Origin of the sequence: Pedobacter anseongensis (assembly GCF_037482965.1) — a bacterium.
Taxonomy (GTDB): Bacteria; Bacteroidota; Bacteroidia; order Sphingobacteriales; family Sphingobacteriaceae; genus Pedobacter; species Pedobacter anseongensis.
In genome coordinates, this window is sequence record NZ_JBBHKB010000001.1 from 1 (window position 1) to 115,343 (window position 115,343).

Here is a 115,343-nt window from a genome sequence, read left to right on the forward strand (position 1 = left end):
AATGACTTGCGGCTTTTTTATTGCATAATAAAATCACATTCAACAGTTGGGTAAAACCATGCAGATTAAAGCCCCACTAATACAGCGGTTATTAATTACTGGGAGTTTCTATAGTTAAAAAATATTTACCAGTAAATTAATTATTCACCTATCAATATTCTGAAAAATTAGTAGCTAAGCCTTTAATGATCGTCAATTCAACGCTTATTTAACAAATATTTAACATTAAATATCAAAAAATGCAAAACAATTATTCTAATTTTGCGTTATACATCTTAGTTATCGATACTGAAAAAGCAGTTTTGTCATAGAAATAACATGAAATATAAATAAATTAAAAAATACTTAGTGTAAATTATACACCATTAAAAATTATTTCTATATTTGTATCATCATTAGTTGCTAAAGGATTTTAACAGCTACAAAAAAAGAAATTACATTCCATAACAGGAATAAAAAAATAACCCGTTCATACAGGTTTATATTTGGTTAGAAAAAGAGATAAGTCTGGATGGATTATCTCTTTTCTTGTTTTAGGGTTGTTTTATGCGCTTTAATTACCAACCAAGGCAGGTTATAGTTTAAGTCGTTTATTAATATGTTAGTAATTTCTTTTCAAATCTAAGGGTTTGGATTATCATTTGCTATGTTCTCGTCCCTATTTATTTACTTCTCGTCCCCGTACTAGCAAAAAATTATATCTCTCGTCTCCGTAATTTTACATCATTCCATCATCAGCATAGCTATAAAACCATCTTTCGTGATAATCATGTGATCACATACTTTTATATCTAGTAATTCTCCTGCCTGTCTAAGCTTCTTAGTTATGTGTGTCTACCAAACTTGAATTGATATTTCCGCTTGGGTGGTTATGCGCTAGGATAATCGAACTAGCTTCTTTCTCCGCTTAAGCCACCATTTGGAGAGAGGAATGGATTTAGGATGTTGCCATAACTTGATATTTTTATAAATCTTTATGGCTAGTTAAGGTAGTTAAGCTTGAAATAAATTTAGGTTAAGCAGTTTGGTCAGTTGAAAAACCAAATCTTATATATTGCACGTTATGAGTTCCACCAATTTGTCCAGAAACCATTATTCTACCTAAATCATTAGCTTTAAATTCTAAAAAACCATCGGAATCTGTATCTCTAATTGTAGCAGTTCCGTCCAATAAATCATACATTCTTGATAGCTGGTCAACAAATGTTAATATATCTATACGATTAAAACAAAAGTTTGAAGCTCCTGAAAACCCATTTGAAATAACTGAGACTTTAATAGTGAAGTAATCTTCAACTAAATAATCAACATTAAAGAATAGACTTTCTGAAACACTATTAGTTTCCAATGTTATTACTTCTCCGATTTGCGTCATTACTATTTAAATTTAAAGTCATCAACTGCGACAATTACGCCATTCTCGAATTTTTCTACATCGTGTATTTCCACGCCATGTGCATTTGTATTTGTCATCTTCCTCCAACCAAACCATCTTGAGTCAGCAAGGGGCGGAAGACTGACCATAGTTCCAACATGAGGATTTGACATAATTTCTTTCATGGCAAGCTGTTCAATTAGGTTATTTGCAACGGTTCTACCAGTTGAACCTAAGCCTAAGGGAGCAAGGCTAGGACTAAATGGTTTCGCTAATTCGGTACTAACTTTAGTAGGCGAAATTTAAGCTTCATTCAAAAACCGTTACCAACGCTAGCGTGGTAGCGATAATCAACAAAAGACTAAGCGACCAAAATAAATAACCGTTTATCTTAAATTTCGCTTTAACCCATCTAATGGAAGTTAGCACCAGCATAAAAAGCAAGAGCACCAGCGCAGGAATAGTTAATAGCTGTCGAAAAACACCTATTAACACAAATGTTAAATGCAGAACAAAGGTATCTAGAAGCAAAAAGCCAAAAAAAGCCGTCAATAAACAACTTCCATAAAGCAGATTCTTATTACTAATTTCTCGCAGCATGATATTAAGATTAGCGTATCACAAGATAACTATTTTTTTTCACAAACCTTTTTCCATCAGCCTTGTTATTCCTTTCGAACTAAAAAGCTACAGCAATGGATATCAACGAAAATATCGCAGGATTAGGCAAAAATCATGATCAAGAAGCGCATGAAAACGATATTGCCAAAAAACAAAGTGAGGCAAAGCCCGCAGCAGAAAATCTAGATATGATGCCCAATAGCGTTAATGCAAAGGGGCAAAAAGAATTTCTTCCACCCTTACACGAAGAAGCGAATGATTATGCCATAGAAGAGCATAAGAAAGCCGAAGAATGGGAACATCGTAGTGACCAAAAAACCAACACCCCATAAACTAAATAACCATTTTAAACGTAAAGCAAGTAAATTCATCTGTAGAGTGTACTTCGAGCTTACCTTTATGGGCTTTTGCAATTTCTGCAGCAATATACAAGCCCAATCCTAAACCACGCTGAGTAGGTTCGATATCGCCTTTATAAAAGGGTTGAAATAATCGCTCCATCACACGCTCATCAATTCTATTTCCTTCGTTAGTTACACTTAATAAAAATTCATCGCCAATGGCAGAAACCACCACCTGTACGGGAGCACCACTTTTGCCATGCGTTAAAGCATTGCCAAGCAAATTAGATAAAAGTTGTGCCATGCGTTTTCCATCGCAATTAAAATTTTGTTCTAAAGTAAATTTTGTTTCAATAATATAATCTGGTGAAACCAGTCGAAGTTCTTCCACAATGTGTAAAAGTGTGGCTTCTAATTGTTCATCATTACTTAAATTTAGTTTTATGCCCTCACCTAAATGGCCTCTAGCAAAATCGAGGATATTTTCTATTAAACTCCTCATTCGCTGTGTAGAGGTTTGCACAATCGTAGCCATCCGTTTTACCCGATCTTCTACCGGCATGCGTAATAAAAGTTCTGATACATTTAAAATAGCACCAACCGGATTACGCAAATCGTGACCCAAAATGGCAATAAATTTATCTCTTAATTCTGCCGTTTTTTTAGCTTCAACCAATTGCGCTTCTTTTAACTCCAATTCATTAATGGCATGCAAATGAAAAGCAATTAAATCGGCAAAAAGCACAAACATGTTTATAATTTCGGCCTTGTTAATATCGGCAGGATTGGGGTCTATTGCACAAAGTGTACCAAAAAACACGCCACTTTTGGTAGTAATGGGTATAGAAATATAGCTCTGCAATCCGTATAGTTTTGGGGTATGGTGATTGGCGTAAACCTCATCCTTTGCCACATTATTAATAACAATAGGCATTTTATGCTGACGGATTTCGTGACAAAGGGTAGTTTCGACTTTTAATTCACCCCCAGGCAATAGACCAAATTGTATTTCGTCTCTAACCGCACAGGCCACCCATCGCTCTTCTGTTACCCGTGCAATTGCGGCGAAACCCATCCCCGTGGTACGACAAACCACCTCTAAGAGTGCGCTTACCACATCTATGCTACCAATAGCAGCAACGTCTGCTTCAATGTTCAAGTTAGTATTCAAATCTGTGCAATTTATCTATAAACGGTAATAAATAATCGTAAAGATTAGAGCGCTGAGTTGTTTGGCCAACAGGCTAGCTCTTAAAATAAATCTTAAAAGTAGTCCCTTTGTTAACTTGACTTTCTACTTCAATCTTACCACCCATAGCTTCGATCTGGTTTTTAGTGATGAATAATCCATAGCCCCTAGCATCGGCATTACCATTAAAGGTTTGATACATCCCAAACATTTTCTCGCCATATTTTTTTAGATCGATACCAATTCCATTGTCAGATACCCTAAGCACTTGTTGACCATTCTCTTCAAAACAGGTTAAAGAAATCACTGGATCGCGATCGGCATGACTATACCGAATAGCGTTCGAAATTAAATTCAATAAAATGCTTTCTAAGTAAGCCCGGTTATAATTGATCAAGACGTTTTCGTTTACTTTATTGATAATAGCTACTTTTCGATTTAAAATTTGAGCGTTAAGTGTAGATAATGTTCGTTGTATGTAATCGTTCAGATTCAAAGGTTCTAACACAATATCGATGCTGCTTTGAATATTCACCACATTATTAAGGTTAAGCAGGGTTTCGTTCAGGTTTTCGGCCACCGTTTTTAATAGTTGAATCATCTCTTTACGCTCTTTCGCTGATGCCGCGTTCTCAATGAGCTCGGTAATACCTTGAATATTACTAGCATGCGATCGTAAATTATGAGAAACGATATACGAAAAGTTCAATAATCGCTTGTTTTGCTCGGTTACCAAGTTAAACGAATGATTTAATGCCACTTCAGCCTGCTTTTGCGTGGTAATATCGATCATAATACCCCTTAGCTTTACGGGCTGCCCATGCTCTTCAATTACCGAAACAATATCGCGAATCCATACAATTGAGCCGTCCTTTGCAAAAATTCTATACTCTGCATCCAATTGTTTTTTCTTGATGATATTGTTGTTCAGGTACTCAACCATCATATCTCTATCTTCTGGATACAAGTGGTCTATCCAAAAAGTCGGACTGCTTTTCCATTGTTTTACGGAATACCCTAAAATATCTTCTACCTTTTTACTGATAAAGATTGATTCGTATGGTTCAATGTAACTTTCCCATACAATACCATCAATCGTGTTAATTAGCGATTGAATTCGATGTTGCGACTCAACTAAAACTTGTGCAGCAGCCTTTCGCGCACTTGAATCTTCCAAAATAATAATATGATTGGTAGGTTCTTCACCAGTTTTCCAAAGCGGTGTAATGATAACACTGCCCCATTTTACGTCACCCGTTTTACTTACGTAACGTTTTTCATCGTTAATCTGTCGTATTTCACCATTGATAAACAGTTTAAAAAGCCTCGATTCTTCTTCCACATCATCGGGATGTATTAACGTTTTTATCTTTTTATTAATCAACTCCTCGGCCGTGAAGCCCAAAAATTCGCACAAATATTTATTTACCTCTAATAATTCCCCTGTTTTCGAATTAACTCTTGCAATACCAATTGCTGCGTTATCGAAAATACCCTTAAACTTGCTCTCTGTATTGATTAAAAGCTTGCCCTGCTGCTTAAACATTTGCTGCAAGTCGGCCTGTTTAATGATTAAACGAGTTAACAAATAACTCGAAAGTATAGCTAAGCTCAATCCAAAAACGACAGTCGAAATAAGCTGAAACCAAACATCGAAACGATTTACATAGATAACATACAGTTTCCAATCGCCATCGGGAAAAACTATAGATTTCGATTGTTGGAATTTACTTGGATCCTCAAAATCAAGGAAAAATTCTTCCTTCTTAGTGGTCGAATTCTGTTTAGAAAATCGGAACTGATAATCTTTATATTTCGTATTATCAATTCCGGCAGATTTAAAAAAAGTATCTAGTTTGATTACTATTGCAGAAAAGCCCCAAAATTTATTATTAATGAAAACAGGCAATCTACCTACTAGTCCGGTTCCGCCCTGATTAAGCACTACCGGCCCTTGGTAATACATTTTTTTGCTCTTAATGGCTTTAGTTACCTCAGAAACTGTTTCCGGAACACTTTTAAAAAGGTCTAGATTTAATGCTTTTTCGTTCCCTTTTAAAGGATAAATATACTTTATAACCCCATCGGGAACCAACTGTACTGCTTGTAATTGAGGATTAGAACGAATTAACTTTTCGGCTACCGAGTTAAAATTTCTCGGCTCGCCCTTTTCGCCAATGGTTAGCGCAAGGGTAAGTGATACGGTATAATTATTTTTTAGTGATTGCTCTATATTTTCTTCAACTTGATTTAATATTGACGAAATCTCACGATTTTTGTTCTCCTTAAACAACTCATACCGCTGCATAACAAACAATATAATGAAGAGAAGTAAAAAGAAAAAAAACAAGAACCCAGTCATCTTTGGCTTTGTTAAAAACCAATTTGCGGTTCTGTTTATTCTTTTTACTATCTCTGAGCGCGTCAACAAAATATTGCTTGGTGAAAGTTAACTTTTAAATAATTTTGAATCATAAATATAGTAAAATTGATTAAACAAAAATAAGCTTAACATAAATCATCTTACACCAATCGCTCGGTGGGCCGACCTTCGAATGACGGTAGGGCATACTCATTAACAAATCCTCAAATTAGCTAATTAATACCCTTTTTAAAAATCGTAACCCCCAAAGGTGGCACATTAATTAAGATAGATTGTTTCTGCCCATTATATTCAACTGTTTCGGCAACTAAAACCTCTTCATTTCGTTTTCCACTCCCAAAAAACTCAGCTGCATCGGTATTAAAAACCTCTTTCCACTTGCCTTTGCTTGGCACCCCAATTCGGTAGTTTTCGCGATAAACAGGGGTAACATTAATTATCACCAATAAAGTATCCTTTGCCTTATCCGATTTACGCGCATAGCTATATACTGAATTTTCAACATCATCGGCATTTATCCAATCGAAACCATCGTAAGAAAAGTTATAATGGTACAATGCTGGTTCACTTTTATACAGTTGATTTAGTGCCTTTACCATTTGTTGCATGCCTGAATGAGGCGGATATTGCAATAAATCCCAATTTAATGATTCAGTAAAATTCCATTCTGTAGTTTGCGCAAATTCATTGCCCATAAATAAGAGTTTTGTACCCGGATGGGTAAACATATAGGCATACAGCGTTCTTAAATTCGCAAACTTCTGCCATTCATCGCCTGGCATTTTATAAATCATTGACGATTTACCGTGCACCACTTCATCATGCGAAAAAGGAAGCATAAAATTTTCGGTAAAGGCATAAGTTATGCTAAAAGTTAATTGATGGTGATTAAATTTCCGTCCAATCGGATCCGTTTTGAAATACTTCAACGTATCGTTCATCCACCCCATCATCCATTTCATGCCAAAACCTAGTCCGCCCGCATATACCGGACGAGTTACCCCATCAAAGGTGCTACTTTCTTCTGCAATGGTATGTACGCCTTTATAATTGCCATATATGGCTTCATTTAAATCTTTAAGAAAAGTAATTGCCCCTAAGTTTTCGCTTCCCCCAAACTCATTCGTACCTGCTTCTTCTGGCGTACGCGAAAAATCGAAATAAAGCATAGAAGCTACGGCGTCCACTCTTAATCCATCCGCATGAAACTGATCGATCCAAAACAAGGCATTACTGATTAGGAAAGAACGCACTTCATTTCGATCATAGTTAAATATGTACGATTTCCAATCGGGATGAAAACCCTTGCGCATATCGGCATGCTCATATAAATGTGTCCCATCGAACTGGAACAATCCATTGGCATCACCTGGAAAATGAGAAGGTACCCAGTCTAAGATTACCGCAATGTTGTTTTTGTGCAATTCCTCAATCAAAAACATTAAATCTTGTGGATGGCCATGTCGAGAACTTGCCGCAAAATAGCCCGTAATCTGATATCCCCAGGATGGGTAATAGGGATATTCCATGATGGGCATAAACTCTACATGGGTAAAGCCCATTTCTAAAACGTAGGGCACCAATGTGTTTGCAATTTCTCCATAGCTTAATACCCGCTCTGGATTAGCCGGATCGCGTTGCCAAGAGCCTAAATGAATTTCGTAGACCGAAATGGGTTTGTTTAAGGCGTTTAATTTTGGGCGTTTAGTAAGCCACGATTTATCTTTCCACGTGTAATTCGTATCCCAAACTATAGATGCCTTTTGAGGCGGATGCTCCCAACGCAATGCATAGGGATCTCCTTTTTCGATGTCGCTGCCCTCAAAACCTTTGATGTAGTATTTATAAACCTCTCCTTTACTTATATTAGGGATAAAACCTTCCCAAATACCCGAGTGGTCTTGCCTTTTATTGAGGTAATGGGTGTTTCGGCTCCAATTGTTAAAATTACCAATTACCGTAACTGCTTGAGCATTGGGCGCCCAAACGGCAAAATAAGTGCCGTTAACTTTATGAAGCTGACATAAATGGGCACCCATTTTTTCGTATAAACGAAAATGTTTTCCTAAGAGGAATAAGTCGATGTCGAATGTGGTAAATAAACTATGCTCCCAAACCGGTTGGGTTAAGCGAGTGGCAACTGGCGTTTGGGGTTTTGCTTTCATAGTTTTTTAACAAAAATATATCGGTTTTCCTATTTTAGGGTCCGTTTTCTCGAATTATAGTACTCGTTGGTAAAACTACACCCCAATAATCTTAATCTGAACAAAATTCTTGTTCGACTTAAATTTCAGTCGCTTGCGTTCATCAATTGTAAAATCGCTCACTTCTTTATCATCAACAAAGATCTTACTCACTGCAAAAGGCAAACCAATTACATTGTAATCGTACAACTCGTAATTTGGGGTATATAAACCTTCAGTTCTTTGCTCGATAAACAGATTTTTGCCATCTCCTTTCACACTGAATTTTTTTTCCAGGTAAATGTCTTGTTCATAGGCAAATGTATCGCCATGATCTTCGAACAAGAACGAATTTACCTCATACCCTGCATAATAAATATTTAACCAAACCTCATCAATTGGTTTTTCACCAACATATTGCATGATTGGATATTCAGGGATAACCGAACCAGCACGTACAAATAATGGCATATCTTCGAGCGGAGCCGATACAGTATATTCGTTCTCTCCGTTCAACAATTCGTGCGTCCAGAAATTATACCATTGTCCACGAGGCAAATACACCAACCTAGAAATAGCGCCTTGTTCTAAAACCGGGCAAACCAAAATTTTATCGCCAAAGGTAAATTCATCTTGACGGAAATGGTTGCTAATATGTTCTTGTTCAAGCATCGCCAAGGGTCTTAAAATTGGAAAACCATAGCGATGATGCTCCCAAAATACAGAATAAATATAAGGCATTAATTGATACCTTAATTCTATAAACTTTCGATTAATGCTTGTAAAAGGCTCACCAAAGCTCCACGGCTCTCTTTCAGAAGTATCTCCGGCAGAATGTGCACGCATAAATGGCGAGAATGTGCCTAATTGTATCCATCTCGTAAATAATTCGCCATCTGGTTCTCCACTAAAGCCTCCTATATCGGTACCTACAAAAGGCACACCCGAAACCGACATACGTTGACATTGGATATTCCCTAATTTTAAATGTTCCCAAGTGGCAACATTATCACCCGTCCACACACACGCATAGCGTTGTACGCCCGAATAGCCAGCTCTTGTAATGGTAAAAGGACGCTTATTCCGCATTAATTTTTTTAACCCATCGTAAGTAGAACGCACCATCTGCATACCATAAATATTATGTGCTTTCCGATGAGAGCCGCGATAACCATCGTAATTATGGCGTACATCGTTAGGAAAAGTACCAGCACCAAAAACGGCAGGCTCATTCATATCGTTCCAAAATCCAGCAACGCCAATATCGATTAATTCCTTATACAAGCCACCCCACCACTCTCTTACTTTTGGGTTGGTAAAATCTGGAAACTGGCAACGGCCCGGCCAAACATGACCTTCCATAAAGTAATCGTCGCTTCGGCGACAGAAATAATTATTTTCTTTCCCTTCTTTAAATACCCAATAATTATCGTCTACCTTAATTCCAGGGTCGATCATCACTACGGTTTTCATCCCCATATTGGCCAAATCTTTGATCATGCCTTTAGGATCCGGGAAGTATTTTTTATTCCAGGTAAAACAGCGGTAGCCATCCATATAATCGATATCGAGATAAATGGCATCGCATGGGATTTTGTAATCTCTAAACCCTTGAGCAATTTCCCTCACCTTTGTTTCTGGATAATAACTCCATCGGCATTGATGAAAACCCAAAGCCCATTTTGGCGGCAATTGATGCGTTCCAGTTAAAGTCTGATACCGCTTAACCACATCCATCATGTGTGGCCCATGGATATAATAATATTGAAGCTCTCCTCCATCGGCCCAAAAGCTGGTTTTTACATTATTTTCTTTTCCAAAATCGAAATACGAGCGGAAGGTATTATCGAAGAAAATTCCATATGCAGCAGCTTCGTGAATTCCAATATAGAATGGGATGGTACGGTATAAGGGGTCTTGATCCCAGCCAAAAGAATAGGCATCCGTATTCCAATTCTGGAATTTACGTCCTCGCAAGTTCATATTGCCCGACTTATCGCCGAGGCCAAAGAAATTCTCTTCAGACAAACATTCCTTTGTAGCGTAAACATAGTAGCCTCCAAATTCTACATTCTCTTCCCAATGCATGGCCGATGCGTCTTTGCTCATTACTTTTCCGGTTAAATTATCAGAAAAAGAAATGAAAAAATCGGCTTTATTAATTTTACAGGTTATGGTATTGGTAGAAATGGCGTAAAAATCGTCGCTTTCCTTAAAACTAAAAGTAGTTACTTTTTGATCTACCTGCTGAACAGCATAAGAAAAATCGTCTAGAAAAACACCATGTGGAGCCAATCGAACTCTAATAATTTCGTCGCTAACCACCCTAACTTCTACTTTGGCATTGCCATCCGAAAAATAAAATCTGTTATTTTCTTTCTTTACCTTTTTAACTTCTGTTAAATATTCTTTAACTATGGGTTTGAGGTTAGCTACCGGATTATTTAAATGCTGAATAATATCTTCTTCAATAGGATCTATTTTTGCTATTTCGATGTTTTCGTTATTGATTTCGTCTTCCATAAAATAAACATATTAAAAAATCTATATAAAAAGAGGTTTTTTTTGATTTTTAACACAGCGCGCACAGAGTGATTTTCACAGAAAACACCGAGGGTTTGTTTTTTACCATATAAGAAACGGAATACGATATATGTTGGACGCCAGACCTTATGCGCTCCTTATACCGTTTATTGATCAGAATGTATTTTTAACATGGCCTCATAAACTATGCGCACTACGTGTTATTTGCGGTTAAAAAATAAAACTCCTCTTTCTGTGTTAAAAAAATCATCTGTGGATAAAACCTTAAAACTCAAATATTCCAGCCCCGCTAGCTGGCATGTTAATGTTTAACCCTTCGTTAATATCTTTAGCTACAAGAACTGTTTCTGTTAAAAGATCGGTAAACGAAATTGTGTTTTTGTTAATATTAAGTTTAATTAATATCGGAGTCGGAAATTTAAGGGTTAATGAAATAGCAGATCGGTTAAAATTACTTATAATTAATACACGTTTTTCTGAAGTATACCGCACAAAAGCATATACATTCTGTCCTGCTAAAATCTCATGAAAATCTCCATGCGAAATCGCTTCATTTGTTTTAGCTATATTGAGCAGTTTTGCATAAAAAGCTCGAAGATTTTTATCTTCTTCGCTTAACTGGCCGCCATCAAAAGCACCGTTATTCATCCATTTCTGATGTTGCGGCATTCCCCAGTAGTCGAAAATAGTTGTACGACCATCATCTCCACTAAACCCTTCGCTACCTAAAGCAGGTTCTCCAACTTCTTGTCCATTAAAAATCATTACAGGCCCACCTGCTAACGTTGCAGTAATCACCATTCCAGGCACAGCATACCATGGATTACCGGCAAAATCTTTCGAAGCGATACGGGTTTCATCATGGTTTTCTAGAAAGCGAAGCATGTGATCAGAAAAGCCATTGCTTTCGTGCTTCCAAACGTAAGTAATTTCGTTAACATCTGCATGTTGATCTGCTCGAATTAACCGCTTTAAGCTATCGTATAAGCCTACTTTATCGTATAAATAACTGAATTTTCCGTTGAAAATAAAATTTCTGTACCCCTTTCTTTCATAGGCCTCACCAATAAAAATTAAATGAGGATATTTCTTTTTAAGATCGGTGATTACCCAGTTCCAAAATTCGACAGGAACAAATTCGGCCATGTCGCATCGAAAACCATTTACACCCTTGGCTGCCCAAAAAGCTAATATATCTCGCATTTTTTTCCATACGGGCGGTTGTGGGAAAAAATTTTTCGTCTTATTCTGCATATCTACACCATAATTTAACTTAATGGTTTCGAACCAATCGTTTATACTTGGTGTGGCACTAAATACATTATTACCTGTCGCTTTAGCAGGGAATTCATCAAAATCCCCTATTGGTGCAATAAACTTTTCATTTGGGATATAATAAAAATCATTTTTTGGATCAAAACGGCAATTTACATCATCATTTTCACCAAAATTTTTAATAGTAGGGGATTTAACATCAGAATAATATGACCTTGCCACATGATTAGGTACAAAATCCATCAAAACCTTCATGCCTAATGCGTGTGTTCGTTTAATTAAAGCTTCATATTCGGCCATTCGCTTGTTTACATCCATCGCAAGATCAGGAGCAACATCGTAATAATCTTTTATCGCAAAAGGAGAGCCTGCCCTGCCCTTTATAATGCCCGGGTTATCATTCTTTATGCCGAAAGCGGTATAATCGGTTGTGGTTGCATGTTCAATTACGCCCGTATACCATATGTAATCTATCCCCAATTCTTTTAGTGCAGTTAACGCCCTTTCGTTTATATCATTAAATTTTCCACTTCCATTTTCTTCAATCGAACCATTATAGGTATTCGTGGTATTTCTATTTCCAAAATAACGCACAAACATTTGATAGATGATGATTTTATGGTTTTTATTTAACATCTTATACCCTTCCATTCTTCATTTTGTTCGGACATTAAGCTGAACCTAGCGAATTGACTAATCTGCCATGCTTTTAGAACTGCCATAGTTTAGCTTTTTAAATTATCATCAAAACCATTGCCAAGATTGAATGCAAGATGCAAAACAGAGCTAATATTAAGATAATGAGGCTACAGGTTATGAGCTAAATTTTTGTATGCGTTTGGGTAAAAATGCAGTTAAAAAATAAAGAGCTCCCCGATTATTTCGGAGAACTCTTTATGCGCCCAAGACTTAGGACTTCAGGCTCAAGACTAATTAAGGATTATACGTTAGCCCTACATAATAAATTGCACCAACCATCGGATTTCCGAATGAGGTTGCGTAGTATTTATTTAAGATATTAGAACCACCCAATTTAATCATCGATTTAACAGCTGGCACTCTTAAGTTAACCTGCGCGTCGAATGTTGAATAAGAAGGCACAATTCCTCTTGCAAAGGTAGAGTTCCATAAGAACTTATCTTGCCAGCGGTACTGGATGTTAAAGCCAACGTTTTTAGCGATTTCTTTATTACCAACCCCTGCATTAAATCTCCACTCTGGGGTATTAAAGTTATTGTCGAAACTAGTTGGTGTATCACCAATTTTATTGTACGAAGCATTTGCATTGTAAGTCCATTTTCCAGATAGGTAATCTAATCCGAATGCACCACCATACGATTTCACATTTCCGGCAAGGTTAACTGGAACGCTAAATTTAACCGCAGTAGTTGTTGGATTTTGGTATAAATCGACCCCACCAATAAAGTCCTTATAGATATTATAGTAAGCATAGGCATCAATCAATAATCTTGATGTTGCCAAGCCCTTGTACCCAAACTCAAAAGACTGAACACTTTCTGGACGAAGGCCCCCTGCATCAAAGGTATAAGGTGTTAATAACGCAGGATTTGGAGTACCTGCAGCAACAGACGCTAGAAAGGCTTTATAGCTAGAGGCTAATACCCCCTTATTGCTATTCAAACCATACTTGTTAATCGATTCTGGTAAACCGCCAATTAAACGAGTTGAACCTCCACCTACGGCTAAATCGATATATTGATCTTGTGTAGTTGGGTTACGATATCCCGTTTGATACGACATCCTCAAGTTATTATTAGGAGCAATCGTGTACACACCTGTAATACGAGGGGTTAAACGGCCTTCGAAATTTTGGCTTTTATCGTAGCGACCAGCAACTGTCATTTTAAATTTGTCGGTTAACTTTTTACCAACTTGAACAAATGCTCCATACTCACCAATGGTGATGTCGCGTGTAGCATCGTCGAAAATAGTACCATCAGAATGTAAGAAATAATCGCGATAAGACGCACCTACTTGTAAATCTACCACATTATTTAAAGCGTTTGAGAAGTTATACATCCCCTCGTAATGGAATAGGTTTGTTTTATCGTTAAACTTAGCGCCATTTGCTGGGCCTATAGTTTTTGATGCAATTGCGCTCTTGGCCGTTTCGAAACCAGCAGAGCCTGGAACTAAGCGCCCAATATCTGCTTGCGAACGCGCAAAAGATTGTGCAGCAGCATCTGCTTGTCCACTTGCTCTTGCACCTACATAATTTGCAATGTATTGAGGGAACCAAGTTGTGCTTGCTTTCCAAGCTTCATTAATGAATGTTCCTAATATAGTAGCATTATATGCTTCTCCAGAACGCTCTTGAGTAGTGTATCCCCTTAAGAAAAAATCCTTTCCTTTTAATTCCAGTTTATACTGACCAATGCTGAAATTTCTTAACGAATAGCGATCTGTTCCAGTGTAAACCGAAGTACCTGTTCCCCAATTTGCTTGTGCAATCGCTTCAACTGCATTGCTAAATTTATAGTGCAATGAAGTTGATGTTTTTAATGATTTTGTATCATAATCAACTAAATCAGTTTCTGCATAACCCGTTCTAGATACAAATTGATTAGGAATTAAACCTGCCTTTAAACCTACATAAAAAGGAAAATAATTCCCAACAGCTGGTCTTAATGCAGCTGGTAAACCAGCTAAAAATGCAGATTGTTGTGCTGCATTTGGGATAACGGAGCCAAAAGTAGCATCAATCATCGATTTAATGTTTGGAATTGCACCTCCTGTAGCAGCAGCTATACCTAAAATCGTTTGATTTTGCACACTCTGTGCTACGTTGATCATATTCTGGCTAATTTCATCGCCATACACGTTAATCCCATCGTAATTGGGGTCAGAATTACGATCTCCACCTTTTAGCTCACGAATGGTTCTATCGAAATTTCTAGTATCGGTGGCTGCCCAATCTTTAGCTTGTAAGAATGAAAATGACGTTTTGAATCCCCATTTATCATTCCAAGATTTAGCCAAACGAATGTCGAATTGTTTGTATTCTTGTATGCCATCTGTATTGGTTTTATCGCCAGCGTGATTAATACCGCCTTTATATTGCATACTTACCCCTTGATATTGGAATGGGTTTTTAGAAGTCATCAATAACGTACCATTAATTCCACCTGCTCCATATAATGCTGAGGCAGCGCCTGGAAGTAGCTCCACATTATCCACATCAAGATCAGAAATACCCACAATATTACCTACCGAGAAATTTAAACCTGGTGCTTGATTATCCATTCCATCAATATATTGATTAAAACGAGTATTGCCATTTGCATTAAAACCACGTGTATTTACCGATTTAAACGTTAAACTTTGCGTGCTCATCTCTACCCCCTTTAAATTGTTTAAGGCATCGTAGAACGAAGGTGCAGGAAGCTCTTTTAATGCAGCATTACTAATGCGCTCAATACTTACTGGCGATTCTAAAATACGCTCAGGTGTTCTTGAGGCAGAGATTACTACCTCTTGACCCAAAATAGCGCCTATTTCGAGTTCAATAGCCAAATTATTAGTATTACCTGAAATTGATCTCTCTACCGGAACATAGCCCAAATAAGAAACAACAATGGTAAAAGGTGCCTTCTCTGTGGTGCTAAAAGTAAATTGGCCTCGGTCGTTTGTAGCCGTTCCAATTGTTTTCCCTTTTATGGTTACACTTACTCCCGAAATGGCCTCTTTAGTTAATTTGTCGGTTATGGTACCGCTAACTACAATACTTTGTGCATAAGCAGCGATCCCAGTCGCGGAGAGCACAAAAAGCATAAAAATGATTTTTGTAAAGATTTTGTTCATACGTTAGTCGTTTATATTTGTTTATTTGAATATAAACTTAAATACAAATTTCGATACTAACAAATTCTATTCTGTTTAAAAATTAATTTACAAAATCTTATTTCATCTGTATATCTTTATTTTTTTAATAGGCATATGGAACTTTAAATGATAAATAATTATTTTATCATTAGCGGTTCATTACATTAAAAATTAATTTTATAGTAAATTGCAGAAATAAACCAAATTAACACTTCAACCTGATGAATAGAGTTAAAGCCCTTTTATGCATACTTATACCTATTTTATTAGCTTATGCACTCAACACTAAATTTGGCAGTACCCCCCCTATCCTAAGATTTTTAAATCCATTTACGGGTTTTTGGCAAAATGCAGAGAGCAATAAGCTTAAGGCCAATGGCAAGATCGCGCTAAAAGGAGCCAAAGCAGAAATCGATATTATTTTCGACGACCGTATGATTCCCCATGTTTTTGCTAAAAACGATTACGATGTATATTATGCACAGGGTTATGTAACCGCCATGCACCGCTTGTGGCAAATGGATTTTCAAACGCGTTTTGCGGCCGGAAGGATTTCTGAAGTTGTAGGTGAAAAAGCCATCGAAGTAGATCGGTACCAACGTAGAATGGGAATGGTTTATGGTGCTGAAAATTCTTTACGAGGGATGATGGAAGACCCAAAAGCTAGAGAAATGATTTTAGCCTATACCGAGGGCATCAATGATTATATCCATTCGTTATCGAGAGCAAATTACCCAATTGAATATAAAATTCTCGACTTTAAGCCAGAAGATTGGACTCCAATTAAATGTGCATTACTGTTAAAACAAATGTCGGCCGTACTCGCCATGGGGTCTGATGAATTTTATATGACTAATATCTTGAAAAAATTTGGGCCAGAAATTACGAAAAATTTATTTCCTGATTATCCGTTTAAAGAAGACCCTATTATTCCCGTAGGCACCAAATGGGATTTTAAACCACTTCCAATTCCAGAAGCGCCAAAAGCCTTTACCGAAATGATGAGTACTACCATCGAAACAAAACAGAAGGTTGAAGGAATTGGAAGCAACAATTGGGCGGTTTCTGGAGCAAAAACAGCGTCGGGATTTCCAATATTAGCGAACGACCCACATTTGGATTTAACATTACCTTCTATATGGTATCAAATCCAACTTCATGCGCCTGGAATGAATGCTTACGGTGTATCTCTTCCTGGTGCACCCGGAATAATTATTGGCTATAATAAAGATATTGCCTGGGGAGTAACTAATGTAGCTGCCGATGTGCTCGATTTTTATCAAATTAAATTTAAGGATAATTCGCATCAACAATATTGGTACAATAACACTTGGGAAAATACCACCAAAAGAATAGAGCAAATTAAAATACTTGGTGGAAAAACCGAAATCGATACCGTTTACTATACACATCAAGGCCCAGTTGTTTATCTTGAAAAAGCCAACTATAGTAGAGCAAATAACGTCCCTATTGGTAATGCATTAAGGTGGATTGCCCACGATAAATCGAACGAGTTGATGACATTCTATTACTTAAATAGAGGAAAAAATTATGATGATTATCGAAAAGCTTTAACTTTTTATACTGCTCCAGCGCAAAATTTTGTTTTTGCAAGTAATCAAAACGACATTGCGATTACCCCAAATGGTAAGTTTCCCTTAAAATGGAAAGACCAAGGCAAGTTTATTTTGGATGGTTCAGACCCAAAGAACGATTGGCAAGGCTGGATTCCTGCAGCACAAAACCCTACGGTAAAAAATCCGCCACTTAACTTTGTAAGCTCAGCCAATCAATCTTCAACAGATCCAAACTACCCTTATTACATCAATTGGGAGTTTTCTCCTTACGAAAGAGGAAAACGAATTAACGACCGATTAATGGTAATGAAGGGAGCCAATGTAGATAGCATGCGAAATTTACAAATGGACACGTACAGCATTGCCGCACAAAATCTACTCCCTTATATCTTGCCTTCAATTAATCAATCAAAGCTAAACGCAACTCAAAAAGAAGCCTTTAACGCTATTGCAAAGTGGAATAAATTTTTCGAAGCAAAAGAAATTGGAGCGAGCATCTTTGACCTGTGGACCAAACGATTATTCTACAACATCTGGAATGATGAATTTACAATTAAAGACATCCCCATGCGTTACCCAAATCGTGATCGAACTATAGAACTTATTCAAAAAGAACCCAATTCGGTATGGTTCGATAACATCAATACCAAAAACAAAGAAACGTTGAACGATTTAGTAAACGAATCGTTTAAGTATACCTGTGATAGTTTAGAAAAAAAATACGGATCCATAGGCAAAAACTGGCACTGGGGGAATGTTAAAGGAAGCAATGTTCCGCATTTAGCAAAAATTCCGGGCTTCGGTTCAAAAAAACTCGATATTGGTGGAGGTAAAAGTACAGTTAATGCCCTGAGCGAAACCAATGGTCCATCATGGCGCATGGTTATCGAGCTTGGCAAAATGCCAAAGGGTCATGGCGTTTATCCTGGTGGACAATCAGGAAATCCGGGAAGTCCATATTACGATAACATGGTGGATACCTGGGCGCAAGGAAAATTGTACGATTTATTTTTTATGCAATCGCAAGACGATAAATCAGGTAAAGTTATTTCACGTTTAAAAATCTCAAAAAAATAGGCTATGGTTTTTTTAGTTATCTTAATTGCTTCTTTTTTCCTCCAAATGGTGCTGCCTTGGTGGATAGTTATCGTTCTTTCTTTTGCCACTTGCGGGCTGATTGGAAAAACGGCTAAAATTGCTTTTTGGCATCCATTTTTCGCTATTTTAGTACTATGGTTAGGTGTGGCATTGTTTAAAAGCTTGCCAAATAGTAATGTGTTGGCCACTCGGGTAGCCGAAATGCTTGGTGTTAAATTATGGTACTTGGTATTAATCATTACCGGTGGTTTGGGAGCTGTAACCGCGGGGCTCAGCGGCATTTGTGGATATCATTTCAGGAAAGCGGTAATTTTGAAGAAAAGCAATGGATAAAAATAACTAACCAAAGTTTTATACGCTAGTTATGTGTATATGTACCTATGGTAAAAAACGCTTTAGTGAAACAGAAAATTGCCGTACTTTTGCACTGTGAGTATTAAAACCGAGCATTTTTTCAACCTAAAAGATGATGCTGCCTTCGAGAAAGCAGCTTTAGCAACATTTTATCATCAAGCAAAAAATTGTAAGGTTTATAACCAATTTATTCATCACCTGGGTGTTAACCCTAATGAGATCACTTCTTATCGAAAAATTCCGTTCTTACCGATCAATTTTTTTAAAAGCCATGAAGTAGTGAGCAATACTGCCCCGCCCGAAATTATCTTTAGCAGTTCGGGTACTGGTGGACAAATACAAAGCAAACATTTAGTTACAGATATTCACCTCTATGAACGAAGTTTTAATCAGGCTTTCGAACAGTTTTATGGCTCGATTAAAGATACCTGTTTGCTAGCCTTATTACCCTCCTATTTAGAACGCAATGGTTCTTCATTAATTTATATGGTCGATTCGCTGCTAAAACAAAGCGAGCATCCAAAGAGTGGCTATTTTTTACATGATTTGGCAAAGCTTTATCAAACACTTAAAACATTGCAGAAAACCAGACAAAAGACCATTCTAATTGGAGTAACCTATGCATTATTAGATTTTGTAGAGCAATTTCAACTCCACTTTCCAGAATTGATGGTGATGGAAACCGGAGGCATGAAAGGTAAACGAAAAGAGCTGGTTAGAGAAGAATTACATCAACTTTTGTGTAAAGGCTTTGGGGTAGCTAAAATCCATAGCGAATATGGGATGACTGAATTGCTTTCGCAAGCTTATTCTTATGGGGATGGCATCTTTAATTGCCCCCCTTGGATGAGAATTTTACTAAGAGATACCTACGACCCGCTTACATTAGTAGGCAACAAGCAAACGGGTGGCATAAACGTAATTGATTTAGCAAATGTTAATTCTTGCGCATTTATCGCAACACAAGATCTAGGTAAACTTTACAAAGATGGAAGTTTTGAGGTACTCGGTAGGTTTGATAATGCCGATATTAGAGGGTGTAATTTGTTAGTTCAGTAGTTTATTTCCCCCTAGTGAATTATTCTGCAATGATTAAAAAATAATTTTTCTTTCCTTTTTGCACAATAATGAATTGGTCATTAATTAAATCAGCATCAGAAAAGGTAGCCATCATCTCGGCTACTTTGGTCTTATTGATGCTTAATCCTCCACCTTGTATAGTCTTCTTCACCTCTCCTTTTGAGGGGAATACCGAAGTTTTTTCTGCTAAGAGCGTGGCGATATCAATACCAATAGCTAACTCCGACTTAGCGATGGTAAACTGTGGAACACCTTCAAAAATCTCGAATACACTTTTCGCATCTAAGGTTTGCAAAAATTCTAAGGCTCCATTCCCAAACAAAAACTCAGACGTTTTAATTGCAGTATCTAGGGCTTCTTGAGAATGTGTTCTAATGGTGATATCTTCAGCTAACGCCTTTTGTAAAATGCGTAGATGAGGTGCCGTATCGTGTTCCCTTTCTAGATTTTCGATCTCGTCTTGCGTTTTCAACGTGAAAATTCGAATCCACTTCTTCACATCATCATCTGATGCGTTTAACCAAAATTGATAATATTTATAGGGTGAGGTCTTATCGGCGTTAAGCCAAACTGCACCACTTTCGGTCTTACCAAACTTCGTACCATCAGCTTTTTTGATCAGCTGGGTAGTGATAGCATAGGCCGTACCTGCATCTTTCCTTCTAATTAATTCGGTACCGGTTACAATATTTCCCCATTGATCGGAACCGCCCATTTGCACCATGCAATTATAATGTTTCCACAAATAGTAGAAATCATACCCTTGAACCAATTGATAACTAAATTCTGTAAATGACATTCCCGTATCGCCATCTAAACGCTTCTTCACACTATCCTTAGCCATCATATAGTTTACCGTAATGTGTTTTCCTACATCACGAATAAAATCTAGAAAATTCATGTTTTTAAACCAATCGGCATTGTTAACCATTACCGCACCATTACCAGCATCATCAAAAGTTAAAAATTTTGCCAATTGAGTTTTCATTCCTGCTAAATTATGCGCCACCATATCTTCTGTTTGAAGATTTCGCTCGTCGGACTTACCAGAAGGATCGCCCACCATACCTGTAGCTCCTCCCACCAATGCAAAAGGTTTATGCCCTGCATTTTGGAAGTGAATCAAGGTCATAATTTGAGTGAGGTGACCAATATGTAAAGAATCGGCAGTTGGGTCGAAGCCAATATATCCTGATGTCATGCCCTCTTTTAACTTCTCTTCCGTATTGGGCATAATATCGTGCAACATCCCTCTCCAACGTAATTCTTCTACAAAGTTCTTCATAAGTTCTTAATTTAGGTTGGCAAAGATAATAGTTTAGTCTGAAAGTTTTTAAACCGGAAGTCTGTGAATTATCTAGCCAATTTATCCTCCGACTTTCGGACTTCCCGACTTTTCGGACTATATTTACAAACATGAACTTCCTTTCCCACTATTATTTTGAGCGCAAAAACCAAGACCACAATCGAATTATTGGGACGGTATTACCCGATTTGGTTAAAAATGCGCATAAGGACTGGAACTTCCATCCTCAAAAAAATGAAGAATTTTTCTTAACCGATAAGAAACTAATTTCTTTCTTGATAGGCTGGAAAAGGCATTTGGAAGTAGATATGTTGTTTCATTCGTCTGATTTCTTTAATAGACATACCGCACAACTTAAACACGTTATTGTGCCTATTTTAGAAGATAGTCCAGTACGTCCCTCCTTTTTAGCACATATTGGGGTCGAATTACTTTTGGATCATCTATTGGTGATAAATGAAAAAATAGATATCAACTCCTTTTATCATCATTTAAACAGGGTTGATGATGATAAATTGAGTTCATTTTTAAAAAAATGTGGAGCAACAGATACCGATCATTTTTTTAAATTCTTTAATGGCTTTAAATCGAGCAGGTACTTATTAAGTTATCAGAAAATTGAGAACATTAGCTACGCTTTACAGCGAATTTGCATGCGAATATGGGCCCATCCTTTTGATGAGAAAACGGTTTTACTTTTAACTGAAAAGCTTGCGTTTTATAAGGAGGAATTAGAGCTAGATTACATGGAGATTTTTGAGAAGATTGAGCATCAATTTGTAAAGTGAACACGATGTCCAATTTAGTTTGCACGAATCAATTTAACAATTTAACAATTTAGCAGTTTAACATTTCAACAAACAATTATCTTTGTTTCATGTCCATTTTTACCGTAAAAGACCAGATTGATGCATTGGTTAACGAATTAAACCAGCATACGTATAATTATTACGTGCTAGCGATGCCTACCATTGCTGATTACGAATTTGACCAAAAACTAGAAAAGCTTGCTCAACTCGAAAAAGAATATCCTGAGTTTGCAGACCCCAACTCTCCTACTCAAAAAGTTGGTGGCGATATTACCAAAAATTTTACCACGGTAAAGCATAAATGGCCTATGCTTTCTTTAGGAAATACCTATAATGAGCAAGATTTAAGAGATTTCGATGAACGTGTTAAAAAAGCAATTGGAGAAGATTTCGAATACGTTTGCGAGCTTAAATTCGATGGCTTATCAATCAGCTTAACCTATGAAAACGGCAAATTAATAAGAGCGGTTACCCGTGGTGATGGTACACAAGGTGATGAGGTAACCAACAATATTAAAACGATACACACCATTCCTCATCAGGTTAAAGGCGAAGGCATCCCTCAGCTTTTTGAAATCAGAGGAGAGGTTTTTATGCACAGGGCAGCTTTCGAGCGACTAAATAGAGAACGTGAAGAATTAGGAGAAGTACCGTATGCTAACCCACGAAACTTTGCATCGGGTACGGTAAAAATGCAAGACTCAAAAGAGGTTGCTAAGCGCCCACTAGATTGTTTTTTATATGGTTTATATAGCGAGAAGCAATTATTTGCAACCCATTGGGAAAGTTTACAAGCAGTTAAAAATTGGGGCTTTAATGTCTGCGAGCATACAAAATTAAGTAACGACATTAATGATGTATTTGCTTTTATTGCCCATTGGGAAGAACGACGCTTTAAATTAAGCTATGACATTGATGGGATTGTAATTAAAGTAAATACCTATGCTCAGCAACAAGAATTGGGCTTTACTGCTAAATCCCCACGATGGGCCATTTCGTATAAATATAAAGCAGCCGAAGTTCAAACGGTTTTAGAAAAGGTTACTTACCAAGTAGGTAGAACCGGAGCCGTTACACCTGTTGCAAACTTGAAGCCTGTTTTATTAGCGGGTACCACAGTTAAACGTGCAACCTTACACAATGCTGATGAAATTGAGCGTTTAGGCTTGTGCGAACATGATACCGTTTTTGTAGAAAAAGGAGGAGAAATTATCCCGAAGATTATACGAGTTAATGAAGCATTAAGAGGTGCAAATCCGGTTCCCATAAAATATGTAACGAAATGCCCCATTTGTAACACTCCTTTAATTAGAAAAGAGGGCGAAGTTGCTTTTTACTGTCCGAATGATGAGGGCTGCGCACCACAAATTGTGGGTAAAATTCAGCATTTTATTGGTCGAAAAGCGATGAACATTGATGGATTAGGTGATGAAACGATTGAAGCTTTTTATCAAAGAGGATTGGTTGCGCATATCAGCGATTTATATGAATTACAAGCTAAAGCAGAAGAATTAAAGAAGATTGAGCGTTTCGGGGAGAAATCAATTGAAAATATGCTGAAAGGCATCGAAGATTCTAAAAAAATGCCTTTTGAGAAGCTTCTTTTTGGTTTAGGCATTCGCTATGTGGGCGAAACAGTAGCCAAAAAACTGGCTAGAGGAGTTAAAAACATCGATAACTTAGCACAAGCAACCGTCGAACAGCTTACAGCGATCGACGAAATCGGCATACGGATCGCTGAAAGCATTCAAGAGTATTTCGCAAAACCAGAACATTTAAAACAAATTGAACTCTTAAAACTGGCTGGATTACAGTTTGAAGTGGTAGAAACTGAAGTGGTATTACAGAGCGATACATTGGTGGGAAAATCGTTCGTCATCTCTGGTACATTCGAAAAACATAGCAGAGAGGAACTCAAATCCTTAATTGAAGAAAACGGGGGTAAAATTTTAAGTGGAATTTCTGCAAAACTTGATTTTTTAGTGGCCGGAGATAACATGGGACCTTCTAAATTAGATAAAGCAACTAAACTTAATATCCCTTTAATTAGCGAGGATGAGTTGTTGGAAATGCTAAAAATTTGAAGTAATTAGAAGTAAATATTGCTTTAGATGGTTTAAAGCGATATTTTGCCAATATTTACTTACTTTTACATGAATATTAATAAGCAATGAATAAATTTCACGGTACGGGTGTAGCATTAGTTACACCTTTTAACACAGACGGAACGGTAGATTATCCAGGTTTAAAAAATCTGATTAATCACTTGGTTGATGGAGGTATAGATTACCTTGTATCCCTAGGTACAACAGGCGAAACGGCCACATTGAGCAAGGACGAGAAGAAGAAGGTATGGGAATTTACGGCTGAAATTAATAATGGCCGACTACCGCTTGTAGCTGGCATTGGCGGCAACGATACGCGAGTAATTGGTGAGCAGATTAAGAATTTTAACAGCAACCAGTATAGTGCAATTTTATCGGTAAGCCCATATTATAGCAAACCTACTCAAGAGGGGATATATCAACATTATAAATATTTAAGCGAATTAAGCGAATTGCCTTTGCTATTATATAATGTACCTGGCAGAACGGGAAGCAACATGAGCGCTGAAACCACCTGCAGATTGGCGAACGATTTTAAAAACATTATTGGTACAAAGGAGGCTTCTGGAAGTTTCGATCAGTTTAATCAGATCATGAGGGATAAACCAGAAGATTTTCTGTTAATTTCTGGCGATGATCCTATCGCGTTACCTATGATTTCAATTGGTGCGGTTGGCGTAATTTCGGTTATTGGGAATGCATTACCAAAACAATTATCAACTATGATTAATTTATGTTTAAAAGGTGATTATGCCGCAGCATTACCTGCGCATTTAAGCTTACTTGAAATTACAAAACTGATGTTTGCAGAGGGTAACCCGGCAGGAGTTAAAGCTGCATTAAAGCAATTAGGCATTTGCAACGACGTGGTTCGTCTACCTTTAGTTAAGGCTTCAGAAGCGCTCAATACCGCCTTATCTGAACAATTGGCAATGCTGGTTTAAACTAATCCTTAAAGACTTCTTAAGTTTAAAATAAAAAAAATGCGCCTTGGTAAAGGGCGCTTTTTTTATGCCTGTAAGCAGGCAAATCGCTTTTTAAAACAAGGTTTAATTATCCTTTGTTTTTAGTTTCTTGAATTTCTAAACGAATGGCTTGAGCCAAGTTTTTTAAATCTTGCATACCTTTACGTACACGAGTTCCAGCTGCGCTGTTAGCCTTGTTGTAGAATTTGTCTGCATCAGCTTCTAAAGCTGCAACTAGCGCTTTTACGTCGTTAAATTTTTTCATTTTTAAATTACTCCTTTTTAGTTTTTTTTAAGGTTTTGATTAATACTCTAATACTAAAGTAAGATGTTTATTTTAATAAAAAAATTTTTGCAACAATAAAAAACAGCTTGAATCCCTGTTTTTTTCCACATTTAAGGGGTTTATAAACAAGTAGATAACGAAAAAATAAGTATTAAGGACTGATTTTCAGCTATTTAAGACTATATTTAAAACAAAAACGCCCTCTAGTGTATACTGAGGGCGTTTTTTATTATTTATACTGTTGTTGGTATTTTAGCTTGTGCATACTGCCCAATTTTCAACTTTTCAGCCACTTCGCTAAACGCATCAAGTGTTCTTTCTACATCCTCTAAAGAATGTGCAGCAGTTGGAATTAGTCTCAACTCAATCATTCCTTTTGGAATTACCGGATAAACCACAATAGAACAGAAGATGCCGTAATTCTCACGTAAATCCATGGTTAACGCTGTTGCTTCAAAAAGTTCTCCCTTTAGGAATACTGGGGTAACCACTGTGTCTGTTACACCTAAATCAAAACCACGTGCACGAAGGCCCTTTTGTAAGGTTGTTGCAATTAACCAAAGCTTTTCTCTCAGCTCTGGATTATTTTTTAGCAACGCTAACCGTTTCAACAACCCAATTACCATTGGCATTGGCAATGCCTTTGCATAGGTTTGAGAACGTAAGTTATATCTAAAGTAATTCGTTAAATCTACCGTTGATGCTACAAAGCCACCAATACCAGCCATCGACTTGGCAAATGTTGCAAAATAAACATCAACACCGTCGATGCAATTTTGAGCTTCATGAGTACCTGCACCAGTTGGGCCCATGGTACCAAATCCATGTGCATCATCAATCAGTAACCTGAAACTAAAGTCTTTTTTTAAGTCAATAATCTCTTTTAATTTACCTTGAGCGCCTGACATACCGAATACGCCTTCGGTGATTACTAAAATACCACCTCCAGTTTGAGCAACCAATTTAGTAGCTCTTTCTAATTGCTTTTTGCAATCATCAATATTATTATGCTTATATACAAAACGTTTACCCATGTGCAAACGCAAACCATCAATAATGCAGGCATGCGATTCACCATCGTATACCACTACATCATTCCGATCTACCAAAGCATCGATAATAGAAACCATGCCCTGATAACCGTAGTTCAATACAAATGCATCTTCCTTACCTACAAATGCAGCTAATTCTTGCTCTAATTGTTCATGATATTTAGAATTTCCCGACATCATACGGGCACCCATAGGATAAGCCATACCAAAATCTGCAGCTCCTTGTTCGTCTGCTTTTCTAACCTCTGGATGGTTTGCTAAGCCTAAATAATTATTTAAACTCCAAACCAAATGCTCTTTACCTCTAAAATTCATATGTGGTGCTATCTCCCCTTCTAATTTTGGAAAAGAGAAATATCCATGAGACCATTTGAAATGCTCTCCAATTGGCCCCATTCGTTTTGTTAATTTATCGAAAATATCCAATGCTATATTTTTTAATGTTACTTTTTCTGCAAATTTACGCTTAAAATACGTATTTAGCAAGGCATATACGTATTTGACAATATCAATTAAATTTAAAAAACTACTTCTATAAAAAAGCCTTAGCAATCTTCATTACTAAGGCAATTATCTTATCTATTTCCCTTTTTAATCAACGTTATCATGTAAAAAAGAGTTATTGGGTCTAATTTCAGTTGCTCCATCTTCATCATTGCTTAAGGTAAATCGAGAAACTTGCGATTCAGATGAATGTTGAATTTGTTGCAATTGCATTTGCTTGCGTTTGTAAGCTGGCTCATTTTCTAACTCTTGTAATCCATTCGTGGTTCGTAATTTCATGCTCAAATCTTTAAGCCTTAAAATACGTTCTTTCGATTTCTTTAATTGATCTTCGATCGATTCGTCGTTTTTATCATCGTCGGCGCCAGAAACTTCTAGTTCAGCTTTAGGTTCGGGAGCGACTACCTCTTCTTCAAAATCAAAAGTTGCTACTGGGGTTTCAAATACGAAATCAGTTTCCGAAACTTTTACCTCAAACCCAACTGCTATCGGATCTAATCCTCCTTCTTGTTGTTCTTCATTAACTTGAACTTCTTCATTTGCCAATTGATGAACAACAGTAGTGGGGTTAAACAAATCGCCAAACAAATCAGGCTGCTTAGTTTCTTCCTGCACTTTTAATACAGGCTCGTAACTCACAGGTTCAGGTTTCGCTTCAATAAATGAATTAACTGGCTCAATTGGCCTAACTAAAGGAGCCTCGTCTGGCGTTAAAAGCGAAATCTTTTTAACGTTTTCTTTATCTTTTGCTCTTTGTTCTGTGGTTTGGAAACCTGTAGCAATTATGGTAACAGATAATTTGTCTTCAAGACTTTCATCAATACAATTACCCCAAATTAAATCGGCAGATAAACCAGCTTTTTCTTGAATAAAATCGGTAATGATGGTTACTTCATCCATGGTTACTTCACGTAAACCTGAACTAATATTCAATAAAATATATCTTGCTCCTTCTATTTCATTATCTTTTAGTAGTGGTGATGCCAATGCACCTTCTACAGCAGCCAATGCACGATTTTCGCCCTCAGCTGAGTAACTACCCATAATGGATACGCCACTATCTTTCATTACCGTACGTACATCTTTAAAATCAACGTTTATGTAACCTGGTACCGTAATGATTTCCGCAATTCCCTTAGCGGCTGTAGTTAAAATATCGTCGGCTTGAGCAAATGCTGAACCTAGAGTTAAGTTACCAAAGATCTCCCTTAACCTGTCGTTCGAAATAACAAGATAAGAATCTACGTACTTTTTAAGTTCATCCATCCCGTCATCGGCCTGCATTTTACGACGTTTACCTTCAAAAGCAAAAGGAGTAGTAATAATGGCGACGGTTAAAATGTCCATTTCTTTTGCAGCTTTTGCGATAATCGGACTTGCGCCTGTACCCGTGCCACCACCCATGCCTGCAGTAATAAAGAGCATTTTAGTGGTGTTGCCCAACATGGCTTTAATATCGTCGATGTTTTCTATCGCTGAATTTTTACCAACTTCGGGTATAGAGCCCGCTCCCATCCCTTCGGTTAAGCTAGAGCCTAACTGTACTTTATTTGGGATTGGACTAAACTCTAATGCTTGCGCATCCGTATTACAAATAATAAAGTCTACGCCCGTAATACCTTGACGGTACATATGGTTTACCGCATTACCTCCACCGCCTCCAACACCAATAACTTTGATGATAGACGACTTATCTTTTAACATTTCGAACTTCATATTGTTATGAATCAGGGATTTAAAAATTATATTTTCTGTTCATCTCTACTTGTAATATTAACACTTTTTTAACAGGCGTTTTCCACAAGTGTTAATAATGTGGAAAAATCATCTTTTGTGGAAAAATATTACGGTTTTATATAGTCTTCATCACTCACATCCATATCATCGTTGATGAATATTTTAGCCTTTCCTAACAATTTATCAAACAAACCAGCGCTACTTTTCGGTTTTTTAGAGTCGAGCGGTTTTTCTACAAACACCCCAGGTTGTTTCATTTCTTCAAGTAATTCTTCTGCTTTTTGTATTCCTTTAATTAATAAACCAATACTGGTTGCATACATCGGACTTTTTAAATCGTCGTATATGGTTTTAGGCATATCTTCGTATTTCGACAAATGCTCGTTCGGATAACCCACCCTACAATCTAAACCAGTAACATACTCAACCAATTGGTTCAGGTGCTTTAATAACGCTCCACCACCGGTAATTACTACACCGCCGATCAACTTTTTCTCATAGCCTGAAGATTTAATCTCATAGTAAACATGCTCAACTATCTCTTCCATACGGGCTTGGATTACATAAGCTAAGTTTTTTACCGAGATTTCCTTAGGTTCTCTACCACGTAATCCTGGCACACAAATAATTTCGTTCTCTTTATTTTCTTCGGCAAGCGCTGAACCGAAGCGTGTTTTTAATAATTCTGCCTGGTTACGCATTACCGAACAACCTTCTCTAATGTCTTCTGTAACGCTATTTCCACCAAATGGGATTACTGCGGTGTGGCGAATAATGCCTTCGTGGAAGATCGCAATATCTGTGGTACCACCACCAATATCTACTAGGCAAACACCTGCTTCCTTTTCTTCATCGCTCAACACCGATTCAGACGAGGCCAGGGGCTCTAAAATAAGTTCCTGTGTTTGTAAACCTGCATTGGTTACGCATCGCATAATATTTTTTACGGCAGTAACCTGACCGGAGATGATATGAAAATTTGCTTCCAAACGAACGCCGGCCATACCGATCGGATCCTTAATTCCAGGCTCGTTATCGATAGTAAATTCTTGAGGCAGAACATGGATAATTTCTTCTCCTGGAGGCATCACCAATTTAAACATATCGTCTACCAATTTATCGATATCTTTTTTACTGATTTCATTGTTTAACTCCCGTCGCGTTAAAATTCCACGATGTTGCAAGCTTTTAATGTGTTGACCAGCGATTCCTACGTTTACCACACGAATTTCTACATTCGACTGTGCGCTTGCCAATTCTACTGCTGATGCAATACCTTGTACGGTTTTTTGGATGTTAGAAACCACACCACGTGTTACACCTGCCGATTCTGCTTTTCCAATGCCCAATACTTCAATTTTATCGTGTTGTGTTCTGCGGCCAACAATAACACAAATTTTTGTAGTACCGATATCTAATCCTACTACAATTGGAGATTGAATGGTAGATTTTTCTTTGCCCATAACTTTATTCTTTTGTTGAGTTTATTTATTGTTGTTCATCTGGTAAATTATTTTGCTTCACCGTTTAGATGGAGCCTTTGATTATTTTAATCATTTCGGGTTCTTTGTATCTGTTTTTTCTTTCTTAACTACAGGAGTTTTCGCTTTTTCTGGCGCAGGTTTTGCTGGCGGTTTGTAAAGCGTTGACGGCGTAGTTGAATCTTTTCTTTCTTTTGTGGTTACTTCTTTGGTTGCTGTCTTTTTAGGTTCGCCAGCAACTATCGGTTTACTAGTAACTGCTGATTTATCAGTAACTGCTGATTTACTCTCTTTTGGGGTAGGCGATGGCGGTATTACTTTTTTCACCGTAGTTTTTTCCGCATCAATTTTAACCACCGCTGCTGTTTTAACCTCTTCCTTTATCGTAGTTTTAACCGCCGAATCAATCAGCTGTTTAACCACTAATGCGCTATCTATCACCACATGTTTCTTTACTGCGGTAGAATCATACGCATTTTTTTCGCACACAATTTGATTGATATATTTTACATTAATGGTTTTATAGGCATCCCACCCTACTTGTGGCATGGCTTGCTTATAAAACGCCAACAGATTACTCATTTTAACAGCTAATGAATCCGCATTACCTAATATAATACGTTGGTTACCTACCCTTGGTATCAACTCGATATCATTTTTACCGTTTACGAAGATTTGCTCAATCTGTGAATCCCATAAGGTATCTTGTTTTAAGAACAATGCAGTTTTATATAAATCGGCAACTAAGGGACTAATTAAGGTATCTATTCTACCCGAAAAACCTTCAAAAATATTACCTGTAGCCACCAATACATTTGCTGTGAAATTGGGCGACATCGGCATTTTTAATCCATCTCTATCAATATAATAGTCTTGTCCACCTGCATTAATAATCCTTAATACAGGTTGTCTTTGCTTAACTAAAATGTTAATTACGCCATCCATGTCGGCATATACCTTAGCATAGGCAATATATGGGTTGGATTTTAACGCAGCTTCTATTTCGTGGGTATTAATATCTTCTAGTGATTTCCCTACCAAATTACCCTGATTTTGCTCCAAAATAGCATCAATTTCTTCTCTTTCGATAAAATTATCGGCACCTGGGATTATGATTTTAACATTGGTGCATTTTACCTCTTGCTTCTTTATTTCGATGAAGCTCATCAGCACAATTATTCCGCTAAGGCAAATCGCCCATGCACATCCTTTCCCTATCGCTTTCCAGTTTATTCGCTTAAGCATAACTTAATAGGTTTTTTAAAGGTTCAACAAGTGTATCGATGTCTCCAGCGCCTACTGTCAAAAGTAGTTCAGGATTTTTACTTTTAATGTGTTCTAAAACAGATTCTTTTCCACATAATGTTACGTGTTCCAAACTCATTTTATCCATCAACCACCTACTCGTTACGCCCTCAATTGGCAATTCTCGTGCTGGGTAGATATCGAGTAAAATAAGTTCATCAGCTGTGCTCAATACTTTTGCAAATTCATCGGCAAAGTCTCTTGTTCTGCTAAAAAGATGGGGTTGAAAGATGACCGTCATTTTTTTAGTAGGATACAATTGCCTAACTGCATCGAAACAGGCTTTTAACTCTTCGGGGTGATGTGCATAATCGTCGATATAGATATGCTGCTCATTATTTACTATTTTTTCAAACCTCCGCTTTACGCCTTTAAAGTTTGCTATTGCTGCCTTTATGCTTTTAGGATTGATGCCCAAGCTAAGGGCTACACCAATAGCTGCAATTGCATTTTCTACATTATGCTTACCTGCCATAGCTAAGCTAAGGCCCTTAATGGTAGTATATCCGTCTTCAAAATCGAACACAAAATTGCCATTTTCTACACGAATGTTAGTGGCTTTCAGCTGCGAATCTTTCGAAGCGCTATAGGTTATCCCATAAATTGGCAATCCATCTTTTATAAATAGCTTACCTTCTTCTTTTAGCTGATCGGCAAATAAATGAAACGACTCGTGCAAGTGGAACTCATCGCCATAAATATCTAAATGATCGGCATCCATAGAGGTAATTACTGCTACATCGGGATGTAAGGTTAAGAACGAGCGGTCGTACTCATCGGCTTCCACAACCACCACGTTGTTTTTGCCGAAGAGTACGTTTGAATTATAATTGCTCGTTATTCCTCCCAAAAAAGCGGTGCAGCCAAAACCGGTATCGGTTAAAATATGCGCCACCATTGATGAGGTGGTTGTTTTGCCATGCGTGCCCGCTACCGCAATACAAAACATCCCTCTACTTATAATACCTAAAACCTCTGATCGTTTCTTTAAACTAAAACCATTTTCTTTAAAATGATTTAAAATCTGAGCATTTTTAGGGATTGCGGGCGTATAAACAACGAGTGTATCTGGATGATTTTCCATAAAACAAACCGGAACCACCGATTCATCATCCAAATAAGATATTAAAATCCCCTCGTTCTCTAATGAGATAGTTAAAGTGGTTCTTGTTTTATCGTAACCACATACTACGCACCCACGCTTCACAAAATAACGGGCAAGCGCACTCATTCCGATACCACCAATACCGATAAAATACACTCTGTTAATTTTGCTTAATTCCATTTTTTCTTTTTTTTTAACTGCAAAGTCTGCTAAGTCTGCAAAGCTGGGTTACATCCCTTGCTGTTTGCTCCTTGCTCCCTTTCTTGATACTTTATACTTCTAACTTTTAACCAATTTTAATACTTCTTCTGCTATCATAATATCGGCATCTTGCAATGCCATTTTACCAATATTTTCACTAAGCACTTTACAGCGCGCTGTATTTACTAATAATTTTAAGGCTTCTTGTACCAGCGTATCTTCAGCCGAGCGATCGTTAATTAATATTGCTGCGTCGTTTTTAACTAATGCCATTGCATTTTTCGTTTGATGATCTTCGGCAACGTTTGGAGATGGAACCAATATAACTGGCTTTTTAATTAAGCAAAGCTCAGCAATCGTTCCTGCACCCGCTCTCGAAATAATCAAATCTGCCGCAGCATAAGCTAAATCCATTTTATTTAAAAACTCCAATACTCTTATATTGGGATGAACATTTGGGCCCAATCGCTCCATAATCCCTTTATAATAGAATTTTCCTGTTTGCCAAATTACCTGAACATCTAGATCGATAAACTCTTGTAGATGTTTTTCTATACTTTTATTTAACGATCCTGCACCTAAACTACCACCAGTAACTAAAATTGTTTTCTTTAATGGATCTATACTTAAAAGTTCTGCTCCTGCATGATGCTTATCTTTAATATTAACCACATCCTCTCGTACCGGGTTTCCTGTTTTAAGAAGTGCAGCAGCGGGAAAAAATTGATCCATATCATCAAAAGCAACGCATATTTTAGCTGCTTTTTTTCCAAGCCACTTATTTGTTACCCCGGCATAGGAGTTTTGTTCTTGAATTAAGTAAGGTATTCCTTTCAAAGATGCGGCATACAATAATGGGCCAGAAGCATAGCCTCCTACACCTACAACGGCATTTGGCTTAAAGGTGTCTATTAATTTCATCGCTTTACCCACACTCGAAATTAGCTTAAAAGGCAATCCCAAATTTTTAAGAATCGAACCTCTTTGTATTCCACTTATATTTAACCCCACTATCTTATATCCGGCAGCTGGAACTTTTTCCATCTCCATGCGCCCCTCTGCCCCAACAAAAAGTAGCTCGCAGTTCGGAACCAATCTCTTTAAGGCATTAGCAATAGCAATAGCGGGAAAAATATGCCCGCCAGTGCCACCACCTGATATGATAATTCTTGGGAAATTATTCATTTTTTATTTTGTTTCTTCTCCGTCATCGGATGACGGCTAAATTTTTAACTCCTCCGTCATCCGATGACGGTTAGTGTTTTATGCCATTGCCGGAATTTCACCAACAATTACCTTTTCTTTCTTTGTACTCTGTTCTTCCACATCTTTACTCACACTCAAAATAATCCCGAAAGCTATACTGGTAAAAATCATCGATGTACCCCCCATGCTTACCAAGGGCAAAGGCACACCAGTTACCGGTCCGAGCCCCACAGCTACTGCCATATTTGCAAACGCTTGAATGGTTAAACTGAAGCTAAGTCCAGCAGCCAATAAGGCACCAAAGGCTTTTGGACTTCGTGTAACGATTCGTACGCATCGATAAAGTAAAACCAAGTATAACATCATCACGAACACTCCGCCAATGGTTCCATACTCCTCAATTATTATGGCAAAAATAAAATCAGAATATGGATGTGGCAGATAGTTTCTTTCGGTACTATTTCCGGGTCCCTTACCAAATACGCCCCCAGTTGCTAGCGCTATTTTAGAATGATCAGATTGATAAGTTTTATCTGAATGTTGATTTTCTGGATTCATAAACGTATCGACCCTCGATTTCCAAGTCCCGGCTCGTTCTGTAGTTAGAAATAAAAAGAACATCATCACCACGCCCCCAGCGCAAACAATAGAAATTTGCTTGATACTCACTCTTCCAACAATTAGCAACAAAATACTTACCCCAAAAAGCATTAACCCAGTAGATAAATTCGCTTTGGCGATTAATCCAAAAACAATAACCACGGAGCCCATAATGGGAACAAATGAATTTTTTACATCTTTAATATTTTCTTGCTTTTTGGTTAACATTCTTGCTAGGAACGTAATCAGCGCCAATTTCGCTAAATCCGAAGTTTGAAAAGTTAATCCAATTAATGGTATTTTAACCCAACGGGATGCTTCATTCAAATTAGCTCCAAAAATTAACGTATAAACCAATAAAGGGATCGTAATGATCATCAGCACTTTAGAAATACCAGCATAGTACTTGTAATCGAGTAAATGCGAGATGTAAATCATAAAAATGCCCAATAGCACAAAAATGATGTGCTTGGTAAGCAATAATCTTTCAACTGTTTCACCTCGCTTATAGGCCAATGTTCCTGTTGCACTATAAACTGCCATGATCGAAATCATAGAAAGAATAATGATGATCAACCAAATCCAGCGATCTCCTTTTGTTCGTTCTAAAAGTGCGTTAATACTAAACATGACTTATAATTCTTTAACTGCCGCTTTAAACTGATTTCCTCTATCCTCATAGTTTTTAAACAAGTCGAAACTCGCACAGGCTGGAGACAACAATACCGTATTTCCTTTCTTCGCTAAATGATAGGCAACTTGCACGGCTTCGTGCGCCGAAAAAGTGTTTACAATAACCTCTACATCGTCTTCAAAAGCTTCATGAATACGTTTATTATCTTTACCAAGGCACACAATGGCCCTTACTTTACTACGTACTAAATCTTTAAGCATCCCATAATCGTTTCCTTTATCAACCCCGCCCAAAATTAATACCACATCGTTTCCTACACTTTCTAAGGCGTACCACGTAGAGTTTACATTGGTTGCTTTCGAATCGTTAATGTAGGTTACATCCGAAATTTTAGCTACAAACTCTAATCGATGCTCGATATTTTTGAAGTTCCCCATGCTTTCACGAATGGTTTCATTGCGCAACTCTAATACTTTTGCCACTATGCCCGAAGCCATAGAGTTATAAATGTTGTGCTTTCCTTGTAGGGCTAATTCTGAAATTGACATAGTTAATGGTTCTTGTGGGTTAGTATTGATATGTAGCGTATCGCCATTTAAATAGGCGCCCACTTCTATTTTTTTACGAATAGAAAATGGATATTGTTTTGGTTTGAGCGTTATCTTTTTAAGTATTTTTTGAGTTTGTTCATCATCAGCACAATAAACAAATACATCGTTCTCTGTCTGATTTTGAATAATCCGCATCTTTGAGTCCGCATACTTTTCGAATTTATATTCATAGCGGTCTAGATGGTCGGGCGTAATGTTTAATAGGACCGATACATCTGCTTTAAATTCGAACATATCATCGAGCATAAAACTCGAAATTTCTAAAACATACCAATCAAATGCTTCTTCGGAGGCTACTTGAGCAGCAAAACTTTGTCCGATGTTACCTCCCAATCCAACGCGAACACCGGCGTTCTTTAAAATATGATACGTTAAGAGTGTAGTGGTCGATTTACCATTCGACCCTGTAATGCATATTGTTTTTGCAGACGTATAGCGTTTCGCAAATTCAATCTCAGAAATAACCGAAATCTTTTGTTTGGCAAGGGCTTTAACAATGGGTGCTGTGTTGGGTATACCCGGACTTTTTATCACCTCGTTGGCATTTAAAATCCAATCATCAGTATGCTGTTTCTCTTCGAACAACACCTCTAATTCTTCAAGTTTGCTTTTATAACGATCGGCAATTGGACCGAAATCAGACACAAATACATCAAAGCCCTGCTTCTTAGCTAACATTGCTGCACCAACACCACTTTCGCCTGCTCCCAAAATAACTATACGTTTCTTTTCCATTAGCGCAGTTTTAAGGTTACAAACGTGATAACAGCCAACATGATTCCGATAATCCAGAAACGGATTACAATTTTAGATTCATGATATCCCTTTTTCTGATAGTGATGATGTAATGGCGACATCAAGAAGATTCTTCTGCCTTCGCCGAAGCGCTTCTTCGTGTATTTAAAATAAGAAACCTGCAGGGTAACCGATAACACTTCGATTAGAAATACTCCGCACAAAATAGGTATCAATAATTCTTTACGAATCATAATGGCAAAAACAGCAATAATACCGCCGATGGTTAAACTCCCGGTATCGCCCATGAAAATTTGAGCCGGATAAGAATTGTACCATAAAAAACCCACACAAGCACCTACAAAGGCTCCTGCAAAGATGATAAGCTCCCCCGAATTAGGAATATACATGATGTTGAGGTAATCGGCAATTACCGTATTTCCCGAAACATAGGCTAAAATACCTAACGTAATTCCAATGATTGCCGAAGTTCCCGTGGCCAAACCATCTATACCATCGGTTAAATTTGCACCATTCGAAACGGCCGTTACGATAGTGATTACAAAAAACAGGAATACAATTAAAGCGTATTTTTTATAATCCCTACCCAAAAACTTAAGCACCTTTGCGTAATCAAACTCATTATTTTTATAGAAAGGCACATTGGTTACGGTCGACTTTACATCTTGGGTATAATAATAGCTTTCGCCCTTTTTGCGCAAAACCATTGGCGCTGCACTTTGCGAAATGGCGGTCTCATCAACCGTTTGACGAACTACAATGTTCGGGTGATAAAACATCGTTAGGCCGACTATAATGGCTAAACCAACTTGTCCAACTACTTTAAAACGCCCGGCTAAACCTTCCTTATTTTTCTTAAAAACCTTAATATAGTCATCCACAAAACCAATAGCCCCCATCCATACGGTAGTAACGATCATTAGAATCACATAGATATTGGCAATGTTTGCGAAAAGTAGCGTTGGAATAAGTATGCCTAGCAAAATCATAATCCCACCCATGGTTGGCGTACCTTGCTTTTGCATCTGACCCTCTAAACCTAAGTTTCTAACCGTTTCACCTACTTGTTTGCGATGTAGATAATCGATAATGCGACGACCGTAAACGGTGGTGATAAATAGCGATAATATGATCGATAGCGAAGCCCGGAAGGTAAGGTATTGGAACAACCTTAATCCCGGAAAATCGTAATGCTTTTGTAGATATTCAAATAATAAGTATAACATTAGCTTATTAAGTTTAATTGATCGATCAACACTTCTTTATCATCAAAATGATAACGCACCTTATTTATTTCTTGATATTTCTCGTGTCCTTTACCGGCTACAAGAATGATGTCTCCCGGTCTTGCAACGTGACAAGCCGTTTTTATCGCTTCTTTACGGTCTAAAATTGAAATGGTTTTGCGCTGATTAGTTGGCGAAATGCCCTTTTCCATCTCTTCAATAATTGCCTTCGGGTCTTCTGTTCTGGGGTTGTCGGACGTTAAAATTACTTTATCGCTCCAATCGCAAGCAACTTTGGCCATAATCGGTCGTTTACTACGATCTCTATCGCCACCACAGCCAATAATGGTGATCACCTGTTCGTTACCTTTTCTAATGTTTGCTATGGTACTTAGCACATTCTGTACGGCATCGGGGGTGTGGGCATAATCTACAATACCAATTATACCATTTTTTGAAACGGTATAATCAAACCTGCCTTCGGCACCTGTTAAACCACTTAAAATGGTAAGTACTTTTAATTTATCTTGTTCTAAAAGGATAGCCGTAGCATACGCTGCCAATAAATTATAGGCATTAAATGAGCCCACCATTTTAAAGAATACATCGATTTGCTCGATAGTTAAATTTAAACCGCTAAACTTATTCTCGATTATCTTGGCATTAAAATCGGCCATTTGTTTAAGCGCATAGGTTTTTTTATATGCATTGGTATTTTGCAACATTACCAATCCATTTTTATCATCGATATTGGTTAAGGCAAAGGCCGATTTAGGAAGTGTGTCGAAAAATTCTTTCTTCGCCTTTAAATAATTTTCGAACGTATGATGGAAATCTAAATGGTCGTGTGTAATATTCGAGAACACCCCGCCTGTAAAAACCAAGCCCGAAATGCGATGTTGCACTACAGCGTGAGAACTTACTTCCATAAAGCAATATTCACAGCCTGCATCAACCATTTGTTTTAAAAGTAAATTTAAAGCAATCGGATTAGGCGTAGTATGTGTTGCAGGAATAATTTCTTCGTTAATTTGATTTTGAACCGTAGAAATTAAGCCAACGTTAAAACTTAACTTTCTAAAAAGTTGAAAAAGCAAGGTGGCAATGGTGGTTTTCCCATTTGTACCCGTAATTCCGATTAATTTGATGTTTGCAGATGGATTATCGTAAAAATTACTTGCAATTACTCCAAGCGCGATGGCCGAATGGTCTACCTGAACAAAAGTAACTTGATCTGGTGTATCGATGGGCATCACTTCACAAACAATTACTTTTGCACCAGCTTCTATAGTTTGAGCGATATAGTGGTGACCATCTGTTTGCGTACCTTTAATGGCAATAAACAAAGTGTTTGAAACAATTTCTCTCGAATCGAAAGTTATTGCATCAACCACACTGTCGGGTTTTCCGACAATGCTTTTAATTGCTACACCATATAAAATATCTTGCAAAATCATTTATTTCGTTGTTCGTTTGTTGGTTTTTTAGTTGCTGGTTTTCCCAATTTGTTAATTAACTAATTCACAAATTATCACTGTAATTCTATTTGTACTAACGTTCCCTTGCCAATCGAACTACCAGCCTGTATCGATTGTAGCACTACCTTTCCACTTCCTTTTACCCTTGTTTTTAAACCAGCGTTGCCTAGTAAATACATCGCATCTTTTAAACCCATGCCATTTACGTTCGGCATTACTCCTTTTACTGGGGTATTTTCTTGATAAATAATACCATTTGTAGTATCTAGTGTATTGAAATAGTCGGATTTCGCTGCATATAAAGTTTTTATACCAAAAGCGTTGTATACCTTACGGGTAGCTCTGCTATGACCCGCCTTGGCTTCTGGAGCTACCGTATTGCCTGCCAAGTTTTGAGGCACATTTCCATACATAGTGGGGTCACTTGCAAAAATTCGGTCTGCAACCTTTCTAAATACGGGACCCGAAACAGCAGCTCCATAATATTCCCCATTCTTTGGATCGTTAATCACCACAATCATCGAGTATTTTGGCTTATCTGCTGGAAAATAACCCACAAATGAAGATTGGTATTGTTTTTTAGCCTTATAACCCAAATTATCATCTGCTACTTGTGCGGTTCCTGTTTTACCAGCAATTCTGTAAAGTGGATTATACACCACGTTATGGCCACTTCCTCCTTTATTTTCAACCACACCCTCCATCATTTTTTTAAGCTTTCCTAGAGTTTCTTCAGAACAAACCTTATCGTTTAACACAGGTGCGGTAAATTGTTTAATTGGATTACCTAACCGTCTAATTTCTTTTACAAAAATTGGCGCTACCATTTTTCCATTATTCGCAATGGCATTATATAAGGTTAGCATCTTTAATGGTGTTAACATCATTTCATAGCCATATGCCATTTGCGGAAGCGTAAGGTATTTGTTCCAACTCCTGAATGTTTCTGGATTTTTCACTACAGGTTTTGCTTCGCCAGGAATTTGAAGGCCAGTTTTCACATTTAAATGCCAATCGTATAAATGATCGGTAAATCGTTTTGGGTTTGCACCATAATGTTCATTAATCAATTTTGCAATAGCAGCATTCGATGAACTCTCGAATGCACTTTTAACCGTCACCGTTTCTACTTTAGGATGCGAATCTGTAATTACCTTTCTGTTTCCTGGAACAGGATAGTAACCGGTTTGGATCATCGAATTCGTATCAACCAGCTTATCATCTAGCAAAGCCATGTAAGAGGCGAGCTTAAATGTCGACCCTGGATCTTGATTTCCTGCGATGGCATAGTTAAATTGCTCTTTATAAACACCCTCTCCAACATCGGTAAAATTAGCCACCGCTCTTACTTCTCCCGTTGCCACTTCCATAATGATGACCACTCCATGATGAGCATTGGTTTCTTTAAGACGTTGTTCTAATGCACTTTGCGCTAAATCTTGCATATTAATATCGATGGTCGAAATAATATCAGCTCCATCTTTCGGTGCAATTTCTAGTTCATTATCTATTGGAACCCAAACTCCCCCAGAGATACGCTGCATTAACTGCTTTCCGCTTTCTCCATTAATATATTCACCAAAAGCGCCCTCTAAACCCACTGGATTTTTAACATTTTCGTTATTATAACCGATAGTTCTGAATGCTAAAGATTTAAAAGGATGAATACGTTTATTTTGTTGAATAGCTATCAATCCACCCCCACGTTTTCCGATGTTATATAACGGGAAAGTCCGCACAACTTTCAAATCTTGATAAGAGACTTTACGTTTAATGAGCAGGTATCTTGCTTTCTCTTCTCTTGCATTTCTTAAAATTCTTGAATAGTCTTTCGCACTTTTATCTTTAAAAAACTGGGCTAATTTCATGGCCAAAGAATCGACCTTGCTATAAAACACCTCTTTATCTTGAATTCCCCCAGCTAACATATCCATACGTAATTCGTATTCTGGAATTGAAGTGGCCAATAAACTTCCGTCGTTCGAATAAATATTTCCCTTGGCGGCTTCGATATCAAATTCCTTTACCGACAAGCTATCGGCCATAGCACGCCATTTCGCACCTTGAATAAATTGCACATCCCCCAACTTCAACAGTACAGCAAAGGCAAAAAGTACAATAAGGCCAAATGCCAAATACACTCTTAATAATATGTTTGCTCTAATGTTCATCGTTCTACCATAATCTTTTTAGGCGGCTCAATCAGTTCCTTTATACCTAGCGTATCTACTTTTTTCGCTACCTCTGTTAATTTACTTTTAAACATTAACTCGGCTTTTAGCGATTTGTATTCGTATCCTAATTCTGTAACTTCCTTTTTTAACTTATCTATATTTCTAATATTGGTTATCGCCATATGGCTATTGCCAATATAAATCATCCCTAACACACACAAAAACACCAAAAATGGGAGCACTTCCGTTGCAGCTTCTTTGCTTACTACTCCTTCGGTAAAAAGTTTCCTGAAGAAAACCATGGTATTACCCTCAGGTTGTACTGGTTTTTGCACCTCCTTCTCTTCTGCTTCAAGAAGCGCTAGTTCTTCCTCTTCTCTATTTTTCTTGAATTGGTTATTCATCTGCCTCGGTTTAAAGTCGTTCCCCAATTCTCAATTTTGCACTTCTCGATCTGCTATTTACCTCTAGTTCTTTCGCATTTGCTACAATTGCTTTTCGGGTAATGGCCTGAAAAGGCTTTTGTTCGTTTCCGAAAAAATCTTTCTCTACCTCACCTCTAAATTTTCCTTTTGCGATAAAACTTTTAACCGGACGATCTTCTAAAGAATGATAAGACATCACCACTAAACGACCACCTGGATTTAAAACATCTGCAGTTTGAGTTAAAAAATTTTCTAAAACTTCTATTTCCGCATTCACTTCAATACGTAGTGCTTGAAAAACCTGCGCCATGTATTTATTTTCTTTCCCCTTGGGTATATGCTGAGCTATGACTTTCTTAAAATCGGCCAAGGTTAAAATTGGCTGCTCTAAACGAGAAGTAGTTATTGTTTTAGCTAACGATTTTGCGTTCTTAACCTCACCGTAAATTCCAAAAATCTTATGTAGTTTATCTTCGGTATAGGTATTTAGCACTACCGCAGCGGTTAATGGACGTTGCTTGTCCATCCGCATATCTAAATCGGCCTCAAATCGGGTAGAGAACCCTCTCGAGGGCTCATTAAATTGATGCGACGAAACACCTAGATCGGCCAGAATACCATCCACTTTTTTATAGCCTAATAACCTAAGGTTATTCTTGAGGTATCCGAAATTCTGGTCTACAAAAATGAAACGCGAGTCGTTTATCTTATTTTGTTGCGCATCTGGATCTTGATCAAACGCGATTAAGGTTCCGTTCTTATCTAGTTTATCTAAGATCGCTCTCGAATGACCACCTCCCCCAAAGGTTACATCTACATATACACCCGAAGGTTTAATGGCCAAGCCTTCGATACATTCATTTAACAATACAGGTACGTGGTAATTATTCCCCATCTTCATCCCTCCTATTTTTACCACCCATTACTTCTTCGGCCAGATTTGCAAAATTCTCAGGTTCGTTATCGAGCAAACTATCGTAAGCCGTTTTAGACCACACCTCGATTTTATCGAACTGGCAAGCTAAAACCACATCGCCATTAATACCCGCAAATTCTAATAATGATTTAGGCAATAACACTCTTCCAGTTTGGTCTACGTTTAATTCTGTAGCACCACGGGTGAAGAAGCGAATAAACTCACGCGTTTTTTTCTCGTACTGATTTAACTTACTTAACTCAGCTACAATACCTTCCCAAACTTTTTTTGGATAGATAACCAGGTGCTTCTCGAAGCCGCGGTTAATCACCAAGCCTTCTTTCTCAACATTAGGCAATTGTTTTTTTAGACTCGACGGCACCATAAGGCGTCCTTTCGCATCTAACTTACAATCAAATTCTCCTAATAGCTGTATCATTTTACCACCTACACATTTTATGTAGTGTAAAAATAAATACTTCTACCACAATTTACCACTTTCTACCACAAAAAAGTTTTCAACATTTTAAATCTGCATTTTCATGTTCTTTTTAACTGTTTTTTGTAAAAAATATCCCACATTGCCATTGCAGAAAAAGTATTTCAATCGATATTTAGGCATTTTCTGATCCGCATTTCATTGCCTATCGGCATTAATGATCTCCTCAAGCCCTCGGTTTAATCGCCAAATATGCTCCATACCCGATTAAAATTCGGGGGATTCTGATTGTATTCTTAACTCAAGCGAAGGAAGCACGCTACTAGCAATTGTGATAATGCTAGCAAAAAAAAGCGGTATCAAACTATAAATAGTCTAACACCGCCTAAAACTAGCGACTTATTTAAACGAAAATTAGTCTTGAATAGCTTTTACGCCTGGCAATTCTTTGCCTTCCATGTATTCGAGCAGTGCTCCACCACCGGTAGAAACGTAACTAACCTCGTCTTCTAAACCAAATTTTGCAATAGCAGCGGCAGAATCGCCTCCACCAATTAAAGAAAATGCACCATCTTTAGTTGCTGCAACTACAGCTTCGGCTATGGCTTTTGTTCCTTTTAGAAAATTTTCCATTTCAAAAACACCCATTGGCCCGTTCCATAAAAGTGTTTTAGAATTTTTTACCACATCGGTAAATAGGGCTATTGTTTTAGGACCAATGTCTAAACCCATCCATCCATCAGGAATTTTGCCGCTATCTACTTGGTCTTTAGCTGCCTCATTATCAAACTTATCGGCAATAATGGTATCAACAGGCAATACCAAATTCACTCCCTTTGCTTTTGCTTTTGCTATCAATTCTAAACATAGGGCCATACGATCTTCTTCTAGCAAAGACGTGCCGATATTTCCGCCTTGCGCTTTCGCAAAGGTATAAGCCATTCCACCGCCTATAATTAGGTTATCGACTTTGTCTAATAAACTCTCGATTAATAAAATCTTATCCGATACTTTAGCCCCACCCATAATTGCAGTAAATGGCTTTGTGGCACCATGATTTACCTTTTCTGCATTTTTCAACTCCTCCGCCATCAGGTAACCAAAATATTTTGCCTTCGGAAAAAATTGAGCAACAATAGTAGTCGATGCATGTGCACGGTGTGCAGTTCCAAAGGCGTCATTTACATACACATCACCTAGCAGTGCCAATTGCTCTGCAAACCGTAAATCACCCTTTTCTTCTTCAGGATGAAAACGTAGATTTTCTAAAAGCAAAACCTCTCCAGGAAAGAGATTTTTTGCTTTCATTTCTGCATCCTCGCCCACACAATCGTTGGCAAATTTCACCGAAAAATCGAACATTCTCGATAAATCGCCCAAAATGTGCTTTAGTGAATATTTTTCTTCAGGACCACCTTTTGGCCTACCTAAATGCGACATTAAGATTACTGCGCCGCCATCATTTAATATTTTAGTGATCGTCGGTAATGCGGCTCGCATTCTTTTATCGTCGGTAACATTAAAATCTTTGTCTAATGGCACGTTAAAATCGACCCTAACCAATGCTTTTTTATCCCTGAAATTATACTGATCTATTGTGTTCATATTTACTTTAAATTAATAATCATCTCATAATGTGGCCCAACACCTTCAATCTCAAACTCATCGGAGCTGAGCTCAAAGCCCTTTTTTTTATAAAATTCGATGGCACTTGAGCGGGCATTGCACCATAAATAGTTAGCTTTAGCAGCGTTAAGTTGGATAATTGCAAAATCTATTAATTCGGCGCCATACCCTTTGCCCGCAAAAGCTTTCGCTGTTGCCATTCCACGTAACTGATAGCCAAGCCCTTTTCTGTCTTGGTAATGATTTGGAAAAAAAGAAGCGACAGAAACTAACAACTCGTCTACAAAACAACCTAAATGAAACGCACCCTCAATTTGATCGGTTGGAAAAATACAATCTGCCAAAGAAAGTCCATTTCGCAATATTTTACTTCTTAGATCTAAAGTTTCCTGCGCCGAAATAAATCTAACCATTTGCTAAAGCTATTTTTTCTACTAAATCTACTAATCTGTTCGAGTAACCTGATTCGTTATCGTACCAGCCTACTACTTTCACCAAATCGCCAACAATAGAGGTAAGTTGAGCATCAAATATACAAGAATGCGTATTATTTATGATATCGACAGAAACAATTGGATCAATTGTGTATTGTACAATGGATTTCATACCTCCTTCAGCTTCTTTTTTAAAAGCTACATTAATTTCTTCTATGGTTGTTTTCTTTTTTAAAGTGCAGGTAAAATCCGTTAGCGAGCCATTTAAAACGGGAACACGAATCCCAGCTCCGCCCAATTTCCCCTCCAAATGTGGGAAAATATTCGTGATCGCTTTTGCAGCCCCCGTACTCGTTGGAATGATAGAAGCAGAGGCTGCCCTTGCTCTCCTCAGATCTTTGTGTGGCGCATCGTGTAGGCTCTGATCGCCGGTCATAGAATGAACAGTGGTGATGTATCCATCCTTAATTCCCCAATTATCATCTAGAATTTTCACCATTGGAGCCACATTATTTGTAGTACACGATGCATTTGACAGCACTTTGGCTGTTAAGTCGATAAGATGGTCATTTACCCCTATCACTACCATAGGAATTTCTTTCTCTGCAGCAGGCGCCGAAATCAGCACTTGCTTTGCTCCTGCAGTTAAGTGTTGCGATGCGCCATTTAAATTGGCAAACTTTCCTGTGGCTTCGATTACAAGATCAATTGCTAAGGATGACCATGGTAATTCAGCTGGATTCGAGTAGTTGTAAATTTTAATTTCATTACCATTAATTATTAAATGATCCTCATTAAAATGTATATCCCCTTTAAACTGCCCGTGAACCGAATCGTATTTAAAAAGATGAGCTAATGTAGATGGGGTGGTTAAGTCGTTAATAGCAACAACATTTAATCCACGTTCTACGGCAGTACGTAAAAAAGTGCGACCAATTCTGCCAAAACCATTTATTGCGATGTTCATACCGCAAAACTACCTATATCTCCGCACTTTTCCGATTAAAAGTATCGGTAAATAGAATGTCTCTCAATTGATATTGAGGATTATTTTTCTTGCCTAAGCTGTAAGTTATTATCGAGTTAAGCACTACAGAAATACCGAATAATAGCGATATCAATACAAAATTCCCTAGATTTTGGAGTGCTACTGCGAAGAAAATCATGCCCAAATTAAATATTGAGAGGCTAATTAATATTTTTTTTGTACTAAAGCCTAATTGTTGCAATCGATGATGTAAATGATTTCTATCTCCCTTAAAAGGCGATTTTTTATGTAAAATCCGGATAAAAAATATACGTAATGAATCGAATACAGGAACGATTAAAACGGCAACTGCAATAGCAGGTGCCGAATAAAAATTTGGATTTGGAACATCTCCGATTTTATTAAGTTCGATAAATTTAATCGCTAAAATTACGGAAACAAGTCCAATTAAAAGGGCACCAGTATCGCCCATAAAAATTTTTGCTGGCGAATAATTGAAGACTAAAAATCCGGCAATTGCGCCAGTCATAGCGAAAGCAATGAAAGCATAGGGTATCTCGTTTCCAATGGCAAAAAATACCCCAAAACTCAGAGCTGAGATCACCCCAATCGTACCTGCAAGTCCGTCGATACCATCGATTAAGTTAAAAGCATTATTTACAAAAATAATAAGTACAATAGAAAAAAGCCCTCCCCAAAGCGCATTTACCTCCCAAAGAAAAAACACGCCATATAAGCTACTTAACCTAAAACCGCCCAATACGACTAAAATGATAGCTACAATCATCTGCATTAAGAATTTGGTACTTGGCCCTACGCCATACAGGTCGTCTTTTAAACCTAAGCCAAAAAGAATAATACATGATGTTATTAAAAAATTTGCTTCTTGATATTTAACAGTTGTGGCAAATAATAAAATGGTAATGGTAAAGCTACAGAAGATAGCAACGCCGCCTAATCTAGATATCTGCAAACGATGCGATTTTCTATGACTTTCGGCACTGTCAAACAATCTATACTTCAAAGCAATTTGAATAATAGAAGGGATGCCCGATAAAGCTAAAAGAAAAGCTAAACCAACGATGGCAACATAGTAAAGTAGATTCCCTGCTAATAATTCCAAAATGTAGAGAAGGTTAATTAAAAATCAATGGTAGTTAACAATTATTGGTAGTGTAAGTTAATTATTTTAATGAACAAACTGTGTTATTTTACTTAATTTTTTTAACACAATGGTGATGGCAGCAAATGGAACCTTATTGGCAACAAGTGCTTTATAATCATTAACCAAACCTTTATATCGATGCTTTAGTGTCGCATTACTCATTCCACCTGTTCTCATATTAACAATAAGTTTATTTAAAAACACAGCTTTTACATGATACTTAAATAAAAATCTAACCATTAACTCATAATCTGCCGCACTATCATAATTTAAGGAGTAATTCCCAAAGGCTTCAAATAGCGTTTTTTTTGCATAAAACGTAGGATGAGCTGGCATCCAGCCCAAAAATATCCTTCTATTTGTATAGGGTTTAGAAATCCACTTTCTAATTATTTTATGGGTATTAAGTGGATCAACATAATTCAAATTTCCATATAGAGCATCTGGATTTTGAGAAATAAAACAGTTTGCAACCGAGCGGATTACATCAGATGAAGCAAACATATCGTCGGCATGCAATACTCCTATTACCTCACCAGTTGCCATTCTTATCCCTTTGTTTAAAGCATCATACATTCCATTATCCCTTTCAGAAATGAATTGACTAATGTGTTCTTTATACCGATCAATAATTTTTAAACTTCCATCCTTTGAGCCTCCATCAACAACAATGTATTCAATAGTTGCATAATCTTGAGCGATTACAGATTTAATACAATCTTCGAGAAAAGCTTCGCCGTTATATACTACAGTAATTATAGATATCTTCATTTCAATAGCATTGATTAGGCATCTTCGTTTAAGTAAAAATAGAAATTGGAATGTAAGAACTAAATTTTAGTGTAAATTAACATTTTATTTTAAAGATTTCACTTTCAAGAAAACCGTACCTAATATAGCGGTTCCAATTAAGATAAACCATGTATAGTTATCTAATGGGGTTGGAACTGGATTACATTTATCCGTTTTCATATAAGAATAAGAAACGTAACTATCTGTTGCTACGGGAGGGGCGCCTAAGTATGGTGCAATAACACATTGCTTCCCTAAGTAGTTAAATTCATTTTCGGCTGGGATTGGCACATTTTGCTTTTTTTCGTAGTCGTAATAACTACTTGCCCCGTACACATTAATGTATCCGCATCTATATCCCTGATGTTCATTAAAGCCATAACCCCAATAAATAGGAATTTTGGGACCGTTGCTTTTGTAATAAATTATTGGCGGTGTACCATTGTACGCTGGCGCCGTGCCTAAATATTGCGTATACACATAATCGTGACCAATTTTACATCCATTGCCTGAAATATCTGCAATGGCAAGTGTAGTGCAACACGTTAATATCAATAGGACGAGCAATTTCTTCATTTGGATACGGCAACTATGCATTAGATTTATCAAACTTAATGCCTTTAATTTTTTTCTAAATAAGCAATTAAGATGAATATTAAAACATTAATTACAAATATGACGATTTTAAAGATAAAATATTTTAAATAAAATACCCTTAATTGTAATTTTTAAGAAAAATAATTCCTTTAGGTTTTAAAAATTGCCTAGACAAGGTATATTATCTTCCGTTTATATTATAATATGAATTTCTTTACAATTAAAAAAATTTGATACTTAAATGCGTGGAATTTTGAGAAAAAAAATACTCGTATTTCCCCAGTTTTGCTCATCTTAAAATTTGTTAAAAAGTGTATCCTTTTACTTAACATTTTACAATCTTGAAAAAATCAGCTAATTAAATGGGAAAAAAAAGATGGGCTTTCTTCCTTACAGCAAAATATCCAACTAGTCCTACTCCCGCAATTAAATAATAAAGATTTGTATCTAAAGCAGTAGAACAAATGAATTTATGAGGATATAAAGTATAATTCACACGGTTATACCTATAGGTACCACAAGCTGAATTTGAAGTCCTTGTCCATGTTCCGTTTCCGGCACTTACAGGTGTACCATCTGGATTACCTGGGGTATAATATGATGAATAAAATTTACTACCTACTATTAATCCACAATCAGTTTGATTGCAACTAGGCGGATAGTGCGCAAAAAGATTGGTATTCCCAATAACTACTAAAACAAATGTTAAAACAACGATTAAATACTCTTTTTTCACTACAATCTCAAATTTTAGAATTTGAAAAGCGGTAAGCAATTGCCATGCCGTTGAGATTTAAGAGGAATAAGCCGAGATTTTTCGAATATAAAATACCGAAGAAGCACTAATGGCAAAGAACAAAACGACTACATATCTATCTAGTGGACAATTATAGGTGATGGTGTAGGTAATGGTATTGCCTAAATTCTTCACCTGTCCATTCGATACAATTGTGATGCCTTGTACAGCACATTGCGCTCCATAGCTCGGATTACCAACAAACTGTGGGCAACTCGAATAGTTGTTGTACCATGCCTGTAAAAAATCTTTCTTAGGAAGCGTATAGGTAGGAAAAGTAGGTATATACCACTGACTAACGGGATACGGTTGTTGGCCTTGATAGCCTGTATAAAGAAATTCATCGTTTCCAATCTTACAACCAGTTACCGTTTCAGCCCTGCATTCTACTACTCCTATTAAAAAAACTACAAAAAGCGAAATGAAATAAATGAAGCGCATCTTTGTGTAAGAACAAATTTAATGCCCTTAACCACAAATTAACATATTTTAATATGAAGGCTTAATTTTAGAGAAAATTTCTCCTAATCATCACAAATCCCGCACTACCAACTACAAGCATCATTAAGCCAACATAATCATCTAGGGGGCAGTTCGTAAATCCTTTTAATTTACCTGCTTGCTCATACCAGTAATCCGTTCCTTTTCCTGATTGATAATCATATGGGCCTGTACATTCTGTACATCTGCTTCTAGCCCTGATTACACAATTTCCTAAAACCACGGGTGAACAATAAATACCTGTACCTATTTGCCCCGAAGTTACTACTGGCGTTGTTTCGTATGCAGGGCCATAACCACGTGGGCTATTCACTCCTGCGGGGCCAGTGTATAAATAGCCTGTATCGTCTGATACACATCCAATAATTGTGTACGATTGCGAATACCCCATTTTAGTGAAACCCATCAATATTATTACTAACCATAATATTCTAAATTCACGTATACTCATTACCCTACTAAAACCGACTCTTAAATTCTTCACGTATTTTAACATTTAATCTTTCTTTAAACGCCCTATTCCCAAACACGTGCCATGCTCTAAGTAGATTATACAAAATCGTAAAAAACTGCCCTAATAATGCTTCCTAAATGGTTTTAACTTAAAAGTAGAATATTTAACATGAAATTACTATACGATTTGGGTCACACATAAAAGAGATAAAAATCACAAAATTTCCCCGAATTGGGGAACAAGTTACTCTCATCTGCATAAACCAAGAAGAAAATTATTTATTTTTTCGCTACAGTTAAAGATTAAACTGACGCTAATTCATGAAGGCTAATTATCCACATTTCGCCCATTTTAGCCCAAAATGTGGATAAATTTAAGGTCAACCTGTATTTGATTATCTCTTTTTTATAAAGACCTTTATCCAAATTAATTTAGACGTAATGACAAATTATAAGTATGTGAAGTTCTCCTATTTACTGGCTTTTGTTGCAGTCTTCCTCTTAAATTCATGTAGCACAACAAATAATGAAGCGCTATTTAAGTCTCAAAATGGAGTAAATCCTGAGATGGTTAAGGATATTTATGTAGTAAATGATCAAGGACCAGGCGAGCTTTATTACCGAATAAAAGAAGGTGATGTAATTTCGATTAGAAATCTTCAGGATATATATTGGGGCGGCAGTCTATCCCAACCAACATCTTCAGTCTCTCAAAACAGCGTTGCAACAACAAATACTGTAGATCAAGCCGCCGTAAGTTATATTGTTGATAAATATGGCCAAGTAAGGCTTCCAGCGTTAAAAGAAAAAGTGAAAATTTCAGGGTTAACCAGAACCGAGGCCCGACAGAAAATAGAAGATTTATATATAACCGGAAACGGCAAAGGGGGCTTATTGCCTGACCCCATCATTGAATTAAATATTGTGAATTTAAAGGTCCATTTGCTAGGTGAATTTGCTTCGCCCGGAGAATATCCACTTACTAAAGACAATACAACTTTAATCGAAATTCTTTCCCAGGCTGGCGGACTTAGTAAAACTGCAGACCCAAGAACAGTAAGAATTTTACGTGGGAAAGAAACCATTTATGTTAACCTTACCAATGATCGAATTATTGGAAACTCTAAATTAATTATGCAAAATGGCGATGTAGTTACGGTTGACCTCAATAAAAACGCACTAGACGGGGAAAAAATTCAAAGATTTAATAACGTGATACAACCTATTTTAGTTGTAGTTAATCTTGTGATACTCGTTTTCACCTTAAGTAAATAATGGAAATAAAAGATAATAAAGTAGTAGAGCACAAAGCGGTATCCCAAACTATTGATTTTTATAAAATCTTTAAGGTTTTTTTAAGTCGTTGGTATTGGATTTTAGGTTGTGTCATTGTTGCTATGCTCATCGCTAAAATAAACCTACTCTATACTGTTCCTTACTATCAAACCTCTGGACAGTTAAGGCTAAAGGAAACCAATCCTATGCTTAGCTCAACTAGTTCAGCAGCTGCTTCTCAGGTATATAATTATACCGATAAAATACAAGCTGAAAGCTTTGTAATAAAATCGCAAGCTGTAGTTTCGAAAGCGGTTAAAGCATTAAACTATAAAATTGCCTACTATTACGATTTGCGATGGGGACGTTTTGAAGCTTACCCGAACATCCCATTTAAAATAAATATAATTAAACAAGATTCGGTAAATTTTAATACTGGCGAATATCAAATTCAACCCATAAATGCCAGAACCTTTAGCTTAAAAACTCCAGAAGATGCTAAAGGTAAATCTACCATTTATAGATATGGTCAGCCCATTCATGCTGGGCAAATGATTTTTAGCATTAACTCGAAAGTTCCTCAAATCTATTATTTCAAATTCAATTCTGAAGCTGAACTGATTGGGAGAATTACAAGCGGGCTTTCTGCCACCGAAGCTGCCCGCTTTACAAATGTAATGAGTGTTAGTCAAACTGATCAAAATTCTGCCTTTGCAGCTGATGCGTTAAATGCTGTTATGAAAGAATATGTAACAAATGATATTATTGACAAGCAAAAATCGGCAAACCAAATGGTAGCCTACATAAAGAAGCAATTAGATTATATTACCGATCAAGTAGATTCGTCTGGAAGCGATCTACGGAACTATAAAATAAAAAACAATATTGTCGATATTAGAAGCGCCACAACAGAAATTTCGGCTAACCTTGCGGACGCTCAGTCAAGGAAGAAAATAGCGGTTATGGAAAATGTTGGGATTTCGCTATTACTAGATCAACTTAATAACAATACCGAAAAACTGGTGCCCAACAATAATATATCAGGGCCAACATCGGGCACTTTATTAGCATCCATTACAACCTTTAACTCACTTATTGATTCGAGAGAAAATAACATAAAAACCTATGGAAGCGGTTCGGAACCTATTCAGTTGCTGGATGCTAAAATAGCTGCCACTAAAGAAAGTATTAGAAAAAGCATATACGCTCTAGCTGAACTGAATAAAAAAACGCAACAAATTATTGATAATGAAATTGAGAAATATAATCAGCAGCTCACTACCCTTCCAGGTAAAGAACAGAGCTTTATTAAACTAGAAAGCACCTACGAGGTTAATAACAAAGTACGTACGTACCTCAAAGAAAGGCAATTAGAAGCGGAGATGAATACAGCTGCTGTTGTTGCAGGGGCTGAAATAGTAAATATGGCTTATGAAAATACTATCCCAACTGGGAATGATGCCCAAAACACCTATATCGCTGCCTTGTTTTTTGGTTTCGCAGTAGGCATTGGTCTGATTTTACTCGTTAGATTTATCAACCCATATATTTATGATAAAGAAACAGTAGAAGCACTCACCCGGACGCCTATCATTGGCGTAATTCGCAAATTTCCAGAATACATCGATAAAAACAATCGTCAAGCTTTATCGCTTTCCAAACCTAAATCTGTTTTCGCCGAGTCGGTTCGCTCCGTAAGAACCAACTTAAGCTTTATGGCAAGCCATAAGAAAAGTAAAACAATTTGTATAACTTCTGAAGTTTCTGGCGAAGGAAAATCTTTCGTAACTGTAAACCTTGCAGGAACTTTGGCATTAATTGATAAGAAAGTAATTCTAATTGCGGCCGACTTAAGAAAATCAAAACTTCACAAAGCCTTTGGAAGTAATAATAAAGTTGGTTTAAGCAGTTATTTATCTGGTCAAGCTGAACTAACGGATATTATTATACATGATGAAGTTCATAATATTGATTTCATGCCGTCTGGGCCAGTGCCGCCAAACCCATCCGAACTTTTGCATACCGACAAAATGAAGGAGTTACTGGCTATCCTAACCCCCAGATATGATTACGTTCTAGTTGATACTGCGCCAGTAGGTTTAGTATCTGATGCCATTCCCCTCATCCGCCAGTCTGATGTAAATCTCTTTGTGCTTCGCTCCGGAAAATCACAATTTAGAGCTGCAGCTATTCCCGAACGTTTATCACGTGAGTATGGCCTGAGCAATCTGGCAATTGTATTAAATGCTTTCGGAGACGACTCGCTTCATGCCAATTATTATACTACTGATTATTCTAGAGGAGGCGGAAATAGTACGTATTATTATTCTGACTACTCAGGCTATGCAGGATCAGGTTACTACGACAACGATCCTAAAAAATGGTGGGAATTTTGGAAGAAAAAGTAGTTGAATGGTTAATCGGGTATGATAGATAAAACCTACAAATGGTATCCCATTTACACACGATCAAGGGCTGAAAAAAAAACACAATTAGCATTAGAGAAAAAGAATATTATTAGTTATCTACCTTTAAGAAAAGTGCAGAAGCAATGGAGCGATCGAAAAAAAATTATACTTGAACCCTTACTCAAATCTTATCTTTTCATCTACATTTCAGCTAAAGAGTACAACGATGTGATAAATACCCATGGGTTTAGTCGTTTTATCTATTTTTCAGGAATAGTTACCTCAATTCCCGACAAGCAAATAGATGACCTAAAATTGTTACTTGCCATTGAAGAAGATTTGGAGATAAATGAAATTGATGTATCGCCTGGCGAAAAAGTTTTAATAAAAGCTGGACCCTTTAAGGGAATTCTTGCAGAATTAGTATCTTTAAAGAGTAACAAAAAAATAATATTAAGATTACAAAATCTTGGTTATTCGATTACAATAAATACCTCTTTGGCTTACGTTGAAAGAGTAAATTAAGTGTCTAATTTTTAACAGTTTACATCCTAAAAGTGTGACTGAGAGGGCGAAGCCATATAAAACCTTCAATAAATAAATAACCCACAATGTGCCGTATAGCCGGAATTATTAGCAAAAAAGATGAATTCATTTCGATCTACCAAAATGTGCTGGCTATGTGTAATGATATGGCTCATGGCGGTCCGGATGACGAAGGCATTAGCAATAACGAGAACGAAGATTTTGTATTTGGGCACCGAAGGTTAGCATTAATCGATTTAACTGAAGCGGGGCACCAACCCATGTATTATAAAGATTTATCCATCATTTTTAATGGCGAAATCTACAATTATCTGGAGTTAAAAGAGGAACTTATAGCATTGGGAGCTAGCTTTACGACTGCAACAGATACGGAGGTTATATTAGCTGGATATTCGACCTGGGGGGTCGAAATATTTGGCAAGCTTGAAGGCATGTTTGCCTTTGCGCTTCATGATAAAGCTATCAATTCTACTTACCTCGTAAGAGATCAATCTGGGATCAAGCCCCTATATTACAGTACGCAGAACGGAAAACTAATCTTTGCTTCCGAAGTTAAAGCGTTTAAAGCAACTGATTACCTATTTAATGAGGACAAAAACTGGAAAGCCTATTTTTTATCATTTGGACATATCCCACACCCCTTTACAACCCTTAAAGACGTATTTTCGTTACCGAATTCATGCTTCTTAAAATGGGATCACAAGCAGGCAATTTTCCAGATTGAACCCTTTAGTAAGGTAAATCGGAACGTAACAATTGTAGACAACTATGAAGCCAATAGCCTGATTCATGAGCGTCTAGAAAAAGCTGTAAAGGCCCACCTCATTGCCGATGCGCCTGTGGGTGTTTTTTTAAGTGGAGGGATCGACTCGAGTTTACTAACTTTAATTGCAAATAAATTTGTTGGTAAAAACCTAAAAACCCTATCTATTAACTTTGCAGAACAAGCCTATTCTGAAGAACAATATCAGCGTATTGTTGCTGATAAAACCTCTGGGAATCACACCTCTTACCTAGTTACAAAAAATGATCTAGAACAGCACCTTGATGAGATCTTAATGGCAATGGACCAACCTAGTAACGACGCCATCAACTCTTGGTTTGTGAATAAATGTGCTAAAGAAAATGGGTTAAAAGCCGTATTATCGGGTATAGGTGCCGATGAACTGTTTGGGGGATATCCATCTTTTAAAAGAATGGGATGGATAAGAGCACTGAAACGCTTTCCAAAATTTATCCTGCGCCTAGCGGATAAATTGCCATCAGAGAAATTAAAACGCATTTACTTCTTGAGTTACGAAAACCCTATTGGCGAATATTTATTTCTAAGAGGCTTTTTTACACCAGCAGCAGTATCAAAAATACTTCAACTTCCGAAAAACGATATTGATCAGTTGCTTGAAAGTTTTCCAATTGATCCAGAAGTGAATGCACTTAAAGATGGAGATAGAGCTTCATGGATGGAAACCAATCTTTTTATGAAGAACCAGTTATTAAAAGACACCGACTTCATGAGCATGACCCATGCTATCGAAGTGAGAGTTCCGTTTCTCGATCAAGAGTTATTGAAGGCAATCTATAAGATTTCTAGTGAAATAAAATTCAAAACAGATATCCCTAAAGGCCTATTAGTGAATAGCTTTAAAGATATTTTACCAGAAGCAATTTGGAATAGACCTAAAATGGGATTTACCTTTCCATTACAAGGTTGGTTAAGGGAGAATAAAAAGATAACTGATCCAGAACTTTATAAAGAAAGCGAATTTACTACTGCCTTAATTAAAAGATTTAAAGCTGGAAAGCTACATTGGTCTAAAGCATATGCATTATATCAGGTTTTTAAAAATTAATGAAAGCACAGAAAATTCTTTTCCTTACTCTTAACACCTTTAGCTTAACTGGCGGAATAGAAAAAGTAGGTAGGTGTGTTGCAAAAGTACTTTCTGATTTACAAGGGCATGGCGATCTTTCGTTTAAGTTGTTTTCTTTGCACGATGGAAACTCGGATGTGAATGAAAAGTATTTACTCAATCGGTACTTTAAAGGGTTTCGAGGGGGGGCTATTAAATTTGGCATTTTGTCGCTTTTGCAAGGTATTCGTTCTAATCAGGTAATTCTAAGCCACATTAATCTTTTGCTTTTTGCCAGGCTTATTAAATTGTTTTCTCCAGGTACAAAAATCATCGTTTTTGCACATGGTATAGAACTATGGAGAGAAATTCCGAAATGGAAAAAAATATTTCTTCAACAAAGCGTAGAAATTTGGGCAGTGAGTGCATTTACTGCTTCAAAATTGGTAGAAATCCATCAATTAAAGGCTGATTCTATAAAAATCTTGAATAATTGTTTAGACCCTTACTTTGTGCTACCCAAAACGTTCAAAAAACCGACACACTTATTACAAAGATATAATTTAACCATTGATCAGCCGGTACTTTTCACGTTAACAAGATTATCTTCTCAAGAAACTTACAAGGGCTACGATAACGTACTGATGTCGATTCCTACACTTTTAAATAAATTTCCTAATTTACACTATATCTTAGCTGGAAAAGCAGATCATATTGAAAAAGAAAGAGTGCAAAATTTAATTGATAAGTTAAATTTGAAAATGCATGTAACTTTAGCCGGATTTATCAAGGATGAAGAATTAACCAATTATTTTTGCTTAGGTGATGTTTTTATAATGCCTAGTACACAAGAAGGCTTTGGTATTGTGTTTATCGAAGCTGCTGCTTGTGGTACGCCGTGTATTGGAGGAAATATAGATGGAAGTGCAGATGCCTTATTAAACGGTAAACTTGGTAGCTTAATTGATCCAAATAAAGTTGAAGAAATCACAATGGCGATTAAAGACAACTTGTCTCACAAAAAAGACCCCCTCGCATTGCAAGAGTTGTGTATAAGCCATTTTAGCCATGCAAAATATGCCGACAAGTTAAAAAAATTAATTTTATGTTAAAAGAAAATCATACATGGACTATAGAGGCAAAAAGCGCCGTATTCGATCTTAAGTTAAAGGAACTTTGGGCGTATCGCGATCTTTTAGGGCTATTAGTCCGAAGAGATTTCGTATCTTTTTATAAGCAAACCGTTTTAGGCCCATTATGGTTTTTCATTCAGCCTTTATTTACCACCATTATCTACACCTTCATCTTCGGAAATCTAGCTGAAATTTCTACAGATGGTTTACCTAAACCGCTTTTCTATATGGCGGGGATTACTGCATGGAATTACTTCGCAGATTGCTTAACTAAAACCTCAACCGTTTTTAAAGATAATTCGGCGATTTTCGGTAAAGTTTATTTTCCACGGTTAATTATGCCCTTAAGTATTGTGATGAGTAATTTAGTCAGATTTGGGGTTCAGATGATCCTCTTTTTATTGTTGATTGCCTATTATTACTTTACTGGTGCGCAGTTCGTTGTTACTTGGGCAATCGCACTCTTTCCGCTAATTGTTATTTTAATGGCATTATTAGGGCTTGGCTTAGGAATGATCATCTCTGCGATGACCACTAAATATAGAGATTTGGCTTTTTTAGTAACTTTTGGTGTGCAGTTGTTAATGTATGCCACCACAGTTATCTATCCTTTATCAGCTGCTATCGAGAAATATCCTGCTTATAGCTGGATTATTGAGTACAACCCTATGACCCCGATAATTGAAACCTTTAGGTATGGATTTTTAGGAGACGGGAGTTTTAGTTGGGGTAGCTTAAGTTATGCTACAGGCATGACTTTCATCTTTTTAATTTTTGGAATTATAATATTTAACAAAGTTGAGAAAACATTTGTAGATACTGTTTAGAAAACGCGCATGTCGAACATTGCAATAAAAGTAGAAAACTTAGGTAAGGCCTATCAACTCGGGCAAATTGGTACAGGAACAATAAGTCGTGATCTCGAACGATGGTATGCACGCATGCGTGGCAAAGAAGATCCTTTTTTACAAATCGGCGAAACGAACGACCGAAGCGTAAAAGGCGAAAGTGATATCGTCTGGAGTTTGAGAGATTTAAATTTTGAAATCGAACAGGGTGATGCGGTAGGTATTATTGGACGTAACGGTGCAGGGAAAAGCACCTTGTTAAAGATTTTGAGCAAGGTTACTGCTCCTACTACTGGCAAAATTAGTGGGAATGGCCGAATTGCTAGTCTATTGGAAGTAGGAACAGGTTTTCATCCAGAATTAAGCGGCCGTGAAAACATTTTTTTAAATGGCGCCATTTTAGGTATGCGTAAAAAAGAAATTGCGCGTAAGTTTGATGAGATTGTAGATTTCGCAGGAATTGAACGATATATAGATACCCCAGTTAAAAGATATAGTTCAGGAATGTACGTACGCTTGGCTTTTGCCGTTGCTGCGCATTTAGAAAGCGAGATTTTAATTGTAGACGAAGTTTTAGCCGTTGGAGATATCGAATTTCAGAAAAAGTGTTTGGGGAAAATGGGTGAGGTTAGTAAGGGTGATGGAAGGACCGTGCTTTTTGTAAGTCATAATATGGGGAGTATAAAAAGCCTCTGTAACAAGGGGTTTGTCTTGGCAAATGGAGAATTGGTTTCCAATACCGACATTTCTCAAGCCATAAATTACTATAACAACTATAGTAATGCATCAAAAATTATATTAAGTTTTGGTGGTCCCTTAAATGCCCTAATAGAATTTTATGAGGTTAAGATAAATGGAAAGTCTAGTACAAAACTTGAATTCTATCCGAATGAAGATATTACTATCGAGATTTCTTATCTTGTAAAAGAAGAGTTAAACGATGTAATTATTTTACTTTCCCTATTCAATGAAGGCTATCGACTTTTTTCTAAAAGGAATGCATTGGCCGGCAAACCAAAGGTGGGCGAAAAATATAAAGCTATTTTTACCATTGAAAAATTTACATTGAGACCTGCGATTTATAATTTGGCAATAGGTGGTTGGGGAAATAACGCCACATTATGGTCGTGGGGAGTTGACATCACCAATTTTAAAATAGAAGATATTTGGACAGAAAACTTTCACAAGGCAGATGAGGGTATATTTAATCTAAATATGAAAACTGAACATGTAAAAATATAGTTTTTGATGAGTAAAACTGCATTGAAAATCCTGTTCATTTTACCCGAATATTATCCACATTCGGGAGGTGGAATAAGCACCTATTACATTCATCTTCTAAAAAGTCTTGCTCCAGTTTGTGAAAAAATTAAAGTTATCGTAGGCAGTGGGTATACACAAGAGAATAATAGCTTCAATATTGATAATGTAGAAGTTGACTACTTAAAACCAGTCATTTATAAAAAATATCTCTCAAAATTCAATAGCTATGAGATACTGCCAGGGTTTCAAAAAAATATTGCAGCCGCATGGGCAATGTGGGAGCAAAGTAATGAGGGACAAGGTTATGACATAATAGAATGCACTGATTTTGGATTAGGATTTATCCCCTGGTTAACCCATCATACTAAGCCTGTCATTACCAGATTACATGGAAGCTATGGACAAGTTGAATTAAATGAACTTGGAGCCAACACAGAATTCATCGGTAACTTTTATAGGTTAACTGAACTCTCATTGCTGTCAAAATCAGATGCTTTAATTACGCACAGTCTAAACAATAAGACATTTTGGCAAGAACTATTGCCTGGCAAAAAAATCGAACTACTAAATCCTATATATCTTCAGGAAAGAGAGAAAAATTTACCGTATGAAGAAAAACAAAAATTTGGGATGGTGTCTGGACGAATACAGCAATGGAAAGGGCCAGATGTATTATGCGAGGCTTTTAATTATTTAAAGAATACATCGATTTCCATAAGATGGTATGGACGTGATACAAATTATGATTCCACAGCCAGTAAATCCACCATACTTAAAAACCTATATCCAAAATTATGGGGCGAAACAATCTCGTTACACCCCCCATTACCACATGTAGAATTACTGGAAATTCAAAAAAAAGCGCTGTTTGGTATTGTTCCCTCAACTTGGGATATGTTTAACTTTACCTGCTTAGAGTATTTGAGCAATGGCACTCCCTTGATTTGCTCTTCGAATGCTGGAGCTGCTTATCTAATAACCCATGGTGTTAATGGCTTTGTTTATGCGAACAATAGCCCTAAAGAATTAGCCTTATGTATAGAAAAAATGATCGCTCTTTCTGCAACTCAATATAAACAGATGGTTATGGAAGGATATCATCTTATCGACCAGTTCTTATCTCCTGAAATAGTTATACCTCAGAACTTAGCAATTTTTTCAGCGACAATAGAACGCCACCACAAAACATCATCAAATCGATATCTAAAAACTGTTTTTTCACCTTCACAAAAGGGGTCTTCAATTAATGAAATATTAGACGATCTACCAATGAAACTGGTTTTCAACTACTTGTTAAAAAGAATAAAAAAATACATGTCGAAACGATGAGCACCATTGCCTTATGCATACCTGCTTATAATGCCTCTTGGTGCTTGCCAAGATTGCTAGAATCTGCAAAAAAACAATCCATTCCATTCGATGAAATATTAGTTTATAATGATTGTAGTACTGATGATACCGCAGCAGTTGCAGAAAAATATGGAGCCAAAGTTATCAACGGAACTACTAATCAAGGCTGTTCGTTTGGAAAAAATACTTTAGCAGAAATAGCAGTCTCTGAATGGATTCATTTTCACGATGCGGATGATGAGTTGTTACCTAATTTCACCACTCTTGCTCATAAATGGATTAACAAAGAAAATACCCCAGATGTGGTGATTTTTGATTATGAATATAGAGATAACGATACACACGAGTTGCTATCAAAATCTAGTTTCGACTCATTAGAATTGGAAAAGGATCCGATTAAATATACCATCCTACATCAAATTAATCCATTTTGTGGTTTATATAGATCTGATAAATTAAGAAAAATCGGTGGTTACGATATTGATGAAAAAATTCTTTACAACGAAGATGTGGCCTTTCACTGCAAATTAGCAATGGCTGGGCTAAGTTTTTCTGCCGAAAAGGAAGTTAGCATTATTAATTACCGAATTAAAAACTCCATGTCAAATGCAAATCAAATAAAATGTGCCCAAGCTCATTTCGAAGTGATGAGTATAAACGCAAAAAAAGTGGGAAATATGTATGGCAAAGAAATCGCACAGAAATTATGGTCAAATGCGGTAGTTCTTGGAGTTTTATCAGATTGGCATACTGCCAAAAAAGCCGTAGATCTCGCTGTAAAACTAGACCCTAGCACGCCTAGAAAAGAGAACTTAATGATCAAGCTCCTTTCATTTTTTAATCCATATTTCGCCATTAAGTTTAGAGAAAAAATGATTAGACTACTAAAACCAAAATTACGACCAAATGGTTAATCCCTTGGTCTCCGTGTGCATTCCTGTTTACAATGCCGAAGAGTATATCGGGGCCAGTATAGATTGTATAGTCAATCAATCCTATCAAAACATCGAAATAATTATTGTTAATGACGGATCAACCGACAATACCAGTGCAATCTTAAAAGGTTTCACAGACCCAAGAATAATAATTATTAATCAAACCAATAAAGGACAATGTGCGGCTGCAAATGCTGCCCTTGAGGCGTCAAAAGGCTCATATATAAAATTTTTTGATGCCGATGATATTCTTTCAGATAACTTTATAGAGAACCAGGTTTTGCGATTAAACGGTCGAACGAATGCGATCGCTTCAGCATCATGGGGTCGATTTTATGATGATGACATCAACACATTTTCATTAAACACGGAGAAAATTTGGAAGGATATGTCTCCCCTAGAATGGATCATCGGCTCTATCAATGGCTCCAGTATGATGCAATGTGGGTTGTGGTTAATTCCACGCCAGATTTTAGAAAAGTCGGGGCCTTGGAATGAAGAGCTTACCCTTATCAATGATTTCGAGTTTTTCATAAGAGTGTTGTTAGAAAGTGAAGAGATTTTGTTTACCGAAGATGCAATTTTGTATTATCGCTCTGGGATTAGCAATTCATTATCTGGAACTAAATCTAAGGCTGCCTATCAATCCGCATACACCTCTACAGAACTAGGGGTAAAACATATATTGAAATCTGAAAATTCGAGTAGAACTAGAGAGGTTTGCGCAAACGTATTTCAACTTTGGAGTTATGAGTTTTATCCATCAGAAATAGAGTTATATCATCAGAGCAGAGCGTGGGTAAAAAAATTGGGAGGCTCTAAATTAAAATTTCCCACTGGAGGAAAAACTAAGATTCTTGTTAATATTTTAGGCTGGAAATTGGCTAAAAAATTAAAGCTCGGTTTTTTAGATCGATCTAAATAGTAAAATGCTAAAAATTGTTATAATCACATCCGGACAACCAAGTTTAAACCCTAGACTAGTTAAAGAAGCGGATGCATTGGCATCAAATGGCTTTAAAGTAACGGTTATTTATCAATATTTAAGTGAGTGGGCTACATCCTTAGATTATGAGTTACTGAAAGACAAAAATTGGAAGGCCATCAGAGTGGGAGGAGGACCAAAAGAGGGATACTTTACCTACCTAAGAAGTAGAATCATCTATCGTATGGCTAGGTTTTTAATCACTTACTTTGGCTCAAAAGGGCTATTGGTAGAAATGGCACTGAGCAGAAGCACGAATGCTCTGATTGCTAAAGCCAAAAGTATACCTGCTTCACTATATATTGCACACAACTTAGGAGCATTACCGGCAGCAGTTTTAGCCAGTAAAAAGAATAAGGCGAAATGTGGTTTTGATGCCGAAGACTTCCATCGGCAGGAAGTAACCGATGATCGGAATTCCAAAGCATTTCAAATCGTAAAACTTATAGAGGATAAATATCTACCAGCTGTTAATTATCTAACCGCGGCAAGTCCACACATTGGCAAAGCCTATCATGAAATTTATCCCACACCAAAGCCAGCTATTATTAATAATGTTTTCTCAAAAACGTTGCTTCAAAAGGTGATTCCAGTAGAAAGAAAAGAACTCAAACTTTTTTGGTTCTCTCAAACCATTGGAAAAGGTAGAGGAATTGAAGACGCCATAAAGGCAATATCACTTTTGAAAAAAAAGCATATCACTTTATCCTTATTAGGAAATATTGATGGGGCTAGCCAAGCTTATTTTTTAAGTTTAGCCAATGATTCTGGACTTGGTAAAAATCAACTAAATTTTATTCCTCCAATTGCGGCAAGTGAAATTTTTGCACTAGCAGCACAATACGACATTGGACTAGCACTTGAGCAAGCAATCCCTTTAAATCGCGACATTTGCTTAACAAATAAGATATTCACCTATTTGACCGCTGGATTAGCTATTGTAGCTTCAGAAACACAAGCACAAAAAGACTTTCTAGAGCATTATCCCAAAAGCGGTATGTCATACCCGCTTGGGAATATTGAAATATTGTCAAATATCATAGATGCTTATGATCATGATCGACAATTGTTATTAGAAACGAAACTAAATTGCTCATGTTATGCGGAAGAAAAATTAAATTGGGAAGAAGAGCAAGTTAAATTGCTTGAAGTAGTTAATCAAACACTTGCACAGCAAAAAGCACCACTTTAAAAACAAATCGAAAGGAATGAATACTATTGCCTTATGTATACCGGCCTACAATGCTGCTTGGTGCCTACCGAGATTGCTAGAGTCAGCAAAAAAGCAATCCATTCCATTCGATGAAATATTGGTGTATAATGATTGCAGCACTGATGATACCGCAGCAGTTGCAGAAAAATATGGGGCCAAAGTTATCAATGGAATTGAAAATAAAGGCTGCTCATTTGGTAAAAATGCTTTAGCTGAAATAGCGGTATCCGAATGGATCCATTTCCATGATGCAGATGATGAGTTACTGCCTAATTTCATGGACGTTGCACAAAAATGGCTAGAAAAAGAAAAAGACATCATCTTACTGAATTTTGAATATATAGATTTTAATACCAAGCAAATAATTGCAATTGCTGATTATGATAGAGAAAAATTGCTTAGAAATACCCCTCAATTTGTTCTTCAGAATAAAATTGTAAATTTTGCAATCTGCAAAAAGGCAAGCTTTGTGAAAATGGGTGGTTTTGACCTTCATCCAGATGTCCTTTTTAACGAAGACCGAGCATTTTATGTTAATGCTGTTATGCACAACCTAACTTTCGATTATGAACCGGTAATCACTTGTATTAATTATAAATACGCTCAAAGCATGTCTAGTAATAATCAACTAAAGTGTTTAAAAGCCTACTATAATGTATCCCTGAAGATTGCTAATTCACTTGGAAAGGTATATCCAAAAGATCTGGCAAATGGTTTATGGGATAATGCTACATCAGCGGCTTCTTATCAAGACTGGAAGCTAGTTAAACAAAACATTGCTCTCGCTACTAAATTAAATGGGAGAATTCCAGAAAATCAGAGCACAATCGTAAAATTATTATCTTTCATTAATCCAATGCTGTCTTACTGGATAAGGGAAAAGTTGATTAGACTTATTAAACCTGAACTACGTAAAATAAATGAGTAAACGTATTTATTAAATTTGAATGGATCAGTTTTCTTTGATTTCGGTGTGTATTCCTTGTTATAATTGTTCCAACTATTTACATGTTACCTTAACCGCTTTGTTAAATCAAAGCTATTCCAATCTAGAAATTATTATAATTGACGACAACTCAACGGATAATAGTATCGAAATTATTCAGGAATTTGCGAAGAAAGATAGTCGCATTGTATTCGAAATCGCTCGCAAAAAAGGGGCTTCTGCAGCAAGAAATCAAGCATACCAGTTAAGTAAAGGTGATCAAATTATTTTTTTTGATGCTGATGATTGGATACCTAGTAACTTTATTGAAACTCAAATAAAATGTTTAAAATCAAATCGAGAAATTGTAGCAAGTAAGTGGATTAGATTTTATAACGATGACCTTTCGAACATTAATCCTACTTTTCAAATTCAAGCTGACTTTACATTTGAAGAATGGATTATTCACTATTGGACATCGGTTTCTCATATGACTTGTCCTGGGCGTTTTTTAATCCCTAAAATATTAATAGAAGAATCTGGCTTATGGGATGAAGATTTGAGTTTAAATGATGATTTCAGCTTTTTTACAAGCATATTTTCGAAAAGCAATTTAATCCATTTTAATGGTAATACCTTGTTTTATTATCGATCGGGAATAAATGGTTTATCTGCTTTAAAAAGTAAAAGTGGCTACTACTCGTTCTATAATTCTCTACTAAAAGGAGTAAAAATTGCTGAAGAAAAGTTTCCAAATCACGAAAAAATACAGTTAGGATGCGCTAACCTTTTACAAAATTTTATATACGAGATTTATCCTTATCAACCTGATCTATTAGCAGCGGCAAATGCGAAGATAAAATCACTTGGTGGAGCAGATTTCAAATTTCCAGTAGGCGGAAAAACAAGATTTCTGTCAAAAATTATAGGCTGGAAATTAACAAAGCGATTAAAAATAATATTCGACATAAAATGAATTGGAAATACTTGATTGGAAAATATATGAATGGCATAGAGGAAAAATTGACAAGATTCGATAGTTCCTTTGTGAAAAAGCATTTTCCATTTGGCCGCAATTGGATTTTTGACCTAAAAAGAATATTAAATAAAGATACTATTAACATAATTGATGTTGGAGCTAATATTGGTTCTGTCTCAAAAGAACTAAGTTATTATTTTCCAAATAGTACAATATTTGCTTTTGAACCAATAAATAGCACTTTTACACTTCTAAAAGACAACACAAAGCTCAACAATAACATTAAGTCTTTCCATTGTGCCCTAGGTTCGATTAAAGAAAATATGGAAATATTGATTAATAAGGAAAATACCATCAATTCAATAAAAGGCCAAAATTACAATCCCGATAATTATTCTGGAAGTGAAGAAATTAAAGTTATAAGACTTGATGAGTTTGCTGAAACGGAAAACATAAGTCGAATTGGGATTTTGAAAATTGACGTTGAAGGGTTTGAATTTGAAGTATTAGAAGGTTGTGGAAATTTATTGAAAGGGAATATAGACTGTATTTTATTAGAAGTAGGTTATGAACGTGAACCCACAAAAGTCCATTTTTCTGATGTTGAAATTTATCTGGAAAAATACAATTTTCAATTATGTGGCGTCTATGAAATTATGAGAAATTTAAATGATAAAAGAAGAATTTCTTATTCAAATAATCTATATATTAAAAAAGATATACTACTTCAAAATGAGCAATAGAAAACTTAAAATATCAATCATCGCCGATCCTGAACTTCCAGTACCTCCACTGTTATATGGAGGCATAGAACGGATTATAAGTATGTTAATTGATGGTTATGTTCGGTTAGGACATGAAGTAAGTTTATTTGCTCATGTAGACTCTGTTACTCCAGCAAAATTATTTCCATACAAAGGGAAAAGTAGCAATAATAAATTAGATATTATCAAAAATTCTTGGCTTATTAATCAAGAATTATTCTCCAACTCCTACGATATTGTGCATAGCTTTGGTAGACTTTTATACCTATTGCCTCAAATGCCATTGAGTATTCCTAAAGTAATGAGTTATCAAAGAGAACCTACAATTTCTCAAATTAAAAAAGCGGTAAAGATCGCAAAAAAAAACACGTTGTCTTTTACAGGTTGTAGTGCATATATCAGTGAACAAATCGCACCTTATGCACCTTCCTATCCCATTTTTAATGGTGTAGAGTTAACTACCTATCAATTTAGCGAACAGGTAGCACCTGATGCTCCCCTAGTTTTTTTAGGGAGGATAGAACCCATAAAAGGCACACACATCGCCATTGAAGTAGCAAAAAAGGTTGGCAAAAAACTGGTAATTGCTGGAAATGTACCAGCTGAATACCAATCTTATTTCAGTGAACAAATTAAGCCTCATTTAGATGAGCAAATTACATATATGGGTCCAGTAAATGACGTTCAAAAAAATGACTTATTAGGTAGTGCACTAGCCTTTTTAATGCCTATAGAGTGGAACGAACCTTTTGGAATTGTAATGGCCGAAGCGATGGCATGTGGTACCCCTGTAATTGCATTTAATAGGGGCTCTGTACCTGAAGTAGTTATTAATGGTTATAACGGATATCAATGCACCACCTTACAAGAAATGATCAATGCTGTCAATTTAATAAAAAATATTGATCGTAAGCAAGTAAGAGCTGATGCCAAAGAACGATTTTCTTCGGAAGTAATAGTAAATCAATATTTGAGTTTATATCAGAAACTAATCTCAGCTTATTAATAAATGAAATCCATTTTAATACTTATCTCTAGTCGATGAATAAATTAACACGTGTAGTAATTTTCTATGGTACTAGGCCAGAAGTTATTAAGGTTGCACCCATTATACATGAGCTAAACAAACATAAAAATATTAAGACTATAGTTTGCCACACTGGCCAACATAAGGAACTTACCTTAGAATTAGAAGATATTTTTAACATTAAAGTTGATTATAGGCTATCCTTTGTGAATAGGGGCCTAAACTATAATTTAGCTGAAATCATTAAAAAGTCAAACACCCTATTAAACAAGTTAAAACCAGATTTGGTGCTGATACAAGGTGATACGACTACTGTTATGGCCGTTGCTCTCACCTCTTTTAATCTGGGAATTAAAGTTGGTCACATAGAGGCTGGCTTGAGATCATTTAATCTCAGAGAGCCTTTTCCGGAAGAACTAAATAGAAAAATTGCTACAACATGTTCTCACTATCATTTCGCTCCAACACTAACTGCCAAAGAAAATCTATTGAAGGAAGGTGTGGCCGAGAATAGTATCTGGGTTACAGGAAACACCGTTATTGATGCATTGACTTATATTAAAAGAAAATTTGACATTGCAATAACTACACAAAAAATAATTTTAATAACTGCACACCGTCGCGAAAACCATGGCCAACCTTTATTGAAAATCTGTAATGCGGTAAGCAAATTGAGTAAGCAATATCCCGATTTTACCTTTATTTGGCCGCTCCATCCCAATCCAAACGTCTACAAAATTGTAAAAGAAAAATTAGTTGGTCTAACTAATGTGAGTTTAATTGAGCCACTTGGATACAATAAACTTATCGAATTGATGGCTAGCTGCTATTTAATATGGACTGATTCTGGAGGTATACAAGAAGAGGTGCCATCTTTGATGAAACCTGTTTTAATTTTGAGGAACGTTACAGAAAGACCTGAAGTAGTGACAAGCGGTTTTGGAATTTTATGTGGAACAGATGAGGATATTTTAGTTAATAAAACTGCTGAGTTAATTAACGACAGCAAAAAAAGAGAAGAAATGATTAAAGGAAGTAATCCGTTTGGGGAGGGCTCGATTGCAAAAAACATTGTCAGCATAATTAATGACCAGGCTTAAAAAAACCATTTTGATTATATCTTCCTCGGAAATATATCACAATCCCAGATTAATTAAAGCTGCTGATGAATTTAGCAAAAACGGATTTGAGGTTGTAGTATGGAATATTTTGTTGGGAAATATTAGTAAAAATGATTTTCAACTCTTTATCAATAAAAAACCTTGGCAAGTAATATCATTTGACATCTCGCGAAATACTTTAGTAGGTAAAATAAATCTCTTTATTTGCAGCATCGTAAGTAAAATTGGCAAGTTTTGCTGGGATAAATTCAAGATTAAGGTAGGCTATAATTATTATATGAGTAAAGGCTTGTTTGGATTTAAAATTAAATTTAAACCTGATGCTGTATACACCAATGTTATTGATACTTTACCTTTTTCCTACAAAATTGCGAAAAGATACAACTCCGTATTTTGCTTCGATTCGCAAGAATTATTTACTGGTCAGCATCAAAATTCTGGAGAGTTGTTCGATTGGGTGAACAACTCGGAAAGTGAATACATGACCAAGGCAGATATCGTCTTGTCTACTACAAATGTAATGGCTGAACAAATTAAATTAAAATATCCCAGCATTACTGAAGTAATTACGGTTCGGAACTTACCAAATAAATTAGAAAAAATTGTACCAAAAAGTCCAAAAGCAGTATTAAACCTGATTTGGCATGGCTATGCTATATATTTAAATTCAAGAGGTGTTAATTTGTTGATCGATGGAATTAAACTGTGTAAAACAAATGTACTGCTTACCTTACAAGGTCAAATTTCAGAAAAAGAGCAGGACAAAATATATACTTATATTGGGGACGACCATAAGCATCTTATAAGCTTTAAACCTGCAGCCCCGGTAGGCGAAATTGTAAAATCTTTATTGGTTTACGATATTGGATTAATAGGAGAGCAAGCAGAAAATACGAACCAACTTTATACTTCATCTAATAAATTATTTGATTATTTACACGCTGGCCTTCCAGTAATCGCAACAAAAATGCCAGGGTTGATTGAAACAATTGAACCACATCAGGTTGGATATTTATATGAAACTGCCGAGGAACTTGCAGATCGAATAGATTATTTACATCAAAATAATACGGAGTATACCTATTTAAGTAAGAATGCTACAAATTTCGCTCAAAACAATTTGTGGTCTAATGATTTTATAAAAGTAATTGAAGCAGTTAATGCAAATTACGATGATAAAAATAAGGTTGTAAACCGAATAGCTAGATAAGAACATAAATGGACTTCAAAGATAGAATAGGGTTTGGTTGTGTGGGGCTTACTACCCAACCTTCTGTTAAACATGCATTAAATATATTATCTTGTGCCTATGAAAATGGCATCACTGCCTTCGATACTGCGCCTATTTATGGGCAAGGATATTCAGAACTTATTTTAGGTAAATTTTCCAAAAACAAAAGAAGCAAATTAGCAATCACCACAAAGTTTGGATTAGGAAATGTTAAAATGCCAACAATACAGCCAATCGTTGCTTTGCCTCTAAATTATCTTCGGAAAAAACTAATTCAATCACCACAACAACCTGTAGAACACAATTATGTTAAGGTACCGAGGCGAGAAATTTCCAAAGAGCAAGTAAAATTTGATTTTTATTCTTCGTTAAAACGGCTTCAAACGAGTTACATAGACACCTATTTACTACATGAAGGAACACCCGATTTTTTAACAGACGAAGCACTTGAATTCGTTTTTGAACTAAAGGAAAAAGGATTAGTAAGAAAAATCGGATTAGGTGTTTGCCATAAAAATTTAGAAGACATAAACCCTAAGCAGTTAATTAATTGGGACATCTTACAATATGAAAATAACTATCAACTAAATACCGGGAAGATTTATGAAGATTTTCAGGATAAAGAACACATACACCATACGGTGCTTAAAAATGTTCAGACCAATCATAATGCAGGCGAACTGATAGCCAAACAGCTAGTCAAATTCCCAGAAGCAAAAGTATTATTCTCTTCTTCGAAATGCCAAAACATTATTAAAAATCTAACCGATGCGAGTGATATTTATCAAACAGTAAATCTCTAAATGCCCTTATTCGATTTAAATCAATTAGAAAACCTATCTCCTAAACAATACGATTTTACCGTCATTGGTGCTGGAGCCGCAGGGATCTTACTTGCGGTTAAGCTAAGTGAACAGGGTTTCAAAATAAACATTGTTGAAAGTGGACATTTCTTTGAAGATGATGAACGACAATCTTTAAATGAAATTATCCATAAAAGCAAATACTTAAACACAGCTGTTTGGGGGAGAAAAAGAGCACTTGGGGGCACTACAATAGCTTGGGGAGGTCAATCTTTACCTTTTTCTAAACTTGATTTTGAAAAAAGAGATTGGATAACAAATAGTGGATGGCCAATAACTTTTGAAGAAGTTGCAAAATATTATCCTGAAGCTAATCGCTTTATGGGAATCGAATCAGATGAATATTATGATTCCATGCTTGAAAAAATAGGGCTTCTCAAGGCAAAGCCTGTTGGAGAAGAATTAATTTATCATGTTTCTAAATGGACAAAAACCCCAAACCTTTATGACCTCTACAAGAAAAAACTCCATCGAGATGTAGATATATATTACAATGCGCAGCTTACGCAAATCGAAAAAAAAGGTGATCGTATTACCGCAATACAGCTCAATAATTTTAAAGCGAAAGAATTTAAACTTACTGTAAACACCTTGATTATTGCTGCTGGAGGAATTGAAAGCGTTAGAATTTTGCAACTCTCCTCCCTTTCTACTAGTAAATCATTAGGCTTAGGTTTCATGGAGCATCCCTGTATAGAATTTGGTGTGGTGCAGAACTATAGGCCTTATCACCTTCAACGTTTGTTTAATACACACTTCTACAAAGGCCAAAAGCAATCTTTACGCTTAAGTTTATCGGAAAAACATCAAAAAAGTAAAGAAATTTTAAATGCTTCTGTCAGCCTTCTGTTCGAATACCCAGAAACCGGATTGAACCCATATCAAGAGATTAAGTTTTTTCTTAAAGAACCAAAAGTGACAAAATTATCCAAAGTGCTAAAAAGCAGCGGGTATATGGTTTCCACCTTATGTAGCTATCTTGTTAATGATTTTTTATATAAACCCAAATCTATTCCTAAGCTTAACATGATGTTAGAGCAAGAAGCTACCAGCGAAAGTAGAATTTTTTTATCCAACGAATTAGATCAATTTGGCAAACAAAAAGCAGCAATTGACTGGAGAATAAGTGATCTTACCTGGAAAACATTCTTGGAAGGAGCACGCAGTACCGAGAAAGTATTCAAAGAAAATAATTTAGGAGAGGCTATTATTTATCCCTTTCTAAATGAAAATGCTACTAATGTTAATGAATATTTCTCCGGCGTAAATCACCACATGGGCGGTACAAAAATGGGAAATAAAATAGAGAATGGAGTTGTTAATACAGATCTAAAATTATGGGATTATGAGAACGCCTTTATTTGCAGTTCTTCAGTTTTCCCCACGAGTTCGCATTCAAATCCTACATTAACATTATTGGCCTTAGCCTGCAGACTTTCCAAATTTTTAACAGCGAAAAATAAAAACAGGTAATGAAAAAAGTCTTAATCATTTCACCTTATTTTCCACCTGCAAATGCGGCAGATATGCAACGTGTGAGAATGAGCTTACCTTATTTCGAGAATTTTGGATGGGAACCACAGGTTGTAACGGTAGATTCTTCGTTCGTAGACATCGTTATGGATAAATTATTAGTAGAAAGTGTTCCTCAACATATAAAAATCCATAAAGTAAAAGCATTCTCAAAAAAATGGACGAGTAAATTCGGATTAGGAAGCTTAGCCATACGCTCTTTATGGTTCTATAAACAATATGTTAATCAATTATTAAACAAAGAACATTTCGATCTCATCTATTTTTCGACTACACAATTTCCGGTAATGATCCTTGGTTCATATTGGAAAAATAAATATAAAATTCCCTATGTTATCGATATGCAAGACCCATGGCATAGCGAGTATTATGAAGATAAACCAAAAGAGGAACGACCAAAAAAATACTGGTTTTCATATCGACTTAATAAATACCTGGAACCTATTGCAATGAAAAATGTTGACGGACTAATTAGCGTTTCGAATGCATATTTGGAAACCTTGATGGATCGGTATCCAGGCGTTAAGAACATTCCAAAAGAAGTAATTACTTTTGGTGCCTTTGATAAAGATTTTCTTATTGCAGAAAAATATAAGGATCAATTAAACGTATCTTTTCCAAATGATAAACACCATATAAATTTTGTGTATGTTGGTAGAGGTGGATATGACATGAGAGAAGCACTAAATCTCCTTTTTAAAGCCTTTAAAACGGGTTTAATAAACGATACAGCACTATTTTCGCGAATTAAATTTCACTTTATTGGCACCAGTTATGCACCTGCAGGAGAAGGAATACCCACAATTAGTACCTATGCAAAAACCTTTGCTATTGAAAAATTTGTCACTGAAAAAACCGATAGAATTTCTTTTTATCAAACTATGCACACTTTATTAGCATCAGATGTACTTATCATATTGGGATCAAATGATATACAATATACTGCATCAAAAATTTACCCTTATATTTTAGCAAAGCGACCTATTTTAAGCTTTTTTCATCCTTTGAGTAGTGCATCAAAAATTATTAAAGAATGCAATGCGGGCTACGTAATTTCACTGAAAACTGATGAAAAAACAGCCATTGATGAAACCTATATACAGCTAAAAAAATTAGCCGAGAGTCTTAAACCTCCAAGTATTAATTGGGAAAAATTTAACAGGTATACGGCAGAAGAGATGACAAAAAAGCAGTGTGCGTTATTCGATAAAATTTAATGAATTCCCCTATCTTTACCTATCATCTAATTCTCGCTCATGAATATTAAGTCAATTATCAAAAATATTTTATTCAAGGTTCTATCCGGAAACAAAAACCATGCAGATTTACGGGTCTTAAGTGGACAAGCAAAGGGGGTGAAACTTCGAATCGACATCAGAAAAGAAGGATCCTATTTTTTAGGAACTTATGATAAATGGATCTTGGATAGAATTGATTTATCAAAGTATATTAAACCAGGTATGATTGCTTGGGATTGCGGCGCTTACATTGGTTACTATTCAGCATTATTTAGGAGATGTGTGGGCACTTCTGGTGAAGTGTTTGCCTTCGAAGCATCTTCAACGAATTATAAAATTGTTAAGGAGGTTCCTCGACTTAATAAATGGACAAATGTCAAGGTAATAAACATCGCCGTTGGTCTAGAAAATTCTGTTATACGTTTTAGCGACAACTTAAATGGATCAAATGGACCTGTAGGTATGGATAAAACCTTTGATAAAAATGTAGACGTTATTGAAGTCGAATGTCGTGGCGTTGATGAAATTATTGCGATGGGCCTAGCTAAAACACCAGATTTTATAAAATTTGATTTAGAAACTGCCGAAATTTATGCGCTAAAAAATGGAGACCAATTATTTAGCATAAAAAAACCAATATTATTGCTGGAAATACACGGCGAAGCTTCGTATGAAGCTGCTGGAAAATTTTTAAAAAAGTATCACTACAAAGCGGCTAATGTTTATGATTTTCCAGAGCCAAAAACATGGTATAAAGATTACAATGAATTGTTAACCCTCGACCATATACCTCACATGCTCATGTGCAAATATAATGAAGAAGAAAACTAAGTTAAGAAATGAAGACAATCTTAATTTCCTGTATAATTAATGATAACCAGATCATTTAGGTTTGTCCTAAAAAGAAAACTCTTTAAAGGCCAATTTAGATTATTTTCATGGCTATTAAAACACAACTTACTTTTAAAGATTAAAACGATTGGTAAACCTGTAATTGGCAATTTTAAACTGCATTTAAATACTAAGAATTTTATAGAATCTTGTATATACTACACTGGAGATTATGAATCTTATTTGAAAATGCATTATAAAAAGCTTATAAATCCAGGAGATATTATTTTAGATATCGGCGCTAACATTGGGTTTCATAGCTTATATTTTGCAGAACTAACTGGTCAAAACGGAAAAGTATTCTCATTTGAACCGATCCAAGGAAATTTTGATGCGTTAAAAGAAAACTTAGCATTAAATAATTTTCCTCAAATTTTCCCAAGCAACATTGCGCTTGGAAATGAAAATGCAAGAATTAGTATATATCTTGATCAAGATGCAAAAAATCCAGGTGCTTACAGCTTATTAGCAAAAGGAGAAAAAAATTATGTGATAGCATGTGAAAAAGGAGACGACTTTTTAAAGAAACTTGGCGTTGATCATGTACATTTTATGAAAATTGATGTAGAAGGTTATGAATTTGAAGTGCTGAAGGGATTGGAAAATACCATTAACAAATCTCGCCCAATTATAAATTTCGAATATGATCGAGGTTATCAATTAAAAAATATTGACGATCCAAATGCTATCTTCACTTTTTTAGCCAAAAAAAATTATCAGTTTTTTAGCATAGATGGCTACAGTTGTAAAACACCCTTTATTTATAATGACTCCATTCAAGGTGCCGAAATTATTGCCGAACCTATAAATTAAAAACTTGAAGAAGTTAGTTATTATTACAAGTCACCCTATTCAATACAATTCACCAGTATTTGAATTGTTAGCTAAACAATGCAATTTACTGGTATTATATACATTAGGTGAGCAAAAAAATTATGATCTTGGTTTTAAACGCACGATTGAGTGGGACCTTCCTTTACTAGAAGGTTATGAATTTGAATTTTTAGAAAACAACGCAAAGCAGCCAGGCAGCCATCATTTTAAAGGGATTGATAACCCCACATTGATCTATAAAGTAAAAGCTTTTAAACCGGATGCAATATTGATTTATGGTTGGTCGTATAAAAGCCACCTAAAAGCAATGCGTCATTTTAAGGGTAAGATACCTATTTGGTTTAGGGGGGACTCGAATTTGTTAGATGAGAAATCTGCTTTAAAAAAACAGCTGAGACACCTGTTTTTGAAATGGCTGTACACACATATAGATAAGGCTTTTTATGTGGGTACAGCAAATAAAGCCTATTATGAAGCATTTGGGTTAAAACAGACACAACTCGTATTTGCCCCGCACGCCATAGATAATGATAGATTTAAAGCTTTCAGATTAGCCGAAGTACATAAATTAAGGAACAATTTGGACATTAAAGACACTGAGGTTTTAATTACATTCGCTGGAAAATTTGAACATAAAAAAGACCCTGAACTTTTATTGTCCGCATTTAAAGAACAAAAAAAATCAGATGTGCATTTACTTTTTGTTGGCAATGGAGAGTTGAAAACGACCTTAGAAGCTAAAGTAAATTCTTTTCCGACGTCCATCAAAGAAAGAGTTCATTTTATGGATTTTCAGAATCAAACACAAATGCCTGTCATTTACCAGGCTTGCGACTTATTTTGCTTACCTTCTAAAGGACCTGGAGAAACATGGGGCTTAGCCGTTAATGAAGCTATGGCTGCTGGTAAAGCTGTTTTAGTGTCAAGTAAAGTGGGTTGCTCAAAAGACCTGGTTAAAAATGGAACAAATGGTTATATATTTGAAGCTGAAAATAAAGATGATCTTGTGGAAAAATTGGAAGAATTGACAAATAATCAAACTGTATTAACTAAAATGGGAGCACAGTCATCTAAAATAATTGAAAAATGGACCATAGAAAAACAATCACAAATTATTGTAAATGAATTAAATGGAATCAACTAACCCACTTCGCTATCTCCTTCTATATATTCCATTTTTTCTTGCTTGGCTTTTCGAAAGTCAACCCCATATTGCTTATATAATTGCCTATGTTGGGTCATATTTTATTTTCTATTTATGCTATAGCGGATTTATAAAGAAACTACCTAACGATTTACCTTACACTGAGCAACTGTTACGCCCAATATTTTTAATGCAAATTATTTTTGCAGGGTATATGTGCTGTACCTCTATATTTTATTATCTAAATGCCATCGGATACCAATACGGAGATTACATTGGCTCTAAATTTTTTAGAGGTGACATTATTTACGGATCGATTGCTAAAATCCAATCCTATTATGTTTTAGGTCATGCTGCTTTGGTTACCGGTATTTTAGCAGCCATGCGGTATCCAATAGAAAACAGGCATACTGTATACGTAGCTTCGATGAGTAATTTATTGCTCGCGGTTTCTATCACTTGTTTACCTCTTAGTTCCGTATTTAGTAAGATTGGAGGGTTAAACCAGTTTAGTATTCAGCTAAGTGGGTTAAGTTTTGTAGCAGGTACCATTGCACTGGCCTTCGCTATTCGAGAAAAAAAGAGAATGAATATAATTTTAAGCGGGGCTTTATTTGGAATTAATCTATTACAATCTCTCGGCTCTGGATTTAAAGAACCTATTATAATCTCAGTATTATTATTGGGGGTATATTTGTTCCCAATTTATGGGAAAAAGGTAGTACCTGTTTTTGGTATATTAATGTTAGGTCTATTTTTTGTTCTCCCCACATTTATTGGAAATTTCAGGGCACTGTCAATGTCTGGTATCTCGGCTGAAGATGCAAGAGACCAGAGTATCGATGTTTTTTTTGAAAATGATAATATTGAAAGCGAGCTTAAGGAAAATAACTGGGCATTTTTAACCCTTCGTCTATCCGAAATGGATATGTTTATTAAATATGTAAACTCTACCCCCTATTACGTCCCATTTTATAACCTAACATTGGTACAACAATCTTTTAAAAGTTTAATACCGAGAGTAATGTGGAAAAGCAAACCTGATATTGAAGTGCAGGTAATGCAACGCACCTATACAGCTGGTGTGGTGAGTAGAGATGCCAATGTATCAGCAAAACCTGCTTTTATTGTCGACTCCTATCTTTCAAGAGGAATAATTGGAATAATTATAGGTCTTTTTCTATATGGCTACATTGCGCAATGGATTTCAATTAAAGCTGAAACTCTTTTCGGTGGCTATTTTTTAGGAACGGCAGTAATGTTTGCTGGTCTTTTCCAGATTTTCTGGAGAGGAAATAGTTTTGAGTTTATGTTTAATTCTATTTTCTGGAGCTTTATCACGATGTATATTATTTACTCGATTTTTAAGGCTCGTGGAATATTAACTAAAGTCTTTTGAAAATTATCCAAATTACACCTTCTTACAAACCCGCATTCATTTATGGTGGCCCAACCATGTCGGTAGCACAATTGTGTGAAGCTCTAGTTGATAAAAATTTAAAGAGCAGGGGACAAAATTTATTCGATTTTGAAGTATTTACTACTACAGCTAATGGACCAGAAGAATTAAATGTTGAAGTGGGAAAGCAAGTTATAGTTGATGGGGTTCCGGTTACCTATTTTAAAAGAATAACAAAAGATCATACTCATTTTTCGCCAGCATTGCTCTTCGCACTTCATAAAAAAATCAGGAAACAAAAAACACTTACCCCAAAAAGTCTCATTATACATATTCATTCTTGGTGGAATTTGGTTGCCGTCTTCAGTTGTTTTATTGCTAAGTTGTACCGAATCCCTGTTATTTTATCTCCTAGAGGAATGATTACAGATTACACTCAAACCAATAGAAATTCTATTCTAAAATCTGCGCTCCATCTAAGTATTGGCAAATCCTTATTGAAATATTGTCATATCATTGCCTCAACTGAACTGGAAAAAGAAAATATCTTACAGTATTTCCCAGAAAAAAACATCTCTGTTATTCCTAATCTAGTAAAAATACCTAAGAACTTTGGGTTAATAGAACACACTCAAAATGATGTTTTTAGCTTAATTTTCTTAAGTAGAATACAGGAGGTAAAAGGCCTTGACATTTTATTTAATTCACTAGCCACCTTAAATTTCCCATGGAACCTAACTATCGCTGGTACAGGTAACGATAGCTATCTTCAACTATTAAAAACACAGGCCGAAAAATTGCAAATAAATGGTAAAATTAGTTGGGTTGGACATGTTAATAACGACGAGAAATTCAAATTGTTAGCTAAACACGATTTAATGATATTAACTTCACATACTGAAAACTTTGCTAATGTAGTTATAGAGAGCTTGAGTGTGGGCACACCTGTATTTTTAAGTTCAAATGTTGGCTTAAGCAGGTATGTAAATGACAATGATTTAGGATTTATTACAAATTTGGATATAATTCAAATTTCAGCCAAGCTTCAAGAAGCCTACCTAGATTTTAACAAAAGAAATCAAATTCGATTAGTTGCACCAAGGATCATTGAAAGAGATTTTAATGATGAGGTACTTATTAAAAAATATTTAATGATCTATCAACAAAATCTCGACAAAGTATGATTTTTCTATATAACACTTTATCTCTAAGCTATGTCTGACTATAAAGATTACGGATATCATGATTCAAAATCTACTTATGCGCACCAGTACATTACTGAATCGATTCTAAACTTACTAAACCAGAATGATAAACTTACAATTTTAGATTTAGGATGTGGAAATGGCGCATTGGTTAATGGATTAATTGATAGAGGTTTTGATGCGTATGGAACTGATGCTTCAGAAATGGGAATCAAAATTGCATCAAGACTACATCCAAATCGTTTCGCTTTACAAGACCTCTCTCAAGAAGAATTACCAGAAAAGTTTAGTCACATTAATTTTAATATTATTATATCTACAGAGGTAATAGAGCACCTTTATGATCCACGAAAATTTATTACTTTTTGTAAAAAGATATTAATAAAAAATGGAGGTGGGGAATTAATTTTAAGCACACCTTACCATGGCTACTTAAAAAATATATTATTATCTATTTTTGGAAAATGGGATACCCATGCTAACCCACTTTGGGATGGAGGTCATATTAAATTATGGTCAAGAAAGACTTTAAGTCAGCTAGTTATTGAGCAAGGTTTTACCGTCACAGATTTCATTGGGTGCGGAAGATTACCCTATGTTTGGAAATCGATGATTATTAAGGCAAAAATTTAATCGTGAATCCTGATTTCTCTTTCATTATCCTTACTTACAACGAAGAGATTCATCTCCCAAGGTTGCTTTCATCCATAGAAGAATTACGTGCTAAAATTTACATTTTAGACAGTGGGAGCACTGATAGCACCCTGCAAATTGCTAATAAATTTAATGCAGAAGTTAAAGCAAATGCATTCGAAAATCACCCAAAACAATGGAACTTTGCCTTAAATAACTTCGAGATTGATACGCCATGGATCATCGGGCTAGATGCAGACCAAATTGTTTCGGCTGAACTCTTTCAACTCCTTCTAAACTTCAACGATAAAGATTTTAAAGGAGTAAATAGTATTTATTTTAATCGGAAAAACTATTTTCAAGGCACTTGGATTAAGCATGGTGGCTATTTTCCTTTTTATATGCTAAAAATGTTTAGAACTGGAATTGGATTTTCTGACCTAAATGAAAATATGGATCACCGTTTTATAGCTCCTGGAAAATCTGTAATTTGGAAAAATGGTTTTCTAATTGAAGAAAATTTAAAAGAAAACGACATTAATTTTTGGATAGAAAAACACAAACGCTATAGCGACCGTGTAGCCGAAGAAGAGTTCGACCGTTTAAAAGGAACACGATCGCAAACCCTACATCCAAATTTATTTGGAAACCCTGATGAGAGAACCGCATGGCTAAAAAGGTTTTGGTGGAAATTACCCTTAGGCCTTCGCCCCTATTTGTATTTTAGCTATCGAATGTTATTTAAACTTGGTATCTTAGACGGAGCAAAAGGTAGACAATTCCACTATTTGCACGCACTTTGGTTTAGGAAGTTAATCGACAAGAAAATATCCGCCCTAAAAAAAAGCAATAGTAACAAATTTTAAGATATGGATAATTTATCAACCAACGAAGCTAAAAAAAGAGCAAATAAAGCCGCTCTACGCTTTGTTGTACTTTTAGTGGCATTATATTTTCTTTTTAGCCAGGGAAACCTATTTATGAATAGTGTAACCAGTTCTGGTGGTCGGTTTTATAATGCCTACATTACCGAACATTTTAACTACATCCAATGGCTTAAATCATCACTAATTATTCCGGGCACCTGGATCATTAAACTATTTGGTTTTTACGCAATTCATAACGAAATGGATGTAATGGTGGTTGATGGTCCCTATCTCCGAATTAATTATGCCTGTATCGGCTTAGGCGTAATGAGTTTTTTTGCGGCATTTGTTTTTGCTTTTCCAGCTAAACTTAAAGCTAAAATTAAGTTGTTTATCATTGGTATGTTAATGATTTATATCCTCAATGTCTTTCGTATTGCTGGTTTAGGTGTGCTATTGGGCTTTTTTAAATCACAGCGAGATAATTTTACTTATCATCACGAAGTATTTAACATTATTGTATATATCTGTATATTTTTACTCCTTTATTACTGGATCAAGAAAAATACAAAGCAAACTAATTTCTTAAAAAAATCAACCGATAACAATGTACATACTGGGAATTAATGCCTATCATGGAGATTCTTCTGCCTGCATCTATAAAGATGGCACTATCATAGCCGCAACTGAAGAAGAGCGCTTTCGTAGAATTAAGCACTGGGCCGGCTTCCCAACTCAAGCCATCGAATTTTGCCTAAAAGAAGCTGGAATTTCTATTCAAGAGGTAGATTATATTGCCATTTCTAGAGATCCAAAAGCAAATTTCCTAAAAAAAGTAGGAACGGCAATAAAAAATAAATTGAGCATATCGAACATCATCAGCCGTGCAAAAAATCTAAAAAAAGCTGCATCGATTGAAGATGAATTTATTGAGTACTTTAACCTAGAAAAAGGCACATTAAAAGCACAAATTATCAATGTTGAGCATCATAGAAGTCATTTAGCAAGTGCATTTTTTGCTTCACCATTCGAAAAATCTGCGTTAATTTCGATAGATGGAATGGGCGATTTTACCAGTACAATGATAGGTACGGGAAGTGGAAACGACATTACTGTAATGGATACCGTATCTTATCCACATTCGATCGGTATATTCTATACCACCTTTACGCAATGGTTAGGCTTTCCTCACTATGGTGATGAATATAAGGTAATGGGACTAGCCCCTTATGGTAAGCCAAAATACACAGATAAATTAAGAGATGTATTGGTTTTTAAAGACAATGGACTTTTCGAACTAAATTTATCTTACTTTAACCACCCTCAAAAGGGTGTAAATATGGTTTGGGAAGGTGGCATTCCTGCTGTTGATAGTTTATTTACCGAAAAATTAGTGGAGGTTTTTGGTGCTGTTCGCACAGCTGATGAAAAACTTAGTGAATACCATTTCGATATGGCAGCATCTGTACAACGAATAACCGAAGAGGTTATTTTTCACATGCTTAATGCACTATATAAAAAAACAGGGTTAGATTCGGTATGCATCGCAGGTGGTGTTGCTCAAAACTCAGTTGCAAATGGCAAAATATTGCAAAATACTCCCTTTAAAAAGCTATATATCCCCCCTGCTGGACATGATGCCGGTACAGCCATTGGCGCTGCGCTTTGGGTATATAATCAAGTGTTAAAACAACCTCGCACTGAACCCATGCTACATGGCTATTTTGGTAGTAAATTTAGTAATGACGAAATTGAAGCGATTTTAAAAGAACGAAATGTTCCTTATCGCAAATTATCAGACGTCGACTTGTACAACGAAGTTACCGATTGTTTAATCGGCGGTGGTGTGGTTGGATGGTTTCAAGGCAGGGCCGAATTTGGGCCACGTGCATTAGGCCACCGTTCTATTCTTGCCGATCCACGTAGAACAGATGCAAAAGAAATCTTAAACACCAAAATCAAACGTCGCGAATCATTTAGACCCTTTGCGCCATCTATTTTAATGGATCATACGGCCGATTTTTTCGAACGAGTTGAGGATGTTCCTTTCATGGAAAAAGTATTTCTCATTAAACCAGAAAAAAGAAAGGTTATTCCTGCAGTTACCCATGTTGATGGTACGGGTAGATTGCAAACCGTTCATCAAAAAGTAGAACCGAGGTACCATGCTTTAATTAAAGCATTTTACGATAAAACAGAGGTACCTATCTTATTAAATACATCATTCAATGAAAATGAGCCCATTGTAAACACACCACAAGAAGCATTAGATTGTTTTTTGCGCACACAAATGGATATGTTGGTATTGGAAAATATTATTTTAACAAGGTAAATAACTTTATTCCTCATTAATCGCTTTCCAAAGCATATCCTTTAATTCCATTATGCCTTGTTGAGCAACAGATGAAATAAATATAGAAGGAACTTTTGGGAGTTCCTTTTTCATTTCTGCTATTAATTCGTCGTCGAGCATGTCGGCTTTGGTAATCGCTAAAAGATGTGGTTTCTGCATCAACTCTGAATTATATTGCTGTAATTCATTTTTTAAAATTTCGTACTCTTCCTTTATGCTTCTACTCGTATCAGCCGGAACCATAAAAAGTAAAACTGAATTACGTTCTATATGGCGTAAAAATCTAAAGCCTAAGCCTTTTCCTTTGGATGCACCTTCGATAATTCCTGGTATATCGGCCATTACAAAAGATTTTCCTCCTCGATAGGATACAATTCCAAGATTAGGTACCAGTGTAGTAAAAGGGTAGTCGGCAATCTCAGGTTTGGCGGCAGATAAAACAGATAGAAGCGTCGATTTCCCTGCATTAGGAAAACCTACCAAGCCTACATCAGCCAATACCTTTAGTTCCAGAATCATCCACTCTTCCTTTCCCGCTTCACCTGGTTGTGCAAAACGAGGTGTTTGAAGTGTGGGTGTTTTGAAATGCCAGTTGCCTAAACCCCCGCGACCACCCGCAGTTAAAATCTTTGTTTCTCCATCTTCCGTTATCTCGAATATAATTTCTCCAGTTTCAGCATTTCTGGCAATGGTACCCAGTGGAACTTCTAAGATTTCGTCGCTGCCTGTTTTACCCGATTTCTGGCCACTTCCACCACTCATGCCATCCTCGGCAATAATATGCTTACGGTATTTTAAGTGAAGCAAGGTCCAAAACTGAGCATTACCTTTTAAGATGATGTGACCTCCCCTTCCTCCATCGCCACCATCGGGGCCACCAGTTGAAGTAAGTTTATCGCGATGCAAATGTGCAGATCCAGCTCCACCCTTACCCGAGCGACAGCATATCTTTACATAATCTACAAAATTTGATCCTTGTGACATTCTTTAATTAGCTAATTGGCTAATTAGCTAATTGGCTAATTAGAATTTATCGATAACCGCACACAATTGATTAAAAATATCATCAATGTTTCCGATACCGTTAATTTTTGTGAGCTTGTTTTGTGCTTCGTAGTATGGCAAAACCAAGATGATTTTATTAAAATACTCATCGATTCGTTTTTGCGATTTATCAGCTTGATCATCAACCCTTCCTGTTTCCAATTGGCGCAACGCTACACGTTTAACCAATTCATCTTTATCAACATCTAAGGCAATTACTCCAGCAATCTTGCTTCCTTTACCCTCTAAAAAATGATCTAATTCTGCTGCTTGGGGAATTGTTCTTGGAAACCCATCAAATACAAAACCCTTTGCATTTGGATTTTTATTAATTTCTTCCTCCAACATATCGATTGTGATCTTATCTGGCACCAATTCTCCATTGGCAATAAGCTTACTTACTTTTTTACCTAACGCAGTTTGGTTTTTAATATGTGCTCTAAAAAGATCTCCAGTAGAGATGTGTACCAACTGATATTTAGTAATCAGTTTTTCAGACTGGGTGCCTTTACCTGCACCAGGAGGGCCAAAGAGAACAAAATTCAGCATTAAGGTTGGCTTTAAAATTTAAAAAGCCTTACCGCCTGTTGGCTGCAAGGCTTCATGTAAAAATTGTGCACTTGTAGGGATTCGAACCCCAAACCTCCTCATCCGTAGTGAGGTGCTCTATCCAGTTGAGCTACAAATGCGATTGTTAACTATTATCTTGTCGCTAACGGATTGCAAAAGTAACGCTTGAAATTCAATTTAACAATTTTTTTATAATATAATTTTAACCGTCATCGGATAACACTGGGCTAAATGCCGATCTTTATCGGATGACGAAATAGCATTTATTTACTTACAGCCCCACGAATCGCTTCAAAATCAGGTAAATCTCCTGCCGATTCTAATACTTCTGCATAAGTGATTAAGCCTTGCTCATCAATTACAAAAGCTGCACGTTTAGAAACGCCCTTTAAATTAAAAACAAATTCTTCGTAAAAAGCACCATAAGCTTGAGAAGCCTCTTTATTAAAATCAGATAATAATGGAAATTGATAGTGTTGATCTTCCTTAAATTTAGCCAAGGTAAATGGCGAATCAACAGATATTCCGACAACATCTGCATTCATGCCTTCATAATACCCAAAGCTATCTCTCATCGTACACAACTGCGTAGTGCATGTACCCGTAAATGCCATTGGAAAAAAATGAACCACTAATTTCTTTCCAGAATAATCATTTAAGGAAATCTCTTTTAATTCTGAACTAAATAATTTAAAATCTGGGGCTTTATCGCCTACTTTTAATGACATATTTTCTCTTTTTTTTGGTTTGCTGTGAATAGACTCAAGACTAATGACTCAAGACTGCAGGCTTCTTTTAAGCTGCTCATCTAAAATCTTCAATCCCTCCTCAAAGCTATGCGGATAATAATTTAATTCGGTCATTGATTTGTCTAAAATAAAACCAGTTTTACCTGGGCGCTTGGCAACCTGGTTTAACGTTGCTCCGCTAATCTCATTAATCAAACCTTTATCCAAGTCCCAAAAATCAGCCACTTTTACCACCAACTCAGAAATGCTCATCATGTCTTTACCGGATAAATGATACACTCCTTGAGCATCTTGCGCTATTGCTAGCAAACAGCCATCTGCCAAATCCTCTGCTAGCGTAGGCATTCGCCACTGGTCGTTCACCACATTTAACGGACTACCTTTCTCTAACGCCCCTTTTGCCCAAAGCACAATATTACTACGGCTCATATCATTTACAACGCCATATACTAAAATAGTACGTAGTATTGTCCACCGGCAATTCGATTTTTTTATCGCTTCTTCTGCCAGCAATTTGGTTTCACCATAATAACTTAAAGGATTTGGCGCTGCTTCTTCGGCATATGGCCCGTCTTCACCGTCAAAAACAAAGTCGGTCGACAAGTGAACGAATTGCACATCATTTTTCTCACAAACGGCAATCAATGTTAATACTGCCTCAACGTTTAATTTAAATGCCAATTCCTTATTTGCTTCCGCAATATCAACATTCGTTACCGCAGCAGTATGTATAATGGCATCCGGTTTATATTTTTCAACCACAGTACGTACCGCTTCAGCATCTGAAATATCCATCTCAGCATATTCATATCCCTTTTTTACCGGGAACCGATTAACTCCTTTAGCAGTTGCAACTAAATTTACACCACCTTCTTTAAGAATTTTTTCGGTAATTTTCTGTCCTAAAAGGCCATTACTGCCAGTTACTAATATGGTTTTCATCTATTTATATAGGCGTTTTTCAATTGTCAGATGGAACCTTTGATGATGAAATTATCTAACTTAATCCTGTTGGGTTCATACCCACTAAAATAGGCAATAAATACCTGTTGAAAAATTTTTTATTTATATGTAAAATTTAAGCAGGAAAATCTTAACTTTGCAAACCGAATTGCGGCCGCCTAAATGGGCTTGCAACTCCCGATAGTTATCGGGATTGGTTTTTATAATTTTATCAAAAACAATATATGCCTAACATTGGAAAAATAGCGCAGATTATAGGCCCGGTAGTTGACGTAAGTTTTGCTAACGATGCTCATTTACCTAAAATTTTCTCTGCATTAGAGATTACTAAAGAAAACGGACAAACAATTGTTCTTGAAGTTCAACAACACCTTGGTGAAGACCGTGTTCGCGCAATTGCGATGGACTCAACAGATGGTTTAGTGCGCGGCATGAAAGCATTAGATACGGGTTCGCCCATTAAAATGCCTGTTGGAGATCAAATTAAGGGCCGTTTATTTAACGTAGTTGGAGAAGCAATTGATGGGATTTCTGCAGTGGATAAAACTGGCGGTCGCCCAATTCACAATGCTCCTCCTCGTTTCGAAGACCTATCAACAGAAACTGAAGTACTTTTTACAGGTATTAAAGTAATCGATTTATTAGAGCCCTATGCAAAAGGGGGTAAAATTGGTTTGTTTGGTGGTGCTGGTGTAGGTAAAACGGTACTAATTATGGAGTTGGTAAACAACATCGCTAAAGCGTATGCTGGTTTATCTGTATTCGCTGGTGTAGGTGAGCGTACTCGTGAGGGTAACGATTTACTTCGTGAGTTTATCGAGTCGGGTGTAATTAACTATGGTGATGAATTCTTACACTCAATGGAAAAGGGTGGATGGGATTTAGCAGCTGTAGATACAGAAAAATTAAAAGAATCAAAAGCAACATTGGTATTCGGTCAAATGAACGAGCCTCCTGGTGCACGTGCTCGCGTGGCATTATCAGGATTAACAGTTGCTGAATATTTCCGCGACGGAGATGGTGAAGGCGCTGGTAAAGACATTCTTTTCTTCGTTGATAACATTTTCCGTTTTACACAAGCTGGTTCAGAAGTATCTGCGCTATTAGGTCGTATGCCTTCTGCCGTAGGTTATCAACCAACTTTAGCAACAGAGATGGGTTTAATGCAAGAGCGTATTACCTCAACTAAACGTGGTTCAATTACTTCTGTTCAAGCAGTTTACGTACCAGCGGATGATTTAACTGACCCTGCTCCGGCTACAACATTTGCCCACTTAGATGCTACAACAGTACTTTCTCGTAAAATTGCTGAGTTAGGTATTTATCCTGCGGTAGATCCACTAGATTCTACCTCACGTATCCTTTCGCCAGCAGTATTAGGCGATGAGCATTATAACACCGCTCAACGTGTGAAAGAAACACTACAACGTTATAAAGAATTACAAGATATTATTGCGATTTTGGGCATGGACGAATTATCTGAGGAGGATAAATTAGTGGTGTCCCGTGCTCGTCGTGTGCAACGTTTCTTATCTCAACCCTTCCACGTAGCTGAGCAATTTACAGGCTTAAAAGGTGTTTTGGTTGATATTAAAGACACCATCAAAGGATTTAACATGATCATGGATGGAGAAGTTGATGAATATCCAGAAGCTGCATTTAACTTAGTTGGTAGCATAGAAGAAGCTATCGAAAAAGGGAAAAAATTATTGGCAGAATCTAATTAGTATATAGTAGTTAGTACTTAGTATTTAGCTAATATGCTCTAGCCAACTAAGTACCGACTCTTTAATTCATTTAGTAAATTGGTATAACTACTAACTACTAAATACTAACTACTAAAAGAATGACTTTAGAAATATTAACACCAGATAAAAAAGTTTTCGAAGGCGAAGTAACCTCAGTTACCGTTCCAGGAACCTTGGGTTCTTTTCAAATTTTAAAAGGCCACGCTCCAATTATTTCTACACTGGAAGATGGCCCTGTAATTATTAAAAGTGCTACTGGCGAAAATACCTTTTCGATTAAAGGGGGTGTTGTAGAAGTTCTAGATAATAAAATTATTGTCTTAGCTGAAGCAGTACTCGCATAATTACGTTTAAATCAATACAAAATATTAAGGGCTGGTGTATAAACATCAGCCTTTTTTATGCGAAAAATTCTCCCTCATCCCATGACCTCATCGGATAAGGAACTTGATATTCTCAATTCCTTTCTTATTTTTACAATAAACCGCTCTAAATCATGAAAAAAGAAAACGAAGAAATTACCAAAGAAGAAATAAAAAAAGAATTTCAGCTCGAACGAATGATATTATTCAGCGATGCTGTATTTGCCATTGTGATCACGTTAATGGCAATCGAAATACACTTACCTGAACTTCCAGAACATCAAAGATATACCGACGTAGCTTTTTTAAATGCGTTAAAACATCTTTTGCCCATGTTTTTTGGCTACGCCTTAAGCTTTTTCTTCATTGGCCAAATGTGGTATAAACATCTACAAATATTTAGCATTTTAAAAGATTACGATAAGGGGCTAGTCATCCGAAACCTAGTTTTCTTATTCTTTATAGGATTATTTCCCTTTGGCGCTTCAATAGTAATGTCGGGAAATGGAACACTATTACCGCCTCTCACCTATTTCATCATCATCATTTTATGCATGGCTTCTCAATTGCTTCTACACGATTATATTCTAAACAGATCAAAGGGAATCATCATCAAAGTAGACAATACCGAACAAAAGGTTAGTCTGAGAAAACGAATTTTATCTCTGGCAGCAATGGTTGCTATCGCAATTTTAGCCTATATCACCTACCTTATTATACCTAATGCCCAAGATAAAGAATACGCTATCTTTTGGATATTTGTATTCATGCTCGCAGCTTATCGAATCAACAAAAAAAGAAAAGAAATAAAAGCCAAAAAATAGCCTTGTCGAATTCGCTTTTTTAACCAATTTATTGAGCAGTTTCCCAATTTTACGCCGAAAATAGGGAAATTATAATGCACGCATAATAAACATACCGAATACCGAAATCATATTTAGTCTACTTATCACTAATTTATTAACTGAATATTGCACAATTATTAAAATTAAATTTTAATAATTTTAGAAAAACGGAATTAAATTTTTTTTCAACTATTTTTCATTTGCTATTGATAGTTTATCAATCAAAAACTAAATTGGTTTTAACAAAAAACAACAACATGAGCACTCAATTAAATGTCATTCTTATTGCTATTATTCTGCTGCTAGATAAGCAGCAAGGGTCGCTATAAAATGAATATTTAATACTCAAGATATAACCTAAAGCGTCCCGACAACATCGGGACGCTTTTTTTAAATAAAGAGCAATGCAATACTATAATTCAAATACAGTAATTTACCTAAACGGCGAATTTGTAAAAGCACAAGATGCTAAAACCGATTTATACGGACAGTCTTTACACTATGGTTTGGCTGCATTTGAAGGTATTAGGGCATATAAAACACATAACGATACGCGCATTTTCAAAGTAAGAGAACATTATGAAAGATTACAGCGCTCTTGTGAATTGGTTAATATTCCATACCCTTGGGATAATAATGAATTAATCAAGCAAACGTATCGACTTTTAGCATTAAATAATTTAAAAGACGCCTATATCCGTCCCATTGTATATAGCGAACCCAACATGACGTTGATTGCACCTACCGATGTTTCCATAGCCATCTGCGCTTGGGAATGGGGAGCTTACTTGGGCAATAAGCAGTTAAAAATCTGCATTTCACCTTTTCAGCGCCCAAATCCAAAATCGACTTTCGTAGAAGCAAAGATAAGTGGCCACTATGTAAATTCTATCCTTGCCACTACCGATGCAAAAAGTAAAGGATATGACGAAGCTCTATTACTTGACATGAACGAGAATGTTGCCGAAGGATCTGGAGCCAATGTATTTATCGAAAAGGACGGTAAATTATATACCCCTGCATTGGGGAACATCTTAGCCGGTATAACCAGGGCAACTGTAATTGACCTATGTAAAGTATTAGATATCGAAATTATCGAGAAAACCATCTCAGTTGATGAATTAAAAAATGCGGATAGTGTTTTCTTCTGCGGTACAGCCGCAGAAATCATCGGTATTCATACCATAGATGACACTGTTTTTAAACAACGATGGAACGACAGCATTGGCGCTACCATACAAAGAGCCTATAAAAATTTAGTGCTAGAGAGAGTAAATTATGAAGTGATTATTTAGTATCCAACCAAAAAACGAACCAACCAAAAATGGAATTGAACAAATACAGTAAAACCTTTACCCAAGACCCTACCCAACCTGCAGCACAAGCAATGCTTTACGGAATTGGATTAACTGATGCTGATATGGAAAAAGCACAAGTTGGCATCGCCAGTATGGGATACGATGGCAATACCTGCAACATGCACTTAAATGATCTAGCGCAAGTAGTTAAAAAAGGAGTTTGGGAAAATGATTTAGTCGGACTAATTTTTAATACCATTGGCGTTAGTGATGGAATGAGCAACGGTACACCCGGAATGCGCTATTCTTTAGTGAGCCGCGATATCATTGCTGATTCAATTGAAGCAGTATGCGGCGGGCAATATTACGATGGCTTAATCACCATTCCTGGTTGCGATAAAAATATGCCTGGCTCTGTAATGGCAATGGGTCGTTTAAATCGTCCATCTATTATGGTGTATGGAGGAACAATTAAACCTGGCCATTACAAGGGCGAAGATTTAAATATTGTATCTGCATTTGAAGCTTTAGGAAAAAAAATTGCTGGCCAAATGGATGAAATAGATTTCAAAGAAATTATTAAGCATGCGTGTCCAGGTGCAGGAGCTTGTGGCGGAATTTATACAGCAAACACCATGGCTGCCGCTGTCGAAGCTTTAGGGATGAGCTTACCTTTTTCCTCATCAAACCCCGCCCTAAGTCCAGAAAAACAAGAAGAATGCTTAGCAGCTGGTAAAGCCATCAAAATTTTATTAGAAAAAGATATTAAGCCTAGTGATATCATGACACGTAAGGCTTTTGAAAATGCAATCGTAACCATTATGGTGTTAGGTGGATCAACAAATGCAGTGTTGCACTTAATTGCAATGGCAAAAAGTGTTGATGTACCGCTAAGCCAAGACGACTTCCAAACCATTAGCAACCGCATTCCTGTTTTGGCCGATATGAAACCTAGTGGGAAATACATGATGGAAGACCTTCATAAAATTGGAGGTGTACCAGCAGTAATGAAATACCTTTTGAAAAAAGGATGGTTACATGGCGATTGCCTTACCGTTACCGGTAAAACAATTGCCGAAAATTTGGCAGAAATTCCAGATTTAAACTTCGATGAACAGAAAATAATTTTCCCTTCAGAAAACCCGATAAAAACAACAGGTCACTTACAAATTTTATATGGTAACCTCGCCGAAGGGGGTAGCGTAGCTAAAATTAGCGGCAAAGAAGGCGAATTCTTTGAAGGTCCAGCAAGAGTTTTCAATGGTGAATACGAATTAATCGCTGGCATTTCGAGCGGAAAAGTTAGGCCTGGTGATGTAGTTGTTATCCGCGATGTTGGCCCTAAAGGTGCTCCTGGAATGCCCGAAATGCTTAAACCAACCTCAGCAATATATGGTGCTGGCTTGGGTAGCAGCGTAGCCCTTATAACCGACGGGAGATTTAGCGGTGGCACGCATGGTTTTGTGGTAGGCCATATCACTCCAGAGTATTTCGATGGCGGATTAATTGCCTTTGTAGAAGACGAAGATCGAATAGAAATTAGTGCAAAAACCAATAGCATTAACTTAAAGGTAAGTGATGAAATTATAGCACAACGAAAATTAAAATGGCAACAACCTGAACTAAAAGTTAAAAAAGGTGTGCTCTACAAATACGCAAAAACAGTAACAACAGCAGCCGAAGGCTGTGTAACCGACGAAACCATCACGCGCTAACATTACATAAACCAAAATGAAGAATGCTCGTGATAGCTTCATCACCAATAAAAAACAAAAAATATACCGACGAAACCTAAACGTTAAGGATATGACACAAGAAACGATAGTAGCAGAAGCGAAAACAGCGCAGACTGAAAAACTTTTTAAAGGAACAGGGTCACAAGTTTTATTGAACGGACTAATAGAAGAAGGCGTGCACACTATTTTTGGTTACCCGGGCGGTGCAATTATGCCAATTTATGATGCCTTGTACGATTATGCTGATAAATTAACGCATATCCTAGTTCGCCATGAACAAGGGGGTATACATGCCGCTCAAGGTTTTGCCCGTACGAGTGGCGAAGTGGGTGTGGTATTTGCAACAAGTGGTCCGGGAGCAACGAATTTGGTAACCGGTTTAGCCGATGCTCAAATTGATAGCACGCCTTTAGTTTGCATCACTGGACAAGTTTTTGCACATCTTTTAGGTACAGATGCCTTTCAAGAGACCGATGTAATTAACATCACCACCCCCGTTACCAAATGGAATTATCAAGTTACCGATGCTAAAGAAATTCCCGAAGTTTTAGCCAAGGCATTTTATATCGCCAAAAGTGGAAGACCTGGGCCAGTTTTAATAGACATCACCAAAAACGCACAATTGCAAATTGATGAGTTTCCAGCTTATGTAAAATGTAATCACATTCGTAGCTACCGACCAAAACCAAAGGTTAGGATTCAGTACATCGAACAAGCAGCAGAGTTAATCAATACTGCTAAAAAGCCATTTGTTTTATTTGGTCAGGGTGTAATCTTAGGCGGTGCTGAAAAAGAATTCAAAGCGTTTATCGAAAAAACAGGTATTCCTTCAGCTTGGACCATCTTGGGAGAAGGCGCAATTCCTACAGATCACTCCTTAAATGTTGGGATGTTAGGGATGCATGGAAACTACGGTCCCAATGTATTAACCAACGAATGTGATGTATTGATAGCCATTGGTATGCGGTTCGACGATCGCGTAACAGGCCGATTAGATAAATATGCTAAACAAGCCAAAGTTATCCATCTCGATATAGATCCAGCAGAAATCGACAAAAATGTAAAAGCAGACGTTGGGATTTGGGGCGATTGCAAGGAAACCCTTCCCCTACTCACCAATCTTGTTCAATCAAATAAACACGACGAATGGTTAGCACAGTTTAGAGCGTATAACCAACAAGAAATAGATCAAGTTATTACACCCGAACTCTATCCAACTGGTGATGAAATAACCATGGGCGAAGTATTGAGGAACATTAACGAAATTTGCGGGGGTGATGCCATTATCGTAACCGATGTTGGTCAACACCAAATGGTTGCATGTAGATACGCCAAATTTAATCATACCCGTAGCAACGTTACTTCCGGGGGCTTGGGCACGATGGGCTTTGGCCTTCCTGCAGCCATTGGCGCAAAATATGGCGCCCCAGACAAAACGGTAATCGCAATTATAGGTGATGGAGGGTTTCAAATGACACCTCAAGAATTGGGTACAATAATGCAATTCGGAGCAGCTGTTAAAATTTTAATTCTTAATAATCGATTCTTAGGCATGGTTCGCCAATGGCAACAATTATTTCACGATAAACGCTATTCTTTTGTAAACATTACCAGCCCCGATTTTGTAGCCTTGGCAAAAGCCTATTATATCGACGCGCAAAGGGTAGATGCACGTGCCAACCTAAGAACCGCACTAGAAACCATGATCAATCACAAAGGGTCTTACCTACTCGAAGTAATGGTAGGACGAGAAAATAACGTATTTCCAATGGTTCCACAAGGCTGTAGCGTAAGTGAAATTAGATTGAAATAATTATCAAGCACTCACCCGATGAACAAAGCCATCCTGCTCATCGGATGACGGAAAACACCAAAAAAATTAATCAATATGACCGTAGATACCATATCACATCGCCCTGCTAACAAAGATTATGAAGGCAAACAGGAATATAACATTATCCTTTATGCAGAAAATCGCATCGGATTATTAAATCGTATTGCAATTATATTTTCGAAAAGGAAAATTAATATCGAGAGCCTTAACACCTCTCCTTCCGAAATCGAAGGCATACACCGCTTTAACATTGTGATAAACGAAAGTTATGAAGTAGTTCGTAAACTGGCCAGGCAAATTGAAAAACAAGTTGAGGTCTTAAAAGTATATTTTAATACTGCAGATGAAATTATTTGGCAAGAACTAGCTTTATATAAAGTATCTACCGACGAAATTGCTGAAAAAGTAACTGTTGAGCGGTTGTTAAGACAATATGGTGCCAGTGCAGTAGTTATTCGAAAAGATTATACTGTTTTTGCAGTTACTGGGCATAGAGAAGAAACAGATGCGCTAGTAAAAGCATTGGAACCTTACGAATTAATTGAATTCGTTCGAAGCGCAAGAGTAGCCATCATTAAAGATAGTGCGGGTTTCCACGAAAAATTAAAAGAATTCGAAGCTTTTGAACCAGGTGAAGAACTTGTAGAAAACGAGTTTTTAGAAAAAGGGGATAAGATATTTACGATGTGATAAAACTGAAAGCAAATAAATAGAACGAAAATGAACATTAGCAAAGTCATCCCAGTACTAAGAATATTCGATTATGAAAAAGCCATCGAATTCTACGTGAATTGGTTGGGATTTACAATAGATTGGGAACATCGATTTGAAGACAACGCCCCTATTTATATGCGAATTTCTCTAAATAACATGGTGCTTCATCTGAGCGAACATCACGGCGATTGTTCGCCCGGATCAAGCGTTTTTGTCGAATGCGAAGAATTGAAAGCTTACCATGAAACATTAATTAATAAGAAATACAAATATAATCGCCCAGGCCTAGAAAAAACATTTTATGGAACATGGGCTGTAACTGTAAATGATCCCTTTTACAATAAAATTATCTTCAATGAAGAGCGCAGTGAAGCTGATGGATTAGAAGTGAAAGACTAAAAACCAACAACGAAAAAACCAAAAAAAGAACAACGAAAAAACCAACACAAAATGGCAAATTATTTTAACACACTATCACTCAGAGAAAAACTTAACCAATTGGGTGTGTGCGACTTTATGGACAGCGCTGAATTTTTAGACGGCGTAAATGCATTAAAAGGAAAAAAACTAGTAATCGTAGGTTGCGGTGCACAAGGCCTAAATCAGGGATTAAACTTAAGAGATAGTGGTTTAGATGTTTCCTATGCCTTACGAAAAGAAGCAATTGAAGGCAAAAGAGACTCATGGAAAAACGCTACTGAAAACAATTTCACTGTAGGAACATACGAAGAGTTAATTCCAAATGCAGATGTAGTAATTAATCTTACCCCAGATAAACAACATACGGCTGTTGTAAATGCAATTATGCCTTTAATGAAACAGGGTGCTACTTTGTCGTATTCGCACGGATTTAATATTGTTGAAGAAGGGATGCAAATCCGTAAAGACCTTACCGTAATTATGGTTGCTCCAAAATGTCCCGGCAGCGAGGTTAGAGCCGAATATGTTAGAGGCTTTGGCGTACCAACATTAATCGCCGTACACCCAGAAAACGACCCTCAAGGTAAAGGTTTAGCGCAAGCAAAAGCATATTGTGTAGGTACTGGTGGACATAAAGCGGGTGTTCTAAAATCTTCTTTTGTAGCCGAAGTAAAGTCTGATTTAATGGGCGAGCAAACTATTTTATGTGGTTTATTGCAAACTGGATCAATCTTATCATTCGACAAAATGGCCGAAAAAGGAATCGATAAAGGATATGCTTCTAAATTGGTTCAATATGGCGTAGAAGTAATTACCGAAGCGTTAAAACAGGGTGGAATTACCGCAATGATGGATAGATTAAGTAATCCAGCTAAAATTAAAGCTTTCGAAATTTCGGAAGAATTAAAAGATATTATGCTACCATTATTTCAGAAACACCAAGATGATATTATGAGCGGCGAATTTAGTCGCATCATGATGGAAGACTGGGCAAACGGTGATAAAAATTTATTAGCATGGCGCGCAGCAACTGGCGAAACTGCATTCGAAAAAACGCCTGCCGGTGATGTAAAAATTGCTGAACAGGAATATTTCGATAACTATACCTTGATGGTTGCATTTGTAAGAGCTGGTGTAGAATTAGCCTTCGAAACTATGGTTCAAGCAGGGATTAAACCTGAATCAGCTTATTATGAATCATTACACGAAACACCCCTAATTGCAAACACTATAGCTCGTAAAAAATTATTCGAAATGAACCGCGTAATTTCTGATACAGCTGAGTATGGTTGTTATTTATTTGATCAAGCGTGTAAGCCACTATTGGCCGATTTCATGAAAAAAATAGATACCAACCTCGTAGGTTCGAACTTTAATGAAGGTAAAGATGGCGGAGTAGATAATAGAACACTAATTGCTGTAAACCATGCCATCCGTACCCATGAGGTAGAAATTATTGGTGCCGAATTGAGAAAAGCAATGACAGCCATGAAGTCTATTAAAACCGCTTAATTAAAATTCAACCTCGCAGGTTCGGAACCTGCGAGGTCTAAAATAAAAAATATGCCAAAAACACTAGTAGAGAAAATTTGGGATGCACACGTTGTAAAAAGTGAAGCAGGTTTCCCTGATATTTTATACATCGATACCCATTTAATTCACGAGGTAACTTCCCCTCAAGCTTTCGATGGTTTGAGGAAAAGAGGTTTACCCGTTTTACGTCCAAAACAAACGGTGGCAACTGCTGATCACAATGTGCCCACCCTTAATCAACTATTACCGATAAAAGAAGAGCTTTCGCGCTATCAAGTTGATATGCTAACGAAAAATTGTGCCGAATTTGGTGTCGAATTGTATGGCTTAGGCCACCCCTTTCAAGGTATAGTTCATGTTATCGGCCCAGAATTAGGCATTACTCTACCCGGTAAAACAATAGTTTGTGGCGATAGTCATACCTCAACTCATGGCGCTTTTGGAGCCATCGCTTTTGGTATTGGCACTTCACAAGTAGAACAGGTATTTGCAACTCAATGTTTATTGCAGCAAAAACCGAAAACCATGAAAATCGAGGTCAACGGTAAGTTAGGTCTAGGCGTAGGTGCAAAAGATATTATCTTATATATCATCTCAAAAATCTCGGCCGCAGGCGGAACAGGTTATTTCATAGAATATGCAGGTTCAACAATTGAAGCGCTAAGCATGGAGGCGAGAATGACCATATGCAACATGAGTATTGAAATGGGTGCTCGTGGTGGATTAATTGCACCAGATCAAATCACTTTTGATTACATTAAAGGGAGAGAATTTGCCCCAAAAGCACAAGAATGGGATAAAGCCTTAACCTATTGGAAAACATTATACAGCGATGATGATGCAAAATTCGATAGCATTTTAACTTTCGATGCTTCAGATATTGCACCTATGATTACCTATGGTACCAACCCAGGTATGGGAATGGGAATACAAGAACACATCCCTGCAACTGCTACGCAATTAGAAAAAGAACAGCTCTCGTATCAAAAAGCATTAAATTATATGGGCTTTGATGATGACTCATCATTAATTGATAAGCCGGTAGATTATGTATTTATCGGGAGCTGTACCAATTCGAGGATTGAAGACTTACGTGAGGTTGCTCGTTTTGTTGAAGGAAAACGCAAGGCAGATCATGTTACCGTGTGGATTGTTCCTGGATCTAAACAAGTAGAACAACAGGCAATTAGCGAAGGTTTAGACAAAATTTTTGAAAAAGCAGGCTTCCAATTACGTGAACCAGGCTGCAGTGCTTGTTTGGGTATGAATGAAGATAAAATTCCGGCAGGAAAATATTGCGTTTCTACCTCTAATCGAAATTTTGAAGGCCGACAAGGACAAAATGCAAGAACATTATTGGCAAGCCCACTAACCGCCGCCGCCGCAGCTGTATCTGGAAAAATTACAGATGTGAGGGAAATGCTAGTATAGATGAGTCCTCATCCGATGCCTATAAGCACGATGCAAATACTCATCGGATAACGATAATGCCCTGCAAACAAACCAAAAACAAAACAACCAAAAAATTAAGTTATGCCAGAAATAAATTGGGACAGTAAATTGTACAACAAACAACATCATTTTGTATCCGATTATGGAGCAGATGTTTTGCAATGGCTAGCACCTCAACAAGGCGAGCATGTTTTAGACGTAGGATGTGGCACCGGAGCACTGGCTTCTCAGATAGCAGAAAGTGAAGCCATTGTATATGGCATTGATGCATCTCCCGACATGATTGCTACTGCAAAGATATCGCACTCAGACTTGAATTTTGAGGTGATGGATGCCACCAAATTACCCTATAAAGAAGATTTTGATGCTATTTTTAGTAATGCGACTTTCCATTGGATCGAAAATCAGGAATCTTTAATAAAAGGGCTGTATACAAGTTTAAAACCTGGGGGGCGATTAGTTGCCGAATTTGGAGGCAAAAGAAATATAAAAAGTATTACAGATGCTATTTCATCGGCCGCCAAAGAATTAGAATTAGAACATAAAATCATCAGTAATTTTTGGTTTTTTCCTTCAATAAGCACCTATAGTGCCTTACTCGAATCATATGGTTTCGAAGTTGAACAGATCTGGCTTTTCGATAGACCGACAAAATTAAATGGCGAAAATGGAATGTACGATTGGATTAATCAATTTGCACAACATGCATTTAAAAACCTAGATAAAGAACAAGCAGAAAAGATCAAAAATTTAGCAGTTAGCAAACTCAGCGCTACTAATTATTTAAATAATCAGTGGCTGGCCGACTATAGGCGATTAAGAGTGAAAGCTATAAAAAGATAAAAAGTAATATGGAAGTCGTAAATAATCTTGATAATACTAATCATCCTATAATCCTATTAATCCTGGTATGAAAAAATTCGAAAAATTAACATCCGGTTTTGTTCCACTAAACATAGAAAATATCGATACCGACCAGATTATTCCTGCTCGTTTTTTAAAGGCTACAACAAGGGTAGGGTTTGGCGAAAACTTGTTCTGCGATTGGCGATACGATCAAAATCGTGAACCCAAAAAGGATTTTGTACTAAACGATCCAACTTATAGTGGAAAAATTCTCGTTGCAGGAAAAAATTTCGGTTGCGGAAGCAGTAGAGAACATGCTGCTTGGGCGATACAAGATGCTGGTTTTGATGTAGTAGTAAGTAGCTTTTTTGCCGATATTTTTAAAGGAAATGCACTAAACAATGGTTTACTACCTGTGCAAGTAAGCGACGAGTTTTTAGTTGAAATGTTCGAAAATATCGCAAAAAATAATAAAACGCTAGTGGAAGTCGACTTGGAAAAGCAAACCATCACGTTATTGAACAACGGAAAAAAAGAAAGCTTCGATATCAATCCCTATAAAAAATCATGTTTAATTAATGGTTATGATGATATCGATTTTATCTTAAATCAAAAACAATTAATTGAAGAATTTGAACAGGGTAAAATGTTTAAAACAAATTAAAAAAGTAAAGCAAAAATGAAAGAAAGTTTCGTCAGCATCCATAATTTAACCTTAAAGTACCCCAAAAAAGTGGTGCTAGAAGATTTGAATTGGGTAATAAATAGCGGCGAAAATTGGTTGTTGAGTGGAATAAGTGGAAGTGGGAAAACTACACTAGCAAAAATCATCACTGGAAAGCAAAATGCGATCGGCAACGTAAAAATTAATTTCAACAAAAAAAGTCAATTGCCTGCTCAAGTCTTATTTGTAGAAAGCTGGTATCAATTTAAAAACTTAGAAGGTGCGGCAAATTTTTATTATCAACAACGCTATACCAGTAACCAAGTGAAAGAAATTATCACAGTTGGTGCCGAATTAAGTGCTTATGGCAATGAAAACAGACTTCAAGTTAACGAATTAAACCCAATTTTAAAAGCGTTCTCTTTTTTATCATTTTCAAATGCTCAACTTATCGAATTGTCGAGCGGAGAACATAAAAAATTGCAATTGATTAAGGCGTTATGGTTAAAGCCTCAATTGTTAATTATTGATCAACCTTATACGGGTTTAGATTATTCATCGAGAAAAAATCTTAATCTTTTATTAGACAATGTTGCTTCTAAAGGGGTACATATTATTCTAATCGGCAACGATACTGAGTTACCTACAGCCATTAATCGGTTTGCATCTTTAAAAGATGGTAAATTAATGGAAATTGATGCTTTACCAACCTCATTCATAAAACCCGAAAAACCTACCACAGAAGTTCCTGATTTCCTAAAAGCACGTCAGGCTTATTCTTCTCGCCAAATCGTTAAAATGGTTCAGGTAAATATTAACTATGGCGATAAACAGGTGTTAAAAAATATTAACTGGGAAGTAAACGCAGGCGAAAGATGGCTACTTCAAGGTCATAATGGCTGCGGAAAATCGACCCTGTTAAGCTTAATTAACGGCGATCATCCCCAATCTTACGCAAATGAACTTTATTTATTTGGTAACAGACGTGGTAGTGGCGAAAGTATATGGGAAATCAAACAGCACATTGGCTTAATCTCTCCCGAATTCCATTGGTATTTCGATGCCACATCAACCGTTTGGGAAAGCATTGCCTCTGGTTTTTTCGACACCGTGGGCTTGTTTCAGCAAATCCCATACACAAAAGGCCACCAAATAGATGAATTGATAGAATATTTCGGATTAACAGCATACAAAAACGAGCAATTAGGCACCTTACCTCTCGGAAAGCAACGACTGGCGCTGCTCGCCAGAACGATTATTAAAAACCCAGAATTATTAATATTAGACGAACCTTGTCAAGGTTTAGATCTACAACAAACAGTTCACTTTAACGAACTCGTTGATGAATTGTGTAGTAATGGATTAACCTTAGTTTATGTGGGACATTTGGAATCGCAGTTACCAAGTAGTTTAACCCATCGCTTAACATTAAGCCAAGGCGAAGTACAAACAAATACAAAAATACACGTACACCAAAAAGAATTAGCATCATGACCAAACACATATTAGTTATTCCTGGAGATGGAATTGGACCAGAAGTTACCCATTGGGGAAAAGCAGCCTTACAATATATTGCCACAGCGTACGACCACAAATTTTCGTTCGATGAAGCCTTAATGGGTCACGCAGCCATCGAAGCAACAGGTAACCCTTTGCCAGACGAAACCTTAACTAAAGCAAAACAAAGTGATGCCATTTTATTCGGCGCCGTTGGTCACGCAAAATACGATAACGACCCCTCTTTAAAAGTTAGACCAGAACAGGGATTATTGAAAATTAGAAAAGAGCTAGGATTATACGCCAATCTACGCCCTATTTTATTGTTTGATGAACTTCTACATGCCTCTAGCATCAAAGCAACGATTTTAAAAGGAACCGATATTTTGTTTTTCAGAGAACTAACGGGTGATGTTTATTTTGGTGAGAAAACCCGCTCCGAAGATCGAAATACCGCCTCCGATTTAATGATTTATCATAAATATGAAGTCGAACGAATTGCACATAAAGCGTACGAAGCGGCTCGTCTACGTCGTAAAAAATTATGCTCGGTTGATAAAGCAAATGTGCTAGAAAGTTCTCGCTTATGGCGAGAAACTGTTCAAGAAATCGCTAAACAATATCCAGATGTACAAACAGAACACATGTTTATAGACAATGCAGCTATGCAGCTTATTAAAGATCCAAAACAATTTGACGTTGTGTTAACTGCCAATTTATTTGGAGATATCTTAACCGATGAAGCTTCGCAAATTGCGGGCTCGATGGGAATGCTCGCTTCAGCCTCTATAGGCGACGGAACAGGATTTTTTGAACCAATCCATGGTTCAGCACACGATATCACCGGTAAAGACCTCGCAAACCCGTTAGCATCAATTTTATCAGCTGCATTGATGCTTGAAATTAGTTTCGGATTAAAAGAGGAAGCCAAAGCTATGGTAGATGCTGTGGATAAGGTGCTAAAAGAAGGTTTCAGAACAAACGATATTGCCGATAGCACTACCAACCGATACAAAGTACTAGGAACTGCCGAAATGGGCAAATTAGTTTTAAAATTCTTATCACAATCCACTTCAATTAAATCATAAAAGATGTTACACGATCCAAACAGAGTTTACGTTTTCGACACCACCTTACGCGATGGGGAGCAAGTACCCGGCTGCCAGTTATCAACCCCTGAGAAGATAGAAATTGCAAAGGCCCTCGAACTACTTGGTGTAGATGTAATAGAAGCTGGCTTTCCCATATCCAGTCCTGGCGATTTCCAAAGCGTGGTCGAACTGTCGAAAGCCGTAAAAGACCCAATTATTTGTGCATTAACACGAGCCAATAAAGGCGATATTGATTCGGCCGTTGCCGCCCTACAATATGCGAAACACCCTCGAATTCATACCGGAATCGGTTCTTCTGATATGCACATTAGGTATAAATTTAACAGTACCCGGGAAGAGATCTTAGCGCGTGCAGTAGATGCCGTTAAGTACGCTAAAAAGTTTGTAGAAGACATCGAATTTTATGCTGAAGATGCTGGAAGAGCAGATGATGAATTTTTAGCACAAATGGTAGAAGCGGTAATCGCGGCAGGAGCAACTGTTGTAAATATCCCTGATACTAATGGGTATTGCCTACCTGAACAATACGGAGCAAAAATTCTTTACTTAAAAGAAAATGTTAAAAATATAGATCAAGCCATCATCGCCGTACACTGTCATAACGATTTAGGCCTTGCTACAGCAAATACCATAGCAGGCATTGTAAACGGTGCCCGTCAGATCGAATGTACAATTAACGGAATTGGCGAGCGCGCCGGAAACACCGCATTAGAGGAGGTAGCCATGATCTTAAAAACGCATCATGCCTTAAACCTTCATACACAAATTAACAGTAAGCATTTTACCGAAATTAGCAACATGGTGAGTAGAATGATGCGCATGCCCGTACAACCTAATAAAGCAATTGTTGGCAAAAATGCGTTTGCACATAGCTCGGGTATTCACCAAGATGGATTTTTGAAACATCGCGAAAACTATGAAATCATGAATCCTGAAGATGTGGGATTAATAGAGGCTGGGATCATCTTAACCGCACGGAGTGGGCGACATGCATTAAAACATCACCTAGAAAGATTAGGTTATCAAATTGAAAAGCTTAACCTTGATGAAGTTTACCAACGTTTTTTAGTTTTAGCAGACGAAAAGAAAGAAATTTCAGACGACGACCTATTGTTCCTAATGAGCGATGGTGAAGAAGAATCGTATAAAAACGGATATAAACTTAACCTATTACAAGTAGTGTGTGGTGATCATTTAAATCCATCGGCAACCATTAAACTACAGCACGATGGGATCGAAAAAGAAGCCCATGCAGAAGGTAATGGTCCGGTAGATGCAACTATTAAAGCAATTACGAGCATCATTGGCAAAGAAATTAACCTTAAAGAATTTACTATTCAGGCTATGCACGGCGGAAGTGATGACGTGAGCAAGGTAAATATGCGGGTAAGTTATGAGGGTAAATCGTATATGGGTTACGGATTTAGTACAGATATCGTTAAGGCTTCAGCTAATGCCTATTTAGATGCAATTAACAAATTTTTATAAGGTGGTTTTTTGCATGGTTCGTTGTTAGTTGGTTCGGCCAATAAACTAAAAAACCAACAAACCAAACACCCAAACAACCAAAAAGATGAATCCAAATATGTTCGATTTTTTAAAAGCAGCAGAACGCCTAAAGGGTACGGTATCTCATACGCCGTTAGAATATAACGGAAGACTTTCGGCAAAATATGAAGCCGAGATATATTTGAAACGGGAAGACAAACAAATTGTTCGTTCGTATAAGTTACGGGGCGCATATAATATGATTAGCCAAATTCCTGCAGATCTTATCCAGAATGGAGTAGTTTGCGCTAGTGCAGGTAATCACGCCCAAGGAGTAGCTTACTCTTGTAAAAAATTAAAGATTAAGGGCACCATTTTTATGCCCGAAATTACCCCAAAGCAGAAAATTAATCAAACCACCTTGTTTGGGAATGGCTGGATAAATATTGTTTTGGTTGGAGATACTTTCGACGATTGCCTTGCCGAAGCCTTACGGTTTACAGCTGAAAATAAGATGACCTTTGTTCCTCCTTTCGACAATCTACATGTAATTGAAGGCCAAGGAACAGTGGGTGTAGAGGTTTTAGAAGATTTACCAGCTACTGAAGTAGTGATCATGCCCATCGGTGGGGGTGGCTTGGCTTCTGGCGCTGGGACCTATTTTAAGCAAACCAATCCCAATATCCTGCTAATTGGAGTAGAACCCGAGGGAGCGCCTTCTATGGATGCCGCTTTTAAGGCGGGGCGACCGATAAAACTGGACCAGATTAATCGATTTATTGACGGAGCAGCAGTTAAATCGGTCGGTCTCTTAACTTATCCGATTTGTAGAGAGGTGTTAGACGAAATTTTATTAATACCAGAAGGCAAAGTATGCACTACGATTTTAAAGTTATATAATGAAGAGGCCATCGTTGCCGAACCTGCGGGTGCACTTGCCGTGGCGTCACTGGATCTGTGTGCCGCACAAATTAAAGGTAAAAAAGTAGTGTGCATTGTTAGCGGCGGCAATAACGATATCGAGCGGATGCAAGAAATTAAGGAGAAATCTTTATTGTTCGAAGGCTTAAAGCACTATTTTATTGTTCGTTTTCCGCAACGACCAGGAGCATTAAAACTTTTTGTAAATGAGGTTTTAGGAAAAACTGATGATATAACCCGCTTCGAGTTTATCAAAAAAACCGAAAGAGAAAGCGGCCCAGCTTTGGTAGGCATTGAACTCAAAAGTCCAGAAGATTATACAAGTCTGGTAGAACGCATGAAAGCGTTTAAATTTGACATTATCGAACTTAATCAGGATCAAACGCTATTCGAATATTTAGTTTAAAAGAATGAATGATATCAATTTGCCCGAGAACGCACTAATAGCTGATAACGATTTAACGTGGGAAGATTTGGGAAACGGGATAAAACGTAAAATTATGGCGCACGATGATCAGCTCATGCTGGTTAAAGTTGCTTTCGAAAAAGGCGCAATTGGCGTATTGCATCAACATCCTCATTTGCAGATGAGCTATGTTGCGGAAGGGAGTTTCAAAGTAACCATGGGCGATAGTGTAAAGACATTAACCAAAGGTGATGTTTTCTTTGCCAAATCGAATATTATCCATGGCGTGGTTTGTTTAGAAGAAGGATTACTTATTGATGTTTTTAATCCAGCAAGAGAAGATTTTTTGTAGTATATCTTCTTGCTTCATCCGACGAGGAAAAATTGGCAAAAGATTTGCATTATAATTTGCAAACACACACACAACATGAAAAATCTAACTTTACTCATCCTTTGCATCGCCTCACTAGGTTTGGCGTCTTGCAAAAAAGACACTATTATTAACCAAACTACACCAAACAGAACAGTTGTAGTAAATGTTGCTTCTAATGCTTGGGTATTAAGCAGCAGTGGCTTTACCTATTCTGCAATTGTAAACATCCCTGAAATTGATCAATTTTCGCTTGATAACGAAGCTGTATTGGTTTACATTTCTTATGACAATGGCGCAACCTATTTACAAATACCATTTGTTTACAATGTGGATGCATACAGCACCGTAATTAGCAAGGGTAAGGTTCAAATTGATATTCAAAGTTCTGATAATCAAGATACCCAACCAATAAAACCAAGCGGGAATGTCAGAGTTAAAGTTGTGTTAATAGCTGCAGATAACATTTCTTAATTAATTGAATTAAAACTCCAAAAAACGACCAATGTTCGCTTGAACATGGTCGTTTTTTTTATGCTCGCCACTATTTAGTTGTAGTGCACGAATATGAACACCATTACGTTCTAAAAGTAATTCATCAAAAAAACCTTTGTAGTAAACTTCCTTTACTTCAAATCGTCTGCTATTCCAGCTGTTCTTAAGTTCTACCCATTCTGGATAAAAAACAACATGGTCCTTAGTTGTTTTAATGCCCAATTGTTCAGCTTCTGCACCCGTTAATACGATTGCATTGCCTAAAATTTTGGCCGTATAAATGGATGATGGATGTTGATAGATATTTTCGGGCGTATCGTATTGCACTAATTTCCCATCCTTCAAAATCAACAATTGATCTGCTAAAAAAAGGCCGTCCGTTGGGTCGTGCGAAACCAAAATTATAGTTAATCCGGTTTCCTTTGCCAAGCGTTTAATATCTGCTCTTAATTCATTTTTAAGCAATGAATCTACCTGGCTAAAGGGCTCATCCAACAATAAAACTTTAGTATTGCTAATTAAAGCCTTTGCAATGGCAACCCGTTGTTGTTCTCCCCCACTTAACTCAATTACTTTTTTATCTTTTAATTTGGTGATGTGTAAACGCTCCATCATCTCCATTGTTTTCGATTGTTTTGCGGCGATATCTGTATTCGATAGCATTGAGGCAATGTTATCGTACACTTTGGCATAAATATTAAGTGAAAAATCTTGTGTTACCATTTTCATTTCGGCATGGCCGGGTATCAATTTCTCATCTGGTCCCTTCACACGTTCTCCGTTAAAGCTAATTTCGCCAGAATCTGGTTTAATTAAGCCATAAATACATTTTAATAAAGTCGACTTCCCACTTCCACTTTCACCAATAATAGCTACAATAGCTCCGCCATCTATAGAGAAACTGATATTTCGAATACCTGAAACTTGTGTTTGTTGATATTGCTTAGACAGGTTATTTACCGTGATTATTTGCTCATTCACCTTGTAAAGGTAGTTAAAAAGGTTGAAAGGTTTAAGTTGAAAGGTTGTAAGGTTAGGCAAAGTGCTACGAACTTTTAAACCTTCAAACATTACAACTTTACAACAAACACAAAAAATCCCTCCCGATTTCTCAGGAAGGATCTGGTCTTCATTTGTGTTTGTGTTTGTGTTTGTTTGTTCAGTAGTTCATTAGTTGATTTTGCTAGTTCATCTGCAATTTACGAATGGACAAATTTGCTGATTCTCGAATTAGTTAAGTCCGAAGGTTAAACCAAAGGCCATATTTTTTAATCCTTTTTGTGGAGCACTATCGAACATATCAGTAGTGTAATATTTCGCAAAGAAGGCTAAACTGTTCCATCCTACTCTAACGGTTCCTCCAGCTCGGAAAGGAGCAAAATTATAATCATCTTTGAATTTTTCCTTTCCGCGTTCATCACTAATTTGTTTTACTTTTCCGTTTAGTAAGAACCCTACTTCTGGACCAACAACGAAGTAAAAACGATTGTCTTTTTTTCCTCCACTCGTTCTAAACTCAAAGTTCAGTGGTACGTGTACATAGCTACTCGAGAAACGATTTTTGCTGAAATGTATAGGTTCATTAATGTAGCTTAAATCGGCAGTATTTTTTTGCATGGTGATGTCTTTTTTCAAGCGAATTAAGGTCCAATCAAAACCACCTGCAATATAGATCTTAAAATTAGAACCAAATCGGTATCCGAATTGCATGATATCAAACGATACATTGCTCGTTTTCCCTGACCTGTAATCTAAGAAATCGTTTGCAGGAGTTAGATCGAACTGACCGTTGTCTATCAATTTCGAGAAGCCAATGTCTAAGCGGGTAAAGGTAAGTCCGCCTATAAAACGTGCTCTATTTGGATCTTTTCTGATAACGGTATCGCGATTATGAGTAGTAACCACCATTGGTCCTATCGTTATACTTTTACCGTAGTTAATTTTATTACTTTTTGTAGTATCTTGTTGTGCACCTGCACTTGAGCCTGCCAGAAAGGTAAGTCCGCTTACCAAAACTGCTGTTAATATTGATTTCATATTGTGTGTGTTTATTGGTTTATTAGTTTTTTTCGTTGTTTGGTTGGTTAAGTCGTTATTAATCCTATAATCCTGTTAATCTTAAGAACCCTAGCGATTCTTCTTATTCAGTTTCAAAAAGCCAATATTTATTCCAATTATCGATGAGTTATCGTCATCGTCCGTATTAAATCGTACTAGCTTTTTATCTCGTTTATCTACTTTATCTACTACATAATTCACAAGGTCACCTACATTTCTAATCCCTTTGCGTTCTGTAGTATTATCTAGCTCAGTAATAACATCATTGGCATTATTTTGTGGCGTTATTACTTGAGCAATAACAATTGGGTTTTCAACTTGTTCAATAGGTAATACATCTATTGGTTTCGGTTCCACTCGTTTAATATCAAGACGAGGCATTGTTTCATTTGGTTGCATCGCTATTTCATTATTTTTTAAAGTAGTTTCTGAAATGACATTTGAAACCATTTTAGCAGCAGCCGCATTTACTTTAACAGAAGAATAATTGGGTTCAACTACCACTTTTTGCGTTGGAGTAGAAACAGCTTCTTCGGTGGTGCTTGGAACTTCCAACGGACTAGTAACTACTGCCGTCACTTCATCAGGGTGTAATTGTATTCTCTCCGATTTTTGAAAAACCAGCATTGCTGTAAATACTACCGCTACACTCGCAGCTGCCATCCAATAGATGGGAAAAGTACGTTTGCGTTTAGGTTCCAACTGATCTTCAATCTTAGCCCATAGGTTTGCAGACGGTTCAATTTCTGCGTCTATAAATTTGTCTCTAAACAAATTATCAAAATCTTTATCCGGCATGTGTTGCATAACCAAAGCCCTCCATTTTTAAAATTTCTTGTTGCAATATTGCTCTCGCTCTCGATAGCTGAGATTTACTGGCACCTTCTGAGATGCCTAATGTTTCTGCTATTTCTTTGTGCGAATATCCTTCTATGATGTACATGTTAAACACCATCCGATAGCCATCGGCCAATTTCTGTATTACTTTCATTAAGTCTTGCATGCCAAGGCTACTGAAATCAAATCCTTGTGATGGTTGTTCGTAAGCGTCTTCTATTGGCACTACATTAAGCATACGCAAATTTTTACGATAGCTTTCTATTGCCGTATTTACCATAATTCTACGAATCCATCCCTCAAAAGAACCATCGCCTCTGTATTCCTTCACTTTTTGAAAAATCTTAACATATCCCATTTGTAATACATCTTCGGCTTCCATCCTATCTTTGGCGTAGCGCATACAAACGGCCATCATCTTGGATGCAGTTTGCTTATAAAGCATTTCCTGCATTTGTCGATTGCCTGCCTTGCAGCCCTCCATCAAATCGTCGATCGTATATGTTTTAGTCACCTTCATTGTTTGTTTGTATAGGGTAGATGAGCCCTAGAGGTAAAAGGTTGCATGTGGTTGCAAAAAAGTTTAACATTTTTAATTTGCAAAATTACAACATTATGGAATTAAGAAAAATTAAGCTGACTTAATAAACTTAACTTCTTAATAGTAAGGAAAATAGCGAACTAATTTTTAAAATTGAAAAGCTTAAAATTCTCTTTATATGTTAAAAATAGCGAATGATTAAATTGTAAATTCTTAGCCGGCTCATTTAAATCAAAATGTGGCTCAAAACGAATATCAAGATATAAATTTGGAATAAGCTCTTTCTGATAGTTATACCGTACGGCTAAAATATTTCTATTGCTTTGCTTAAAACCTTGATCATATAGTGTTTCAGATACCGATTCGTAAAGTGGCATTCCTTTTATAGTGATGAAATTATTCCCCTTCCAATACGAGGCTACTAAATTACCCCATTTTGTATTTACCCCTGCATTTAACCACAAGCCAAAACCACCCTGATAGGCTCTCACCTTTGTTGGTGAGAAATCTTTATAAACAGCGATATAGTTTTCGGTAAAGAATTCTTTAACGTTTAATCCAATTTGCGTGTTCAATTTTAATCCAGTTGCACCATTAAATAGCGTGCTAATTGGAGTTTGTTTTAATACATCAATTTGACCTCCTTGATGATAAGCCAAGAACTGTGCAGGAACGCTAAGTTTCCAGTAACCTGATTTTAACACCGTCATCTCGGTAATTAACCCCCCTACAATTTCTTCTTTAGCATCATCACCTTTATAAATCATCTTCTGCCAGGCAATCCAACTGTCTAGCTTAAAATTTTCTCGCTCAACCAATATTTGTGTGCCGTATTCAATTGGAGAAGTAATCTTACGCTCAAAATTATAAATCGGCTCGATATAGTTGTGTTGGATATTTGCCTCTAGGGAGCCAAATACTAACGTGAAATTTCGCTTATGATATTTTAAGTTAAATAAGGGCTTTGAATCATAAATGCCTTCATTTCCAAAATCCTTTCGTAAATAAGCACCTGCGGTAATCGCCAAATTTGGATTAGCATAATACACTAATTGTGGCTCCAATTGCGTTCCATAAAGGGTATATCCATCATGAAATTTATTCGAATATTCGTAATTCCTTACATAATTAAAATTGTAGAAATTGAAGTGTAGTTCTTTGGATAAACTATCTGAAGGTCGGATACGATTATAAATATCCTTATTATTAAACTGCGCTACCGAAAATAATGGCAGTGAAAATAGCACAAGGAGAAGTAAAGCTTTCTTCATTTGATTAAATATCTCGTAAAAGTACAAGATTTATTTTGTCCATTCGCACCTGAACTGCATTGCGTCCATAACCAGTCAACTTTTTTTTTAGCAGGAATTTCTTTATGCGAACGTATACTTAAATCTACAAGTTATGGCTATTTCTTTTCCCGATAGCGTTTGTAAATTTTAACGGCAGTCATAATAATTACCGAAAAAGCAAGTAATCCAACTAAACCATATGCCCAATCTACCGCGCTTTTTAAAATAACGGTAAATACAATGGCTACTAATAAAATAGTGGCCACTTCATTCCATAAGCGTAGCTGATTGGAAGAGTATTTGAACACTCCTCTTCGCAATTGCTTCATTATATTTTGGCAAATAAAATGATAAATGAGTAGTAAAACCACGAATCCAAGTTTTACATGCATCCAACTTACGGATAGCAAATCTGGATTTAAATAAAGCATTGTAGCTCCCGCCAAGACCGTAAGCACCATTGCCGGTATCGTGATAATGTTCCACAACCGCCCTTCTATTTTTTCGAATTCTTTTTGGAGGATGTTTTTTTCTACCTCAGGGCGATCATTGGCTTCCGTATGATAAATGAATAATCGAACACTATAAAATAAGCCAGCCATCCAACTTACAACGAAGATGATGTGAACGGCTTTAGAATAAAGGTAATAGTCTTCCATCTACAATTTTAATTTATCAAGTATAAATGTATAAATCCAACTAGGGATAGTAGCTTGTTCAAATTCAATGATTCCTTTTTTAACATTTCCGATGTATTGATGTTTAATGCCAGAATTATCCCAAAGATAAGTTTCATTAGCCTTTTTTATCATTTCAACAAGCAATTCCATTGTCAAAAAATAGCGCCCTCGAATTTTTTCTTCTTCAACTGGATGCCCACCTTTTTTCACTCTATCTTTCACCCTTTCCAAATTCATAATTGGTGTTTCGGTACCAATAAAATACAGATAAACTTTATAACCATTTAGTTGTGCTAAATCAATAAGATCTAGTTTGGAAGGATGTGAAAAAACAGTTTCAAAAGAGAACGAAATCTTATTTCGAATTAATTCCTGTCTTATAAAATCGGCAATTATTGCGAAGTGATAAGAATTATAAGTTGTTTCTTCAGCCTGCTCAAGCTTAACAATTACATTTTCCTTAACGAATAATCCCCAACCCATTTCATCAAATCCTGCTTTTTTAAAGAGTCCACTCTTACTGCAACATTCTTCAAGATCTTCTTGGTTAACGTCTATAGTAAAATCAGATAAATTTATAAATCCGTTCTTTTTGAACGCTTCTTCTAAAAAATCTGCATTCACGAATAGCTTTGTAGAGAAGTACTCGGATGTAATGGAATCGAATAATGTAGTTTTACCAGAACCATTCGGGCCTGCGAAGATCCGAAGCTTCGGTTGGCTGGGCATTTAAAACAATTTTATTCTTTTATTAGGGACGCGTCTCTTTTTAAATGTACCGGCAGCAATTAAGACTACTTTTCCGTCATTAAAAGTTCGATATACGCCATCAGCTTTGACTTCAGTTCTACCCAAATTCAGTGCATCAACAACCCTGATCACATCGGCCATTTTTTTATTTATAGCTTTAATAATTTGCTTAATCGGGAGTTTATCTTCGTCTTTCAGAGATTTGACAGTCATAACAATGATTATTTAGCTAATATACGAAAATGATTTAATTTAATACCTAAATTCCTTCACCACATCAATCGCGTATTTCACGTTATCAAAAGGAATATCAGGCATAATACCATGACCTAAGTTAAATATAAAACCTTTCTCACCACGCATCCGTTCAAACAACTGCAAAATGTGTTTTTTTATTACAGGTTGATCTGCATACAAAATATGCGGATCTAAATTCCCTTGAACGGCAATACCATCTGGCAAAGCCTTTTTAATGTTCAACAAATCCGCATTCCAGTCGACCGAAATTACATCGGGTTTAGCCTCTGCCATAATTGGCGCAAAAACAGAACTTCCTTTGCAAAAAGAGACAACTGGAATATTTGTTCTATTTAACCCCGCAATAATCTGTTGGTTATAGTGATGAGAAAATTCTTGATAATCATTCCACGATAGCGATAAGGCCCAACTGTCAAAAAGTTGAACCGCATTTACACCCGCAGCAATTTGTAAATTCAAATAATCTGTAGTTACCGTGGCTATTTTTGCTAACAAGCGATGAGCCAACTCAGGGTGATTATGCATCAACAATTTAGTTAGCTTAAAATCTTTAGACGACCCACCCTCTACTAAATAACTCATCACGGTAAAGGGTGCTCCAGCAAAACCAATTAAGGGAATAGCACCATTTAAACGTTGCTGAATAACTTTAATCGCATCAGCTACGTATTGCAAGCGATCTACAACATCAGTCTCCAAACGGTCAATATCTTGAGCATTTCTAACAGGATTAGCAAATTTTGGCCCTATACCTTGTGTAAAACTTAAATCGCCACCCATAGCTTCTCCAGTTACTAGGATATCACAAAATAAGATGGCAGCATCAATTCCCAATAAATCAACCGGCAACATCGTTACGTCTGCCGCAATTTCTGGAGTTTTGCACATCTCTAAAAACGAATATTTGTTTTTAATTTCCCAGTATTGAGGCATAAAACGGCCGGCTTGGCGCATCATCCAAACGGGTGGGCGTTCTGTAGCTTTTGAAAATGCAGCGTCTAAAAATAAATTGTTGTTCATCTGATATTAGGCGAAGCCATTTGCTTCTTTCTCTATAATTTTTATAATTTCTTTTGCTCGTGAACTTGTTGCTAGTTCTTTGGCTTTTTCGACATAGGCTTTTGCGCGTTCCCCATCTTTCTTGCGCAAGGCTAAATTGGCAAGATGAATTAACACGAAAGCCTTATCATTTTTTCCACCCAGCGGGAAACGGCTTGCAATCTGAAAATGAAACTCTGCCGTTTCAAAATCATCGCGCTGCAAAGCAATATTTGCCCGCATAAATTCGTAGTAACCTCTCCTATTTCTTGCCAAGCGATCTGGATTACCTATTTCTGTTAAAATTTTTTCCGCTCTGTCGTAATCCGCATCTTTAAAATACTTAGAGGCTAACAGTACCGAACTATGTTTGTAATGGGTGTACAAAACAAAGGCAAAGAGAAAGCCGGCAATTGCTGCCAGCTGATATTGTACAAAAAATAAACTTACCAATGCAGAAATAGCAAAAACCGCCATCAATGCATATCTGCCTTTTGCGTTATACATTAACCGTTACTATCTGTGAATTTATAACCTACACCTCTAATCGAATGAAAATAAACAGGATTTTTTTGATCCGGTTCAAAATATTTACGGAAGGTTAAGATAAAGTTATCTATTGTTCTTGTTGAAGGATATACATCGTAATTCCAAACGGTTTCTAAAATTTGCTCACGAGAAACCGCTTCATTTTTACGCTCGATTAATAATTTTAACAACATAGTTTCCTTTTTAGTTAAAGGTACAACCACACCATCATCTTGCTTTAATTCAAACGAATTAAAATAAATGGTTTTATCACCAATTTTATATGAATTTAATTCCTTTAGATCATCCGATTTTAAGCTGCGCTTCACCAAAATCCCTACACGAAGAATTAGTTCTTCTAAGTTAAATGGTTTAACTAAGTAATCGTCTGCTCCTTTTTTAAGGCCCATTACACGATCTTCGCTAGTATTTTTAGCCGTTAAAAACAAAATTGGGACTTCTGTATTTTCTAAACGAATGGTTTCACAAACTTGAAATCCATCCATTTCTGGCAGCATTACATCTAAAATAATGAGGTTAAAGCGTTCTTCCTTGAAAACTTTGAGTGCGGTTTTTCCGTCTTTAACGGCATGAACTTTATAACCCTCTAACTCTAGGTTTAATTTAATGGCATCCAACAAATGATCTTCGTCTTCAACCAAGAGTATTCTTAATTTTTGTGGCATATCAGTTAAATGTTACTTCAAAAATTGCACCTTGTGGTACGTTATCTTTAACGCTAATATCAGCGTCGTGGTTTTGTAATACTTCTTTAACAATAAACAAGCCAAGTCCAGTACCTTTAGATTTACGTACATTTTCATCCCCAACACGATAAAATTTATCGAAAATGAGCATTTTTTCATCGTCTGGAATGCCCAGACCTTTATCAGAAACGGTTAAAACGCACTTACCGTCATTTTGACAGAGGTTTACTGCAACTTCG

106 protein-coding genes, 1 tRNA gene and 1 pseudogene (1 of these 108 running past the window's edge) are annotated in these 115,343 nt (G+C 36.6%); 56 read left to right on the forward strand and 52 right to left on the reverse strand.

Annotated features, from left to right (window positions below):
- Positions 1–723: 723 nt before the first annotated feature.
- The 4 genes and pseudogenes from WG904_RS19590 to WG904_RS00015 form a co-directional block, all read right to left on the reverse strand.
- Positions 724–892 (reverse strand): annotated as a pseudogene (locus tag WG904_RS19590) (JAB domain-containing protein); the annotation flags it as partial.
- Between the two features lie 123 nt (positions 893–1,015).
- Entirely contained in the window at positions 1,016–1,375 is a 360-nt protein-coding gene (locus tag WG904_RS00005; protein ID WP_339577244.1) for a WapI family immunity protein, read from the reverse strand.
- A gap of 2 nt (positions 1,376–1,377) precedes the next feature.
- Complete coding sequence (locus WG904_RS00010; RefSeq protein WP_339577245.1) at positions 1,378–1,560, reverse strand: hypothetical protein; 183 nt, start codon at positions 1,558–1,560, stop codon at positions 1,378–1,380.
- Between the two features lie 124 nt (positions 1,561–1,684).
- Positions 1,685–1,975, reverse strand: a complete 291-nt coding sequence (locus WG904_RS00015; RefSeq protein WP_339577246.1) for a hypothetical protein — start codon at positions 1,973–1,975, stop codon at positions 1,685–1,687.
- Positions 1,976–2,070: 95 nt separating this feature from the next.
- Here WG904_RS00015 and WG904_RS00020 point away from each other — a divergent pair, with 95 nt between their 5' ends.
- Positions 2,071–2,328, forward strand: coding sequence for a hypothetical protein (locus tag WG904_RS00020; RefSeq protein ID WP_339577247.1), 258 nt, complete (start codon positions 2,071–2,073; stop codon positions 2,326–2,328).
- 1 nt (position 2,329) lies between these two features.
- Here the strand turns inward: WG904_RS00020 and WG904_RS00025 are convergent, their stop codons facing one another.
- Both WG904_RS00025 and WG904_RS00030 read right to left on the reverse strand, forming a co-directional pair.
- Positions 2,330–3,508 (reverse strand): GAF domain-containing sensor histidine kinase, encoded by a 1,179-nt coding sequence (locus WG904_RS00025; protein ID WP_339577248.1) that lies wholly within the window; start codon positions 3,506–3,508, stop codon positions 2,330–2,332.
- A 73-nt stretch (positions 3,509–3,581) separates the two neighbouring features.
- Positions 3,582–5,834 (reverse strand): sensor histidine kinase, encoded by a 2,253-nt coding sequence (locus tag WG904_RS00030; protein ID WP_339577249.1) that lies wholly within the window; start codon positions 5,832–5,834, stop codon positions 3,582–3,584.
- A gap of 13 nt (positions 5,835–5,847) precedes the next feature.
- On the opposite strand from WG904_RS00030, the gene WG904_RS00035 reads away from it, so the two are divergent.
- Positions 5,848–5,979, forward strand: coding sequence for a hypothetical protein (locus tag WG904_RS00035; RefSeq protein ID WP_339577250.1), 132 nt, complete (start codon positions 5,848–5,850; stop codon positions 5,977–5,979).
- A gap of 142 nt (positions 5,980–6,121) precedes the next feature.
- On the opposite strand, the gene glgB is transcribed toward WG904_RS00035, so the two are convergent.
- From glgB to WG904_RS00055, 4 genes are all read right to left on the reverse strand, one after another.
- Positions 6,122–8,074: a 1,4-alpha-glucan branching protein GlgB gene (glgB, locus tag WG904_RS00040; RefSeq protein ID WP_339577251.1), complete on the reverse strand. Its 1,953-nt coding sequence runs from the start codon at positions 8,072–8,074 to the stop codon at positions 6,122–6,124.
- Between the two features lie 75 nt (positions 8,075–8,149).
- Entirely contained in the window at positions 8,150–10,615 is a 2,466-nt protein-coding gene (locus tag WG904_RS00045) for a glycoside hydrolase family 31 protein (protein WP_339577252.1), read from the reverse strand.
- Positions 10,616–10,900: 285 nt separating this feature from the next.
- Positions 10,901–12,562: an alpha-amylase family glycosyl hydrolase gene (locus WG904_RS00050; protein WP_339577253.1), complete on the reverse strand. Its 1,662-nt coding sequence runs from the start codon at positions 12,560–12,562 to the stop codon at positions 10,901–10,903.
- Between the two features lie 282 nt (positions 12,563–12,844).
- The gene (locus WG904_RS00055; protein ID WP_339577254.1) at positions 12,845–15,733 is read right to left on the reverse strand and encodes a TonB-dependent receptor; all 2,889 of its coding nucleotides are present in this window, start codon (positions 15,731–15,733) and stop codon (positions 12,845–12,847) included.
- Positions 15,734–15,975: 242 nt separating this feature from the next.
- Between WG904_RS00055 and WG904_RS00060 the strand changes: the two genes are divergently transcribed.
- From WG904_RS00060 to WG904_RS00070, 3 genes are all read left to right on the forward strand, one after another.
- Positions 15,976–18,408, forward strand: coding sequence for a penicillin acylase family protein (locus tag WG904_RS00060; protein WP_339577255.1), 2,433 nt, complete (start codon positions 15,976–15,978; stop codon positions 18,406–18,408).
- A 3-nt stretch (positions 18,409–18,411) separates the two neighbouring features.
- Positions 18,412–18,762, forward strand: coding sequence for a hypothetical protein (locus WG904_RS00065; protein WP_339577256.1), 351 nt, complete (start codon positions 18,412–18,414; stop codon positions 18,760–18,762).
- 96 nt (positions 18,763–18,858) lie between these two features.
- Entirely contained in the window at positions 18,859–19,842 is a 984-nt protein-coding gene (locus WG904_RS00070; protein WP_339577257.1) for a LuxE/PaaK family acyltransferase, read from the forward strand.
- Between the two features lie 19 nt (positions 19,843–19,861).
- Here the strand turns inward: WG904_RS00070 and tyrS are convergent, their stop codons facing one another.
- The gene (gene tyrS / locus WG904_RS00075) at positions 19,862–21,148 is read right to left on the reverse strand and encodes a tyrosine--tRNA ligase (protein WP_339577258.1); all 1,287 of its coding nucleotides are present in this window, start codon (positions 21,146–21,148) and stop codon (positions 19,862–19,864) included.
- A 131-nt stretch (positions 21,149–21,279) separates the two neighbouring features.
- Here tyrS and WG904_RS00080 point away from each other — a divergent pair, with 131 nt between their 5' ends.
- The 3 genes from WG904_RS00080 to dapA all read left to right on the forward strand — a co-directional run bounded on the left by WG904_RS00080 (position 21,280) and on the right by dapA (position 25,027).
- A complete protein-coding gene (locus tag WG904_RS00080; protein WP_339577259.1) occupies positions 21,280–21,957 on the forward strand; it encodes an ACP phosphodiesterase in 678 nt (225 codons plus the stop codon).
- 89 nt (positions 21,958–22,046) lie between these two features.
- Entirely contained in the window at positions 22,047–24,062 is a 2,016-nt protein-coding gene (gene ligA, locus WG904_RS00085; RefSeq protein WP_339577260.1) for an NAD-dependent DNA ligase LigA, read from the forward strand.
- An 86-nt stretch (positions 24,063–24,148) separates the two neighbouring features.
- A complete protein-coding gene (gene dapA, locus WG904_RS00090; RefSeq protein WP_339577261.1) occupies positions 24,149–25,027 on the forward strand; it encodes a 4-hydroxy-tetrahydrodipicolinate synthase in 879 nt (292 codons plus the stop codon).
- 109 nt (positions 25,028–25,136) lie between these two features.
- Here the strand turns inward: dapA and WG904_RS00095 are convergent, their stop codons facing one another.
- The 8 genes from WG904_RS00095 to WG904_RS00130 all read right to left on the reverse strand — a co-directional run bounded on the left by WG904_RS00095 (position 25,137) and on the right by WG904_RS00130 (position 35,101).
- Positions 25,137–25,313: a histone H1 gene (locus WG904_RS00095; RefSeq protein WP_339577262.1), complete on the reverse strand. Its 177-nt coding sequence runs from the start codon at positions 25,311–25,313 to the stop codon at positions 25,137–25,139.
- 254 nt (positions 25,314–25,567) lie between these two features.
- Complete coding sequence (locus tag WG904_RS00100) at positions 25,568–26,812, reverse strand: aminotransferase class I/II-fold pyridoxal phosphate-dependent enzyme (RefSeq protein WP_339578599.1); 1,245 nt, start codon at positions 26,810–26,812, stop codon at positions 25,568–25,570.
- Positions 26,813–26,977: 165 nt separating this feature from the next.
- A complete protein-coding gene (ftsZ, locus tag WG904_RS00105; protein WP_339577263.1) occupies positions 26,978–28,606 on the reverse strand; it encodes a cell division protein FtsZ in 1,629 nt (542 codons plus the stop codon).
- Between the two features lie 128 nt (positions 28,607–28,734).
- Positions 28,735–30,090 (reverse strand): cell division protein FtsA, encoded by a 1,356-nt coding sequence (gene ftsA, locus WG904_RS00110; RefSeq protein ID WP_339577264.1) that lies wholly within the window; start codon positions 30,088–30,090, stop codon positions 28,735–28,737.
- A gap of 90 nt (positions 30,091–30,180) precedes the next feature.
- Positions 30,181–31,353: a cell division protein FtsQ/DivIB gene (locus WG904_RS00115; protein WP_339577265.1), complete on the reverse strand. Its 1,173-nt coding sequence runs from the start codon at positions 31,351–31,353 to the stop codon at positions 30,181–30,183.
- Positions 31,346–32,698 carry a UDP-N-acetylmuramate--L-alanine ligase gene (murC, locus tag WG904_RS00120; protein ID WP_339577266.1) on the reverse strand — a complete coding sequence of 451 codons (1,353 nt, stop codon included), beginning with the start codon at positions 32,696–32,698 and terminating at the stop codon, positions 31,346–31,348. Before murC ends, WG904_RS00115 begins: the two co-directional genes overlap by 8 nt.
- 99 nt (positions 32,699–32,797) lie before the next feature.
- Positions 32,798–33,904 (reverse strand): undecaprenyldiphospho-muramoylpentapeptide beta-N-acetylglucosaminyltransferase, encoded by a 1,107-nt coding sequence (gene murG, locus WG904_RS00125; RefSeq protein WP_339577267.1) that lies wholly within the window; start codon positions 33,902–33,904, stop codon positions 32,798–32,800.
- Between the two features lie 78 nt (positions 33,905–33,982).
- A complete protein-coding gene (locus WG904_RS00130; protein ID WP_431844399.1) occupies positions 33,983–35,101 on the reverse strand; it encodes an FtsW/RodA/SpoVE family cell cycle protein in 1,119 nt (372 codons plus the stop codon).
- Between WG904_RS00130 and WG904_RS19595 the strand changes: the two genes are divergently transcribed.
- On the forward strand, positions 35,094–35,189 hold the full coding sequence (locus WG904_RS19595; protein ID WP_431844400.1) for a hypothetical protein: 96 nt from the start codon (positions 35,094–35,096) through the stop codon (positions 35,187–35,189). The genes WG904_RS00130 and WG904_RS19595 overlap by 8 nt on opposite strands.
- Here the strand turns inward: WG904_RS19595 and murD are convergent.
- From murD to WG904_RS00210, 16 genes are all read right to left on the reverse strand, one after another.
- A complete protein-coding gene (gene murD, locus WG904_RS00135; protein WP_339577269.1) occupies positions 35,159–36,505 on the reverse strand; it encodes a UDP-N-acetylmuramoyl-L-alanine--D-glutamate ligase in 1,347 nt (448 codons plus the stop codon). The genes WG904_RS19595 and murD overlap by 31 nt on opposite strands.
- Entirely contained in the window at positions 36,505–37,752 is a 1,248-nt protein-coding gene (gene mraY / locus WG904_RS00140; protein ID WP_339577270.1) for a phospho-N-acetylmuramoyl-pentapeptide-transferase, read from the reverse strand. The genes murD and mraY overlap by 1 nt, the downstream gene beginning before the upstream one ends.
- Positions 37,752–39,209, reverse strand: coding sequence for a UDP-N-acetylmuramoyl-L-alanyl-D-glutamate--2,6-diaminopimelate ligase (locus WG904_RS00145; protein ID WP_339577271.1), 1,458 nt, complete (start codon positions 39,207–39,209; stop codon positions 37,752–37,754). The genes mraY and WG904_RS00145 overlap by 1 nt, the downstream gene beginning before the upstream one ends.
- A gap of 74 nt (positions 39,210–39,283) precedes the next feature.
- A complete protein-coding gene (locus WG904_RS00150; protein ID WP_339577272.1) occupies positions 39,284–41,401 on the reverse strand; it encodes a penicillin-binding protein in 2,118 nt (705 codons plus the stop codon).
- Positions 41,398–41,808 (reverse strand): FtsL-like putative cell division protein, encoded by a 411-nt coding sequence (locus tag WG904_RS00155; RefSeq protein ID WP_339577273.1) that lies wholly within the window; start codon positions 41,806–41,808, stop codon positions 41,398–41,400. The genes WG904_RS00150 and WG904_RS00155 overlap by 4 nt, the downstream gene beginning before the upstream one ends.
- A 10-nt stretch (positions 41,809–41,818) precedes the next feature.
- The gene (gene rsmH, locus WG904_RS00160; protein WP_339577274.1) at positions 41,819–42,724 is read right to left on the reverse strand and encodes a 16S rRNA (cytosine(1402)-N(4))-methyltransferase RsmH; all 906 of its coding nucleotides are present in this window, start codon (positions 42,722–42,724) and stop codon (positions 41,819–41,821) included.
- Complete coding sequence (mraZ, locus tag WG904_RS00165; protein WP_339577275.1) at positions 42,714–43,184, reverse strand: division/cell wall cluster transcriptional repressor MraZ; 471 nt, start codon at positions 43,182–43,184, stop codon at positions 42,714–42,716. The genes rsmH and mraZ overlap by 11 nt, the downstream gene beginning before the upstream one ends.
- 414 nt (positions 43,185–43,598) lie before the next feature.
- Entirely contained in the window at positions 43,599–44,789 is a 1,191-nt protein-coding gene (locus tag WG904_RS00170) for a phosphoglycerate kinase (protein WP_339577276.1), read from the reverse strand.
- A 2-nt stretch (positions 44,790–44,791) separates the two neighbouring features.
- A complete protein-coding gene (locus WG904_RS00175; RefSeq protein WP_339577277.1) occupies positions 44,792–45,223 on the reverse strand; it encodes a GNAT family N-acetyltransferase in 432 nt (143 codons plus the stop codon).
- Positions 45,216–46,211 (reverse strand): type I glyceraldehyde-3-phosphate dehydrogenase, encoded by a 996-nt coding sequence (gene gap, locus WG904_RS00180; RefSeq protein WP_339577278.1) that lies wholly within the window; start codon positions 46,209–46,211, stop codon positions 45,216–45,218. Before gap ends, WG904_RS00175 begins: the two co-directional genes overlap by 8 nt.
- 13 nt (positions 46,212–46,224) lie before the next feature.
- Positions 46,225–47,355, reverse strand: coding sequence for an MraY family glycosyltransferase (locus WG904_RS00185; protein WP_339577279.1), 1,131 nt, complete (start codon positions 47,353–47,355; stop codon positions 46,225–46,227).
- 66 nt (positions 47,356–47,421) lie between these two features.
- Complete coding sequence (locus WG904_RS00190; protein ID WP_339577280.1) at positions 47,422–48,168, reverse strand: glycosyltransferase family 2 protein; 747 nt, start codon at positions 48,166–48,168, stop codon at positions 47,422–47,424.
- A gap of 84 nt (positions 48,169–48,252) precedes the next feature.
- Positions 48,253–48,765 carry a hypothetical protein gene (locus tag WG904_RS00195; protein ID WP_339577281.1) on the reverse strand — a complete coding sequence of 171 codons (513 nt, stop codon included), beginning with the start codon at positions 48,763–48,765 and terminating at the stop codon, positions 48,253–48,255.
- A gap of 379 nt (positions 48,766–49,144) precedes the next feature.
- Positions 49,145–49,522: a hypothetical protein gene (locus tag WG904_RS00200; RefSeq protein ID WP_339577282.1), complete on the reverse strand. Its 378-nt coding sequence runs from the start codon at positions 49,520–49,522 to the stop codon at positions 49,145–49,147.
- 57 nt (positions 49,523–49,579) lie between these two features.
- Positions 49,580–50,023, reverse strand: a complete 444-nt coding sequence (locus WG904_RS00205; protein ID WP_339577283.1) for a hypothetical protein — start codon at positions 50,021–50,023, stop codon at positions 49,580–49,582.
- A gap of 67 nt (positions 50,024–50,090) precedes the next feature.
- Positions 50,091–50,489, reverse strand: a complete 399-nt coding sequence (locus tag WG904_RS00210; protein WP_339577284.1) for a hypothetical protein — start codon at positions 50,487–50,489, stop codon at positions 50,091–50,093.
- Positions 50,490–50,977: 488 nt separating this feature from the next.
- Here WG904_RS00210 and WG904_RS00215 point away from each other — a divergent pair, with 488 nt between their 5' ends.
- The 29 genes from WG904_RS00215 to WG904_RS00355 all read left to right on the forward strand — a co-directional run bounded on the left by WG904_RS00215 (position 50,978) and on the right by WG904_RS00355 (position 83,327).
- The gene (locus tag WG904_RS00215) at positions 50,978–51,811 is read left to right on the forward strand and encodes a polysaccharide biosynthesis/export family protein (RefSeq protein WP_339577285.1); all 834 of its coding nucleotides are present in this window, start codon (positions 50,978–50,980) and stop codon (positions 51,809–51,811) included.
- Positions 51,811–54,219: a polysaccharide biosynthesis tyrosine autokinase gene (locus WG904_RS00220; RefSeq protein ID WP_339577286.1), complete on the forward strand. Its 2,409-nt coding sequence runs from the start codon at positions 51,811–51,813 to the stop codon at positions 54,217–54,219. Before WG904_RS00215 ends, WG904_RS00220 begins: the two co-directional genes overlap by 1 nt.
- A gap of 18 nt (positions 54,220–54,237) precedes the next feature.
- Positions 54,238–54,744 carry a UpxY family transcription antiterminator gene (locus tag WG904_RS00225; protein WP_339577287.1) on the forward strand — a complete coding sequence of 169 codons (507 nt, stop codon included), beginning with the start codon at positions 54,238–54,240 and terminating at the stop codon, positions 54,742–54,744.
- 86 nt (positions 54,745–54,830) lie between these two features.
- Positions 54,831–56,615, forward strand: coding sequence for an asparagine synthase (glutamine-hydrolyzing) (asnB, locus tag WG904_RS00230; RefSeq protein ID WP_339577288.1), 1,785 nt, complete (start codon positions 54,831–54,833; stop codon positions 56,613–56,615).
- Positions 56,615–57,727: a glycosyltransferase family 4 protein gene (locus WG904_RS00235; protein ID WP_339577289.1), complete on the forward strand. Its 1,113-nt coding sequence runs from the start codon at positions 56,615–56,617 to the stop codon at positions 57,725–57,727. Before asnB ends, WG904_RS00235 begins: the two co-directional genes overlap by 1 nt.
- Positions 57,721–58,575, forward strand: coding sequence for an ABC transporter permease (locus tag WG904_RS00240; protein WP_339577290.1), 855 nt, complete (start codon positions 57,721–57,723; stop codon positions 58,573–58,575). Before WG904_RS00235 ends, WG904_RS00240 begins: the two co-directional genes overlap by 7 nt.
- A 9-nt stretch (positions 58,576–58,584) precedes the next feature.
- On the forward strand, positions 58,585–59,838 hold the full coding sequence (locus tag WG904_RS00245) for an ABC transporter ATP-binding protein (protein WP_339577291.1): 1,254 nt from the start codon (positions 58,585–58,587) through the stop codon (positions 59,836–59,838).
- A 6-nt stretch (positions 59,839–59,844) separates the two neighbouring features.
- Positions 59,845–61,188 (forward strand): glycosyltransferase family 4 protein, encoded by a 1,344-nt coding sequence (locus WG904_RS00250; protein WP_339577292.1) that lies wholly within the window; start codon positions 59,845–59,847, stop codon positions 61,186–61,188.
- Positions 61,185–62,123 (forward strand): glycosyltransferase family 2 protein, encoded by a 939-nt coding sequence (locus tag WG904_RS00255; protein WP_339577293.1) that lies wholly within the window; start codon positions 61,185–61,187, stop codon positions 62,121–62,123. The genes WG904_RS00250 and WG904_RS00255 overlap by 4 nt, the downstream gene beginning before the upstream one ends.
- Positions 62,116–63,069 carry a glycosyltransferase family 2 protein gene (locus WG904_RS00260; protein WP_339577294.1) on the forward strand — a complete coding sequence of 318 codons (954 nt, stop codon included), beginning with the start codon at positions 62,116–62,118 and terminating at the stop codon, positions 63,067–63,069. Before WG904_RS00255 ends, WG904_RS00260 begins: the two co-directional genes overlap by 8 nt.
- A gap of 4 nt (positions 63,070–63,073) precedes the next feature.
- The gene (locus WG904_RS00265) at positions 63,074–64,321 is read left to right on the forward strand and encodes a glycosyltransferase family protein (protein ID WP_339577295.1); all 1,248 of its coding nucleotides are present in this window, start codon (positions 63,074–63,076) and stop codon (positions 64,319–64,321) included.
- Between the two features lie 16 nt (positions 64,322–64,337).
- Positions 64,338–65,270 (forward strand): glycosyltransferase family 2 protein, encoded by a 933-nt coding sequence (locus tag WG904_RS00270; RefSeq protein WP_339577296.1) that lies wholly within the window; start codon positions 64,338–64,340, stop codon positions 65,268–65,270.
- A gap of 19 nt (positions 65,271–65,289) precedes the next feature.
- Positions 65,290–66,243, forward strand: coding sequence for a glycosyltransferase family 2 protein (locus WG904_RS00275; RefSeq protein WP_339577297.1), 954 nt, complete (start codon positions 65,290–65,292; stop codon positions 66,241–66,243).
- Positions 66,240–66,989 carry an FkbM family methyltransferase gene (locus tag WG904_RS00280; protein ID WP_339577298.1) on the forward strand — a complete coding sequence of 250 codons (750 nt, stop codon included), beginning with the start codon at positions 66,240–66,242 and terminating at the stop codon, positions 66,987–66,989. The genes WG904_RS00275 and WG904_RS00280 overlap by 4 nt, the downstream gene beginning before the upstream one ends.
- Entirely contained in the window at positions 66,979–68,016 is a 1,038-nt protein-coding gene (locus WG904_RS00285) for a glycosyltransferase family 4 protein (RefSeq protein WP_339577299.1), read from the forward strand. The genes WG904_RS00280 and WG904_RS00285 overlap by 11 nt, the downstream gene beginning before the upstream one ends.
- Positions 68,017–68,051: 35 nt before the next feature.
- Positions 68,052–69,137, forward strand: coding sequence for a non-hydrolyzing UDP-N-acetylglucosamine 2-epimerase (gene wecB / locus WG904_RS00290; RefSeq protein WP_339577300.1), 1,086 nt, complete (start codon positions 68,052–68,054; stop codon positions 69,135–69,137).
- On the forward strand, positions 69,124–70,368 hold the full coding sequence (locus WG904_RS00295; protein WP_339577301.1) for a glycosyltransferase: 1,245 nt from the start codon (positions 69,124–69,126) through the stop codon (positions 70,366–70,368). Before wecB ends, WG904_RS00295 begins: the two co-directional genes overlap by 14 nt.
- Positions 70,369–70,376: 8 nt before the next feature.
- Entirely contained in the window at positions 70,377–71,192 is an 816-nt protein-coding gene (locus WG904_RS00300) for an aldo/keto reductase (protein WP_339577302.1), read from the forward strand.
- The gene (locus tag WG904_RS00305) at positions 71,193–72,725 is read left to right on the forward strand and encodes a GMC oxidoreductase (protein WP_339577303.1); all 1,533 of its coding nucleotides are present in this window, start codon (positions 71,193–71,195) and stop codon (positions 72,723–72,725) included.
- Complete coding sequence (locus WG904_RS00310) at positions 72,725–74,002, forward strand: glycosyltransferase (protein WP_339577304.1); 1,278 nt, start codon at positions 72,725–72,727, stop codon at positions 74,000–74,002. Before WG904_RS00305 ends, WG904_RS00310 begins: the two co-directional genes overlap by 1 nt.
- Positions 74,003–74,041: 39 nt before the next feature.
- Positions 74,042–74,854, forward strand: coding sequence for an FkbM family methyltransferase (locus tag WG904_RS00315; protein ID WP_339577305.1), 813 nt, complete (start codon positions 74,042–74,044; stop codon positions 74,852–74,854).
- A 39-nt stretch (positions 74,855–74,893) separates the two neighbouring features.
- Positions 74,894–75,727, forward strand: coding sequence for an FkbM family methyltransferase (locus WG904_RS00320; RefSeq protein WP_339577306.1), 834 nt, complete (start codon positions 74,894–74,896; stop codon positions 75,725–75,727).
- A gap of 4 nt (positions 75,728–75,731) precedes the next feature.
- On the forward strand, positions 75,732–76,892 hold the full coding sequence (locus WG904_RS00325; protein ID WP_339577307.1) for a glycosyltransferase family 4 protein: 1,161 nt from the start codon (positions 75,732–75,734) through the stop codon (positions 76,890–76,892).
- A complete protein-coding gene (locus WG904_RS00330; RefSeq protein WP_339577308.1) occupies positions 76,879–78,291 on the forward strand; it encodes an exosortase Y-associated Wzy-like protein in 1,413 nt (470 codons plus the stop codon). The genes WG904_RS00325 and WG904_RS00330 overlap by 14 nt, the downstream gene beginning before the upstream one ends.
- Complete coding sequence (locus WG904_RS00335) at positions 78,288–79,475, forward strand: XrtY-associated glycosyltransferase XYAG1 (RefSeq protein ID WP_339577309.1); 1,188 nt, start codon at positions 78,288–78,290, stop codon at positions 79,473–79,475. The genes WG904_RS00330 and WG904_RS00335 overlap by 4 nt, the downstream gene beginning before the upstream one ends.
- Before the next feature lie 30 nt (positions 79,476–79,505).
- The gene (locus WG904_RS00340; RefSeq protein ID WP_339577310.1) at positions 79,506–80,129 is read left to right on the forward strand and encodes a class I SAM-dependent methyltransferase; all 624 of its coding nucleotides are present in this window, start codon (positions 79,506–79,508) and stop codon (positions 80,127–80,129) included.
- Between the two features lie 2 nt (positions 80,130–80,131).
- Positions 80,132–80,995 (forward strand): glycosyltransferase family 2 protein, encoded by an 864-nt coding sequence (locus WG904_RS00345; RefSeq protein WP_339577311.1) that lies wholly within the window; start codon positions 80,132–80,134, stop codon positions 80,993–80,995.
- Positions 80,996–80,998: 3 nt separating this feature from the next.
- Complete coding sequence (gene xrtY, locus WG904_RS00350) at positions 80,999–81,622, forward strand: exosortase Y (RefSeq protein WP_339577312.1); 624 nt, start codon at positions 80,999–81,001, stop codon at positions 81,620–81,622.
- Positions 81,603–83,327: a carbamoyltransferase family protein gene (locus tag WG904_RS00355; RefSeq protein ID WP_339577313.1), complete on the forward strand. Its 1,725-nt coding sequence runs from the start codon at positions 81,603–81,605 to the stop codon at positions 83,325–83,327. Before xrtY ends, WG904_RS00355 begins: the two co-directional genes overlap by 20 nt.
- Positions 83,328–83,333: 6 nt before the next feature.
- Here the strand turns inward: WG904_RS00355 and obgE are convergent, their stop codons facing one another.
- The 5 genes from obgE to WG904_RS00380 all read right to left on the reverse strand — a co-directional run bounded on the left by obgE (position 83,334) and on the right by WG904_RS00380 (position 86,653).
- The gene (gene obgE, locus WG904_RS00360) at positions 83,334–84,332 is read right to left on the reverse strand and encodes a GTPase ObgE (RefSeq protein ID WP_339577314.1); all 999 of its coding nucleotides are present in this window, start codon (positions 84,330–84,332) and stop codon (positions 83,334–83,336) included.
- A gap of 39 nt (positions 84,333–84,371) precedes the next feature.
- The gene (locus WG904_RS00365; protein ID WP_339577315.1) at positions 84,372–84,941 is read right to left on the reverse strand and encodes an adenylate kinase; all 570 of its coding nucleotides are present in this window, start codon (positions 84,939–84,941) and stop codon (positions 84,372–84,374) included.
- A 66-nt stretch (positions 84,942–85,007) separates the two neighbouring features.
- Positions 85,008–85,081: transfer RNA gene (locus WG904_RS00370), tRNA-Arg, on the reverse strand.
- Between the two features lie 144 nt (positions 85,082–85,225).
- Positions 85,226–85,690, reverse strand: coding sequence for a redoxin domain-containing protein (locus WG904_RS00375; protein ID WP_339577316.1), 465 nt, complete (start codon positions 85,688–85,690; stop codon positions 85,226–85,228).
- A 48-nt stretch (positions 85,691–85,738) separates the two neighbouring features.
- Positions 85,739–86,653 (reverse strand): SDR family oxidoreductase, encoded by a 915-nt coding sequence (locus tag WG904_RS00380; protein ID WP_339577317.1) that lies wholly within the window; start codon positions 86,651–86,653, stop codon positions 85,739–85,741.
- 245 nt (positions 86,654–86,898) lie between these two features.
- Between WG904_RS00380 and atpD the strand changes: the two genes are divergently transcribed.
- The 18 genes from atpD (at position 86,899) to WG904_RS00470 (ending at position 106,394) form a co-directional block, all read left to right on the forward strand.
- Positions 86,899–88,401 carry a F0F1 ATP synthase subunit beta gene (gene atpD / locus WG904_RS00385; RefSeq protein WP_339577318.1) on the forward strand — a complete coding sequence of 501 codons (1,503 nt, stop codon included), beginning with the start codon at positions 86,899–86,901 and terminating at the stop codon, positions 88,399–88,401.
- Positions 88,402–88,520: 119 nt separating this feature from the next.
- On the forward strand, positions 88,521–88,766 hold the full coding sequence (atpC, locus tag WG904_RS00390) for an ATP synthase F1 subunit epsilon (RefSeq protein ID WP_339577319.1): 246 nt from the start codon (positions 88,521–88,523) through the stop codon (positions 88,764–88,766).
- Positions 88,767–88,918: 152 nt separating this feature from the next.
- Positions 88,919–89,608, forward strand: a complete 690-nt coding sequence (locus WG904_RS00395; protein ID WP_339577320.1) for a TMEM175 family protein — start codon at positions 88,919–88,921, stop codon at positions 89,606–89,608.
- A gap of 425 nt (positions 89,609–90,033) precedes the next feature.
- Positions 90,034–90,924, forward strand: a complete 891-nt coding sequence (locus WG904_RS00400; RefSeq protein ID WP_339577321.1) for a branched-chain amino acid transaminase — start codon at positions 90,034–90,036, stop codon at positions 90,922–90,924.
- A gap of 29 nt (positions 90,925–90,953) precedes the next feature.
- A complete protein-coding gene (gene ilvD / locus WG904_RS00405; RefSeq protein ID WP_339577322.1) occupies positions 90,954–92,642 on the forward strand; it encodes a dihydroxy-acid dehydratase in 1,689 nt (562 codons plus the stop codon).
- Positions 92,643–92,733: 91 nt separating this feature from the next.
- Positions 92,734–94,476 (forward strand): biosynthetic-type acetolactate synthase large subunit, encoded by a 1,743-nt coding sequence (ilvB, locus tag WG904_RS00410; protein ID WP_431844415.1) that lies wholly within the window; start codon positions 92,734–92,736, stop codon positions 94,474–94,476.
- 75 nt (positions 94,477–94,551) lie between these two features.
- Positions 94,552–95,187, forward strand: a complete 636-nt coding sequence (gene ilvN, locus WG904_RS00415; protein ID WP_339577324.1) for an acetolactate synthase small subunit — start codon at positions 94,552–94,554, stop codon at positions 95,185–95,187.
- Between the two features lie 30 nt (positions 95,188–95,217).
- Positions 95,218–95,610, forward strand: a complete 393-nt coding sequence (locus tag WG904_RS00420) for a glyoxalase superfamily protein (protein ID WP_339577325.1) — start codon at positions 95,218–95,220, stop codon at positions 95,608–95,610.
- A gap of 51 nt (positions 95,611–95,661) precedes the next feature.
- Positions 95,662–97,143 (forward strand): ketol-acid reductoisomerase, encoded by a 1,482-nt coding sequence (ilvC, locus tag WG904_RS00425; RefSeq protein WP_339577326.1) that lies wholly within the window; start codon positions 95,662–95,664, stop codon positions 97,141–97,143.
- Between the two features lie 51 nt (positions 97,144–97,194).
- On the forward strand, positions 97,195–98,595 hold the full coding sequence (gene leuC / locus WG904_RS00430) for a 3-isopropylmalate dehydratase large subunit (RefSeq protein ID WP_339577327.1): 1,401 nt from the start codon (positions 97,195–97,197) through the stop codon (positions 98,593–98,595).
- A gap of 102 nt (positions 98,596–98,697) precedes the next feature.
- Positions 98,698–99,459 (forward strand): class I SAM-dependent methyltransferase, encoded by a 762-nt coding sequence (locus WG904_RS00435; RefSeq protein ID WP_339577328.1) that lies wholly within the window; start codon positions 98,698–98,700, stop codon positions 99,457–99,459.
- Positions 99,460–99,526: 67 nt separating this feature from the next.
- A complete protein-coding gene (gene leuD, locus WG904_RS00440) occupies positions 99,527–100,126 on the forward strand; it encodes a 3-isopropylmalate dehydratase small subunit (RefSeq protein WP_339577329.1) in 600 nt (199 codons plus the stop codon).
- A 15-nt stretch (positions 100,127–100,141) separates the two neighbouring features.
- Positions 100,142–101,620, forward strand: coding sequence for an ATP-binding cassette domain-containing protein (locus WG904_RS00445; RefSeq protein WP_339577330.1), 1,479 nt, complete (start codon positions 100,142–100,144; stop codon positions 101,618–101,620).
- Positions 101,617–102,711 (forward strand): 3-isopropylmalate dehydrogenase, encoded by a 1,095-nt coding sequence (leuB, locus tag WG904_RS00450; protein ID WP_339577331.1) that lies wholly within the window; start codon positions 101,617–101,619, stop codon positions 102,709–102,711. The genes WG904_RS00445 and leuB overlap by 4 nt, the downstream gene beginning before the upstream one ends.
- A gap of 3 nt (positions 102,712–102,714) precedes the next feature.
- The gene (locus tag WG904_RS00455; protein ID WP_339577332.1) at positions 102,715–104,223 is read left to right on the forward strand and encodes a 2-isopropylmalate synthase; all 1,509 of its coding nucleotides are present in this window, start codon (positions 102,715–102,717) and stop codon (positions 104,221–104,223) included.
- Positions 104,224–104,308: 85 nt separating this feature from the next.
- Positions 104,309–105,550 (forward strand): threonine ammonia-lyase IlvA, encoded by a 1,242-nt coding sequence (ilvA, locus tag WG904_RS00460; protein ID WP_339577333.1) that lies wholly within the window; start codon positions 104,309–104,311, stop codon positions 105,548–105,550.
- Between the two features lie 4 nt (positions 105,551–105,554).
- Entirely contained in the window at positions 105,555–105,902 is a 348-nt protein-coding gene (locus WG904_RS00465) for a cupin domain-containing protein (RefSeq protein WP_339577334.1), read from the forward strand.
- A gap of 75 nt (positions 105,903–105,977) precedes the next feature.
- A complete protein-coding gene (locus tag WG904_RS00470) occupies positions 105,978–106,394 on the forward strand; it encodes a hypothetical protein (RefSeq protein WP_339577335.1) in 417 nt (138 codons plus the stop codon).
- A gap of 9 nt (positions 106,395–106,403) precedes the next feature.
- Here WG904_RS00470 and WG904_RS00475 read toward each other — a convergent pair whose 3' ends face one another.
- From WG904_RS00475 to WG904_RS00530, 12 genes are all read right to left on the reverse strand, one after another.
- Positions 106,404–107,396 carry an ABC transporter ATP-binding protein gene (locus WG904_RS00475; protein ID WP_339577336.1) on the reverse strand — a complete coding sequence of 331 codons (993 nt, stop codon included), beginning with the start codon at positions 107,394–107,396 and terminating at the stop codon, positions 106,404–106,406.
- 249 nt (positions 107,397–107,645) lie between these two features.
- Positions 107,646–108,452 carry an outer membrane beta-barrel protein gene (locus WG904_RS00480; RefSeq protein ID WP_339577337.1) on the reverse strand — a complete coding sequence of 269 codons (807 nt, stop codon included), beginning with the start codon at positions 108,450–108,452 and terminating at the stop codon, positions 107,646–107,648.
- Positions 108,453–108,542: 90 nt separating this feature from the next.
- The gene (locus tag WG904_RS00485; RefSeq protein ID WP_339577338.1) at positions 108,543–109,271 is read right to left on the reverse strand and encodes a hypothetical protein; all 729 of its coding nucleotides are present in this window, start codon (positions 109,269–109,271) and stop codon (positions 108,543–108,545) included.
- The gene (locus tag WG904_RS00490) at positions 109,261–109,830 is read right to left on the reverse strand and encodes an RNA polymerase sigma factor (RefSeq protein WP_339577339.1); all 570 of its coding nucleotides are present in this window, start codon (positions 109,828–109,830) and stop codon (positions 109,261–109,263) included. The genes WG904_RS00485 and WG904_RS00490 overlap by 11 nt, the downstream gene beginning before the upstream one ends.
- Positions 109,831–109,991: 161 nt before the next feature.
- Positions 109,992–111,122: a hypothetical protein gene (locus WG904_RS00495; protein ID WP_339577340.1), complete on the reverse strand. Its 1,131-nt coding sequence runs from the start codon at positions 111,120–111,122 to the stop codon at positions 109,992–109,994.
- A gap of 137 nt (positions 111,123–111,259) precedes the next feature.
- Positions 111,260–111,802, reverse strand: a complete 543-nt coding sequence (gene hemJ / locus WG904_RS00500; RefSeq protein WP_339577341.1) for a protoporphyrinogen oxidase HemJ — start codon at positions 111,800–111,802, stop codon at positions 111,260–111,262.
- Positions 111,803–112,447 (reverse strand): ATPase, encoded by a 645-nt coding sequence (locus tag WG904_RS00505; protein WP_339577342.1) that lies wholly within the window; start codon positions 112,445–112,447, stop codon positions 111,803–111,805.
- Between the two features lie 105 nt (positions 112,448–112,552).
- On the reverse strand, positions 112,553–112,786 hold the full coding sequence (locus tag WG904_RS00510; RefSeq protein ID WP_339577343.1) for a hypothetical protein: 234 nt from the start codon (positions 112,784–112,786) through the stop codon (positions 112,553–112,555).
- A 39-nt stretch (positions 112,787–112,825) separates the two neighbouring features.
- Positions 112,826–113,851, reverse strand: coding sequence for a uroporphyrinogen decarboxylase (gene hemE / locus WG904_RS00515; protein WP_339577344.1), 1,026 nt, complete (start codon positions 113,849–113,851; stop codon positions 112,826–112,828).
- A gap of 6 nt (positions 113,852–113,857) precedes the next feature.
- A complete protein-coding gene (locus WG904_RS00520) occupies positions 113,858–114,376 on the reverse strand; it encodes a hypothetical protein (protein WP_339577345.1) in 519 nt (172 codons plus the stop codon).
- On the reverse strand, positions 114,376–115,083 hold the full coding sequence (locus tag WG904_RS00525; RefSeq protein WP_339577346.1) for a response regulator transcription factor: 708 nt from the start codon (positions 115,081–115,083) through the stop codon (positions 114,376–114,378). Before WG904_RS00525 ends, WG904_RS00520 begins: the two co-directional genes overlap by 1 nt.
- A 1-nt stretch (position 115,084) precedes the next feature.
- On the reverse strand, positions 115,085–115,343 hold the 3' end of the coding sequence (locus WG904_RS00530; protein WP_339577347.1) for a sensor histidine kinase. Its footprint extends 608 nt past the window's final position; the window shows 259 of its 867 coding nt (coding positions 609–867); its start codon lies off the right edge, out of view; it ends in the stop codon at positions 115,085–115,087.

Coding starts and splice junctions, on each gene's coding strand:
- WG904_RS00275 (WP_339577297.1), top strand. CDS start 65,290: ATGGATCAGTTTTCTTTGATTTCGGTGTGTATTCCTTGTTATAATTGT.
- WG904_RS00480 (WP_339577337.1), bottom strand. CDS start 108,452: ATGAAATCAATATTAACAGCAGTTTTGGTAAGCGGACTTACCTTTCTG.
- WG904_RS00340 (WP_339577310.1), top strand. CDS start 79,506: ATGTCTGACTATAAAGATTACGGATATCATGATTCAAAATCTACTTAT.
- WG904_RS00285 (WP_339577299.1), top strand. CDS start 66,979: ATGAGCAATAGAAAACTTAAAATATCAATCATCGCCGATCCTGAACTT.
- leuC (WP_339577327.1), top strand. CDS start 97,195: ATGCCAAAAACACTAGTAGAGAAAATTTGGGATGCACACGTTGTAAAA.
- WG904_RS00470 (WP_339577335.1), top strand. CDS start 105,978: ATGAAAAATCTAACTTTACTCATCCTTTGCATCGCCTCACTAGGTTTG.
- WG904_RS00145 (WP_339577271.1), bottom strand. CDS start 39,209: ATGATTTTGCAAGATATTTTATATGGTGTAGCAATTAAAAGCATTGTC.
- mraY (WP_339577270.1), bottom strand. CDS start 37,752: ATGTTATACTTATTATTTGAATATCTACAAAAGCATTACGATTTTCCG.
- WG904_RS00205 (WP_339577283.1), bottom strand. CDS start 50,023: ATGCGCTTCATTTATTTCATTTCGCTTTTTGTAGTTTTTTTAATAGGA.
- WG904_RS00010 (WP_339577245.1), bottom strand. CDS start 1,560: ATGAAAGAAATTATGTCAAATCCTCATGTTGGAACTATGGTCAGTCTT.
- WG904_RS00170 (WP_339577276.1), bottom strand. CDS start 44,789: ATGAACACAATAGATCAGTATAATTTCAGGGATAAAAAAGCATTGGTT.
- leuB (WP_339577331.1), top strand. CDS start 101,617: ATGACCAAACACATATTAGTTATTCCTGGAGATGGAATTGGACCAGAA.
- rsmH (WP_339577274.1), bottom strand. CDS start 42,724: ATGGGGAATAATTACCACGTACCTGTATTGTTAAATGAATGTATCGAA.
- WG904_RS00060 (WP_339577255.1), top strand. CDS start 15,976: ATGAATAGAGTTAAAGCCCTTTTATGCATACTTATACCTATTTTATTA.
- WG904_RS00525 (WP_339577346.1), bottom strand. CDS start 115,083: ATGCCACAAAAATTAAGAATACTCTTGGTTGAAGACGAAGATCATTTG.
- ftsA (WP_339577264.1), bottom strand. CDS start 30,090: ATGGGCAAAGAAAAATCTACCATTCAATCTCCAATTGTAGTAGGATTA.
- WG904_RS00520 (WP_339577345.1), bottom strand. CDS start 114,376: ATGTATAACGCAAAAGGCAGATATGCATTGATGGCGGTTTTTGCTATT.
- ligA (WP_339577260.1), top strand. CDS start 22,047: ATGTCCATTTTTACCGTAAAAGACCAGATTGATGCATTGGTTAACGAA.
- WG904_RS00035 (WP_339577250.1), top strand. CDS start 5,848: ATGAAGAGAAGTAAAAAGAAAAAAAACAAGAACCCAGTCATCTTTGGC.
- WG904_RS00030 (WP_339577249.1), bottom strand. CDS start 5,834: ATGCAGCGGTATGAGTTGTTTAAGGAGAACAAAAATCGTGAGATTTCG.
- WG904_RS00115 (WP_339577265.1), bottom strand. CDS start 31,353: ATGCTTAAGCGAATAAACTGGAAAGCGATAGGGAAAGGATGTGCATGG.
- WG904_RS00155 (WP_339577273.1), bottom strand. CDS start 41,808: ATGAATAACCAATTCAAGAAAAATAGAGAAGAGGAAGAACTAGCGCTT.
- atpC (WP_339577319.1), top strand. CDS start 88,521: ATGACTTTAGAAATATTAACACCAGATAAAAAAGTTTTCGAAGGCGAA.
- WG904_RS00310 (WP_339577304.1), top strand. CDS start 72,725: ATGAAAAAAGTCTTAATCATTTCACCTTATTTTCCACCTGCAAATGCG.
- WG904_RS00330 (WP_339577308.1), top strand. CDS start 76,879: ATGGAATCAACTAACCCACTTCGCTATCTCCTTCTATATATTCCATTT.
- ilvD (WP_339577322.1), top strand. CDS start 90,954: ATGGAATTGAACAAATACAGTAAAACCTTTACCCAAGACCCTACCCAA.
- ilvA (WP_339577333.1), top strand. CDS start 104,309: ATGAATCCAAATATGTTCGATTTTTTAAAAGCAGCAGAACGCCTAAAG.
- WG904_RS00400 (WP_339577321.1), top strand. CDS start 90,034: ATGCAATACTATAATTCAAATACAGTAATTTACCTAAACGGCGAATTT.
- WG904_RS00065 (WP_339577256.1), top strand. CDS start 18,412: ATGGTTTTTTTAGTTATCTTAATTGCTTCTTTTTTCCTCCAAATGGTG.
- wecB (WP_339577300.1), top strand. CDS start 68,052: ATGAATAAATTAACACGTGTAGTAATTTTCTATGGTACTAGGCCAGAA.
- atpD (WP_339577318.1), top strand. CDS start 86,899: ATGCCTAACATTGGAAAAATAGCGCAGATTATAGGCCCGGTAGTTGAC.
- WG904_RS00095 (WP_339577262.1), bottom strand. CDS start 25,313: ATGAAAAAATTTAACGACGTAAAAGCGCTAGTTGCAGCTTTAGAAGCT.
- WG904_RS00020 (WP_339577247.1), top strand. CDS start 2,071: ATGGATATCAACGAAAATATCGCAGGATTAGGCAAAAATCATGATCAA.
- WG904_RS00295 (WP_339577301.1), top strand. CDS start 69,124: ATGACCAGGCTTAAAAAAACCATTTTGATTATATCTTCCTCGGAAATA.
- hemE (WP_339577344.1), bottom strand. CDS start 113,851: ATGAACAACAATTTATTTTTAGACGCTGCATTTTCAAAAGCTACAGAA.
- WG904_RS00365 (WP_339577315.1), bottom strand. CDS start 84,941: ATGCTGAATTTTGTTCTCTTTGGCCCTCCTGGTGCAGGTAAAGGCACC.
- ilvB (WP_431844415.1), top strand. CDS start 92,734: ATGACACAAGAAACGATAGTAGCAGAAGCGAAAACAGCGCAGACTGAA.
- WG904_RS00050 (WP_339577253.1), bottom strand. CDS start 12,562: ATGGAAGGGTATAAGATGTTAAATAAAAACCATAAAATCATCATCTAT.
- ilvC (WP_339577326.1), top strand. CDS start 95,662: ATGGCAAATTATTTTAACACACTATCACTCAGAGAAAAACTTAACCAA.
- WG904_RS00255 (WP_339577293.1), top strand. CDS start 61,185: ATGAGCACCATTGCCTTATGCATACCTGCTTATAATGCCTCTTGGTGC.
- WG904_RS00235 (WP_339577289.1), top strand. CDS start 56,615: ATGAAAGCACAGAAAATTCTTTTCCTTACTCTTAACACCTTTAGCTTA.
- xrtY (WP_339577312.1), top strand. CDS start 80,999: ATGGATAATTTATCAACCAACGAAGCTAAAAAAAGAGCAAATAAAGCC.
- WG904_RS00355 (WP_339577313.1), top strand. CDS start 81,603: ATGTACATACTGGGAATTAATGCCTATCATGGAGATTCTTCTGCCTGC.
- WG904_RS00305 (WP_339577303.1), top strand. CDS start 71,193: ATGCCCTTATTCGATTTAAATCAATTAGAAAACCTATCTCCTAAACAA.
- gap (WP_339577278.1), bottom strand. CDS start 46,211: ATGAACATCGCAATAAATGGTTTTGGCAGAATTGGTCGCACTTTTTTA.
- glgB (WP_339577251.1), bottom strand. CDS start 8,074: ATGAAAGCAAAACCCCAAACGCCAGTTGCCACTCGCTTAACCCAACCG.
- WG904_RS00225 (WP_339577287.1), top strand. CDS start 54,238: ATGATAGATAAAACCTACAAATGGTATCCCATTTACACACGATCAAGG.
- murC (WP_339577266.1), bottom strand. CDS start 32,698: ATGGAATTAAGCAAAATTAACAGAGTGTATTTTATCGGTATTGGTGGT.
- WG904_RS00510 (WP_339577343.1), bottom strand. CDS start 112,786: ATGACTGTCAAATCTCTGAAAGACGAAGATAAACTCCCGATTAAGCAA.
- WG904_RS00270 (WP_339577296.1), top strand. CDS start 64,338: ATGAATACTATTGCCTTATGTATACCGGCCTACAATGCTGCTTGGTGC.
- WG904_RS00150 (WP_339577272.1), bottom strand. CDS start 41,401: ATGAACATTAGAGCAAACATATTATTAAGAGTGTATTTGGCATTTGGC.
- mraZ (WP_339577275.1), bottom strand. CDS start 43,184: ATGATACAGCTATTAGGAGAATTTGATTGTAAGTTAGATGCGAAAGGA.
- obgE (WP_339577314.1), bottom strand. CDS start 84,332: ATGTCACAAGGATCAAATTTTGTAGATTATGTAAAGATATGCTGTCGC.
- dapA (WP_339577261.1), top strand. CDS start 24,149: ATGAATAAATTTCACGGTACGGGTGTAGCATTAGTTACACCTTTTAAC.
- WG904_RS00045 (WP_339577252.1), bottom strand. CDS start 10,615: ATGGAAGACGAAATCAATAACGAAAACATCGAAATAGCAAAAATAGAT.
- WG904_RS00015 (WP_339577246.1), bottom strand. CDS start 1,975: ATGCTGCGAGAAATTAGTAATAAGAATCTGCTTTATGGAAGTTGTTTA.
- WG904_RS00260 (WP_339577294.1), top strand. CDS start 62,116: ATGGTTAATCCCTTGGTCTCCGTGTGCATTCCTGTTTACAATGCCGAA.
- WG904_RS00080 (WP_339577259.1), top strand. CDS start 21,280: ATGAACTTCCTTTCCCACTATTATTTTGAGCGCAAAAACCAAGACCAC.
- WG904_RS00380 (WP_339577317.1), bottom strand. CDS start 86,653: ATGAAAACCATATTAGTAACTGGCAGTAATGGCCTTTTAGGACAGAAA.
- WG904_RS00445 (WP_339577330.1), top strand. CDS start 100,142: ATGAAAGAAAGTTTCGTCAGCATCCATAATTTAACCTTAAAGTACCCC.
- WG904_RS00175 (WP_339577277.1), bottom strand. CDS start 45,223: ATGGTTAGATTTATTTCGGCGCAGGAAACTTTAGATCTAAGAAGTAAA.
- WG904_RS00495 (WP_339577340.1), bottom strand. CDS start 111,122: ATGAAGAAAGCTTTACTTCTCCTTGTGCTATTTTCACTGCCATTATTT.
- WG904_RS00240 (WP_339577290.1), top strand. CDS start 57,721: ATGTTAAAAGAAAATCATACATGGACTATAGAGGCAAAAAGCGCCGTA.
- WG904_RS00435 (WP_339577328.1), top strand. CDS start 98,698: ATGCCAGAAATAAATTGGGACAGTAAATTGTACAACAAACAACATCAT.
- murG (WP_339577267.1), bottom strand. CDS start 33,904: ATGAATAATTTCCCAAGAATTATCATATCAGGTGGTGGCACTGGCGGG.
- leuD (WP_339577329.1), top strand. CDS start 99,527: ATGAAAAAATTCGAAAAATTAACATCCGGTTTTGTTCCACTAAACATA.
- WG904_RS00395 (WP_339577320.1), top strand. CDS start 88,919: ATGAAAAAAGAAAACGAAGAAATTACCAAAGAAGAAATAAAAAAAGAA.
- WG904_RS00280 (WP_339577298.1), top strand. CDS start 66,240: ATGAATTGGAAATACTTGATTGGAAAATATATGAATGGCATAGAGGAA.
- WG904_RS00190 (WP_339577280.1), bottom strand. CDS start 48,168: ATGAAGATATCTATAATTACTGTAGTATATAACGGCGAAGCTTTTCTC.
- WG904_RS00485 (WP_339577338.1), bottom strand. CDS start 109,271: ATGCCGGATAAAGATTTTGATAATTTGTTTAGAGACAAATTTATAGAC.
- hemJ (WP_339577341.1), bottom strand. CDS start 111,802: ATGGAAGACTATTACCTTTATTCTAAAGCCGTTCACATCATCTTCGTT.
- WG904_RS00265 (WP_339577295.1), top strand. CDS start 63,074: ATGCTAAAAATTGTTATAATCACATCCGGACAACCAAGTTTAAACCCT.
- WG904_RS00375 (WP_339577316.1), bottom strand. CDS start 85,690: ATGTCATTAAAAGTAGGCGATAAAGCCCCAGATTTTAAATTATTTAGT.
- WG904_RS00465 (WP_339577334.1), top strand. CDS start 105,555: ATGAATGATATCAATTTGCCCGAGAACGCACTAATAGCTGATAACGAT.
- ilvN (WP_339577324.1), top strand. CDS start 94,552: ATGACCGTAGATACCATATCACATCGCCCTGCTAACAAAGATTATGAA.
- WG904_RS00210 (WP_339577284.1), bottom strand. CDS start 50,489: ATGGGTTTCACTAAAATGGGGTATTCGCAATCGTACACAATTATTGGA.
- WG904_RS00250 (WP_339577292.1), top strand. CDS start 59,845: ATGAGTAAAACTGCATTGAAAATCCTGTTCATTTTACCCGAATATTAT.
- murD (WP_339577269.1), bottom strand. CDS start 36,505: ATGGAAAAGAAACGTATAGTTATTTTGGGAGCAGGCGAAAGTGGTGTT.
- WG904_RS00055 (WP_339577254.1), bottom strand. CDS start 15,733: ATGAACAAAATCTTTACAAAAATCATTTTTATGCTTTTTGTGCTCTCC.
- WG904_RS00315 (WP_339577305.1), top strand. CDS start 74,042: ATGAATATTAAGTCAATTATCAAAAATATTTTATTCAAGGTTCTATCC.
- WG904_RS00420 (WP_339577325.1), top strand. CDS start 95,218: ATGAACATTAGCAAAGTCATCCCAGTACTAAGAATATTCGATTATGAA.
- WG904_RS00005 (WP_339577244.1), bottom strand. CDS start 1,375: ATGACGCAAATCGGAGAAGTAATAACATTGGAAACTAATAGTGTTTCA.
- ftsZ (WP_339577263.1), bottom strand. CDS start 28,606: ATGAAGTTCGAAATGTTAAAAGATAAGTCGTCTATCATCAAAGTTATT.
- WG904_RS00300 (WP_339577302.1), top strand. CDS start 70,377: ATGGACTTCAAAGATAGAATAGGGTTTGGTTGTGTGGGGCTTACTACC.
- WG904_RS00215 (WP_339577285.1), top strand. CDS start 50,978: ATGACAAATTATAAGTATGTGAAGTTCTCCTATTTACTGGCTTTTGTT.
- WG904_RS00455 (WP_339577332.1), top strand. CDS start 102,715: ATGTTACACGATCCAAACAGAGTTTACGTTTTCGACACCACCTTACGC.
- WG904_RS00490 (WP_339577339.1), bottom strand. CDS start 109,830: ATGAAGGTGACTAAAACATATACGATCGACGATTTGATGGAGGGCTGC.
- WG904_RS00195 (WP_339577281.1), bottom strand. CDS start 48,765: ATGAAGAAATTGCTCGTCCTATTGATATTAACGTGTTGCACTACACTT.
- WG904_RS00220 (WP_339577286.1), top strand. CDS start 51,811: ATGGAAATAAAAGATAATAAAGTAGTAGAGCACAAAGCGGTATCCCAA.
- tyrS (WP_339577258.1), bottom strand. CDS start 21,148: ATGAAGAACTTTGTAGAAGAATTACGTTGGAGAGGGATGTTGCACGAT.
- WG904_RS19595 (WP_431844400.1), top strand. CDS start 35,094: ATGATCAACCAAATCCAGCGATCTCCTTTTGTTCGTTCTAAAAGTGCG.
- asnB (WP_339577288.1), top strand. CDS start 54,831: ATGTGCCGTATAGCCGGAATTATTAGCAAAAAAGATGAATTCATTTCG.
- WG904_RS00245 (WP_339577291.1), top strand. CDS start 58,585: ATGTCGAACATTGCAATAAAAGTAGAAAACTTAGGTAAGGCCTATCAA.
- WG904_RS00320 (WP_339577306.1), top strand. CDS start 74,894: ATGATAACCAGATCATTTAGGTTTGTCCTAAAAAGAAAACTCTTTAAA.